The 115,343-nt window shown below is 67.8% G+C and carries 95 protein-coding genes, 1 tRNA gene and 1 rRNA gene (1 of these 97 running past the window's edge); 54 read left to right on the top strand and 43 right to left on the bottom strand.

The genetic code is table 11. The annotated features are described in order from the left end of the window. The first annotated feature begins 324 nt into the window (after nt 1–324). From rrf to C8D78_RS10285, 4 genes are all read left to right on the top strand, one after another. A 5S ribosomal RNA gene (rrf, locus tag C8D78_RS10270) occupies nt 325–441 on the top strand. A 210-nt stretch (nt 442–651) separates the two neighbouring features. Then, nucleotides 652–1,512, top strand: a complete 861-nt coding sequence (locus C8D78_RS10275; protein WP_120953343.1) for an SDR family oxidoreductase — start codon at nt 652–654, stop codon at nt 1,510–1,512. Nucleotides 1,513–1,754: 242 nt separating this feature from the next. Further along, a complete protein-coding gene (locus tag C8D78_RS10280; RefSeq protein ID WP_120953346.1) occupies nt 1,755–2,603 on the top strand; it encodes an SDR family NAD(P)-dependent oxidoreductase in 849 nt (282 codons plus the stop codon). A 94-nt stretch (nt 2,604–2,697) separates the two neighbouring features. After that, nucleotides 2,698–3,009, top strand: a complete 312-nt coding sequence (locus C8D78_RS10285) for an excalibur calcium-binding domain-containing protein (RefSeq protein ID WP_244208347.1) — start codon at nt 2,698–2,700, stop codon at nt 3,007–3,009. A 242-nt stretch (nt 3,010–3,251) separates the two neighbouring features. On the opposite strand, the gene C8D78_RS10290 is transcribed toward C8D78_RS10285, so the two are convergent. From C8D78_RS10290 to C8D78_RS10315, 6 genes are all read right to left on the bottom strand, one after another. After that, the gene (locus C8D78_RS10290; RefSeq protein WP_120953349.1) at nt 3,252–5,183 is read right to left on the bottom strand and encodes a putative bifunctional diguanylate cyclase/phosphodiesterase; all 1,932 of its coding nucleotides are present in this window, start codon (nt 5,181–5,183) and stop codon (nt 3,252–3,254) included. 148 nt (nt 5,184–5,331) lie between these two features. Next, on the bottom strand, nt 5,332–7,467 hold the full coding sequence (locus C8D78_RS10295; protein WP_244208348.1) for a putative bifunctional diguanylate cyclase/phosphodiesterase: 2,136 nt from the start codon (nt 7,465–7,467) through the stop codon (nt 5,332–5,334). A 127-nt stretch (nt 7,468–7,594) separates the two neighbouring features. After that, entirely contained in the window at nt 7,595–9,883 is a 2,289-nt protein-coding gene (locus C8D78_RS10300; protein WP_120953352.1) for a putative bifunctional diguanylate cyclase/phosphodiesterase, read from the bottom strand. Nucleotides 9,884–10,005: 122 nt separating this feature from the next. Continuing rightward, a complete protein-coding gene (locus C8D78_RS10305) occupies nt 10,006–11,187 on the bottom strand; it encodes a glycosyltransferase family 4 protein (protein WP_120953355.1) in 1,182 nt (393 codons plus the stop codon). A 441-nt stretch (nt 11,188–11,628) separates the two neighbouring features. Beyond that, on the bottom strand, nt 11,629–11,868 hold the full coding sequence (locus C8D78_RS10310; RefSeq protein ID WP_120953358.1) for a hypothetical protein: 240 nt from the start codon (nt 11,866–11,868) through the stop codon (nt 11,629–11,631). A gap of 7 nt (nt 11,869–11,875) precedes the next feature. Beyond that, a complete protein-coding gene (locus tag C8D78_RS10315) occupies nt 11,876–13,312 on the bottom strand; it encodes a flotillin family protein (protein ID WP_120953361.1) in 1,437 nt (478 codons plus the stop codon). Nucleotides 13,313–13,644: 332 nt separating this feature from the next. On the opposite strand from C8D78_RS10315, the gene C8D78_RS10320 reads away from it, so the two are divergent. After that, nucleotides 13,645–15,030, top strand: a complete 1,386-nt coding sequence (locus tag C8D78_RS10320; RefSeq protein WP_120953364.1) for a phenylacetate--CoA ligase family protein — start codon at nt 13,645–13,647, stop codon at nt 15,028–15,030. Here C8D78_RS10320 and C8D78_RS10325 read toward each other — a convergent pair. The 10 genes from C8D78_RS10325 to C8D78_RS10370 all read right to left on the bottom strand — a co-directional run bounded on the left by C8D78_RS10325 (nt 15,027) and on the right by C8D78_RS10370 (nt 25,404). Then, entirely contained in the window at nt 15,027–15,950 is a 924-nt protein-coding gene (locus C8D78_RS10325) for an HNH endonuclease (RefSeq protein WP_120953368.1), read from the bottom strand. The genes C8D78_RS10320 and C8D78_RS10325 overlap by 4 nt on opposite strands. Nucleotides 15,951–15,966: 16 nt before the next feature. Next, complete coding sequence (locus tag C8D78_RS10330) at nt 15,967–17,214, bottom strand: serine hydrolase domain-containing protein (RefSeq protein ID WP_120953371.1); 1,248 nt, start codon at nt 17,212–17,214, stop codon at nt 15,967–15,969. 124 nt (nt 17,215–17,338) lie between these two features. Then, on the bottom strand, nt 17,339–17,695 hold the full coding sequence (gene fdxA / locus C8D78_RS10335) for a ferredoxin (protein WP_120953374.1): 357 nt from the start codon (nt 17,693–17,695) through the stop codon (nt 17,339–17,341). A gap of 6 nt (nt 17,696–17,701) precedes the next feature. Beyond that, on the bottom strand, nt 17,702–19,213 hold the full coding sequence (locus C8D78_RS10340; RefSeq protein WP_120953377.1) for an aldehyde dehydrogenase family protein: 1,512 nt from the start codon (nt 19,211–19,213) through the stop codon (nt 17,702–17,704). Nucleotides 19,214–19,272: 59 nt separating this feature from the next. Continuing rightward, nucleotides 19,273–20,061 carry an SDR family oxidoreductase gene (locus C8D78_RS10345; protein WP_120953380.1) on the bottom strand — a complete coding sequence of 263 codons (789 nt, stop codon included), beginning with the start codon at nt 20,059–20,061 and terminating at the stop codon, nt 19,273–19,275. After that, on the bottom strand, nt 20,061–21,014 hold the full coding sequence (locus C8D78_RS10350; RefSeq protein ID WP_244208349.1) for a dihydrodipicolinate synthase family protein: 954 nt from the start codon (nt 21,012–21,014) through the stop codon (nt 20,061–20,063). Before C8D78_RS10350 ends, C8D78_RS10345 begins: the two co-directional genes overlap by 1 nt. 53 nt (nt 21,015–21,067) lie before the next feature. Beyond that, a complete protein-coding gene (locus C8D78_RS10355) occupies nt 21,068–21,904 on the bottom strand; it encodes an enoyl-CoA hydratase-related protein (RefSeq protein WP_120953386.1) in 837 nt (278 codons plus the stop codon). Continuing rightward, the gene (locus C8D78_RS10360) at nt 21,901–23,190 is read right to left on the bottom strand and encodes a CaiB/BaiF CoA transferase family protein (RefSeq protein ID WP_120953389.1); all 1,290 of its coding nucleotides are present in this window, start codon (nt 23,188–23,190) and stop codon (nt 21,901–21,903) included. The genes C8D78_RS10355 and C8D78_RS10360 overlap by 4 nt, the downstream gene beginning before the upstream one ends. Continuing rightward, nucleotides 23,187–24,569 carry an FAD-dependent oxidoreductase gene (locus C8D78_RS10365; protein WP_208641931.1) on the bottom strand — a complete coding sequence of 461 codons (1,383 nt, stop codon included), beginning with the start codon at nt 24,567–24,569 and terminating at the stop codon, nt 23,187–23,189. The genes C8D78_RS10360 and C8D78_RS10365 overlap by 4 nt, the downstream gene beginning before the upstream one ends. Before the next feature lie 226 nt (nt 24,570–24,795). Continuing rightward, the gene (locus tag C8D78_RS10370) at nt 24,796–25,404 is read right to left on the bottom strand and encodes a helix-turn-helix domain-containing protein (RefSeq protein WP_120953395.1); all 609 of its coding nucleotides are present in this window, start codon (nt 25,402–25,404) and stop codon (nt 24,796–24,798) included. A 696-nt stretch (nt 25,405–26,100) separates the two neighbouring features. Between C8D78_RS10370 and C8D78_RS10375 the strand changes: the two genes are divergently transcribed. Both C8D78_RS10375 and C8D78_RS10380 read left to right on the top strand, forming a co-directional pair. Then, entirely contained in the window at nt 26,101–27,405 is a 1,305-nt protein-coding gene (locus tag C8D78_RS10375) for an MFS transporter (RefSeq protein WP_120953398.1), read from the top strand. 116 nt (nt 27,406–27,521) lie between these two features. After that, nucleotides 27,522–28,019 (top strand): cytidine/deoxycytidylate deaminase family protein, encoded by a 498-nt coding sequence (locus C8D78_RS10380; RefSeq protein WP_120953401.1) that lies wholly within the window; start codon nt 27,522–27,524, stop codon nt 28,017–28,019. A gap of 215 nt (nt 28,020–28,234) precedes the next feature. On the opposite strand, the gene C8D78_RS10385 is transcribed toward C8D78_RS10380, so the two are convergent. Then, a complete protein-coding gene (locus C8D78_RS10385; RefSeq protein ID WP_244208350.1) occupies nt 28,235–28,654 on the bottom strand; it encodes a DUF4383 domain-containing protein in 420 nt (139 codons plus the stop codon). A gap of 218 nt (nt 28,655–28,872) precedes the next feature. Here C8D78_RS10385 and C8D78_RS10390 point away from each other — a divergent pair, with 218 nt between their 5' ends. Beyond that, entirely contained in the window at nt 28,873–30,192 is a 1,320-nt protein-coding gene (locus C8D78_RS10390) for a cell division protein PerM (protein ID WP_120953407.1), read from the top strand. A 25-nt stretch (nt 30,193–30,217) separates the two neighbouring features. On the opposite strand, the gene C8D78_RS10395 is transcribed toward C8D78_RS10390, so the two are convergent. Further along, the gene (locus C8D78_RS10395; protein WP_120953410.1) at nt 30,218–30,649 is read right to left on the bottom strand and encodes a hypothetical protein; all 432 of its coding nucleotides are present in this window, start codon (nt 30,647–30,649) and stop codon (nt 30,218–30,220) included. Nucleotides 30,650–30,688: 39 nt separating this feature from the next. Between C8D78_RS10395 and purN the strand changes: the two genes are divergently transcribed. Both purN and C8D78_RS20065 read left to right on the top strand, forming a co-directional pair. Further along, nucleotides 30,689–31,267 carry a phosphoribosylglycinamide formyltransferase gene (purN, locus tag C8D78_RS10400; RefSeq protein ID WP_120953412.1) on the top strand — a complete coding sequence of 193 codons (579 nt, stop codon included), beginning with the start codon at nt 30,689–30,691 and terminating at the stop codon, nt 31,265–31,267. 141 nt (nt 31,268–31,408) lie between these two features. Then, the gene (locus tag C8D78_RS20065; RefSeq protein ID WP_147429581.1) at nt 31,409–33,337 is read left to right on the top strand and encodes a collagen-like domain-containing protein; all 1,929 of its coding nucleotides are present in this window, start codon (nt 31,409–31,411) and stop codon (nt 33,335–33,337) included. Nucleotides 33,338–33,553: 216 nt separating this feature from the next. Here C8D78_RS20065 and C8D78_RS10415 read toward each other — a convergent pair whose 3' ends face one another. Continuing rightward, the gene (locus tag C8D78_RS10415; RefSeq protein WP_120953415.1) at nt 33,554–34,906 is read right to left on the bottom strand and encodes an MFS transporter; all 1,353 of its coding nucleotides are present in this window, start codon (nt 34,904–34,906) and stop codon (nt 33,554–33,556) included. 153 nt (nt 34,907–35,059) lie between these two features. Here C8D78_RS10415 and purH point away from each other — a divergent pair, with 153 nt between their 5' ends. Continuing rightward, nucleotides 35,060–36,745 carry a bifunctional phosphoribosylaminoimidazolecarboxamide formyltransferase/IMP cyclohydrolase gene (gene purH, locus C8D78_RS10420; protein ID WP_120953418.1) on the top strand — a complete coding sequence of 562 codons (1,686 nt, stop codon included), beginning with the start codon at nt 35,060–35,062 and terminating at the stop codon, nt 36,743–36,745. A 455-nt stretch (nt 36,746–37,200) separates the two neighbouring features. Here purH and C8D78_RS10425 read toward each other — a convergent pair whose 3' ends face one another. After that, nucleotides 37,201–38,214 carry a trypsin-like serine peptidase gene (locus C8D78_RS10425; protein ID WP_120953421.1) on the bottom strand — a complete coding sequence of 338 codons (1,014 nt, stop codon included), beginning with the start codon at nt 38,212–38,214 and terminating at the stop codon, nt 37,201–37,203. A 245-nt stretch (nt 38,215–38,459) separates the two neighbouring features. Here C8D78_RS10425 and C8D78_RS10430 point away from each other — a divergent pair, with 245 nt between their 5' ends. Then, nucleotides 38,460–40,682 carry an NADP-dependent isocitrate dehydrogenase gene (locus C8D78_RS10430; protein WP_120953424.1) on the top strand — a complete coding sequence of 741 codons (2,223 nt, stop codon included), beginning with the start codon at nt 38,460–38,462 and terminating at the stop codon, nt 40,680–40,682. Between the two features lie 159 nt (nt 40,683–40,841). On the opposite strand, the gene C8D78_RS10435 is transcribed toward C8D78_RS10430, so the two are convergent. The 9 genes from C8D78_RS10435 to C8D78_RS10480 all read right to left on the bottom strand — a co-directional run bounded on the left by C8D78_RS10435 (nt 40,842) and on the right by C8D78_RS10480 (nt 53,731). Beyond that, nucleotides 40,842–41,360 (bottom strand): mucin-associated surface protein, encoded by a 519-nt coding sequence (locus C8D78_RS10435; RefSeq protein ID WP_244208351.1) that lies wholly within the window; start codon nt 41,358–41,360, stop codon nt 40,842–40,844. Further along, a complete protein-coding gene (locus tag C8D78_RS10440; RefSeq protein ID WP_167467902.1) occupies nt 41,357–42,577 on the bottom strand; it encodes a serine/threonine-protein kinase in 1,221 nt (406 codons plus the stop codon). Before C8D78_RS10440 ends, C8D78_RS10435 begins: the two co-directional genes overlap by 4 nt. Nucleotides 42,578–44,622: 2,045 nt before the next feature. After that, nucleotides 44,623–45,693 carry a Gfo/Idh/MocA family protein gene (locus C8D78_RS10445; RefSeq protein ID WP_120953430.1) on the bottom strand — a complete coding sequence of 357 codons (1,071 nt, stop codon included), beginning with the start codon at nt 45,691–45,693 and terminating at the stop codon, nt 44,623–44,625. Nucleotides 45,694–45,911: 218 nt separating this feature from the next. Further along, complete coding sequence (locus C8D78_RS10455; RefSeq protein WP_244208352.1) at nt 45,912–46,706, bottom strand: ABC transporter ATP-binding protein; 795 nt, start codon at nt 46,704–46,706, stop codon at nt 45,912–45,914. 2 nt (nt 46,707–46,708) lie between these two features. Further along, on the bottom strand, nt 46,709–48,103 hold the full coding sequence (locus C8D78_RS10460) for an ABC transporter permease (RefSeq protein WP_120953433.1): 1,395 nt from the start codon (nt 48,101–48,103) through the stop codon (nt 46,709–46,711). A gap of 259 nt (nt 48,104–48,362) precedes the next feature. Beyond that, entirely contained in the window at nt 48,363–49,466 is a 1,104-nt protein-coding gene (locus C8D78_RS10465) for a substrate-binding domain-containing protein (protein ID WP_120953435.1), read from the bottom strand. A 64-nt stretch (nt 49,467–49,530) separates the two neighbouring features. Next, nucleotides 49,531–50,799 (bottom strand): multiple monosaccharide ABC transporter permease, encoded by a 1,269-nt coding sequence (gene mmsB, locus C8D78_RS10470; RefSeq protein ID WP_120953437.1) that lies wholly within the window; start codon nt 50,797–50,799, stop codon nt 49,531–49,533. Nucleotides 50,800–50,853: 54 nt separating this feature from the next. Continuing rightward, nucleotides 50,854–52,410: a multiple monosaccharide ABC transporter ATP-binding protein gene (gene mmsA / locus C8D78_RS10475; RefSeq protein WP_120953439.1), complete on the bottom strand. Its 1,557-nt coding sequence runs from the start codon at nt 52,408–52,410 to the stop codon at nt 50,854–50,856. 130 nt (nt 52,411–52,540) lie between these two features. After that, on the bottom strand, nt 52,541–53,731 hold the full coding sequence (locus C8D78_RS10480) for an ROK family transcriptional regulator (RefSeq protein WP_120953441.1): 1,191 nt from the start codon (nt 53,729–53,731) through the stop codon (nt 52,541–52,543). 243 nt (nt 53,732–53,974) lie between these two features. Between C8D78_RS10480 and C8D78_RS10485 the strand changes: the two genes are divergently transcribed. Then, nucleotides 53,975–54,799, top strand: a complete 825-nt coding sequence (locus C8D78_RS10485) for a nitrilase-related carbon-nitrogen hydrolase (RefSeq protein ID WP_120953449.1) — start codon at nt 53,975–53,977, stop codon at nt 54,797–54,799. On the opposite strand, the gene C8D78_RS10490 is transcribed toward C8D78_RS10485, so the two are convergent. Next, nucleotides 54,778–56,619 (bottom strand): PucR family transcriptional regulator, encoded by a 1,842-nt coding sequence (locus C8D78_RS10490; protein WP_120953451.1) that lies wholly within the window; start codon nt 56,617–56,619, stop codon nt 54,778–54,780. The two genes, C8D78_RS10485 and C8D78_RS10490, sit on opposite strands and share 22 nt — an antisense overlap. Nucleotides 56,620–56,731: 112 nt before the next feature. Here C8D78_RS10490 and C8D78_RS10495 point away from each other — a divergent pair, with 112 nt between their 5' ends. Next, the gene (locus tag C8D78_RS10495; protein WP_120953453.1) at nt 56,732–58,252 is read left to right on the top strand and encodes an amino acid permease; all 1,521 of its coding nucleotides are present in this window, start codon (nt 56,732–56,734) and stop codon (nt 58,250–58,252) included. Nucleotides 58,253–58,265: 13 nt separating this feature from the next. After that, nucleotides 58,266–59,987: a flavin monoamine oxidase family protein gene (locus tag C8D78_RS10500; protein WP_208641932.1), complete on the top strand. Its 1,722-nt coding sequence runs from the start codon at nt 58,266–58,268 to the stop codon at nt 59,985–59,987. Between the two features lie 149 nt (nt 59,988–60,136). Here the strand turns inward: C8D78_RS10500 and C8D78_RS10505 are convergent, their stop codons facing one another. From C8D78_RS10505 to purU, 3 genes are all read right to left on the bottom strand, one after another. Beyond that, complete coding sequence (locus C8D78_RS10505) at nt 60,137–60,658, bottom strand: gamma carbonic anhydrase family protein (RefSeq protein ID WP_120953455.1); 522 nt, start codon at nt 60,656–60,658, stop codon at nt 60,137–60,139. Between the two features lie 117 nt (nt 60,659–60,775). After that, nucleotides 60,776–61,297 carry a class I SAM-dependent methyltransferase gene (locus tag C8D78_RS10510; protein ID WP_120953457.1) on the bottom strand — a complete coding sequence of 174 codons (522 nt, stop codon included), beginning with the start codon at nt 61,295–61,297 and terminating at the stop codon, nt 60,776–60,778. 21 nt (nt 61,298–61,318) lie between these two features. Then, nucleotides 61,319–62,179: a formyltetrahydrofolate deformylase gene (purU, locus tag C8D78_RS10515; RefSeq protein ID WP_120953459.1), complete on the bottom strand. Its 861-nt coding sequence runs from the start codon at nt 62,177–62,179 to the stop codon at nt 61,319–61,321. A 325-nt stretch (nt 62,180–62,504) separates the two neighbouring features. On the opposite strand from purU, the gene glyA reads away from it, so the two are divergent. The 11 genes from glyA to C8D78_RS10570 all read left to right on the top strand — a co-directional run bounded on the left by glyA (nt 62,505) and on the right by C8D78_RS10570 (nt 72,254). Continuing rightward, a complete protein-coding gene (gene glyA, locus C8D78_RS10520; protein ID WP_120953461.1) occupies nt 62,505–63,803 on the top strand; it encodes a serine hydroxymethyltransferase in 1,299 nt (432 codons plus the stop codon). Between the two features lie 3 nt (nt 63,804–63,806). Next, nucleotides 63,807–64,730, top strand: a complete 924-nt coding sequence (locus C8D78_RS10525; RefSeq protein WP_120953463.1) for a bifunctional methylenetetrahydrofolate dehydrogenase/methenyltetrahydrofolate cyclohydrolase — start codon at nt 63,807–63,809, stop codon at nt 64,728–64,730. A gap of 221 nt (nt 64,731–64,951) precedes the next feature. Next, complete coding sequence (locus tag C8D78_RS10530; RefSeq protein WP_120954071.1) at nt 64,952–65,863, top strand: ABC transporter ATP-binding protein; 912 nt, start codon at nt 64,952–64,954, stop codon at nt 65,861–65,863. Next, the gene (locus C8D78_RS10535) at nt 65,856–66,713 is read left to right on the top strand and encodes an ABC transporter permease (RefSeq protein ID WP_120953465.1); all 858 of its coding nucleotides are present in this window, start codon (nt 65,856–65,858) and stop codon (nt 66,711–66,713) included. Before C8D78_RS10530 ends, C8D78_RS10535 begins: the two co-directional genes overlap by 8 nt. After that, nucleotides 66,710–67,558 (top strand): ABC transporter permease, encoded by an 849-nt coding sequence (locus tag C8D78_RS10540; RefSeq protein WP_120953466.1) that lies wholly within the window; start codon nt 66,710–66,712, stop codon nt 67,556–67,558. Before C8D78_RS10535 ends, C8D78_RS10540 begins: the two co-directional genes overlap by 4 nt. A 23-nt stretch (nt 67,559–67,581) precedes the next feature. After that, on the top strand, nt 67,582–67,938 hold the full coding sequence (locus C8D78_RS10545; protein WP_120953468.1) for a VOC family protein: 357 nt from the start codon (nt 67,582–67,584) through the stop codon (nt 67,936–67,938). 57 nt (nt 67,939–67,995) lie between these two features. Continuing rightward, a complete protein-coding gene (locus C8D78_RS10550) occupies nt 67,996–68,559 on the top strand; it encodes a hypothetical protein (RefSeq protein WP_120953470.1) in 564 nt (187 codons plus the stop codon). Between the two features lie 10 nt (nt 68,560–68,569). Further along, the gene (locus C8D78_RS10555; protein WP_120953472.1) at nt 68,570–69,403 is read left to right on the top strand and encodes an exodeoxyribonuclease III; all 834 of its coding nucleotides are present in this window, start codon (nt 68,570–68,572) and stop codon (nt 69,401–69,403) included. Nucleotides 69,404–69,420: 17 nt separating this feature from the next. Beyond that, nucleotides 69,421–70,527 (top strand): tryptophan--tRNA ligase, encoded by a 1,107-nt coding sequence (gene trpS, locus C8D78_RS10560; protein WP_120953474.1) that lies wholly within the window; start codon nt 69,421–69,423, stop codon nt 70,525–70,527. Between the two features lie 4 nt (nt 70,528–70,531). Beyond that, nucleotides 70,532–71,143 carry a 2'-5' RNA ligase family protein gene (locus tag C8D78_RS10565; RefSeq protein ID WP_120953476.1) on the top strand — a complete coding sequence of 204 codons (612 nt, stop codon included), beginning with the start codon at nt 70,532–70,534 and terminating at the stop codon, nt 71,141–71,143. Then, nucleotides 71,088–72,254 (top strand): YihY/virulence factor BrkB family protein, encoded by a 1,167-nt coding sequence (locus C8D78_RS10570; RefSeq protein WP_244208353.1) that lies wholly within the window; start codon nt 71,088–71,090, stop codon nt 72,252–72,254. Before C8D78_RS10565 ends, C8D78_RS10570 begins: the two co-directional genes overlap by 56 nt. Here the strand turns inward: C8D78_RS10570 and C8D78_RS10575 are convergent. The 5 genes from C8D78_RS10575 to sdhC all read right to left on the bottom strand — a co-directional run bounded on the left by C8D78_RS10575 (nt 72,217) and on the right by sdhC (nt 76,714). Continuing rightward, entirely contained in the window at nt 72,217–72,981 is a 765-nt protein-coding gene (locus tag C8D78_RS10575; protein WP_120953477.1) for an alpha/beta hydrolase family protein, read from the bottom strand. The genes C8D78_RS10570 and C8D78_RS10575 overlap by 38 nt on opposite strands. A 103-nt stretch (nt 72,982–73,084) precedes the next feature. Continuing rightward, complete coding sequence (locus C8D78_RS10580) at nt 73,085–73,867, bottom strand: succinate dehydrogenase iron-sulfur subunit (protein ID WP_120953479.1); 783 nt, start codon at nt 73,865–73,867, stop codon at nt 73,085–73,087. Nucleotide 73,868: 1 nt separating this feature from the next. Beyond that, nucleotides 73,869–75,668, bottom strand: a complete 1,800-nt coding sequence (gene sdhA, locus C8D78_RS10585) for a succinate dehydrogenase flavoprotein subunit (protein WP_120953481.1) — start codon at nt 75,666–75,668, stop codon at nt 73,869–73,871. A gap of 167 nt (nt 75,669–75,835) precedes the next feature. After that, the gene (locus tag C8D78_RS10590; protein WP_120953483.1) at nt 75,836–76,330 is read right to left on the bottom strand and encodes a succinate dehydrogenase hydrophobic membrane anchor subunit; all 495 of its coding nucleotides are present in this window, start codon (nt 76,328–76,330) and stop codon (nt 75,836–75,838) included. A gap of 3 nt (nt 76,331–76,333) precedes the next feature. Next, nucleotides 76,334–76,714: a succinate dehydrogenase, cytochrome b556 subunit gene (gene sdhC, locus C8D78_RS10595; protein WP_091250876.1), complete on the bottom strand. Its 381-nt coding sequence runs from the start codon at nt 76,712–76,714 to the stop codon at nt 76,334–76,336. Between the two features lie 267 nt (nt 76,715–76,981). Between sdhC and C8D78_RS10600 the strand changes: the two genes are divergently transcribed. The 24 genes from C8D78_RS10600 to C8D78_RS10715 all read left to right on the top strand — a co-directional run bounded on the left by C8D78_RS10600 (nt 76,982) and on the right by C8D78_RS10715 (nt 103,626). Beyond that, nucleotides 76,982–78,115, top strand: coding sequence for a mannose-1-phosphate guanylyltransferase (locus C8D78_RS10600; RefSeq protein WP_120953485.1), 1,134 nt, complete (start codon nt 76,982–76,984; stop codon nt 78,113–78,115). 97 nt (nt 78,116–78,212) lie between these two features. Beyond that, nucleotides 78,213–79,412 (top strand): amidohydrolase, encoded by a 1,200-nt coding sequence (locus tag C8D78_RS10605; RefSeq protein ID WP_120953487.1) that lies wholly within the window; start codon nt 78,213–78,215, stop codon nt 79,410–79,412. Nucleotides 79,413–80,066: 654 nt separating this feature from the next. Then, a complete protein-coding gene (locus C8D78_RS10610) occupies nt 80,067–80,531 on the top strand; it encodes a MarR family winged helix-turn-helix transcriptional regulator (protein WP_120953489.1) in 465 nt (154 codons plus the stop codon). Nucleotides 80,532–80,665: 134 nt separating this feature from the next. Further along, entirely contained in the window at nt 80,666–81,097 is a 432-nt protein-coding gene (locus C8D78_RS10615; RefSeq protein WP_120953491.1) for an organic hydroperoxide resistance protein, read from the top strand. Continuing rightward, nucleotides 81,094–82,125, top strand: a complete 1,032-nt coding sequence (locus tag C8D78_RS10620; protein ID WP_120953493.1) for an NADP-dependent oxidoreductase — start codon at nt 81,094–81,096, stop codon at nt 82,123–82,125. Before C8D78_RS10615 ends, C8D78_RS10620 begins: the two co-directional genes overlap by 4 nt. Before the next feature lie 321 nt (nt 82,126–82,446). Further along, nucleotides 82,447–83,553 (top strand): BMP family lipoprotein, encoded by a 1,107-nt coding sequence (locus C8D78_RS10625; RefSeq protein ID WP_425266686.1) that lies wholly within the window; start codon nt 82,447–82,449, stop codon nt 83,551–83,553. Nucleotides 83,554–83,716: 163 nt separating this feature from the next. Continuing rightward, a complete protein-coding gene (locus C8D78_RS10630; protein WP_120953497.1) occupies nt 83,717–85,372 on the top strand; it encodes an ABC transporter ATP-binding protein in 1,656 nt (551 codons plus the stop codon). After that, entirely contained in the window at nt 85,365–86,768 is a 1,404-nt protein-coding gene (locus tag C8D78_RS10635; RefSeq protein WP_120953499.1) for an ABC transporter permease, read from the top strand. The genes C8D78_RS10630 and C8D78_RS10635 overlap by 8 nt, the downstream gene beginning before the upstream one ends. Continuing rightward, nucleotides 86,765–88,081: an ABC transporter permease gene (locus C8D78_RS10640; protein WP_120953501.1), complete on the top strand. Its 1,317-nt coding sequence runs from the start codon at nt 86,765–86,767 to the stop codon at nt 88,079–88,081. The genes C8D78_RS10635 and C8D78_RS10640 overlap by 4 nt, the downstream gene beginning before the upstream one ends. Nucleotides 88,082–88,083: 2 nt before the next feature. Then, nucleotides 88,084–88,488, top strand: coding sequence for a cytidine deaminase (locus C8D78_RS10645; RefSeq protein ID WP_120953503.1), 405 nt, complete (start codon nt 88,084–88,086; stop codon nt 88,486–88,488). After that, nucleotides 88,485–89,816, top strand: coding sequence for a thymidine phosphorylase (locus C8D78_RS10650; protein ID WP_120953505.1), 1,332 nt, complete (start codon nt 88,485–88,487; stop codon nt 89,814–89,816). The genes C8D78_RS10645 and C8D78_RS10650 overlap by 4 nt, the downstream gene beginning before the upstream one ends. Nucleotides 89,817–90,064: 248 nt before the next feature. Continuing rightward, entirely contained in the window at nt 90,065–90,703 is a 639-nt protein-coding gene (locus C8D78_RS10655) for a DedA family protein (RefSeq protein WP_120953507.1), read from the top strand. Nucleotides 90,704–90,845: 142 nt separating this feature from the next. Further along, a complete protein-coding gene (locus C8D78_RS10660) occupies nt 90,846–91,607 on the top strand; it encodes a DedA family protein (RefSeq protein ID WP_244208354.1) in 762 nt (253 codons plus the stop codon). 32 nt (nt 91,608–91,639) lie between these two features. After that, the gene (locus tag C8D78_RS10665; RefSeq protein WP_120953509.1) at nt 91,640–92,809 is read left to right on the top strand and encodes an adenosine deaminase; all 1,170 of its coding nucleotides are present in this window, start codon (nt 91,640–91,642) and stop codon (nt 92,807–92,809) included. Nucleotides 92,810–92,933: 124 nt separating this feature from the next. Continuing rightward, nucleotides 92,934–93,533: a MazG nucleotide pyrophosphohydrolase domain-containing protein gene (locus C8D78_RS10670; RefSeq protein WP_120953511.1), complete on the top strand. Its 600-nt coding sequence runs from the start codon at nt 92,934–92,936 to the stop codon at nt 93,531–93,533. A gap of 150 nt (nt 93,534–93,683) precedes the next feature. Then, complete coding sequence (gene eno / locus C8D78_RS10675) at nt 93,684–94,964, top strand: phosphopyruvate hydratase (protein ID WP_120953514.1); 1,281 nt, start codon at nt 93,684–93,686, stop codon at nt 94,962–94,964. Nucleotides 94,965–95,050: 86 nt separating this feature from the next. Beyond that, nucleotides 95,051–95,818 carry an FtsB family cell division protein gene (locus C8D78_RS10680; protein WP_120953516.1) on the top strand — a complete coding sequence of 256 codons (768 nt, stop codon included), beginning with the start codon at nt 95,051–95,053 and terminating at the stop codon, nt 95,816–95,818. A 65-nt stretch (nt 95,819–95,883) separates the two neighbouring features. After that, nucleotides 95,884–96,687 (top strand): DUF501 domain-containing protein, encoded by an 804-nt coding sequence (locus C8D78_RS10685; protein ID WP_120953518.1) that lies wholly within the window; start codon nt 95,884–95,886, stop codon nt 96,685–96,687. Then, the gene (locus C8D78_RS10690) at nt 96,684–97,667 is read left to right on the top strand and encodes a Ppx/GppA phosphatase family protein (protein WP_120953520.1); all 984 of its coding nucleotides are present in this window, start codon (nt 96,684–96,686) and stop codon (nt 97,665–97,667) included. The genes C8D78_RS10685 and C8D78_RS10690 overlap by 4 nt, the downstream gene beginning before the upstream one ends. An 89-nt stretch (nt 97,668–97,756) precedes the next feature. Continuing rightward, a complete protein-coding gene (locus C8D78_RS10695) occupies nt 97,757–99,169 on the top strand; it encodes a S8 family serine peptidase (RefSeq protein WP_120953522.1) in 1,413 nt (470 codons plus the stop codon). 38 nt (nt 99,170–99,207) lie between these two features. Then, nucleotides 99,208–100,683: an NAD(P)/FAD-dependent oxidoreductase gene (locus C8D78_RS10700; RefSeq protein ID WP_120953524.1), complete on the top strand. Its 1,476-nt coding sequence runs from the start codon at nt 99,208–99,210 to the stop codon at nt 100,681–100,683. A 226-nt stretch (nt 100,684–100,909) separates the two neighbouring features. Next, the gene (locus C8D78_RS10705) at nt 100,910–101,869 is read left to right on the top strand and encodes an N-acetyltransferase (RefSeq protein WP_120953526.1); all 960 of its coding nucleotides are present in this window, start codon (nt 100,910–100,912) and stop codon (nt 101,867–101,869) included. 32 nt (nt 101,870–101,901) lie between these two features. Continuing rightward, nucleotides 101,902–101,975: transfer RNA gene (locus C8D78_RS10710), tRNA-Leu, on the top strand. A gap of 301 nt (nt 101,976–102,276) precedes the next feature. Next, nucleotides 102,277–103,626 carry an ABC transporter substrate-binding protein gene (locus C8D78_RS10715; protein WP_120953528.1) on the top strand — a complete coding sequence of 450 codons (1,350 nt, stop codon included), beginning with the start codon at nt 102,277–102,279 and terminating at the stop codon, nt 103,624–103,626. A 1,234-nt stretch (nt 103,627–104,860) separates the two neighbouring features. Here the strand turns inward: C8D78_RS10715 and C8D78_RS10720 are convergent. From C8D78_RS10720 to C8D78_RS10735, 4 genes are read right to left on the bottom strand one after another with little or no spacing between them, the layout of a single operon-like run. Next, a complete protein-coding gene (locus C8D78_RS10720; RefSeq protein WP_120953530.1) occupies nt 104,861–105,634 on the bottom strand; it encodes an ABC transporter ATP-binding protein in 774 nt (257 codons plus the stop codon). Then, a complete protein-coding gene (locus tag C8D78_RS10725) occupies nt 105,631–106,728 on the bottom strand; it encodes an ABC transporter ATP-binding protein (RefSeq protein WP_120953532.1) in 1,098 nt (365 codons plus the stop codon). Before C8D78_RS10725 ends, C8D78_RS10720 begins: the two co-directional genes overlap by 4 nt. Beyond that, a complete protein-coding gene (locus C8D78_RS10730) occupies nt 106,725–107,693 on the bottom strand; it encodes a branched-chain amino acid ABC transporter permease (RefSeq protein ID WP_120953534.1) in 969 nt (322 codons plus the stop codon). The genes C8D78_RS10725 and C8D78_RS10730 overlap by 4 nt, the downstream gene beginning before the upstream one ends. A gap of 9 nt (nt 107,694–107,702) precedes the next feature. Next, nucleotides 107,703–108,965 carry a branched-chain amino acid ABC transporter permease gene (locus C8D78_RS10735; RefSeq protein ID WP_208641934.1) on the bottom strand — a complete coding sequence of 421 codons (1,263 nt, stop codon included), beginning with the start codon at nt 108,963–108,965 and terminating at the stop codon, nt 107,703–107,705. A 633-nt stretch (nt 108,966–109,598) separates the two neighbouring features. On the opposite strand from C8D78_RS10735, the gene C8D78_RS10740 reads away from it, so the two are divergent. Continuing rightward, nucleotides 109,599–110,495 (top strand): hypothetical protein, encoded by an 897-nt coding sequence (locus tag C8D78_RS10740; protein WP_120953538.1) that lies wholly within the window; start codon nt 109,599–109,601, stop codon nt 110,493–110,495. Nucleotides 110,496–110,667: 172 nt separating this feature from the next. Then, entirely contained in the window at nt 110,668–111,597 is a 930-nt protein-coding gene (locus tag C8D78_RS10745; protein ID WP_120953540.1) for a Bax inhibitor-1/YccA family protein, read from the top strand. A 95-nt stretch (nt 111,598–111,692) separates the two neighbouring features. Here the strand turns inward: C8D78_RS10745 and galK are convergent, their stop codons facing one another. Next, nucleotides 111,693–112,871 (bottom strand): galactokinase, encoded by a 1,179-nt coding sequence (galK, locus tag C8D78_RS10750; protein WP_244208355.1) that lies wholly within the window; start codon nt 112,869–112,871, stop codon nt 111,693–111,695. Between the two features lie 61 nt (nt 112,872–112,932). On the opposite strand from galK, the gene C8D78_RS10755 reads away from it, so the two are divergent. Then, nucleotides 112,933–113,910, top strand: a complete 978-nt coding sequence (locus C8D78_RS10755; RefSeq protein WP_120954077.1) for an aldose 1-epimerase family protein — start codon at nt 112,933–112,935, stop codon at nt 113,908–113,910. A 171-nt stretch (nt 113,911–114,081) separates the two neighbouring features. Continuing rightward, a protein-coding gene (locus C8D78_RS10760; protein WP_120953542.1) for an AI-2E family transporter crosses the window boundary here: on the top strand, nt 114,082–115,343 show its 5' portion. Its footprint extends 52 nt past the window's final position; the window shows 1,262 of its 1,314 coding nt (coding positions 1–1,262); it begins with the start codon at nt 114,082–114,084; its stop codon lies off the right edge, out of view.

Below are 115,343 nucleotides of genomic sequence, written 5' to 3' on the forward strand. Positions count from 1 at the left end.
ACCACTGGGTTGATAGGCCGGATGTGGAAGCGAGGACTAACGACTCGTGAAGCTGACCGGTACTAATAGGCCGATAACTTACACCACACACCCTCTCCGTGAACGGATTCAAAAGACGTTCACACCCTGGAGAGGGTACAAAGAAACAAGACTGCTTGCGTCCACTATGTGGTTCCCAACCAACAAACCCGTTGCTTGAGGAACCGACAACTGAATAACAACACCACACCTGCGACCACACGTCGCAGAGCACATGTTGTAACCACACAGATTTCCCCACCCCACACCCCCACCAGGGGCGTGACAGGGTGGCGGACACAGGGTTACGGCGGTCATAGCGTGGGGGAAACGCCCGGTCCCATCCCGAACCCGGAAGCTAAGACCCACAGCGCCGATGGTACTGCACCCGGGAGGGTGTGGGAGAGTAGGTCACCGCCGGAACATCATTACACGGTCGAGGACCCCCAACCACGTTGGGGGTCCTCCCGCATTTAACCCAAAAAACACACCAGGGCCAGCAAAATCTGCCGGCTTGGTCAGGTTTAGGAGTTCCTGGGCCTAGTGTTTGACTTCGACCGCACTCGGGGATGCATCATCAATGCAGGAAGTGTCGCCAGAAAACTCACAGCATGTCAGACCGATAGGAACCTCATGACCAACCAGCGGCCCGCCACTCGCACTGTCCTGATCACCGGAACGTCGTCCGGAATCGGCCTCAGCACCGCCGTCGCTGCCGCAGGGGCCGGCTGGACCACCATCGCCACGATGCGGAATCTCACCCGGTCCGACGCGCTGAGGTCCGCCGCCGCGGAGGCGGGGGTGGAACTGGACATCCGTGAACTGGACGTCACCGACGCGTCGGCCATCGACCGCGAGATCGCCTACTGCATGGATCGTTACGGGCGTCTCGACGCCGTCGTGAACAATGCCGGCAGCGCCACTGTCGGGACGCTCGAAGTGCTGACCATGGATGACTTCCGGTCGGCGATGGAGGTCAACTATTTTGGTGTGGTCGCCCTGACGCGGGCCGCGCTGCCCCACCTGAGGGCCAGCCGCGGCAGGATCGTGACCATCAGTTCCGTGGGCGGGGCAGTAGGCCAGCCGTTCAACGAGGCATACTGCGCCGCCAAGTTCGCCGTCGAGGGTTTCCTGGAAAGCCTGCAGCCGGTGGCGGAAACCGTGGGGGTCGGCGTTTACATCATCGAGCCAGGGGCGGTCTCTAGCGAGTTTGTCGCCAACGCTGGGATTGACCCGACGGCGATGATGGACAGCGCCGGCGCCTACGGTCCGGCTCTGTCCGCTTACATTTCGCGGACCACGGCGCAGTTCTCCGGTGCCAGCGCGCAATCCCCGGACGAAGTGGCGCAGACAGTGCTCGCCAGCCTGCAGGAGAGCAATCCTGCATTCCGGATCCAGACGTCGGATGCGGCCCGTGAGTTCGTTGCTGCCAAGCTCAGCGACCTCGACGGCAGCCAGGTAACTTCAATGACAGCCGGATGGGTGGGACTGTGAGCCGCCGTTGAGTTCAACCTGGCCGAACAGCAGCAATATCTTCGCGGGATCAGCACGAAAATCGAAGGTTACCGGAAACAGAAATGCCTCTGAGGCCAGGGAATGGGGGATGGGAGAAACTCCCAGCACATTCCCTGCGAAGCGCGGGCCGCGGCGGAACGTTCTTTCTGTTGGGGTCGTTAGAATTCGACGGGGCTGGATTCCAAAAGATCAGCCCAACGTTTCGTTCTAAGGACACTTCAATGCCCGAACGCACTATCGTCATCACCGGAGCCAGTGACGGGATCGGAGCCTCCGCCGCACGGACGTTCGCCCGTCAGGGGGAGCGGGTGGTCGTCGTCGGGCGTTCCGCTCAGAAAACCGAGACGGTCGCGAAGGAGATAGGCGCCGATTTCTTCGTCAGTGACTTCGCCGATCTGGCCCAGGTGCGCACCCTGGCCGCGCAGCTGAAGGAAAAGTACCCGCGGATCGACATCCTGGCCAACAACGCCGGCGGCATCATGGGTTCCCGCGAGCTCACCGTGGACGGCCACGAGAAGACCTTCCAGGTCAACCACCTGGCCCCGTTCCTGCTGACCACCCAGCTGATCGATGTTCTCGCCGCCAGCCAGGCCACCGTCATTAATACCTCGAGCGTGGCCAACTCACTTTTCGGGAAGCTGGACATCGACGACCTCGACGCGGCCCGCAGCTACTCCACCAACCGTGCATACGGCAACGCCAAGCTCGCCAACATCCTCTTCACCGCGGAGCTCCACACCCGCTACAACGCCGAGGGGATCTCGACGGCGGCCTTCCACCCCGGAGGCGTGGCCACCAACTTCGCCGCGGACTCCACGAGCCCCATGCGCTTCGCCTACAAGTCCTTCCTCAAGCGCTTCATGCTGACCCCGGACCAGGGCGCGGACACCCTTGTGTGGCTCGCCAACGCCACCCCGGGCCACGACTGGATCTCCGGCACCTATTACGCCAAGAGGACGCTCTCCAAGGCCAACAAGCAGGCCTACGACGCCGGCCTGGCCAAGGCCCTGTGGCAGCGCAGCGAAACCATGGTGGCCCAGGACCTCGACAAGCTGGACCCCCGGCAGTAGTCACGGGGCCCGGCCTCGCAGGAATCGGCGAATTCGTGGGTTAGGATTTTCCTGCCCCTCGCCGATCCGCGGCCGAGGGCATTGACCTGGGGGAGTGCTCACAAACGTGCGCCTGAAGAAATTGATTATTGCGTCCTTGGCGGTGTCCGCCGTCGTCCTGAGCGCCACGGCCGTGCCTGCATCTGCCGCGCCCGCGCCGAAGTCTTACGCGAACTGCGCGGCGCTGAACAAGGTCTACCCGCACGGCGTCGGCCGCGCAGGCGCCCGGGACAAGACCAGCGGAAAGCGGGTCACCAACTTCCGCGTCGACAACAATGTCTACTACTACAACGACGGCGTTGGGCCTCGCCACGTGGGCGAACACGACCTCGATCGTGACAACGACGGCATCGCCTGCGAAAAGTAGGGGCGGAAGCCTGCCGGGACTCTAACTCCCGGGGCCGGCCCGGACCGGACTATCCAACGAATTGCCTCGAACGGCCGCTAAGCCATGATGCTTAGCGGCCGTTTGCGTCCAATGGCGGAGTGTTGGCGGCCTCAATGCGGCCGGAGTCGGCACGCACTCGGGCGCTCGGGCCCGATTAGGCGGTCGGGCAGGGCGACACCCGGCGACGGGGCGCAGCCCCGGCAACACGGGCGCAGGCGGGGCTACCGCGCGGCGTCGACCTTGTCCAGGGCGGTCAGGGCGCTCTCCATGGTCCCGGCGAGATCGCTGGCCGGGGCCGGCTTCGCGAACAGGTAACCCTGCAGGGAGTCGCAGCCGCGCTCCATCAGATACTTGGCCTGCTCCGGGGTCTCGATGCCTTCGGCAGTGACCTTCAGGCCCAGGGCGTGCGCGGCGTTGATCATGGTGGCGAAGAACGGGAGATGTTCCTGGCCGGTCTTGATCATGGCCACGAAGGAGCGGTCGATCTTGACCTTGTCCAGGGGCAGCTCCTGGAGCCGGCCGAGCGAGGAGTACCCGGTGCCGAAGTCGTCCATCGCGATCCGGACGCCGGCCTCGCGCAGCTGCCGCAGCTGCTGCAGCACGTCCGAGGACGCGTCGAAGAACACGCTCTCCGTCAGCTCGAGGGTCAGCTGGTGCGGGTCGACGCTGGTGGACGCGGCGATCGCGAGCACGTCGGCGGCGAAGTCGCGGTGCTGGAACTGCAGACCGGAGACATTGACGGCGACGCTGTATGAGGCGTCACCGGCCAGCCACGGCCGGATCTCGGCGCAGGCGCGGCGCAGGACCTCGTCGCCGATCTCGCGGATCAGGCCGCTCTGCTCGGCCACGGGCAAGAACTGGTTGGGCGGCACCAGGCGGCCGTGCCGTTCCCACCGGGCGAAGGCCTCGAACTGCACCACGGAGCCGATGCCCGGGGACACCACGGGCTGGTAGTGCACCGAGATCTGGCCCAGCTCCACGGCGTGCCGTAGCCCGGTTTCGCCCTCGGCCTTGTGGGCGGCCGTGTTCAGCATCTCCGGCCGGAATCGCAGCCATTGGTTCTTCCCGGCCGCCTTGGCGGCGGTCATGGCGGCGTCGGCCTGCCGCAGCAGTTCCGCCCCGTCCAGCGTCTGGGCCGACTTCGAGGCCAGGCCCATGCTCACGCTGGGGCGGACCATTGAGCCGCCGACGCGCACGGGCGCATAGAGGGCCTCGGTGATCCGTTTGGCCACCGCGTCTGCGTTGAGGCATTCAGTCAGGAGCACCGCGAATTCGTCGCCGCCCAGCCGGGCGACGGTGTCGTGCGGGCGCACGCAGTTGCGCAGCCGGCTGGCCACTTCAACCAGCAGCTCATCGGCCGCCGAGCGCCCCAGCAGGTCGTTGAGCTGCCTGAAGTCATCGAGATCGAGCATGAGGATGTCCACCGGATCCGGGCGGCGCAGGGCAGCGGCCAGCCGTTCGTTGAAGAAGGGGCCGTTGGGCAGCGCCGTCAGGGGGTCGCGGAGGGACCCGGCCTTGAGTTCGTCGTCGTGCCCGGCGAATGCCGCGGGCACGGCGGCCGAGGCTCCCGCGGCGCCCGCGGGCCCCGACGTACCGGCTGAAGACTGCGCACGACGGCGGAAGTCGCCGCTGAGGGAACGGCCGGGGCCGTCGGCACCGGGGTGGGCTCCGGCGTCGTGACCTGGGCCCATGGGCCGCACCGGCCGGTGTCCGGTCTGTTGCGTGGCTGGGTGCGTGGCCGTGTGCGTGGCCTGATGGGTGGACGCGTGACCGTTCGGGTGGGCGTTGCGGTGCCCGGCTCCGCGGACGGAGAGCGCCACGGATGTTCCGGCGTCGGCCGCTCCCGCCGGAGCGGGGACGAGCGAGCACAGGATTTCGACCGGCAGCTCGGTGCCATCGGCCCGCCGGCCGGATCCGGCGAACGGAAGGCGGGGGCCCGCGGCGGCGCCAAGCCCGGCCAGGACGCGGTGGAAATCCTCCCGCGAGGACTCAGCCAGGAGCAGGCTGTGGTCCGCCCCGAGGAGTTGCGCCCGCGTGTAGCCGAAGAGCTGTTCCGCGGCCGTGTTGAGGAAGGAGATGGATCCGTCCGGGCCGACCAGCAGCAGGGCGTCCGGGCTGTACTCCAGCAGGTGTTGTGCGAAACCAGAGTCCACGATGTTGTACAGCCCCCCAGGCGAAAAGTGCGGATTGCGGGCGCCCTGCGGAGAACAGGGCGCGCTGCGCTGACTGAATCATATGCGGTGCGGACCGCCCGGACGTGACGGGCATCATGGAAGATGCAAATGTGTCGAAAACGGCCCGCTACCCGGGAAGCGACACGCCCTCGAGCTCGGCGATCGCCGCCGCGGAATTGCGGATGGCCTGGGGCCTGCCCGCCGACGGCACCGGGCGGGAGAAGAGGAAGCCCTGCAGGGCATCGCAGCCGTGGTCCATGAGGTACCGCGCCTGGGCCGGCGTCTCGATGCCCTCGGCCGTGACCTTCAGTCCCAGGCTGCTCGCCATGTGGATCATTGAGGTGAGGATGGGCAGCTTCTCGACGCCGGTGTGCAGCATGGACACGAACGATTTGTCGATCTTCACCACGTCCACCGGCAGGTCCTGCAGGCGGCCCAGTGAGGAATAACCGGTCCCGAAGTCGTCCAGGGCCACCCGGATGCCGGCCTCGCGCAGGGTCTCGAGCTGGCCGATCACGTGGGAGTGGGCATCGAAGAACACGCTCTCGGTCACTTCCAGCACCAGCTGGCGGGGGTCCACGCCGCTCCACGCCGCAATGTCCAGGACACGTTCGGCGAAGTCCCGGTGCTGCAGCTGCACGCCGGAGACGTTGACGGCGACGCTCCGGACCGGGTCCTCGGCCAGCCACGGGGCGAGCTCGGTGCAGCTGCGCCGCAGCACCTCGGCGCCGATCTCCCGGATCAGGCCGCTGCGCTCGGCGGTCTCGATGAACTCGTCCGGCGGGACCAGTTCGCCTTCCCATTCCCAGCGCGCCAGGGCCTCGAACTGCACCACCTCGAGCCGGTCGCTGGAGATGACGGGCTGGAAGTGCACCGTGATCTGCCCCAGTTCCACCGCCCGCCGCAGCCCGGCCGTGAGCTGGGTGCGTTCCAGCAGCGCCGCCAGCATCTCGGGCCGGAAGTGCACGTAGCAGTTCTTGCCGGCTTCCTTGGCCGCGTACATGGCCAGGTCCGCCTGCCGCAGCAGCTCCGAGGACGTCTCCGTGCCGACGTCGCGGGACGCCACGCCCAGGCTCAGGCCCGGCCGCATCAGTGTCCCCTCGATGGAGACCGGGGCATTGAGCGTGCTGACCACCCGCTGCGCGACCGTGTCGGCATCCCGGCAGCCGACCAGCAGGACCACGAACTCGTCCCCGCCCAGCCGGGCGACGGTGCCGTGCGGGCCGACGCACTTCTGCAGCCGCCGGGAAATCTCGACCAGCATCTCATCGCCCGCATGGTGGCCCAGGACGTCGTTGACTTCCTTGAAGTCGTCCAGGTCCAGCAGCAACACGTGCACCGGGTCCGGGGTGAGCAGGGCCGCGGCGGCCCGTTCGTTGAAGAGCATGCGGTTGGCCAGTCCCGTGAGCGGGTCCTGGAAGGCCAGTTCCTTGAGCTTGCCCGCCTGTTCGGCCAGCTCATCCATGGCCCGGCGTGCCTGGTCCTGGGCGCGGCGGCGCGAGGTGATGTCGCGGAAGCTCCAGATCCGCCCGACGATCTGGTCAGCCACCTTTTGCGGGCGCGAGTACAGCTCCACGGTGCGGCCGTCGGTGAACTCCAGGACATCGTGGCTCTGCATGAAGGAGTCCGCGTGGAGCGCCGCGACCTTCTGCAGGAAGTACTCGGGATCGGCCAGCTGGTTCGCGATGAACCGGACCAGCGCGGTGGGGTCCTCGGCCGCGATCAGCTCCGGCGGCATGCTCCACAGCTTGAGGTACTGATCATTGATCCCCGTGATTTGGCCCTCGTTCGAGACCACGACGATTCCGTCCGACGTCGTTTCCAGCGTGGCGTCCAGCAGCGAGACTGCCAGCCGGCGGCCGGAGTCGGAGTCGTTGCGGTGCCCGGCGTCGCGGACGGCGACCGCCATGGCCGTGCCGGCGTCGACGCTCACCAGCGAGCAGGTGATCTCCAGGGCGACCTCCGCGCCGTCCCGGTGGAGTCCGACGGCGGCGAACGGCCGGCTGCCCGCCGGGCTCTTACGGCCCAGCCGGCCGAAGACCCGCAGGAAGCCGCCATGGCCTTCTTCCGAGAGCAGGATGGTGTGCTGCACGCCCAGCAGTTCTTCACGGTCATAGCCGAACAGCCGCTCCGCCGCCGAGTTCACGAAGGCGATGGTCCCGTCCGCGGTCAGCAGCAGAAAGGCGTCAGGAGCCTGCTCCAGCAGGTCTTCACCAAATCCAGTTCCCACGACGATATCTGCCCCCAGGCGATGAAAGTTCATAGAGCGATGACGGTCCCGGCCAGCGGGCCGGGATCATGCGTTTCCCTGAATCATAGGGTCCTTCAGCCCGGTGTCCAGCACATCACCCCGGGAATTTTGCGGGTCACCGGCTGGGTCACCGGTTGCGTCACCGGCTGCCGGGCACGCGGGCGCCCCGGAGCGCGGCGATGGCCCGGGCCGCCTTATCCAGTGCCGGCTGCAGCGCGGTCTCCGGCTGCGGGGCCGAAAACAGGTAGCCCTGCAGCGAATCGCAGTCCAGATTCATCAGGTAGCCGGCCTGGGCTGCCGTCTCGACGCCCTCGGCGGTGACGGTAAGCCCCAGCCCGTGGGCCATGCCGATCATGGCGTTCAGGATGGGCAGCTGTTCGGTGCCGGTGTGGATCATGGACACGAACGACTGATCGATCTTCAGCGTGTCCACGGGCAGTCCCTGGAGGCGTCCGAGGGAGGAGAATCCGGTGCCGAAGTCATCCAGCGCCACCCGGACACCGGCTGTTCGCAGGCTCATGAGCTGCTGGATCACGTGGCAGTCGTCCTCGAAGAACACGCTCTCGGTGACCTCCAGGATCAGCTGGTGCGGGTCCACGCCGCAGGACTCCGTCACGGCCAGGACCAGCTCGGCGAAGTCCCCGTGCTGGAGCTGGACACCGGAGACGTTCACGGCCAGGGAACGGGAGGAGTCCTCGTCCAGCCAGGGCTTGAGTTCGGTGCCGCCGCGCAGCAGGACCTCGGTGCCGATCTCGACGATGAGGCCGCTGCGTTCCGCGGCCGGAATGAACTGCTGGGGCGGAACGATCGCGCCCTCGCGGACCCAGCGCGCCAGCGCCTCGACCTGGGTCACCGTCCCGCGGCCGGGGGAGACGATGGGCTGGTAGTGCACGGCGATCTGCCCGTTGTCGACGGCCAACCGCAGCCCGGCCTCGAGGTCGTTGCGGTCCACCAGGGCCTTCATCATTTCCGGCCGGAAGCGCATATACCGGTTCTTGCCGGCGGTCTTGGCGGCGTACATTGCGACATCCGCGCGGCGCAGGAGCTCGGAGGCGTGCACGGAGTCGGCGTCGGTGTCAGTGGCGGCGTCGGTGCCCTCGGAGTCCCTGTCGGCTCCGCCAATCGAGGCGAGGCCCAGGCTCAGGCTGGGCCGGAGCATGGTGCCGTCGATCCACACCGGGACGCGCAGCGAGTCGACGATCCGCGCGGCAACGGCCTCGGGCTCCACGGAGTTCACCAAGAGCACCACGAATTCGTCGCCGCCCAGCCGTGCCACGACGTCGTCCGGCCGGACGCACGTGCGGAGCCGCCGGCCGACCTCAATCAGCATCTGGTCCCCGGCATGGTGGCCCAGGATGTCGTTGACTTCCTTGAAGTCGTCCAGGTCCAGGAGCAGGACGTCGACGGCGGTGCCCGCCGGGCCGGCGAGGGCGCTGCCGAGGCGGTCATTGAACAGCTGGCGGTTAGACAACCCGGTCAGGCCGTCCTGGAAGGCCAGGGCCGTGAGCTGGGCGGACTGGGCGGCGAGGTCTTCCATGGCCCGGGCAATCCGGTCCTGGGCAACCTTGGCCGCGGTCACGTCGCGGAAGCTCCACACGCGTCCGACCACCTGGTCCGCGACTTTCTGCGGGCGGGAATAGCGTTCAAAGGTCCGGCCGTTGCGGAATTCCAGGACGTCATGGCTCTCCGCCATGGGATCCGCGTAGAGGGCCTCGACCTTTTCGATGAACTGGGCCGGATCCCGCAACTGGTCCAGGACGAAGCCGATGACGGCCTCGTCGTCCCCGGTGGCCAACATTTCCCGCGGGATGCCCCACATGGTCAGGAACTGATTGTTGACGCCGGCGATCTCGCCCTCGCTGCTGACCACCAGGATGCCGTCGGCAGTGGATTCGAGCGTCGCGCTCAACAGGGACATCGCCTCGCGGAGACTGTCCTCGTTCTCCGGCCGGTGCGAGGTGTCCCGGACCGCGGCGATCATGCTGGCGGTCCCTTCACCGCTGACAAAGATGGAACCGGCCACTTCGCCCGGGAACTCCGTGCCGTCCCGGCGCAGCCCGTAGGCCTCCACGGGAGCGGTGTCAGTCTCACCGGCGTCGGTGCCGGCGTCCGCCAGGGCGTCGCGGCGGAGGTTGAAGAACAGCCGCTGGAGGCCATTCCGGTAGCCCTCGGCCAGGAGGAGGCGGTGATCCGAGCCCACGAGCTCCCCACGGGCGTACCCGAACATGCGCTCCGCGGCGGCGTTGACCGCGAGGATGGCGCCGTCCTCGGCGACCACCAGCAGGGCATCGGGGCTGGATTCCACCAGGTCCCCGTAGCCGGGGACCGCTCCGGAGGTTTCCTCCGGGGACGACGACGCCGTCACCCGGCCGCCGCCGTGTACATCTGAGACCAACCAACCATTTAGAACCCTCCCACCGGAAATCATAGGCGTCCCGGGGGCTACCCCCGGTGTCAACACGAGGGCGGGGCGGGCCGGGTGCCGCGGGGAAGGAACAAACATCCGGGTGCCGCGCCTCCGGCCCCCGGTTGCTCTATCACCTGGGGCGCTTAAACCCCCGGCTTAGCCGCCCTAGGTGATAGGGCAACCAGCGGGGAAGTGCCGGAGGGGCCAACAGCGGGCGACCCGATGACGGCCTCGTAGTGGCCGACGAGTTCGGCGCCGAGGACGGACCAGGTCCTGCCCTGGACCGAGGCGTGGGCGGCCGTTGCGAACGCGCGGCGCTTGGCGTCGTCGCCCATCAGGTCCATCACCCTGGCCCGGAACCCCGGGAGGTCGCCGGGCTCGTACAGCCAGCCGGTCCGCGAATTCTCCACGAGGTCCAGCGGCCCGCCCCGGCCGGTGGCCACCACGGGCACCCCGGACGCCATGGCTTCCTGGATGGTCTGGCAGAAGGTCTCGAACTCGCCGGGGTGGACGAACAGATCGAAGGACGCCATTGCCCTGGCCAGCTCGTCGCCGCCGAGGAACCCGGTGAAGACCGCGTCCGGCAGGGCGTTTTCCAGGGCCGCGCGCTGGGGACCGTCGCCGACGATCACGAGCCGGGTCCCGGGAACATCCGCCAGCGCCGCCAGATCCTCCACCTGCTTCTCGGCCGCCAGCCGGCCCACGTAGCCGACCAGGCGCTCGCCGCCGGGCGCCACGGAGGCCCGCCAGCCGGCGTCGCGCTTTTCCGGGCTGAAGCGCCGGGTGTCCACGCCGCGCCGCCACATGTCCACGCGCGGAATGCCGCGGCCGCGGAGCTGGTTGAGCGCAAAAGTGGACGGGACCAGGGTGCGTGAGGCCAGCAGGTGAATCCGTTCCACCCGGTTCCAGGCCCAGTTCTCCAGGAACGGGACCCCATAGCGCCCCGCGTACCCGGGAACTTCCGTCTGATAGATGGCGACGCTGGGGATTCCGAGCTGGTGCGCGGCCTGCGCGGCCCGCCAGCCGAGCACGAACGGGGACGCGAGGTGGACGACGTCGGGCGCGTAGTCGGCAAGGATTCGCTTGACCCGATACACACCGCCCAACGCCACCCGCACGTTCGCGTAGCCGGTCAGCGGGACCGAGGGAAGCCGGTGGACGCGTGCGCCGGAGACCTCGTGGGGGACGTCCGTGTCCTGCGTGGACGGCGCGATCACCAGCACCTCGTCCCCGCGCTCCTGCAGATGCTCCAGCACGCGCAGGATGGAGTGGGTAACCCCGTTCATGAGCGGCAGGAATGATTCGGCGACGATTGCGATCCTCACTCCTCCACGGTGCGGGCGTCGGCTTGCGGCGCGGGGGAGCGGGCGTGGCCGGCAGGGGAAGAGTGGGTTAACAGGCGGGCGCGGGCGGGCCGGCCGCGGCTAAAAGGGCCAGCTGAAGTGGCCGCGGGCGGGACGGGGCGCCGTTAAAAAGGTGCGGCCAAGACGGCGCGGCGCGGGCGGGACCAGGAGGAAATGGGCGTGGACTACTGAGGCCATGAGTCCCGGGCACAAGCCGCATTAGCGGCGGTGCCGGACAGCATGACGAAGGACGGGCTATAGCGGATCGGGCCAGTTGCCGACCGGGAATCGGGCCGGACTGACGGGAACCATGGGGTTCCTCACATCCGGGCCACGCTCGCGCATATTGCCTTCCATCTGAAATACCTCCAGAGGCGACGGAACTTCAGGATACGCCGGTCGCCTCCTAGCGTCCAGAGGGGGTCAAGCGCCCTTGAGGACGTCCGGCAATTCGTCGACAAACACGGTCTGCGGCGGTTCGAAATAGATGACCAGAACCTGCTCGCCGACGGCGAAGACGCTGCTCTTGTCGAAGGGGTGCGCATGGAACGCGCTGGTTCCGCCGCGGACGGGCAGCATGACCTCGCCGATGGTGCCCGGGCCGATCCGTCCGGTGACGCGCCCGATCTTTCCCGTCAGGCTCCGGTCAACATCCTTGTGCATCGCAGCCCTACGTTTCCGGAGCCTTCGGGTTCCGCTTGGCGGCGTCCCTGCCGTTCTTGAGCGCCGTGGAGAGCGCCGGGAGGTAGTTGCCCACCTGTGCCATAATCCCGCCGATCATCTGGTTGACGCCCTCGCCGCCGTTAAGCACGGTCATCTGGCCGACGTGCGCAAACGGCTCGGCAGCGGCCGCCACGATCGCCGGCATGTTCTCGGCGAGCTGCTGGGAGATGACGGCGTCCTGGTTGGTGGCGAGTGCCTCGGCCCGGGCTTTGATGCCCTCTGCCTCGGCCAGCGCCTTGGCCTTGATGGCCGAGGCGGCGGCATCGCCGCGTGCCTTGGTGGCGGCGGCCTCGGCCTCGCCGGTGAGCTTGGTGGCCCCCGCTGCCGCCGCGGCCGCGGTCGCGTTCGCCTGGGCCTGCAGCTCGGTCCGGCGCGCATTGGCCTGGGCCTCGAGCTCGGTGCGCCGGGCCAACGCCTCGGCAGCGCTGATGTCCGCGGATTTTTGGCCTTCGGCGTCGGTGCGCTTGGCGTAGGCCCTCGCATCGGCGGGCTTGCGGACGGTGGTCTGGAGCTTCTGCTCCTCCCGGTCTGCCTCGAGCTTGGCCACCTCGGTTTCCTGGACCACCACCTGCTGACGCGCCGAGGCATCGGCCAGCGGTCCGGCCTGGGCCGCGTTCGCCTTGGCACGCTCGGCGTTGGCCTGCGCCACGGACTGCCGGATCGCCGACACACTCTGGGCGTCGGCGATCATGGCCTCGGCCTCTGCTTCCTTTTCCGCCGCCTCGCGGTTCCGGGTGGCCTCGGCGATGCGGGCCTCCATCTTGACCATGGCAATGTGCGGCTTGGCGATGTTCTGGATGTAGCCGGTGGGGTCCTGAAGGTCCTTGATCTGCAGCGAGTCGACCACAAGCCCCAGCTTCTCCATTTCCACGCCGCTGGCGCTGCGGACCTGGGAGGCCAGCTTGTCGCGCTCGCGGATGATTTCCTCGACCGTCATGCTGCCGATGATCGAGCGGAGGTGGCCTTCGAAGACGTTGTAGACCTGGCTTTCCATCTTGGGCTGCTGGCCCAGGAAGCGCCGTGCGGCGTTGGCGATGAACGGCGGGGCATCCCCGATCTTGTAGATGACTACGCCGTCGACAATGACCTGGATGCCCTGGGAGGTCACACAGGAGACCTTGAGCTCGGTTTCATTCAGGGTCAGGGACAGCGGCCGCACGGTCTGGAGACCGGGGAGCACCAGGGCCCCCTTGCCGGTGACGATCTTGAAGTCCATGCCCTCCCGGGTTTCCAGCGTCCCGCGCGTCAGCCCGGAGATGATGAGGGCCTCGTTTGGCTCAGCCACCTTCCACATCAGTTTTGTTGCGACCCAGATGACGCCGATGACGACGGCAGCCCCCACGATGATCGAAATAAGCGGGTAGAAAGCTGACAAGTCCGGCATAACCAGGTCCCTTCACGGCGGTGGAAAAGGTGTAACGCAAAGCCCCAAACGATGCTGCTGGTGTTCCCCCGGCGGACCTGGCGGCAGGAAGTGCGGCGCCGCCCAGCCAGCCGTTGTACACAGTCTGTGGTGCTTTGTGCCGGGAAGTCCAGCAAATCGACAGTGTCGGGGAATCCGTCCAAGCACCCGCGGTGCCGAAAGCCCCTGTTGGGAAGGCCGCCGCCGTGCCAGCGTGGACTAGCGCACGCGCTCAGCGTGCAGGCGTGGGGGCGCGGGCGGCACGTGTGCGGGGCCGCGAAGGGGTGATGGGGTTGCGTGGCTCTCCGCTCGGGATGACACGGCTGACCGGGATCGCATGGGATATCTGGCGGGCCGAGCGGGCCAGCCAGGAAGCGATCGCCCGCCGGCAACACGAACGGCTCGCCGGGCTGGTTGAATACGCCCGGTCCGCCTCACCGTTCTATCGCCGGCTGTACCGGGACGTTCCGGAAACGCTCACGGATCTGCGCGAGCTTCCTCCGGTAGGCAAACGCGAGCTTATGGAGAACTTCGATGACTGGGTGACCGATCCCCACATCACGCTCGCCGGTCTCAAGGAAGAACTCCTCGGCGACCCCTCGCGCATCGGCGGCTTCTACCGCGGGCACTACCTGGTCATGACGACGTCGGGAACCACCGGGGAACCGGCGGTTCTGGTCCAGGACCGGAACACGTGGCTGGTGGCGAACCTCCTCGCCCGGATCCGTGAACGGCGGACCCTGGTGACGGCTAAGGAGGCCCGGGCCTTCCTGCGCCGGGGGCTGCGTGCCGCGGCGCTGATCGCGGACGGGGACCACTTTGCCGGCGTCGTACTGACCGAAAACGCGCGGCGCCGCAGCCCGCACATCGCCCGGAGGGTCCGGGTGTTCTCCGTGCTCCGGCGGCTCCCGGACCTCGTGGCGGAACTCAACGACTTCCAGCCCACCATGCTCTACGGGTATCCGAGCGCCATGCTGCAGCTGGCCGCCGAACAAAAGTCCGGCCGGCTGAGGATCCGTCCCGTCCTGGCGATCGCGTCCGGGGAGGGCCTGACGGCGAAGGGCGCGGCGGACATCGAGGCGGCCCTCGGCTGCCGTGCCACCGAGCGGTATCTTGCCTCGGAGGCCCTGGCGCTGACCAGCCGGTGCCGGGCGGGGCTGTTCCACGTCAACGCGGACTGGTACATCGTGGAGCCGGTGGACAGGAACTTCCAGCCCGTCCCGGCCGGAGAACTCTCCCACACGGTGCTGGTCACCAACCTGGCCAACCGGGTCCAGCCCCTCATCCGCTACAACCTCGGAGACCGGGTGCAGCCGGTTCCGGGGCCGTGCGCTTGCGGCAGCGTGTTTCCGGCGCTGCGTGTGGAGGGCCGCAGCGGAGACGTGTTGATGTTCGCGGGCGCCGCCGCCGCTGACCGGACGACGGTGCCGGTGACGGTGCTGCCGCTGGCGCTGGGCACGGTGATCGAGGAGACCGCCGGCGTCCGCCGGTTCCAGGCGATCCGCACCGGGCCACGGTCACTCACCGTGCGGCTCGAGTTGTGGCCGGAGGCAACGACGGCGGCCGTGCGGGCTGCGGTGGGGGAGCGGCTGGGTGCGTTTTTCGCAGCCCAGGGCGCCGACGGCGTGGACGTCCGGTTTGCCGATGAGCCGCCCCGGCCGGACCGTAGCGGCAAGTTCCGTGAGGTGTGGTCCGCCTAGGGGCGTTGCTGCTGCGGCTTCTGTGAATGCTGATTGAGGATCCGCCGGGCGTCCTGCTGGGCCTGGAGCTCGTTCTCCGTCAGCACGTGACCGGCCAGGTGCCCAGCGGCGGCCATGATCCGGCGCAGCTCCGCGACCGTGCGCGGCGTGCTCACCCCGTGGTGTGCCATGGCGTGGCAGTTGGCGCACAGCGGCACCAGGTCCGTGATGGGATCCAGCTCGTAGTGGCTCCCCAGCTGGGACACCGGGACCAGATGATGGACCGGGACGAACTCCTTGCCGATCTCCCCGTAGGCGATTTCAAACGAGAACCCGCACGCGGCGCAGCTGGTCCCGTGATGGGCGATGCATGCCCGCCGCGCGTCCGGGCTGTGCTCGTACCGGTTCACCTCGACGCGGCTGACGGCTGCGGCCGGAACAGTGCCCGGCACGGGCTGGGTGGGATCGGTCCCCGGCGGCCCGAACTCGCTCCAGAGTCCGCGGAGCAGGGGTTCGGCGGATGGGTCCAGGGCCAGCCCGGAACCGTGCAGCGCGTCCCAGTCGACGCCGGGCACGGCCTCCTTGAGGACCCCGGGCGGGATCTGGTCCCCGGCGGGCAACAGGGCGTCGAAGGCCACGCGCACGTAAAGCGGGGAACCGGCCGGCGCGGCGCTCGCGGCGCCGGGTTCGTCAAGGCGGGGTGCCGGGCGCTCCGAGACGATGACGCCGTGGCCGATCAGCCCGCGGCCGTGGCGGCCCTGGAACACGAGCCACGCCTCCGTGCCGGAGCCGGGGAACCCTGCGTGGCCGCCGTCCTCTTCCGTGCCGCCCACCTCCCAGCTGGCCAGGAAACAGCCGGTTTCGGCAACCTCGTCCAGCACTGAAGGGTATGTCCACTCGTTCCATTCGTCCGGGTTCCAGACGAGGATGATGGCTGTCATCTGCCCATTGTCGCAGTCACTCTTGCCGAACCGCCGTCGGGACCCTGGGGCCAGTCGCCGGGCTGCCCGCGGCAACCTGGGCGGGTCCTGACGGATCCGCGTCGCAGGTGGTGTTGAGCGTGTCTTCCGCGATGGCCTCCATTTCCTGGAGGATGCGGCTGGCGCCGGGCTGGAGCGGTTCCGGCGGGTATGCCACGGCCATGGCGAGCTGCCGGGTTCCGTCCGAGCTGGTCATGGCGATGGTGCCGTAGCCGGGGACGTCGCCGGGATGGCCGTAGTAGAAGTCATTTGTGCAGAGATCGTTCCAGCGGACCACCCCCAGCCCGTACCTGGCGTAGAGCGGGCTCTGCATCTGGGCGATCGTGTCCGGCCTCAGCAGCCGGTCCTGCAGCAGGGCGCGGTAGAACGTGTTCAGATCGGACATGGAGGACACCATGCCGCCGGCGGCGTTGTCGATTTGGGCCGCCGGGTAGGTGACGTCGAGCTCGTTGCGGCCCAGCAAGATGTATCCGTGGACCATGGACGACGGCGGCGGACCGGCGGCCGTCATGGAGGTTCCGGTCAACCCGAGCGGGGCAATGACGTCGGTGCGGATCACCTCGCCGATCGGCCGGTGCCGCAGGCGCTCGACCATCAGCGCCAGGGCAATGTAGTTGGAGTTGGAGTACTCAAATCCCTGGGCCAGCTTCGCCTGCCAGGAAATGCGGCCCGCCATGGCCAGCAGGTCCGCCAGGCTCACTTTGGTGGTCAGCGCCTGCCGCACCGTGTCCGGATCGTACAAGGGCCCGTCCACGGACGGCATGCCGGAGCGGTGCTGCAGCAGTTGGCGCACGGTGACGGGCTCCGGCGGGTGCATGACCCGGTTGAAGTCCGGAAGGTAGGTGCTGACCGGAGCGTCCAGCTGGATCCGGCCTTCTTCAACCAGCTTCAGCACGGACACCGCCACCATGGACATGGTGATGCCGCCGACGCTGACAGGGTCGGTTGCCTCGGCCGGATACGGGCCCTCCAGATTCCGGACACCGTACGCCGCGGACCACTCGTCCCCGCCGATGCGGACCTGAATCAGCACGGCGGGGGCGCCGGCGTCGATCATTCTCCTGCCGAATTCTTCGAGCACTGCCCGGTAGCCGGAATCACTCGGGAGCGGCTGGGCCGTCCGTGCCTGCCCGGGGCTGCACCCGCCCAGGGCCACCGTGAGCGCGAGGGCGGACACGGCGGCCGTGAGCCGGCGGGATGAGCCACGAATCCAGGCCACCGACATGACGGTCCTTCTTGCAGGTCGGGTTTGCACTAGGGGTAGGAGGATGCCTCTGGCCGGGCACCGTCCTGACCTTTGAAATGCTCCTCAGACCTCAGCCCGGCGGCTAGAGCCATAAGTCACAGGCTCAGCCGGCGGCCCCTGCCGTTGCCGGCGCAGCCCCGGCCCCGGCCGATGCCGGCGCGCCCGCCACCACGGGATGGTCGCGGTGCAGGTTCCCGAGGGCCGAGGCGCCTTGTGAGGACCCCAGTTCCTCAAAGAACTCCACGTTGGCGCGCACGTAATCGGCCCACTCGTCCGGGACGTCGTCCGAGTAATAGATCGCCTCGACCGGGCACACGGGATCGCACGCGCCGCAGTCCACACACTCGGACGGGTGGATGTAGAGCGAGCGCTCGCCCTCATAGATGCAGTCCACCGGGCATTCCTGGATGCAGGCCTTGTCCTTCACATCCACACAGGGCTGCGCGATCACGTACGTCATGGCAGGCTACACGCCCGTGTAGACGGTCTTGCCCCACGTGAAGAAGTCCAGCGCGGACTTCCCCTGTTCGCGGAACGTGTTGGTGGAGGAGTCCTTGACGCCGCCAAAGGGCACGTTCAGGTCCAGGCCGGCCGTGGGACGGTTGACCTTGATGACGCCGGCCTGGGCGCGCGCGGCGAAGTCGGTCGCGAACGCCAGGGAATCGGTGCAGATGCCGGCGGTCAGGCCGTAGCGCGAATCGTTGACCGCGGCGAGTCCGGCCTCGTAGTCCGGGACCTCCAGGACGGCGACGACGGGGCCGAAGATCTCCTCGGTCACGGCGGCGTCGTCGAACGGCAGGTCCGTGAGGACGGCGGCGGGGAAGAGGTAGCCGGCGTCCGTGCCGCCGTCGTACTCACCGCACAGCAGCGTGGCGCCGCGTTCGACGGCGCCACGCACCGCCGCCTGGTCCTGTTCGAACTGCTGGCGGCTCACGACGGCGCCCATGGCGGCCGGGGAGGAGCCGTCACGGCCGAGGCCGTCGCCGGGGGTGTACGCGGCGGCTTCCTCGACGAGGGCCGCAAGGAATTCCTCGCGGATGCCGGGGGTGACGTAGACGCGGGACGTCGCGGTGCAGGCTTGGCCGGTGAGCCCGAACGCGCCGGCCGCCACCACCTTGGCGGCCTTGCGGGCATCGGCGTCGTCCAGGACTAGCACGCCGTTCTTGCCGCCCATTTCCAGCTGGACCCGGGCGCGGCGGGCGTTGAGGATCTCCTGCAGGCCCAGGCCCACCTTGGTGGAACCCGTGAAGGACAGCCCGGCGATGCGCGGATCCCGGGCCAGGGCGTCGCCCACCACGCGGCCCTTGCCGTGGACCACGTTGAACACCCCGGCGGGCAGCCCGGCGTCCTGCAGGGCGCGGGCTAGGTGGGTGGCGGAGAGCGGGGTGAGCTCGGCGGGTTTGATGACCACGGCGTTGCCGCTGATCAGGGCCGGGGCGGACTTCCAGGCCGGGATCGCGATGGGGAAGTTCCACGGCGTGATGAGCCCGACGACGCCGAGCGGCTCGCGGCGGGTGGTGATGGTGGTGTCCGGCAGGCCGCTGGGCAGCACCTCGCCGGTGGCGGCCCAGCCCAGCGAGCCGAAGAACCGCAGCACGTCCGAGGCGCGCTTGACCTCGCCCTTGGCCTCGGCGAGGGTCTTGCCTTCCTCGCGGACCAGGTCCGCGGCGATCGCGGCCTGGCGGCTCAGCAGGAGGTCGCCGGCCGCCATGAGAATGGCGCCGCGGGCGGGGGCGGGCAGGGCGGCCCAGGCCGGCTGGGCGGCGGTGGCGGCGCTGATGGCGGCGTCGACGTCGGCCGCGGTGCCGGTGGGGGAGAGGACCGCGAGTTCACCCGGGCGGGCGGGGTTGATGCGTTCGGTGTCCGCCGCGCCGAGCCATTCGCCGTTGATGAGGTGCCGCGCGGTGATGAGGTCGCGGTCGGTCGAGGTCTCGGAATGGGTCGGGGTCTGGGAAAGGTCTGTTGCCGTGGAAGTCATGGGGTTCCTTCGGGTCAGTGGAAAGAGTGGGAAGAATCGGGAAGAAGTGGGAGGGAGGGCTAGAGGCTGCGGATCAGGCCGCCGTCGCAGCGCAGTGCCACGCCGGTGATGTAGGAGGCCGGGGCGCTGCACAGGAACGCGGCGGCGGCGCCGAATTCCTCGGGCTCGCCGTAGCGGCGGGCCGGGATGGTCTTGCGGGATTCGAGCTGGATTTCCTCGGCCGTGGTGCCGCGGCGCTTTGCCGCGGCCTGGTCGAGTTCGGCCACGCGGTCAGTGGCGATGCGTCCGGGCAGCAGCATGTTGACCGTGACGGCGTCCAGGGCCACCTCGGCGGCGAGGGTCTTGAGGTAGCCGGCCAGGGCCGCGCGGCCGGTGTTGGAGAGGGCCAGGTTGGGCAGCGGCGCCACGACGCCGCTGGAGCCGACCGCGAGGATCCGTCCCCAGCGCCGTTCCCGCATGCCGGGAAGGATGTGCGAGACCAGCGCATGGTGTGGTTTGACCAGCTGGTCGAACGCGGCGGCGATATCCTCGGCGCCGAGCGTCGCGGCCGCCCCGGGCTTCGGCCCGGGGCCGTTGAGGACCAGAATGTCGATAGGCCCGAGATCCGCCACCGTCTGTTCGACGGCGGCGGCCACGCCCTCGGCGGTGCTGAGGTCCGCCTCGACGGCGATGGAGCCCGGCCCGTAGGCCTCCGTCAGTTCGGCGACAATCTCCTTGGCGCGGACCTGGCGCCGGCCGGTGATGGCCACCCGGGCGCCTTCGGCCGCGAGGGCGCGGGCGATGGCGAGGCCTAGCCCGCCGGTCGACGCCGCCACGAAGGCGGTCTTTCCGCTGATTCCGAGGTCCATCAGTAACTCCCTGCCTTAGTGAGGGTCGGCGTTGTTGCCGCGCCAGATTCCAGGGCCAGGGCGGCCTCGGCGAGGTGGACCCGCAGGGCCGGCCGGAGGACCTCCGGGAACGGCGACGCGGGGGTCCTGACGCCGGCGTCGGCAATCAGTCCGCGCTGGTACAGGCATTCCTTGCGGATTGCCAGCGCGATTCTCGCCTGCTGCTCAAAGTTGATCAGCGGCAGGTACGGCAGCAGGGCAGCGCGGGCGGCCTCGTAGCCGTCGGCTTGCCAGGCCCGCACGCAGGCGATGAGCGCCTCCGGGTAGGAGAACCCGGTCATCGCCCCGGCGGCGCCGGCCATGAGCTCATCCAGCAGCCCCTGTCCGCCGAGCCCGCCGAACACGGAGACGTCGACGGCGGCGGCCAGCTGTCCGATGGCCACGGGGGTGGGCGGCGCCTCGGCTTTGACTGCGATGACGAAGCTGCAGGCCTGCACCACGGTGATGAGCGACTGGGCGGTGATGCTGACGCCGCTGGCCAGCGGGTAGTCCTGCAGGACCACCTTGGCGCCGGTGGCCCGGTGAATGGCATCCAAATGGTGGATCACCGTGTCCGCCCGCGGCGAGTTGGCCTGGACCATCACGGCCGCCAGGCGCTCGCCGGCGATGGCCTGCGCGGCGAGGATTTCCTCGATAGCCGGGCGCGTGGCCAGCGCCGTCACGCCCACCACGAGCGGGAGGCCCGTGCATTCGACGGCGGTTTCCAGGACCTGCGCGCGTTCCGCGGAGGTCAGCGCGGCGGCTTCGCCGAAGACGCCCAGGACCGTCAGGCCGGTGGCGCCGAGGGCCTCGTAGCGTTCCACGAGTCCGGCCAGGCTGTCCAGGTCCACGTCCAGGCTGCTGCCCTGGAATGGCGTGGCGACCACGCCCCATATGCCGGGTGTCAGTGACTCCCGCATTGGCTTCTCCTTCATTCGATGTCCTGTGAGTTGCGCATTGCTGACTGCTGCTTCGCTAACGGGCATTGCTAACGGCCGGGCCAGACCGGCGGGCGCTTTTCCTGGAAGGCGCGGACGCCCTCCGCGGAGTCCTCGCTGTCCAGCGCCGCCATGAGGGCCGGGAGCCGGAGCCCGCGGGCCTCGGTGGCGGTCAGGTGCGCGGTCTGCGTGACCATCTGCTTGACCGCCCGGACGGAGGTGGGGGCGCACGCCAGGATCGCGTCCAGCCAGCGCTGTACGGCTGCGTCGAGCTGGTCCGCGGGGACCACCTCGTTGACCAGGCCCATGGACTGCATCTCCGCGGCCCCGGCCTTCCGCCCGGTCAGGAGCATGCCCATCGCCTGGGTGTACGGGATGCGGCGCACCAGCTGGTGGATGCCGCCGTCGAGCGCCAGGCGCCCGACGCGGGGTTCCGTCAGCCCGAAGCGGGCGGTGTCCGCTGCGACCACGATGTCCGCGCCGAGCACGATCTCCATGCCGCCGCCCAGGGCGTAGCCGTTGACCTTGGCGATCACCGGCACGTCCAGCGTGGTGCGCAGGCTCAGGCCGCCGAAGCCGTTCGGGTCAAGGCCGGCCCAGTACTGCAGCCCGGTCTTGTCCACGGCCGCGGCGGACATGTCCGCCCCGACGCAGAAGGCCCGGGTTCCGGCGCCGGTGATGACCACGGCCCGGACATCCGGATCGGCCTCAAGCTGGTCCCAGATCTCGTTGAGCCGGGCCTGCGCGGAACCGTCGACGGCGTTCAGGACGTGCTGGCGGTCGATCACCACGGTGGCCACGTGGTTTTCGATGGTCAGGGTGACCTCGTCAACTGTGTTCGGAACCGCGCGGGTCCCGGCATCGGGGGATTCCGATACGGCGGTCACCGGAGCACCCCCAGCTGCTGCAGGCGCTCGATGGTCCCGGCGTCGAACCCGTTCTCCAGCAGCACCTCCACGTTGTGTTCGCCCAGCCGCGGGGCCACCCGTCGGATGGTCGGCGGAGTGGCGGAAAGCCGGATCGGGGCGTTGAGCATCTTCACGGTGCCGACGCCGGGGTGTTCGGCCTCGACGATCATGCCGTTGGCGTGGGTCTGCGCGTCGGCCAGGGTCTGCTCCAGGGTGTGCACGGGGGCGTTGAGCAGTCCCTTGTCCTCCAGCTGACCGGTCCAGTACTCGGTGGTGTTCGTGGCGATGCGCTCGCGGAAGATCGCCTGCAGCGCCGGCTTGTTCTGGAACTGCTGCTCCAGGTTGGCGAACTCCGGCCGCCGCGTGAGGTCCTCGTCCAGGCCCAGGGCCTCGGAAATGCGCAGCAGCGGGTCCGGGGTGAAGCCGCCCACCATGCAGACGGCGCCGTCGGTGGTTTCAAAGACGCCGCTCAGCGGCATGGCGCCCCAGTTGACCTCGTAGCCGCGGTTGAGCTGCATGCACGCCTCCTGCATTTGCAGGTGCAGCATGGAGTCGTACATGGTCACCTCCACCTTCTGCCCGACGCCGGCGGATTCGCGGGTGCGCAGGGCCAGCAGGATGCCCTGCATGAGGTGCATGCCGGTGATGTAGTCGCAGAGCGTGGTGGGGTAGATGGACGGCTTCACGTCGTCCGACTCGCGGCGCCACATGACGCCGGAGTAGGCCTGCGCGATCGCGTCCTGGCCGCCCTTGTGCGAGTAGGGGCCCTCGGGGCCGAATCCCGTGCCGGAAGCCCAGATGATGCCCGGGTTCTGCTCCTTCAGCTCCTCATAGCCGAAGCCCATCCGCTCCATCACGCCGGAGCGGAAGTTGCTGACCACCACGTCCGCGTCGGAGAGCAGCCGGCGGAGCACGTCCTTGCCCTCGTCGGTGCGGGTGTCCACGGAGATGCTGCGCTTGTTCCGGTTGATGGACAGGAAGATCGGGTTGTCCTGGCCGTCCTTGTCCGGGAACGAGTTGCGGGAGATGTCCCCGGCGCCCGGGCGTTCCACCTTGATGATGTCCGCGCCGTAGTCGCCCAGCAGCTGCGTGCAGGACGGCCCCATGAACACCTGGGTGAAGTCCACGATCTTGATTCCGTCAAGGGGCAGCGGGGTGCCGGCCCGCTGTGCGGATGCGGAGTCGGCGGGGGCCGGCGTCGTGCCTTCCGCCGGGTTCGCTGCTGCTGTGCCTGCGGCGAGGAGTTCGTCGATGACGGTGCTCATGCTCCCACCACCGCGTCCGCGTCGAGCGTGGCGTTCGACGACGGGACGTCGCCCGGGTCCGCGCCGTGCCGGCGCATGCCCTGCTGGATGTCCAGCGCGGAGACGTCGCGGACCAGGGTGCCGGTCTGGACCGCCAGTGCGGCGGCGACGCCGACGGCCTGGCCCATGGCCATGCAGGGCGGGATCTCGCGGGACATTTTCTGCGCCTCGGGGGTGGCGGAGTAGTGGCGGCCTGCCACGAGCAGCTGGTCCACTTCCTTGGGCAGCAGCGAGCGGTAGGGGTAGTAGTAGTCGCGGCCGCGGGCCACGGCGTCGGCGAAGTGCCGGCGGGAGGTGACGTCGTCCTTGGTCATAACGTATTCGCCCTCGAGCAGGCGGGTCTGCCGGACGCCCATCTGGGAGGCGACGTCGAGCATGTAGCAGTTCTCGAAGCCGGGCAGGTTGGCGCGGACGTAGTCCACGGCCTCGGTGATGCGGTCCCGCGCGGCGAACTCGGCGGCGGTCATGTCCGCGGGGTCGACGCCGTCGAAGCCGGTCATGTGCGGCGCGTTGCACCAGACGACGCCGTCGATGGGGGTCTTGAGCCACCACAGTTCCCAGGCCCCGCCGAGGAGGCGCTTGATGGTGCGGTTGATGGCGCGGGCTTCCTTCGGGTTGGCCTGCTCGAAGGCCTCCGCGGCGTTGGTGTCCACGTTGCCGAGGCGGAAGACGAGCGTGGTGAGGTAGCTGTCCTTGACGTGGCTGGCGCCGGCCCGGGAGGCGACGTCGATGTCGCCGGTGGTGTCGATCACGACGTCGGCCATGAAGGCCTGTGGGCCGGACTTGGTCTCGCAGATGACGCCCTTCATGACTCCGTTGTCCACGATCGGGCGGGAGAACCAGGAATGCAGGCGCAGGTTGACGCCGGCCTCGCGGACGAGGTCGTTGGAGACCCGCTTCCAGCCGTCGGGGTCGAAGGCGGCGGCGTAGCAGATGGGCTTGGGATTGACATGCGTGTGGAAGTCAAAGGTGCCGAAGCGGCCCCACTTGTTCCACAGCTCCTCGGAGGCCTTGCGGTCGTCCGCCGGCGGGACGATCGCCAGGCCCAGCTTCTGGAGCCGTTCGACGTACTCGGAAACAATGCCCGTGACGGTGATTTCCTGGCCGTTGATCATGTCATCGAGCACCAGGACCATGCCGCCGGAGGCGAGGCCGCCCAGCGACGAGTAGCGCTCCAGCAGGGTGACGGAGGCGCCGGAACGGGCGGCAGTGACGGCGGCGGCCACACCGGCGGGGCCGCCGCCCACCACGAGGACATCGGAGCGGGAGATGACGGGAGCGGTGAGGTCCGCGGTGGTGGTGCTCAGTTCCAGGGACGACATGGCTGTAGACGGGTTCATGGGGGATCCTTACTTTTCCGGCAGGAGTGCCGTTGGAAGGGCGGCCGGTGACGTAGAAGACGGTGCTCAGGAGGGGCGCGCGGCGACGCTGACCGCGAATTCCACCCGGCAGAGGGTATGCCGCAGCGCGGCCCCTGACGGGCCTTGATGCGGAGTGCAGATAAGGTTCCGGCGGACACTGACGTGTCCGGACCGGATAACGGCGACGGCGGCTAGAGCCGGCTGATCACCACGCGTGAGGTGCGTTGACCCAGATCGCTACGCAGACCTCTTCGTAGCTGTTTTTGTACCAGTGGGGCGTATCCGAAGAGAAGGTGATCGAATCGCCTTCCTCCAAGGTGTAGCACTCGCCGTCCAGGAAGATGTCTTTCCGGCCGGAGAGAATGATGCCGAATTCCTCGCCGCTGTGCCGGAAAGGAGTGGCGCTGGTGTCGTGGCCTGGCGGACTCACGATCCATTGGGCCTCCAGCGCACCGTTGAGGTCGGGGGTGAGCAGCTCATAGACGGCCTCACCCACGGATTTCTTGGTGACGCCTTTGAGGTTTCGCCGCTCGGCCTTGCGGACCACGGGGGAACGGGTTTCTTCCTGTCCGAGGAAGAACTTTCCCACCGGGATGTCCAGGCCGTGCGCCAGCTGCGCCAAGGTGGTGAAGGACGGATTGGCCAGGCCGCGTTCGATCTGGCTTACGATCGCCGGGCTGAGGCCGGTGACTTCCGAGAGCTTGGCAAGGGTCATCCCTTTGTCCTTGCGCATGTTGCGGACCTTATTGCCTACGGTGGCAAGAAGGACGCTCGTGCCGGCGGGGGAAGATCCCGTGACGCTCTCGTTGGCCATGGTCAGACTTTCTCTCGGTGAGCTAACACACATAACTATAGTGAAAACTTTTAGCGAATCAATGGTTTTGGGAAAATTCTTGCAGCTTCGGCCCCTACTGCAGGCGTCGAGGGTGCGGGACCTGCGCGGGGCCCATGCGGGTTCGGGGCGGGGATCCGCGCCGGGTTTCCGCCGGGTTTCCGCGGGTTTTCCGCGCCTTTCGCGCGCTGTCTTCGCGGGTCCCGGCGGCATCGTCCGAGGTGGGGGCGCATTTTCCCCAAAACCATTGACTCCGTGAAGATCTTCAATATAGTTGTGTGAGCCGCAACACTAAGGGTTCGACGCTAGGCGAACACGGACGGGGCGCAACGGCCTTCTGGCGGAAGGTGCGCCCGGTCCGGGTTCGTGTTCGCTCCCTTTTACTGATGCAGTGGCATCTGCCAAGCCATCCGCAAGCCTGATGTTGGCCGGCCAACTATTGACACGTTCCCCAGGGATACGTTCCTTATTGCCGAGCTGGATGGCCCGTTTGCATTCAATCGCTACGAAGAGGCATGCGTAGCTATCTGGGCTAACTCACCTCCCATGGGGTGAACCGGTCCCGCCCCCGCGGACCAAGCCAAACGATAGTTTCGATTACCGGCGACCCCCACCAGGGTGTCGGCCGGTGATCCGTACCCTCCCGCGCCCCGAAGGCGCGGGGGAAGGAAAAGTATCATGACTGACACTGTCGTCAAGATTGACCTGGAGAGCGGCCGGAAGTCCCGGCTCTCTCCGGAAATCCGCCGCGGGCTGCTGGGCCTCGGGCTGGGGAACACTCTGGAATGGTACGACTGGATGGTCTTTGGCCTCCTGTCGGCGTTCATCGGCCCAAAGTTCTTCCCCTCGCAGGACCCGGTTGCCGCCACGCTGAGCGCCCTGGCAGTCTTCGCCGTCGGCTTCGCCTTCCGTCCGCTGGGCGGAATCCTGCTCGGTACCCTGGCCGACAGGATCGGACGACGGCGGGTGATGCTCTGGTCCATCATGATGATGGCCGGCACCACCCTGATCATTGCCCTGTGCCCCACCTACGAGCAGATCGGCGGCGCCGCCGGCGTCATCCTGCTGGTCTGCCGCATCATTCAGGGCATCTCCACGGGTGTTGAGGCTCCGCTGTCCACCGCTCACGCCGTCGAGCTCCTCCCCGAAGGCCGCGAGGGGTTCGTGGCGGGCATCATCTCCTTCTACGTCAACGCCGGCATCCTGCTCGCCTCGCTGGTCAGCTACCTCTCGAGCCTGCTGCTCGGCGGCGCGGTCATGGCCGACTGGGGGTGGCGTGTGCCCTTCGTGGTCGGCGCGGCCTTCGGCTTCGTCGTGGTCTACCTGCGCCGGACCCTTCCCGAGACCATGAAGCCCGAGGAACTGGCGGACAACTCCGCGAAGGTGGTCTGGGGCGGGGTGCGCAAGCACTGGCTGAGCGTGCTGGCCATCACCTTCGTCGTGGGCGCGGCCCAGGCCTACAACTACGCCTGGAACACCGGCCTCCCGACGGCGGCCCGCACCGGCTTCAAAGAGGACGCGACCGCCGTCTTCGCCCTCACCACCGTCCTCGGCGTCGTGTTGGTGGTCGGAAGCCTCATCATCAGCAGAGTGGCCGACGGCAAGTCGATGTCCAAGTGGTTCCTGATCACCCGTGCTCTGTCCATCCCGTCCGTCTTCCTGATGCTGATGTACGTCCGGCCGGGCATCGCCGGCTTCGCGGCCGTGCTCCTCGGCGGCTCCGTGGTGCTGGTCCTGAACATGACCCTGTACAACGTGGTCACCAGTTCCCTCATGCCGAAGAACTGCCGCGGCGCCGGGACGGCCCTCGGCTACGGCCTGGGCGTCGCGCTCTTCGGCGGCACGGCCTCCTACCTCCTGGTCTGGCTCCAGTCCCTGAACGCGTCCTGGATCTTCCCCGTCTACGTGGCTGTCCTGTCCGCGCTCAGCATCGTCTTCTACCTGCTGGCACGGCAGAAAAACGGCATCTTCGTCGGCAGGTAGGACCGGCAAGCAGCACCGGCAAGCAGGACCGGTAGGCAGGTCCGGTAGGGGACCGGCAAAAAGGGGACCGGCCCAAAGCGACCGGCAAAAAGGAACACAGGAAAGTAGGGACTCTCATGGACGCCAGTAGCCCGGACCGAAGCGGATCGGAGGCAAACACCATCTCCTTTGAACTCAGCGGGTCAGACGTGGAGCTTTACGAGGCCGCGCGTCGGTTGTTGCTGACCGCCCATCACAGCGAGAATCACCGGGTGGCTGCCGCCATGCGCGGTGCGTCCGGGGCCATCTACCTCGGACTGCACATTGGCTCGAAGCGAATCAATGTGTGCGCCGAGTCCAGCGCCCTCGCCAATGCGCGCATGGCGCAGGAGGCGGCCATCCACTCCGTGGTGGCTGTCAGCATGGACGGTCAGGGACAGCCCCAGGTCACGAACCCCTGTGGCCTCTGCCGGGAACTGCTGCGTTCCTACGGGACCGAGACGTCTGTGTTGGTCGATGCCGAGGGCGAGGTGGGAAAGATCCGGATCAAGGATCTGCTGCCCTTCCCCTGGATGCGGGCCGCGGAAACCGAATGGGACACCCTTCCGCCCCGCGTGGCGGAAAGCCCGAACTAGCACCAGCTGGACCGCCGGCCCCATCGCCAGCGCCCGCGGCCGGTCAAGCGCCCGCGGCTGTTCAGGAGTCATCACGAAGGCCGGGACCCACAGGTCCCGGCCTTCCGTGCGGCATAAGGAAAGCTGGTGCAGCCGCCGCGTTTCCGCTAAGCCACTGCACCAGCAGGTAGTACGAATTTTTTCGAATCTATGAAACGTTACTCATTCGCGGCTCCCTAGGTCCCGGGGGTTGATGACCGGGTTTGTACGTCTTCGGAAAGGTGCCTCGTCATCAGCCAGCCTGCGCCGGCCATCACGATGCCCATCACCATAAAGGCCCAATTGTCCATGGTGTTCAGCGACAGGAAGTTGGCCGCCGAATCAATGCCGACGATGAACCCGTAAATGCCCAGGACGATGTACAGCAGGCCGGAGCCCATGAGGAAATTCCGGGCGCCCATGGCGGTCCGGGACATGGTCAAGCCGGTGGCGCCGATCGCGAGCTGAACGATGTTCAGCAACATCGACACCTGGAACAGGTTCAGGAACAAGGCCTTGGAATCAGGCCCGAAGAACCTTAGCTCGCTGTAGTGCGTCGTGATGCCCGGGATGAACCCCAAGATGCCCACGACGATAAGGACGATACCTACACCCATGCCAACGTTCTGTACATCTGTCCGACCAAAATGAACGCCATGGGCATGAGGAGATGCGGTAGTCATTTCTGCCTCCAACCACTGATTGCGGACATAACAATTTTACGACCCGGGTATGGAAAAAGCTCCGGCGGCCGGGGCAGGCGAATTCCGCCGATCCGGGCATTGTGCCTGTCGATAACGGGCCGGATGCCGGGCACGTGGCACCATGGATCTCGATGAAACTGCGCGCTGATCAGACCGGACAACGTGGCCTGCCCATGCCTTTGTGGCTGCAGGGCGCCCTTGAATCCGCCCAGGCCGCGGTCATCTCCGCGCTCGTGGTGGTGGCGCCGATCGTGACGGTCTGGGCCACCGCCGGGTTCCAGCACAGCGGCTTCGACGTCCTGGCGAGCCTGGCGGGCCAGGCCTGGCTGCTGATCCACGGTGTGCCGCTGCTGCTGGATACCCCCGGGGTCGGCGCGGCCGCGCGCCCGGAATCCGGCACACTCTCACTCATTCCGCTGGGGCTGACCCTCATCCCGTTCCTGCTGGCCTGGCGCGCCGGGCGGCGGCTCGCCCGCGCCTCCTACACGGACCAGCTCTGGCAGGCACTGCTCGGCTCCTGGCTGGTGTATGCCGCTTTCGGGATCGCCACGGGCTTCGTCTGCCGCACGGCCGAGGTCGGCATCAGCCTCTGGGCCGCCGCGTTAATTCCGCTCATCCCGTTCGGGCTGGGCATGGTGGTGGGCGCCCGCCGCGAGGCCGGCTCGTGGAGCCGGCTGATCGGCGTCGACGCCGTGGCCTGGCTTGCCCGGACCAGCCAGCACTCCCGCTGGGCCGGCTCCTATCTGGGGTCGGCCATCAAGGCCGGCTGGGTGGCGCTAATGGCGAGCCTGGCGATGTCGGCGGGGCTGCTCGCCGTCGACCTCTTTATTCACTGGAACCTCGTGGTGGCCGTCTATGAAGGGCTCGACGCCGGTGCCCCCGGCGGCGCCGTCCTCACGATTGTGCAGCTGGGCTTCCTGCCCAACCTCGTGGTGTTTGGCCTGGCCTGGATCTCTGGTGCCGGGTTCGCCCTGGGAACCGGCTCGGCGGCCGGGGCCCTCGGGACCGCCGTGGGGCCGCTGCCGTCAGTTCCCGTGTTCGCCGCACTGCCGTCCGGGGCGCTTGAATTTGGCTTCGCGGCCCTCGTGGTGCCGGTGCTCGCCGGTCTGCTGGCCGGCTGGTGGTTCCTGCGCGAAGGCGAAAACCACTTCGACGAATGGCTGTCCATCAAGATCCGGGCCCGCTGGTTTACGGCCACGGCCTCCACCCTGGTGCTGGGCGCGGTGATCGGCTCCGTCTCCGGACTGCTCGCCGCCGGGCTTGCCTGGCTTGCCCGCGGATCCGCCGGCATCGGACGGCTGACGGACATCGGCCCCGACCCGCTCAGCACAGCCCTGTTTGTGGCCGCGGAGGTGGGGATCGGCGTCGTGATCGGCTATGCGGCCGGTCCCTGGCTGGAACGCCAGCAGCGCTTGCATGAGGCGGACCTGGAGACGGTCAGCAACCGCTAACCCGGCCGGCCTATCGCTACCGCGTCTAGCGAAACTGGGTGGGCATGGCGTTCTGCAGTTGGGTCCTGCACGCTGAGGTTGACTGCTCCGTCAGGGCCTGCCGAACGCAGTGCTGGTAGTCGCGGATCTGGGTGAAGAACAGGGTCGAGGCCAGAATTACCAGCAGCATGACCGCCGAGACCACCAGCCCGGAAATCGTGCCGAACAGCACCAGCCGCGACTCCTTGTACTTCACCGCCCGGACCAGCAGGACGATGCCCAGCGCAAATGCGGCCGCCGTCAGCAGAGCGGTCAGCCACAGGTAGTTGACGTCGAGCTGGAAGACGAAGAACGAGCCCAGGACCGCCACCACGAACAGCCGGAAGAGGGTGTGGGTCAGCTGCGGGGACTTCTTGGACGCCGGGGCGCCCGGCTGCCGGCCCGGCTGGCCGGAGCCGGGGTCCGTGGGGGAATTCATGTTTTCCAGCCTACGCGAGCAGCCCCATAAGCTAGGACCATGCGCATAGTTGTCCTCGTCTCCGGCACCGGCTCCAACCTCCAGGCAGTGATTGATGCCGTGAAGTCCGGCGATCTCGACGTCGAGATCGCCGCCGTGGGCGCCGACCGGCCGGGGACCTTCGGGGTGGAGCGCTCCGCCGCCGCCGGGATTCCCACGTTCGTGGTGGACTTCAAGGCCTACCCGGACCGGGCGGCCTGGGATGCCGCACTGACCGAGGCGGTGGCAGCCTATGCCCCGGATGTGGTGGTGTCCTCAGGCTTCATGCGCATTGTCAGCGCAGGCTTCATCGACGCGTTCGGCGGCAAGTACCTCAACACTCACCCGGCGCTCCTGCCGTCCTTCCCGGGAGCCCACGGGGTCCGCGATGCCCTCGCCTACGGCGTGAAAGTCACCGGCTGCACGGTGCACTGGGCCGACGCCGGAGTGGACACGGGCCCCATCATCGCGCAGGAGGCCGTGGCGGTCAGGGAGGGCGAGACCGAGGAATCCCTGCACGAGCGCATCAAGGTGGTGGAGCGCCGGCTACTGGTTTCCACGCTGGCCTCTCTCGCCGCCGAATCTGCGCTAGGGGCATAAGACCCAAGTAGGGGCATTTGAAAGACAAGTACTCCTGACAAAAGACGGGTAGCGGCAAGGCGCAGGATCGCTGGTTGTGGTGTGAATTAGGTCATAGTCTGGCGCCGTCTAAACCACTCGCGTTCTAATCAGGGGGCCTTCATGTCGTCATTTAGCATGGTCAAGAACAGTCCGAAAGTTATTTGCCTCACAGCGGCGCTCGTCCTCGGGACGGGCGCCGTCGTTTATGCCGCAGGGTCAACGGCGACCGCCACCGGCGAGATCAAGGGCTGTTACAACAAGAACAACGGCGACCTCCGTGTGCTCTCCGCTGGCATGAGCTGCGACAGGCGCGAGACCGCGATTTCCTGGAACCGTCAGGGGATTCAGGGGCTGCAAGGTCCGGCCGGTGCCAAGGGCGCCACCGGCGCCACGGGCGCTGTTGGTCCGGCTGGGGCCACGGGCCCAGCCGGTGCCAAGGGCGTTGCCGGGGCCACCGGTGCCGTGGGGCCGACCGGAGCGCAGGGAATCCAGGGGCTTATGGGCCTCACCGGTCTGACCGGTCCTCCCGGTGCGATGGGTGCCATCGGGCTGACCGGACCTGTCGGTGCGATGGGTCCCGCCGGCGCGACGGGAGCGACGGGTGCGATGGGTCCGGCCGGCGCTCAGGGTGACGCCGGAGCCAAGGGCGATACGGGTGCTGCCGGTGCAGCTGGTGCTCAGGGTGACGCCGGGGCCAAGGGCGACACGGGTGCGGCTGGCGCGGCTGGCTCTCAGGGTGACACCGGGGCCAAGGGCGACAAGGGCGATACGGGCGCAGCCGGAGCGGCCGGTGCTCAGGGTGACACCGGGGCCAAGGGTGACAAGGGCGATACGGGCGCAGCCGGAGCGGCTGGCGCTCAGGGTGACGCCGGGGCCAAGGGCGATACGGGTGCTGCCGGTGCGGCTGGCGCTCAGGGCGAGAAGGGTGACACGGGCGCCACCGGAGCGACGGGCACTGCCGGCGCCAAGGGTGACAAGGGCGATGTCGGCGAAACCGGCGCAGTGGGTGCAACCGGCGCCCAGGGTGCGACGGGCGCTACGGGTGCTCAGGGCGAGAAGGGTGACACGGGCGCGACAGGCGCTCAGGGCACTGCCGGTGCCAAGGGTGACAAGGGCGACGTCGGCGAAACCGGCGCAGTTGGTGCAACCGGCGCCCAGGGTGCGACGGGTGACACCGGGGCCACCGGCGCCCAGGGCACTGCCGGCGCCAAGGGTGACAAGGGTGATGTTGGCGAAACCGGGGCAGTCGGTGCAACGGGCGCCCGGGGTGAGCAGGGATTGATGGGTCTCCTTGGCCTCACAGGAGCGACCGGTGAAACCGGCGCAATGGGACCGATGGGCCCCGAAGGCGTCCAGGGCCTCAAAGGCGATAAGGGCGACGTCGGCGAAACCGGAGCCGTGGGGCCGGCGGGACCGCAGGGATTGATGGGGCTCATCGGCCTCACGGGTGCTCCGGGTACTCCCGGTGAAACCGGCGCACCGGGTGCTCCGGGTGAAGCCGGCGCCCCTGGTGCCCAGGGCTTGATGGGGATGCTCGGCCTCACGGGTGCTCCCGGTGCAGTGGGCCCCGCGGGTGCAATAGGCCCGGCGGGTGTGATGGGACCGGAAGGCCCGGCAGGCATCAAGGGCGACAAGGGCGACAAGGGCGACACCGGTGCCACGGGCCCTGTCGGCGCGGCCGGAGCAGTTGGTCCTGCCGGCGCGAAGGGCGCTGACGGCACGCCAGGTGCGATTGGTGCAACAGGCGCTGTCGGCGCGGCCGGAGCCGTTGGTCCTGCCGGCGCGGCGGGTGCTCCGGGGGCGGCAGCGTCCACGAGCGTGACGGTTGTCACCGCCGCTGGCACCGGAACGAACAAGTCGGCCACGGCGAGTTGCGCGCCCGGCCGGGTCGCGGTGGGCGGAGGCTTCACCATCAACGAAAGTAGCTCAAACTCGGTGGCCTCAAGCGTCCCGTTCCCAGCCACCGGGACGCCCACCGGCTGGACAGTAACCCAGAGCAAGACGGCGAGCTCGTCGGCTTTCTCGGTTTACGCGATCTGCATCCAGTAGTTCCCAACGCAGCACAAACGCGACGGCGCCCCCCGGCAACAAAGCTGAGGGGCGCCGTCGTACGTTCAGGAGCAGCGGGGAGCCTGTGAACCCTAGGCCGGGGCGCAGCCGCGGAGCCCCACCCCGGCTGATTTCCCCGTTGCCCTATCACCTAACGTGGTTCTCAGCGCCCAGAACCGCTTTAAGTGATAGCGCAACACGGGGTGGCGGGCAGGCCTACTCGAGGCGGCGCTGCTTGGTTTCGGGGGCGAAGAACGCCATCCACAGCACGGACAGCAGCACCAGTCCGCCGGCCAGCGCGAACGACGTCGCCAGCCCCAGTTCCGGCCAGAGGAACGCCGCGAAGATCAGCGGACCGAATCCGGCCCCGAGCCGGGAGAACGTCGAGGCCCAGCCGAAGCCGGAACTGCGGAGCTCCGTGGGGTACAGCTCGGAGACGTAGGCATACAGCACGGGGATGGCCACCTGCACCACGAAGCCGAACACCAGCAGCCAGAACACGGCCGCCGTCGGGATGTCCACCACGATCGCGACGATCACCAGGGTCAGGGCGGACAGCGGGCCGGTGATGGCCAGGATCCACTTGCGGCCCACCCGTTCCACCAGCACGGCGGCCACAACGACGCCGAGGAGCCCGACGGCAGCCATCGAGGCGGTGGTGAGGAAGGCCTTGTATTCCTCGAACCCGGCGCCGATCAGGATCCGGGGCATCCACGTCAGCGACAGGTAGTAGACCAGCAGGATGCTGAAGAACAGGGCCCACGCCGCCGTCGTGATCTTCCAGCTGAACTGCCAGAGCGCACGCAGCTGTGTCCACGCGCTGCCGGCGGACAGGCGCGGCGCATCCTGCGGCGCGGGCAGGCTGTAGACCCGGGCCTCGGCGCCGGTGGCCTCGACCAGGCTGTCGATCACCCTGGCGGCCTCGTCGCGGCGGCCCTTGCGGATCAGGAACAGCGGGGACTCCGGGACGCTGCGCCGGATCCAGAACACGAGCAGCGCCGGGATCACCATCACCAGCATGGTCAGGCGCCAGTCCGCGAACGCCGCGATCAGGCCGGCGGAGACGAAGCCGCAGAGGGCGGCGCCGATCGGCCACCAGCCGTCCATCGCCGTGAGCACCCGGCCGCGCTGTTTGCGGGGCGTGAACTCGCCCACCAGCGCATAGTCCACCGGGATGCAGCCGCCCAGGCCGAACCCGGCCAGGAAGCGGAAGCCAACGAACCACAGAAAATCGGGGGACACCGCGCCGAGCACGGTAAAGATGGAGAAGATCAGCAGGGTCGCGGTGAAGGCCTTCTTGCGCCCGATCGTGTCGGCGACGGTGCCCCAGACGAAGGCGCCCAGGGCCATGCCGATCAGGTTCGCGGTGCCGATCCAGGCGGCGTCGCCCGGGCTCAGCGACCAGTGCTTGGACAGCAGCGGAATGAGGATGCCGTTGAGGGTGACGTCCCAGGCGTCGAACATGAAGCCCAGGCCGCCGATCAGGAAAATCCGGCCCTGGACCTTCCACCGCCACGGCAGCTCCTGGACCACCTGTTCGCCGGTGGGCACAGTAGTGTACGTGTTCATCATCGCCTCCTGTGGGAAAACTCTACGTGGCCCGGGCGGCACCGGTGCGTGCTTCACACTCCGGCGCGCGGGGAGGCGGAGGGCCCGGACGCGATAAACTTGCCGCATCCCCACCACCCGCGGCCCCCGCCGCGATATAAGACGGAGACTTTTGTGAGCTTCACGCAGCTTGACCGTGTATCCATCGACCGAGTGCCCATCCGCCGGGCGCTGATCTCGGTCTACGACAAGACGGGTCTGGAGGAGCTCGCCCGGGGTCTGCACGACGCCGGCGTCAAGATCGTCTCCACCGGCTCCACGGCCAAGAAGATCGCCGCCGCGGGGATCCCCGTGCAGGAAGTCGAGGAAGTCACCGGCTCCCCGGAAATGCTGGACGGCCGCGTCAAGACCCTGCACCCGCGCGTGCACGGCGGCATCCTCGCCGACCGCCGCGTCCCGGCCCACATGCAGACCCTGGCGGACATGGACATCGAGCCGTTCGACCTGGTGGTCGTCAACCTGTACCCGTTCGTGGAGACCGTGAAGTCCGGCGCGGCGCCGGATGACGTCGTCGAGCAGATCGACATCGGCGGCCCCGCCATGGTGCGCTCCGCCGCGAAGAACCACGCCGCCGTCGCGATCGTGGTGGACCCGGCGTCGTACGATTCCGTGGTGGCGGCGGCCGCCTCGGGCGGCTTTGACCTGAAGACCCGGCGCCGGCTCGCCGCCAAGGCGTTCGCGCACACCGCGTCCTACGACACCGCCGTGGCCACCTGGACCGCCAGCCAGTTCCTCGACGAGGACGGCGACGGCGTGATCGACTGGCCCGCCTACGCCGGCCTGGCCCTGGAACGCTCCGAGGTCCTCCGCTACGGCGAAAACCCGCACCAGCAGGCCGCCCTGTACGTGGACCGTGCCGCCCCGGCCGGCATCGCCCAAGCCGACCAGATCCATGGCAAGGCCATGAGCTACAACAACTTCGTCGACGCCGACGCCGCCCTGCGCGCCGCGTTTGACTTCGCGGAGCCCGCAGTCGCCATCATCAAGCACGCCAACCCCTGCGGCGTGGCCGTGGGGTCCGCCGCCGCGGCGGACCCGATCGCCGACGCCCACGCCAAAGCCCACGCCTGCGATCCGGTGTCCGCGTTCGGCGGCGTCATCGCGGCGAACCGCACGGTCACCGCCGGCATGGCGCGCACCGTCGCCGGCATCTTCACCGAGGTGGTCATCGCGCCGGGCTTCGAGGACGAGGCCGTGGAAATCCTGTCCAAGAAGAAGAACATCCGCCTCCTGGCCCTGCCCGACGGCTACGGGCGCTACCCGACCGAATTCCGTCAGGTCTCCGGCGGCATGCTGGTGCAGGCCACGGACAAGGTGGACGCCGACGGCGACAACCCCGCCAACTGGACCCTCGCCGCCGGCGACGCCGCCGACGCCGCCACGCTGGCCGACCTCGCCTTCGCCTGGACCGCGTGCCGCGCGGCCAAGTCCAACGCCATCCTGCTCGCCGACAACGGCGCCGCCGTGGGCATCGGCATGGGCCAGGTCAACCGGCTCGACTCCTGCAAGCTCGCCGTCGAGCGTGCCAACTCGCTCGGTGTCACTGTGGAGTCCGAGGTCGAGGGCGCCGGCGGCGCATCGAACGCGGACGCGTCCGGAGCCCCCGAGCGGGCCCGCGGCGCCGTAGCGGCATCGGATGCCTTCTTCCCGTTCGCCGACGGCCTGCAGATCCTGATCGACGCCGGCGTCCGGGCCGTGGTCCAGCCCGGCGGCTCCGTCCGGGACGAGGAAGTCATCGCCGCAGCCAACGCCGCGGGCATCACCATGTACTTCACGGGAGCCCGGCACTTCTTCCACTAGGAATTCGCGGTTTCAGCTCCACAGGAGGAGCCGCGCGAAAAGTTGCCGCACAAAGAATGGACATGCCCTCCCTAATCCGGGGACATGTCCATTTTTTGTGCCACGGGGCCGCTCAATGAGCCGCCCCGTGGGACATGCTCATTCTTCGCGGCGAGGAGTGGGCTGGTGGGAGGCCTCCGTGGGACATGCTCATTCTTCAGACCAAGGCCTGGGCATATAGGGGATATGTCCAGGGCTTGGCCCGGGAAGAGGGCATGTCCCGGGGTGGTCCCGCCGTCGTCCATTAACACCAACGCGGGGCCACCCGGACCCTCCCCTCTGCTGGAGACAGGCCGTGAGTGACCCCGCGTTGGGGTAGTTGAAACTGCGGTGGTTGAAGCTGGAGCAGTTGAAGCTGGGTAGCCGAAGCCGGGGCGGCTAAACCCGGGGGTGGGGGAGCCGGAACGGGGGAGCGGCTAGGACGCGGCCGCGCTGGTGTAGGTCTGCTGGATGACGCTGCCCCAGTACGGACCGTACATCGTGGTGGAGTTGCTGCCGTACCCGTAGCTGTTGATGGAGTTCTGGTAGCCCGAGGCGCTGGTGCCGATGAACCACGGACCGCCCGAGGAGCCGCCGGTCATGTTGCACGGAATTCCCTGGGTGTTGAACTGCGGGTTGTAGGGATCATTGGCGGCGGTGCCGGAGCAGCTCTTGAGGGACTCGCCGTTGAAGGGGGCGGCCGCGGGGTAGCCGAAGGACTTGTAGCTCAGGCCGCGGGCGGCGTTGAACTGCAGACCGGAACCGCCCACGACGTCGCTGAGGTACTGGCCGTTGAGTGTGGACATCACGGCGAAGCCGGTGTCGTAGGTCATGTCGCCGGAGGAGCTCCACTGCGTGGGCGCGTAGAGGGCCCTGGCCGTCCACTTGCCGTAAGGGGCGGAGCCGTTCAGGTACGCAGGGACGAACGTGAACTTGGTGGCGAAGGCGCCCGGACCCTCATTGACGCAATGGCCGGCGGTGGTGACGGTGCTCTTGTTGCCGGCGGCAACCGAGTTGCCGGAGCACACGTAGTTGGTTCCGCCGAGGGTGAAGAAGACCTTGCCGATGTGCGGGACCGGCGACTCGCTCGCATTGGCCTTGGTCTGCAGCGTCTGCGACGTCCGGGACGGGGATTGAAGCGCCGGGGCCGCAGCCTCGACGGTGCTCGGTGCGGCACCCTCCAGCGGTGCCGCCGCGGGCTTCGAGGACTTGCCGCGCTTCATGGCCTTCCCGGCGAGGACGTCACCGGGGACGGCGTTGCGCATCCGGTCCGCGGTCCAGTATTCCGCGACGCCCGTTTCGGTGACGGTGTGGCTAGTGACATCGGACGCGGAGGCCAGTGCCTTGGCCGGCGCGGGGGTGGCCGTGGCCGTCCCCGCGGCGCTGAGGGCCAGCAGGGCGGCGGCCGAAAGAGTCAGCAGGCTGGTGGCCAGAGTCTTGGGTGTTCTCATGGTGTCCTAACCGGTGGAAAGCGAGCCGACCGCCGGGGGCGGCCGCTGGATGGGTACGAAACTACGGCAACTTGACTAATCTGTAAAGTCATCTGTCAATTCTTGTTAATCGGTGTTGGGGATGTCACGCACCCGTCCGCGCACGACGCCGGTAGGCGCCAACCGGGGCACCTCGGGTAAGTTAGGGGTGTTGAGATAACACAAGATTCCGGAAATACCCAGACCTTCAGGGAGACGCCCGCGCAATGGCAAAGATTATCTATACCCACACCGACGAAGCGCCGATGCTGGCTACCTATTCGTTCTTGCCGATCATTGAGGCGTTCGCCTCGACGGCCGGTGTGGAAGTGGAGACCCGCGACATCTCGCTGGCCGGCCGCATCATCGCCGCCTTCGGCGACTACCTCACCGAAGAGCAGCGCGTCAGCGACGCCCTGGCCGAGCTCGGCGCCCTCGCCAAGACGCCGGAAGCGAACATCATCAAGCTGCCCAACATCAGCGCCTCGGTGCCCCAGCTGAAGGCCGCGATCGCGGAGCTCCAGGCCCAGGGCTACGACCTGCCGGATTACCCGGACAACCCGTCCTCGGATGAGGAAACGGACATCCGGTCCCGCTTCGACAAGATCAAGGGCTCTGCCGTAAACCCGGTCCTGCGCGAGGGCAACTCCGACCGCCGCGCCCCGCTCTCGGTCAAGAACTACGCGCGCCAGAACCCGCACAGCATGGGCGCATGGTCTCCCGAGTCGAAGACCAACGTCGCCCACATGGATTCTGACGACTTCCGCGCAAACGAGAAGTCCGTGGTCATCGACGCGGACACCAACATCAAGATCCAGCTCGTCAAGGCCGACGGCACCGTCAAGGTCCTCAAGCGGGCCTTCCCGGTGTTGGCCGGCGAGGTCATCGACGGCACCGTGATGCGCGCCGCCGCCCTGGATGCGTTCCTGGCCGCCCAGGTTGCCCGGGCCAAGGAGGAGGGCGTCCTGTTCTCCGCCCACCTGAAGGCCACCATGATGAAGGTCTCGGACCCCATCATCTTCGGCCACGTCGTCAAGGCCTACTTCGCTGATCTCTTCGCCACGTACGGCGAGCAGCTCGCCGCAGCCGGCTTGAGCCCGAATAACGGCCTGGCCTCCATCCTGAACGGCCTCGAGGACCTCCCGGAGGAGATCCGCGGCGACGTCCAGGCAGCCATCGAGAAGGGCCTCAACGACGGTCCGGAACTGGCCATGGTCGATTCCGACAAGGGCATCACCAACCTGCACGTGCCCTCCGACGTGATTGTCGATGCCTCGATGCCGGCCATGATCCGCAGCTCCGGCCACATGTGGGGCCGCGACGGCCAGGAAGCCGACACGCTCGCCGTCCTCCCGGACAGCAGCTACGCCGGCATCTACCAGGTTGTCATCGACGACTGCCGCGCCCACGGCGCCTTCGACCCCACCACCATGGGCACCGTCCCGAACGTCGGCCTCATGGCCCAGGCCGCCGAGGAATACGGCAGCCACGACAAGACCTTCGAGATCCAGTCCGCCGGCACCGTCCAGATCGTCGACGACGCCGGCACCGTGCTGGTCGAGCACCAGGTCGCCCCGGGCGATATCTGGCGTGCCTGCCAGACCAAGGACGTGCCGATCCGCGACTGGGTCAAGCTGGCCGTCACCCGTGCCCGCGCCTCCGCCACGCCCGCGGTTTTCTGGCTGGACAAGGGCCGCTCGCACGACGCCCGGATGATCGCCAAGGTGGAGGAATACCTCAAGGACCACGACACCGAGGGCCTGGAGATCGCCATCATGTCCCCCGAGGAGGCCACCGCCTTCACGGTCGAACGCCTCCGCAAGGGCGAGGACACCATCTCGGTGACCGGCAACGTCCTCCGCGACTACCTCACGGACCTGTTCCCCATCCTGGAACTGGGCACCAGCGCCAAGATGCTCTCGGTGGTCCCGCTGATCAACGGCGGCGGCCTGTTCGAGACCGGCGCCGGCGGATCCGCCCCGAAGCACGTCCAGCAGCTGCTCAAGGAAAACCACCTGCGCTGGGACAGCCTGGGTGAATTCCTGGCCCTGGCCGTGAGCTTCGAGCACCTCGCCACCAGCACCGGCAACGCCCGCGCCAAGGTCCTGGCCGACACCCTGGACCGCGCCACCGGCACGTTCCTGCTGGAGGACAAGTCCCCGAAGCGCAAGGCCGGCGAGCTGGACAACCGTGGCAGCCACTTCTACCTGGCCAAGTTCTGGGCCCAGGAACTGGCCCGCCAGAACGACGACGCCGAGCTGGCCGCCGCTTTCGCCGCCGTTTCCGGGGCGCTGGACTCCAACGAGGAGACCATCACCGGCGAGCTTCTGGCAGTGCAGGGGTCCCCGGTCGACATCGGCGGCTACTACCGCCCCGACGAGGACAAGGTCACCGCCGTCATGCGCCCCTCGGCGACGTTCAGCGAAGTCCTCGGGATGCTCACCAAGTAGGATCGCACCGGCGGACAGGCAGCGCCCGCGCAGCCCGGTCCGGTCATGCAGAACGCCCCGCCTCCCGAAAGGGACGCGGGGCGTTCTGCTGCCCGAGGAATGATCGGCCTAAGAAAGGATCGGCCTGAGAAAGGATCGACCGGGACGGACGGCGCGGGGTCAGCCCCTGTGCTTGCCCTTCGCCTTCGGGCCGCCGTTCCCGGCCGGTGCCGGTGCCGGGGCGATCGCCGCGGCCGCTGCGGCCTGTTCAGCCGCAGCCTTTTCCGCAGCCGCCTGGGCCGCGGCCGCTTTTGCGGCGGCCGCCTTGGCTGCCGCCGCTTTTTCAGCCGCCGCGCGTGCCGCCTGCTGGGCGGTCAGGTCCGCCCGGACGGCGTCGATCGCTGACTTGATGCTCTGGTGGCGCTTGAAGGACACCTCGCCGTTGCTGGCGGCAGCATCCAGGCGTGTGAGCAGCCCGTCAAGGAGCTTCAGGGTAGCCGCAGGATTATTGGCGGCCGCCGCCTGGCTGACGGACAGGACCTGGGACTGCAGCTGTGTGGCGGTGTTGCGGTCCAGCTCCGGTGCGGGGGAGCCGCAGGCCGCCAGCATCCCGGCCAGTAGGACGGTCGCGAGGAGTCCTACGGGCTTCCGGTGGCGGCCGCCGTCGGGGTCCCGCCGGATGGTTCGCGGCCGGCTCATGGTTCCACGCTCTTCTCTAGATCGTGCAGGTGGTCGCCGAGCTGGCCGGAGACCGCGGGGTAGGGGATAACGGTGGGAGGCTCCGGCGCGGAGAGAGTGGCCGCGATCGCAGCCCCCGCGGCGAGGACGGCAGCCAGGGCAAGTATCAGGGCCAGGCGTGTGCGGAGCCGGGTTCTGGAGAACCATGCGGTTCCGCGGGAGAGGGCGGGGCGGCGGGTGGGCTGCGCCGGTAGGGTTTCCGTGGCGGGCAGATTCAGGTGCCGGGTTTCTGCCGCCCCGGCGCGGGTCTGCGGCGGCCGTGGTGGCCTCGATGGCGGGGCCGGCAGGACCCGCGTGGATTCTTCCTTGAGCGGCCCCGGCAACGACCCGGGGGAGACCAGGGCTAGGCGCAGGGCTGTCTCGAGTTCGGCAGCGGAAGGGCGGTCCAGCGGGTCGAGGGCTGTCATGGCCCGGATCAGCCGGGCCCACTCGGCGGGAACCGCATCCGGAATGGCGGGGGCGCGGTGCAGGCGGGCGACGGCGGATTCGACGGCGCTCCCCGGGTATTCGACGTCGCCTTTGAGGCATTCGAGCAGGACGAGGCCCAGGGAGTAGATGTCGCTCGCGGGGCCGAGGTCAGCGCCGCGGGCCTGTTCGGGGCTGAGATAGGCGGCGGTTCCCACCATGGTTCCCGTGGCCGTAAGCCGGGTGCCGTTGATGATGCGGGCGATGCCGAAGTCTGTGAGCTTGGGCCGAAGCGGCTCTCCGGGCCGGACCGGCACCAGCAGGATGTTGGCGGGTTTGATGTCCCGGTGGACGATGCCGAGGCCGTGGACGTAGGCGAGAGCGTCCGCGATCCCGGCGCCCACCACGGCCAGCTCGTCCAGCGGGAGCGGACTGTGGCGGATCCTGGTGCGCAGGTCCTGGCCGTCCACGAGCTCCATGGTCAGGAAGGGCCGGGGCTCGTTCGGAATGCGGGTGTCCGTCCCGGCGTCGAACAGTGTCACCAGGCTTGGATGGTTCAACGTGGCCAGGAGCTCGATCTCGGCTTCCTGGCGGCGAAGCTCATCAGGATCGGCCGATTGCGGCGCGAAGAGCTTCAGCGCCACGTTGCGGCCCAGGTTCAGGTCCTTGGCAGTGTAGACCGAGGCCATGCCGCCCCGGCCGATCACCTCGCCCAGCTGGTAGCGGCCGCCCAAGGGCTCCGCCGTGACGCTGACGGGCGAACTGTCCACAATGTCCCTGTACCTTCCATGCGCGCCCCGGTGGCGCTCCTAAAGAATAATACGGGGCCGGGTATCGGCCCCGTGCCGTGCAGCGTTCGTCGGGGCGCGCCGCAGCCCGGAACGGCCGCGTTGTTCTTGGCCGGCCGCTCATCCGCAGGGGCCTTACCGCCGGAGCAAGTGGTTGCCGTTCGGTCCCCCAGCGGACCCAACGACCTCGCTCCGGCGGTGACAGGACCTCGACGGGAGCGGTGACCGGCGTTACGGCGGGCGTGGCCTGCACCCGGGGCGCGGCTGCGGCCCCGAGCGTTCCGGGCGGGCCGGGGCGCGTCGCACTTTTGGCGCGGGCCTGGCGGCGGAAATCGGCGCGGCAGGGCGTGTGGGCGCGGGCCGTACGGGCGCAGCTAAGCGCGCGGCGGGGTCTGATGCCGCGGAGAGCGTAGCGGCGGGCAGTGCCGGCGCTAGGGGAATTAGCCCGGTTGGATCTGGGGTACCGGAAATCCGGCGGTGGACGGTCGAGTCCATGGGGAGTTCTCCTGGGTGACTGTGAGCGGGCGGCGAAGGCAGCCCGACGGACCGTGCTCTGTGGAGGCAGAGACGGCCCGACTAGTCAGGAGAAGAACCGGGATCAGCGCAGACGGCGGCGTACCCGTGCTGGAGCGGACCGCCGATGGGGTCGGCCCCTGCCGCAGGCAGGCAGAAGTAGTTGCCGGGTAGCCAGGCAGCCGTCCCGGCGGGTCCATTGGCGGAGTGCCCGTTGCCGGATCCCGAGCCCGGGCCGGCGGGAAGTGCGTCAGGGGCTGGCAGGCCCGTGCCGCCATGCCAGGGACTCGGCCCCGGTTCCCCCGGGGGAGACGGCGTTCCGCCCGTCCCTGCCGGGGGCACCGCCGTAGGGACAACGCCGGCCTGCACCGGAACCGACGCCGCCGGTGAAGCGGGCACCAGCCATGGCGCATCGGGAAGCGGAGCACCCACGGACGGGTAAGCCTGCACCGGGACGGCCATCGCGGGGCCAACGGGAGCAGCGTCGGGCAATGCCGGGCTAGACGCCCTGGCGGGGCTCGGTTTGGCGGGGCTCGGTTTGGCGGTGCCGGGTTTTGTGGTGCCGGCTTTCATTGCGCCGGTCCTTGCGGTGCCCGTCGCGGGTGCGCCTGCCAACGGGGCAGCGGTGTTGGCGGCAACCGGAGTGGTGGCCGGGGGCTGCCCTGGGGCGCCCGGAAGTGGCGCGCCGTGAAGTGGACCGCCCGGCAGTTGGCCGACAGGAACCGGGGCCGAGGGGCCGCCGGGAACCGGGGCCGCCGGATTGGGAGCCGGAACCACCGGTGCTACAACCGGGGGGACAACCCCGGGGCCCGGAACTGTGGGGTGACCTCCCGGTGCAGCGGGGCCGGGCACGACGTCGTCCAGGTCAGCGTTCGCCGGGACGGGCAAGTGAGCGGCAGGCTCCTGCGCGGGATCCGTTGCCGGCGGGGTGGCCGCGGGCGCGGGTGCGCCCGACGCTGGCGGCGCAGTGGCCGGCGGCGCAGTGGCCGGGGCCGGCGCCACGCCAGCAGTCGCGGGGTCCGGGGCGCCCGACCCGTGGGCAGTAACTTGCCCGGCATCCGGCGCAGCGCCCGGCACAGCTTCCAGAGTGGATGCTTTCGGTGCCGGCACGGCGGCGGCCGCCCAAGTGGCCGCCTGGCCGGGACCGGCATCGATGGACACCTGGGCGGGGACGGGAACGGCGGGGCTGTCGGCGTCGGGGCCAACGGCGGAAACCACGCGCACACCCGAGTGGCCGGCCGGGCCGGCGTACGTGCATGCATCATCCGCCTGCGCGGCAGTCGCGGAGAGCGTCAGCCACGCAGCGCCGGCGACGGCGGCCAGGAGAAAACGGCGGCAGGTGCGGGCCGTGCGGGAGGTCGCTGCTGCTGGAGCCACGCGCACACCCCCCGCTTATGTTCGACCGGACGAATGTCTACAGGGTAAGGCGGCCCGAGTAGGGGAGTCCAGAGCGCCACCGAAACTGTACGCATACCGAGACCATCCCTACCTGCCGGTTCGTGTCCCGCGGGGCGTGGTCAGTGGGCGTCGTTCGGGTAGCTCACGCCGAGTTGCGCGCGTACACCGTCGAAGAGCCGCATGGTGTTCAGCGAGTCCTCCAGCGGCATGACCGGGCTCTCCGTGAGCCCCTGCTGGATGCACCGCGTGACCTCGCGGAGCTCATAGGTGTAGCCGCGCCCCACCACAGTGAACTGTTCGGTACGGGGATCATCGAAGCCGACCCGGATCATCAGCTCCTTCGGGTTGTTGATGGAACCCGAGGTCTGGAGATAGCCCTCGGTGCCGGCGACGGTGGCCGTTCGCGGGCCGTGTGCCAGCAAGGAGGAGGTCAACTGGGCCTGCGCGCCGTGGTGGTAGCCGAGGGTCAGGGCGTTCTGGGCATCGACGCCGTCGTCATTGAGCCAGCCGGTGGCGCTGACCGTCTGCGGAAACCCCAGGGTGCCGAGGGCCCAGAGCAGCGGGTAGACGGTCAGGTCCAGCAGGGCCCCGCCTCCGTCCTTGGGTGCCCAGAGCCGGGACCCGGGCGAATACGGCGCCGGGAAGCCGAGGTCCGCGCCCACCCACTTGACGTCCCCGATCTCGCCCGAAACGGCGATTTCGAACGCCCGCTGCATGCTGGGCAGAAACCGGCTCCACACTGCCTCCATGAGGAACAACCCGCTGTCCCGGGCCACCGTGATCAGCTCGGCCGCCTCCCGGGCATTGACGGTGAGGGCCTTCTCACACAGCACATGTTTGCCCGCCTTGAGGGCGGCGAGGGCGATTTCGTGATGGTGGGCATGCGGGGTGGCGACGTAGACGACGTCGACGGCGGCATCCGCGAGCAAGCGGTCATAACCGCTCACGTCGGCCTGATCGCCGTAGGCGCGGACGAAGCCGTAGTCGGCCGCGAACGCCTCGGCCGCCGCCTGGGTGCGGGAACTGACGGCGTACAGCTCCGCGTCCGCCAGCAGTTCGAGGTCCCGGGTGACGGCGGCTGCGATCCCCCCGGTGGCGACGATGCCCCAGCGCAGCCTGGCGCCGGTGGCTGTGCGGGGATCCTGGTCCGGCTGGGAGAACAGCCATGGCTTCGCGATGAGGGCAGACATGCAGCCATCTTCTCACCCTGCCCTCCTCATCCTAAGGAAGGAAGGAAGGAAGGAAGGAAGGAAGGAAGGAAGGAAGGAAGGAAGGAAGGAAGGAAGGAAGGAAGGAAGGAAGGAAGGAAGGAAGGAAGGAAGGCAGGAAGCGGGGGCGGGCAAGAGCCCGCCCCCGCCGCCAACACATGTGCCCGGACTTGCGCCGGAACATGTGCCGGACTTGTGCCCTACGCCGTCCGCACGGCCGGACTCGTCAGGTCCGGCCCGCTCAGGTCCGGGCCGGTGAGGCCGGAACCGTCCGGACTGGCCGGGGCTGAGCCGGTGACGGCCGCCGTCGCACCGGGCCTGACCGTTTCTTCCGTGAGCCGGCCCTGCTGGAGCCGGAACCGCCGGTCCGTCTTGTTGGCCAGGGCACGGTCGTGGGTGACCACGAGGATGGTGGTGTTGTGGTCCCGGCTGAGCGTGCTGAGCAGGTCAATGATGTGCTCGCCGGTCTGTTCGTCCAGGTTGCCGGTGGGTTCGTCGGCCAGGATCAGCTTGGGTTCGTTCGCCAGGGCCCGGGCGATCGCGACCCGCTGCTGCTCGCCGCCGGAGAGCCGGTTGATGCGCCGCACGTGCTTGTCCGGGTCGAGCTGGACCTGCGCGAGCAGCTGCCGGGCACGCTCAGCCCGGGCGGCCTTGCGTACCCCGGCAAACTCCATCGGCAGCATCACGTTGTCCAGGGCGGAGAGGTTAGGGATCAGGTTGAACTGCTGGAACACGAAGCCGATGTCACGGCGCCGGTAATTGGTCAGTTTTCCGTCCGGCATGCCGGCCAGACTCACGCCGTTGACCACCACGTCGCCGCTGGTGGGCTTGTCGAGTGCGCCAAGCAAGGACAACAGGGTGCTCTTGCCGCTGCCGCTCTTGCCCACGATCGAGGCCAGCGTGCCCCGCTCGAGCTCGAAGCTGACGTCGTTGACCGGCTTGATGGTGCGGTCGCCGGACTTGAACGTGCGGACCAGGTTCTTGACTTCGATCATGGCTATTCTCCTCGGAGGACTTCGATGGGACGGATGCGCGCCGTGAGCAGCGCCGGAACGAGGGCGCCGATGATGGCGACGCCGAATACCGCGGCGATGCCCGTGGCGATGACGCCGGGAGAGGCGCTCGCCGTCACGGAAGTCAGCAGCTGGCTGGCCCCGCCGAAGGCTCCGCCAGGGCCGCCCGGGAATCCGCGCCGGCCAGTGGCCGCGCCCGTGCTGCCGCTTGAGCTGATGAGGGCACTGGCGATGCTGCCGCTGGCCAAGGAGGCGACGGCGGCACCCACCACGCTGCCGAGGGCCACCAGCACGAGCGCCTCCAGCACGAACTGCAGGCCGATGGTGCGGTTGGGGGCGCCGATGGCCTTCAAAACGCCGATCTCGCGGCGGCGTTCACGGACCAGCATGACCATGATCAGGAGGATGATCAGTCCGGCGGTGCCAAGGGCCGCGACGAAGGCGATGAAGGAAATATTCTTGACGCTGTCCAGTGAGCTGACGGCGGTCTGGAGGTTCCGCTGGCCCTGGGTGACGTCGGCCTTGCTGGAGCCCAGCGCCGCCTGCAGGGCGGTCTTGGCCGCGTCAACGTTTTCCATGCTGTTGACCGTGACGATCATGGTGGACAGCTCGCCCGGCAGCGCGGCGAGGGTCTGGGCGGTCGGCAGCGTCACGTAGAGGGCGTTGTTGCCGAAGGCGGTCCCGGCGTCGAACAGTCCCTTTACGGTAAAAGTCTTGTCCTGGATCGTGAAGGTCGAGCCCACGCTCAGGCCGTTCTTCTCGGCCAGTGTGGTGCCCAGCAAGGCGCCGGTGGACGCCCCGGTGTAGTTGCCCAGGCCGGTGCCCTTTGTCAGCTGCAGCGCCTTGCCGTCAGCATCGATCTCGGCGCCGATGCCGGTCGCGGTGACGGGCAGGGAGAACGCCGGCGCGGCCTGCGCGGTGCTGCCCGACGTGCCGGTAGTGCCCTGGTTGCGGTTGCCGAGCGTGCCGGCGTCGATGGCGGCCCTGAGGCTCGTGGTGACGGAGGTGGCTGACTGCCCGCCGGGGCCGCCCTGGCCGGTCCGGCCGGACGCGGCCTGGGCCGCAATTTCAGCGGCGTTGCGCAGGCGCAGCGCCTTGGTGCCGACCACGCTGCTGACGTTGGGGACGGCCGCGGCGGTGACCGCCTGGGCCGAGGTCAGCGGCTCGCCTCCGCCTTCGAAACCCTGGCCGCCGGCCGGGTTCACGGTCAGGACGGTGCCAACCGAGGCGTTCAGCTCGGCGACCTTGCCGGTGACGGCCTGGTTGGCCACGAGCATGGCCAGGGCAAGCCCGATTGCTACGGCCAGCACGGCCACCACGGCGGCAGTCCTGACCTTGTTTCGAAAGGCGTTGCCTACACTCCGGGCAAGAACGCTCACGGTACTCCTAATTTTCATTTTGCCGGGCGGAATGCCAGGCGACTGGTCCCACAGTGGTACGGGCTGCTGTGCGAACCTCCCAGAGAACCTATGCGTTCCCTGTGAAGCGTTGCCCGAGGCAACGGACCCCGGCAAAAACGGAGCGAAAAGGCTGCAGGCAACGCAAGAGCCCCGGCCCTCCCTTGCGGGGGAGCCGGGGCTCTTGTCTGGCGTGTTGCCGAGCTGGCTTACGCCTGTTCAGCTGGTGCCTGAAAAGGAACTACTGCTTGGTGATCGGTCCGAGTACCGGATCGTTGACGTAGGCAGTGTGGACGTTGTCCTTGGTCACGATGACCGGCTTCAACAGGTACGCGGGAACAACCTTGACCTTGTTGTTGTAGGACTTGTCGTCGTTGACCTCAGGCTTCTTGCCGGCCTGGATGTCGTTGACCATGGTGATCGCGTGCTCAACGAGTGCATTGGTGTCCTTGTTGATGGTGGAGTACTGCTCGCCCGCCATGATGGACTTGACCGACTCAACCTCGGAGTCCTGGCCCGTGACAACCGGGATCGGCTTGCCGGCGGACTTGACGGACGTGATGATGGCGCGGGCCAGGGTGTCGTTCGGGGACAGCACGCCGTCAAGCGTGGCGCTGCCGTAGGTGCCGGCGAGCAGGGTGTCCATGCGCTTCTGGGCGTTCTCCGGCTTCCAACCCTGGGTAACGACCGCATCGAAGGTCTTCTGGCCCGAGAGGACCTTCAGGGTGCCATCGTCGATCTTCGGCTGCAGTACGCTCATGGCGCCGTCGAAGAAGACCTTCGCATTGGCGTCATCGGGGGAACCGGCGAAGAGCTCGATGTTGTACGGGCCCGAGGCCTTCTTGCCCTTCATGCCGTCCAGCAGCGCCTGGCCCTGGAGTTCACCGACCTTGAAGTTGTCGTAGGCCACGTAGTAGTCCACGTCCGGGGTGTTCAGGAGCAGACGGTCGTAGGCGATGACGGTGGCGCCGGCATCCTTGGCCTGCTTGAGCTGGGTGCCCAGCTGCGCACCGTCAATGGCGCCGACGATGATGACCTTGTCGCCCTTGGTGATCATGGCGCTGATCTGGTTCTGCTGATCCGAAACGCCGCCGTTGGCGAACTGCACATCCGGCTTGTAGCCGGCCTTGGTGAGGCCGTCGTTGAACAGCTGCTCCGCCAGAACCCAGTTTTCCGAGGTCTTCTGGGGCAGTGCCACGCCGATCGAGGAGCCCTTCGGGAACGCTTCGCCCCCGGAGGAAGAACCGCCGGTAGTTCCGGTGTCGGAACGGCCGCAGGCTGTCAGCGCCAGTGCCGCAATAGCAGCGATCGCTGCTGCCTTTCCTGCTGTACGAATCATTCGCATTGCTTAGTTCACTTTCTTTTGGTGGTGTGGGAGAAATCGGGGAATCGTGGACCAGGGGAGCCGTTCAGGCTCCCTTGGAGATGACCTCTTTGGTGGACGTGGTCTCGTCGGCCTTGATCTCGTTGCTGCGGCTGAAGTTCTTCATCAGCATGCCGACAACCGACCTCTTGCCCTGGGACTTGTTGTAGACGTCGAACGCCACGGCGATCAGCAGGACCAGGCCCTTGATGATCTGGGTGAGGTCGGCGCCGACGCCGAGCAGCTGCAGGCCGTTGTTCAGCACGGCCATGACCAGGCCGCCGATGATCGAGCCGATCACCGTGCCCACGCCGCCGGTGACCGCGGCGCCGCCGATGAAGACGGCTGCGATCGCGTCCAGTTCCCAGCCGACGCCGTCGAACGGGCCTGAGGCGGTGGAGCGCCCGACAAAGATCATGCCGGCGAGGCCGGCCAGCAGGGACATGTTCATCATGACCAGGAAGTTGACCTTCTTGGACTGGACGCCGGAGAGCTCAGCGGCGTGCCGGTTGCCGCCGACTGCGTAGATGTGGCGGCCGATGACGGTCTTGGAGGAGATGAAGCCATAGATGAGGATCAGCACGGCGAGGATCAGGCCCGGAATCGGGAAGGAGGTGCCCGGCCGGCCGGTGGCGAAGAGGTACGTGGCGTAGAGGATGGCGCCGCAGACCAGGACGAGCTTGAGGATGCTGATCCAGGCTTCAGGGACCTCGGCACCGAGCTCCTTGGCGTTGCGGCGGGAACGGACCTCGCTGTAGATCACATAGGCCACGGCGAGCAGGCCGAGGACCAGGGTGAGGTTGTTGTAACCGGTTTTCGGGCCGACCTCGGGCAGGTAGCCGGAGCCAATAAACTGGAAGTCTCCGGGGACAGGGATGGTGTTGGACTTGCCGACGAACTGGTTGGCACCGCGGAAGATCAGCATGCCGGAGAGCGTGACGATGAACGCGGGGATGCCGACGTAGGCCACCCAGAAACCCTGCCAGGCCCCGATCGCGACGCCCAGCAGCAGCCCCAGCAGGACACCGAGGTACCAGGGGATGCCCCAGTCTCGGATGAAGATGGCCACGCAGACGCCCACGAAGGCCGCGACAGAGCCGACGGAGAGGTCGATGTGGCCGGCGATGATCACCAGCACCATGCCGATGGCGAGGATCAGGATGTAGGAGTTGCCGTTGAAGAGGTTGATGACGTTGCCCGGCGTGAGCGTGCGGCCCTCCGTGAAAATCTCGAAGAACACGATCAGCGCAACCAGGGCGAAGATCATGCCGAATTGGCGGGTGTTGCCGCCAAAGAGCTTCTTGAGCGCGTTCATTGTTTCAGTCCTTGTGTCCGGGGTGTTCGGATTATTCTGGTTGGTCCCAAAGGATCAGGCGGTTTTGCGGGCGGACGTCATGAGTTTCATGAGGCTTTCCTGGCTGGCTTGGTCTTTGTCCAGCACGCCGGTGATGGCGCCCTCGAAGATCGTGTAGATCCGGTCAGAGAGGCCCAGCAGCTCGGGCAGTTCCGAGGAGATGACGATTACTGCCTTGCCCTGGTTGGCCAGTCTCTGGATGATGCCGTAGATCTCGTACTTGGCACCGACGTCGATCCCGCGGGTGGGTTCGTCCAGGATCAGCACGTCCGGGTCGGTGAACATCCACTTTGCCAACACGACCTTTTGCTGGTTGCCGCCGGAGAGCTTCGCGACGCCTTCCTCCACGGAGGGCGTCTTGGTCCGCAGCGACTTCCGGTATTCCTCCGCGACGGCGTATTCCTTGTTCGCGTCCACCACGAAGTGCTTGCTGATCTTGCGCAGGTTGGCGGAGACCGTGGTGGCCTTGATGTCATCGAGGAGGTTCAGGCCGAGGGACTTGCGGTCCTCCGTGACGTAGCCCAGCCCGGCGTCGATCGCCTGCTTGACGGAGCGGAGCTGCAGTTCCTTGCCCTCTTTGTAGACATGGCCCGAGATGAATCGGCCGTACGAGCGGCCGAACACGGACCGTGCCAGCTCGGTGCGTCCGGCGCCCATTAGCCCGGCGAAACCGACGATCTCGCCCCGGCGGACGAAGAAGCTGGAGTTCTTGCACACCAGCCGGTCCTGGATCTGCGGGTGCCCGACGTTCCAGTTCTTGACCTCGAACAGGACCTCGCCGATCTTGGGCTCGTGGTCCGGGAACCGGGATTCCAGGGTCCGGCCCACCATGCCCTTGATGATGCGGTCCTCGTCGACGCCGTCGGCCTTGACGTTGAGGGTCTCGATCGACTTGCCGTCGCGGATGATCGTGATTTCGTCCGCGATCTGTTCGATCTCGTTGAGCTTGTGCGAAATGATGATCGAGGTGATGCCGCGGCCCTTCAGGCCCAGCATGAGGTCCAGCAGGTGCTGGGAATCGGACTCGTTAAGCGCTGCCGTGGGCTCGTCCAGGATCAGGAGCTTCACCGACTTGTTCAGCGCCTTGGCGATTTCGACCAGCTGCTGCTTGCCGACGCCGATCTCCTTGACAGGGGTGTCCGGGTCCTCTCGGAGCCCCACCCGGGCCAGCAGTTCGGTGGACCGGAGCCTGGCCTCGTTCCAGTCGATCACACCGCGTTTGGTGGGCTCGTTGCCGAGGAAGATGTTCTCCATGATCGACAGTTCCGGGATGAGCGCGAGTTCCTGGTGGATGATCACGATGCCGGCGTGTTCGCTGGCGCGGATGTCCTTGAATTCCTGGACTTCGTTCTGGTAGACGATGTCGCCGGTGTAGGTGCCGTAGGGATAAACCCCCGAGAGTACCTTCATCAGGGTCGATTTTCCGGCGCCGTTCTCGCCGCAGATGGCGTGGATCTCGCCGGCCTTCACCCGCAGGCTCACATCGGCCAAAGCTTTAACGCCGGGGAACTCCTTGGTGATGGAGCGCATCTCAAGGATTAGCGGCTCACTGTGCGTGTTGAGGGACGTCATCTGCCCTTACGCCTCCAATGCATGACTTCGTTGTCCGCCCCCGCAAACCGCAGGGCCGTCTGATGGAAAAGTAAACTGGATCACGCCGTTGTCGTCAAGTCTTTAACGCAACAGGCGGATAACGAATTGGTTAGTTACGCCGGATTCCGGCGTGTTGGAAGACCAAAGCTGTGGCCCCGAGGGCCTCCGCCCGGTCGCCCAGGGACGACATTGTGAGCGTGGTTGTCTCTCCAATGACCGGCACCGCGTGGCGGATCAGGCCGCGCCGGATCGGGTCCAGGACGAGTTCGCCGAGTCCCGCCAGCGGGCCGCCCACCACAATGACTTCCGGGTTGATCAGGTTCGCCACGTTGCCCAGGGCGCGTCCGACGGCGAGGCCGGCGTCGTCCACCACGCGCAGTGTCGCGGAGTCCCGTTCCAGGGCCTTCCGGACGATGTCCCCCGGCGTCAGCGGCCTGTCCTCGCCGCGGCTCAAGAGCTCGATCATGGTGGTGGTGGAGGCGATGGTTTCCAGGCAACCGCGATTTCCGCAACGGCAGATCAGCCCGTGCTCGTGGATCGTGGCGTGGCCGATTTCCCCGGTGATGCCGACGTTGCCGTAGTACGGGACGCCGTTGAGGATCAGGCCCGCTCCGATGCCGGAGCCGATCTTGAGGAACATCAAGTTGCTGATGCCGCTGTGCGGACCCCAGGTGACCTCCGAGAGGGCGCCGAGGTTGGCGTCGTTGTCAACGAATACGGGCAGATCAAGCGCCTCTTCCAGGCGCCGGAGGATGTTGATGCCCACCCACTCGGGCAGGATGGCGCCCTGCGCCACCGTGCCGGTGCGGCGGTCGATGGGGCCGGGAATGCCGACGCCGGCACCTACGAGGGCGCTGCGCTCCACGCCGCTGTCCGCGAGCAGGCGGTCCAGCACGCCGACCGCGGCGGCGATGCCTTCCTCGGCGTGGTGGCCCAGCGGGAGCAGGACCGACTCCTCCGCGATCACGTGGTAGCTCAGTGAGGCCAGCACCACGCGCAGGTGCCTGCGGCCGAAGTCGATCCCGACGGCGACGGCTCCGTTGCTGTTGAGCCGGACGTTCAGGGCCCGCCGGCCGGAGCTGGTGATCGGCTCGGTGGACGCCAGCCCGGCGTCCTGCATGATCTTGACGATGTTGGAAACCGTCGCCGTGGAGAGCCCGGTCTGGCGGGCCAGCTCGGCCTGCGTGGAGGGGCCCGCGAGGAGGCATTCGATGATCCGCTGCTGGTTCAAATGCCGGAGGGCGGACTGCGACCCGGGGTTCTTGGTTCGGCTCCTCGTTGAGCGCGTTGGTGAGGGCATGCTATGTAGCGTGACGCATAGGACGCTTGTAGTCAAGAAGTTAACGCATTGATAACGGGCGCGCGGGTTTCCGCGGACGCGACGGCCCGGCCGCCTTCCGGCACTCCCTGGGCGGGACGTTCCGCACTGCCCGGCCGCCTACCGGGCGGATATGCACCAACGCGGGCATCCCGGGCCGTGGCTACTCTGGAACGAGAGAGTCCGCAGTGCCCCTGCGGATACCGGGAGAGTCGTGAGGTGGTAATGGTGCTGCTGGCCCTGATGCAGGCGAAGGCCGCCGTGCTGGACGTGAAGGCGAACTGCGCCGCGGTGGAAGAGGCGGCGCGCGAGGCCTCCGCCGCGGGCGCGCAGCTGCTTCTGACCCCGGAGCTGTTCCCGGTCGGCTACGCGCCGCTCCGGCTGCGGTCGAGCTTTGATCCCGGCACGCTGCCGGCGCTGCGGGAGGCCCTGGCCGGCATCGCCCGGCGCCACCACATCGGACTGGTCTACAGTCTCCCGGCCGTCACACCGGCGGGGGAGTGGCATATCTCGGCCACCCTCGTTGACGCGTCCGGCCGCGAGCTGCTCGGCTACGACAAGGTGCACCTGTTCGGCCCCGAGGAACGCGCAGCCTTCGCGCCGGCCGCCGCGGCACCCGGCGTCGTGGAGTTCCACGGGCTCAAGACGGCGCTGGTCATTTGCTACGACATCGAGTTCCCGGAGTCCGCAAGGGCCGCGGCGGTAGCCGGCGCCGAGCTGCTGCTGGTGCCGACGGCCCTCGCCGGCGGCTTCGAGGCCGTCCCCCAGGTGCTAGTCCGCGCCAGGGCGCTCGAGAACCAGCTGAACGTGGCGTACGCCAATCACACCGGCGGCGAGGAAGGCTACGACTTCCGCGGCGGCAGCATCGTTGCCGGCGCGGACGGCACGGTCCTGGCCGCGGCCGGCACCGGGACGGAGCTGCTCTTTGCCCAGGTGGGCCCGGCTGAGGATGCCGGCGCGCACGGGGCTGACGGGACGGACGCTGCCGGGGACGCCGTGGCCTACCTGCGCGACCGGCGCCCGGACATCTACCGCTCCTGGGGCATCTGACCGGCGGGAGCTGCGGGCCCGGGTGCAGCTGCGGGCACGGGCGAAGCGGCGGACGCCACGGCGCCGGCCGGCGGGGCCGGGCGGATTCCCGTGCCGGGCACGTCCGGGCTGTCCTGATGGTGGGGATCGATGTACTGGAGCGCGATCCACAGCTCCGCGCGGGCCTGTGCCTGATTGAGGTCAAGGCCCAGCAATTCAGCGATCACGCCGATCTGCCGGCGGACGCTGTTGCGATGCAGGCCCGTGGCCTTCGCCGTGGCGTCCCAGCTGCCGTTCTCGCCAAGCCACGCCCGCAGGATACCGAGCAAGGCATCGCGGCGCTCCGGCTCGAGCGCCAGCACGGGAGCCAGCAGGCGGTCGGCCAGCATGGTGCCGGCCTCGGAGCCCAGCAGGCCCGCCACGGACCAGGTGACATCCTCCGCCCGGACGCTCCGGCGGCTGGTCTGCACACGGTTTCGCAGCGAGGTGGCGAGCTGGTAGGCCTCCGCCAGGTTGGCGAATTCGGTGCCGGCTCCGATCACCAGGCGCCAGCCGAGGCGCTCCACCTCGGCGAGCAGGGCGTCGTCGACCTTGAGCCGGGTGATGGCGGCAAAACCGTAGTCGGTGTGCTCCACGAGCTTGGTGTCGAACAGCCGGCGCCACTCAAGGAGCTCCCGCACCGGCCCCTCACCGGTGTGGCGCTGCCCGGTCGCGGCCCGGTCGCCGCCCGCGCCGGCGTCCGCCCGGATTCCCTGGATGACACGCAATTGGCCGGACCGGGTGGAGGAAATGCTTTGGGCCAGCAGGTCTTTCAGCCCGTTGACCTGCCGCGCGGTTCCCGTCGCCACGCTTTCCGGGTGCAGCAGCAGCGCGGTGGCAAGCTGGCTGGGCGCCAGGGAACCGCTGGTCCGCTGGCGGACCAGCAGCTCCAGCAGCCCGACGGCGGTGAAGACCACGCTGTTCTGGGCCGGGGTCAGCGGGGCGTCCGTGCCAAGGACGAGGGCGCCGAGGTTGGCGTCCCGGGTGCTGCGCAGCGGATACCCGAAGACCAGCGATGAGCCCGCGGCGTCGAACGAGTCCATCTCCACCCGCGGGCCGCTGCCGGCGAGCAGCCGGGCCAGCAGCGGCTGCAACACGGCGGGATCGACCCCCGGCACGGTGCCGGCGGCGGCGCCTGCGGCGTGCGGGCCGCGGGGATTGCCCGAACCGCGGGCCCGCACCCGCCCGTCGGCCCCGACCAGCACGGCCCAGACCGGCACACGCTGCACCAGGGCCGCGAGGAGCTCGTGCTCGGGGCGCGCGGAGAGGACCGCCCGCATGAGCTGGCGGTTGGTGTCAGCCAGTTGGCGGAAGGTCTTGGCGTTGTCGGATTCAAGCAGCCGGGAGAACTCGAGTCCCAGCGCGGCGAACGGGATGTTCCCCGGGATGGCCACCAGGGTCAGGTTGTGCTGGCGGCAGGCCCGGACCACGGCGTCCGGCACGGCCTCGAAGTAGGGTTCCAGGCCGAAGCCGAGGGCGCCGACGCGGGCCTCGACCAGGCGCCGGACGTAGGCGTCCACCGGTCCCTGCCCGCCGCCGTCGCCGACGAACGGCAGACCGGCCGTGAGCAGGAACTCGCCGTCGAGCAGGTAGGGGGTCGGATCGTCCAGCTCGCTCGGCTCCACCCAGCGCAACCGCTCGTCCCCGTTGCCGCCGTCGTGCAGGACGCCGAGCGCCGGCAGCTGGCGCAGGAACTGTGACAGGGTGACGAAACCGAGCCGCTCCGGGTCCTCACCAGTCACGGCAGCAGCCCCGTTCCGGGCCTTCCGGCCGCCGGGCCCACGCTCGAATAGACGGTGCATTAAGTCTCATATTGGAAGACTACAGGTCTTTTTGCACAACCGTGAGAGGTGGCTCACACGCCTAGGGTGGACGAGGGGAAACCGACCACTACTGAAGAAAAGGACGTCAACGATGACTGTGCCAACTCTGATCGGGGAACGCCCGCCGGCCACCGCCGGCCGTCCCGGGCTCGCCGCCCAGCTCCTGCGCCGCAAGCCGATCGGCCAACTGGTCAGCGAGGCCGAAACCGGGCACGGCGGCACGCGGTTGGTCCGCAGCTTCGGCGTACTGCAGCTGACCATGATCAGCGTCGGCGCCACGCTGGGCACCGGCATCCTGGTCATCCTGGGTGAATCGGTGCCGCTCGCCGGTCCGGCCATCTGGATCTCCTTCGCCATCGCCGGACTGGCCGCCCTGCTCTCCGCCGTGTCCTACGCCGAGATGGCCGGCCTGGTGCCCGCCGCGGGGTCGAGCTATTCCTACACCTACGCCACCATGGGCGAGGGCATGGCCTGGATCTGCGGCTGGTGCCTCGTGCTCGAATACGCCGTGTCCGTGGCCGCCGTCGCGGTCGGCGCGGGCCAATACGTCAATGAGGCCCTGGCGGTGTTCGGCCTGGCGCTCCCGGACGCCATGTCGCAGCCGCCGGGCGCCGGCGGGGTGCTGAACGTGCCCGCAATCGTCATTGTGGTCCTGGCCATGGTGCTGTTGGTCCGCGGTGCCAAGGAGAGCGCGTGGATCAACACCGCGATCGTCCTGGTCAAGGTCGGCATCCTGCTCTTCTTCTGCGCTGTGGCCTTCACCGCCTTCAACGGCAGCCACTTCGAGCCGCTCATGCCGATGGGCGCCGCCGGCGTCTCGGCCGCGGCCTCCCGGGTGTTCTTCTCCTACATCGGTTTCGATGCCGCCTCCACGGCTGGGGAGGAAGCGCGCAACCCCAAGCGCGACCTCCCGCGGGCCATCCTGCTTTCAATGCTGATCGTCACGAGCATCTACGTGCTCGTGGCCGTCGCCGCCATCGGCGCCCGCCCCTGGGGCTGGTTCGACGGCACCGAAGCGGCCCTCGTGAAGATCCTCGAGGAAATCACCGGCCAGCCGTGGGTCGGCGTGGTGTTCGCCGTCGGCGCCGTCCTCGCCATCGCCAGCATCGTGCTGACCGTCCTCTACGGGCAGACCCGGATCCTGCTCTCGATGTCGCGCGACGGACTCGTTCCCAAGGTCTTCGGCCGCGTTTCGGCCCGGACCGGCACGCCGGTGGCCGGAACCCTGATCGTGGGCACCGTCGTCGCGCTGACTGCCGGCCTCGTGCCGCTCGGCGCCCTCGCGGACGCCACCAGCATCGGCACCCTGTTCGCCTTCGCGCTGGTCAACGTGGCCGTCATCTACCTGCGCCGGACCCGGCCGGAGCTCACGCGCAGCTTCCGCGTCCCGCTCTTTCCGCTGACCCCGGTGCTCGGCGCGCTCATGTGCGCCTACCTCATGGCCAACCTCGGCGCCGAGACCTGGGTGGTCTTCGGTGCCTGGATGCTGGTGGGCATTGCCGCCTACTTCGGCTACGGCCGCAAAAACTCCAGGGTGGCCGCCTTAGGCCACGAGGAATACCGTGAACTATCAAGCCGCCAACCGGCCACCGCCACCGCAACCCAGAACTGAAGGCTGAGATCTCATGACCACCGCCACTGAACTGCCGGCCCCCGAACCGGAGTCCACCCCGGCCGACTCCCGCGGCGCCGGCATGGACCGGCAGCCCATCACCATGCTGAATCCGGACTTCCCGTTCAGCTACGACCACTTCCTGGCCCACCCCGACGGCCTGGGCTCGGTGCCTCCCGAACTGTACGGGACCGAGGTCGCCGTCGTCGGGGCCGGCCTGTCCGGGCTGGTGACCGCCTACGAACTGATGAAGCTGGGCCTGCGGCCGGTGGTCTATGAGGCCGATCAGATCGGCGGCCGGCTGCGGACGGCCAGCTTCCCGTCCGCGCCGGGCATCGTGGCGGACCTTGGCGGCATGCGCTTCCCGGTCTCCGGCAAGGCTTTCTACCACTATGTGGACCTGCTCGGACTCGAGACCGCTGAATTCCCGAACCCGCTGGCCCCGGCCACCTCCAGCACTGTGATCGAACTCGCGGGCCAGAAGTACTACGCCGAGACGGCGGCGGACCTGCCGCCGTTCTTCCTCGAGGTCGCGGACGCCTGGAAGGCGGCGGTCAACGACGGCGCCGGGTTCGCCGAGATGCAGTCGGCCATCCGGGACCGGGACACCGCCCGGATCAAGGAACTGTGGAACGCGCTGCTCCCGGAGCTGGACGAGCAGACCTTCTACGGCTTCATCGCCGGCAGCGACTCCTTCAAGAAAGCCGGCTTCGCACACCGCGAGGCGTTCGGGCAGGTGGGGTTCGGCACCGGCGGCTGGGACACCGACTTCCCCAACTCCATCCTCGAAATCCTCCGGGTGGTCTACACCGACGCCGATGACCAGCACCGGCTGATCGCGGGCGGCGCGCAGCGGCTCCCCGAGGCGCTGTGGGAGCACGCGCCGTCGGGCATGGCCCACTGGCCGGACGGCACCTCCCTGGCATCGCTGCACTCGGGCGCCCCGCGGGGCGCGGTGGAGCGCATCGGGCGCGAGGGCAGCGGCGACTTCCGGATCCGCGAACGCTGGGGACGCGAATCCGCCTACCCGGCGGTGGTGACAACCTGCCAGTCGTGGCTGCTGTCCACGCGGATCCACACCGAGGAAACCCTGTTTCCCGCCGAGCTGTGGACGGCGATCGAACGCTCGCACTACATGCAGTCCTCCAAAACCTTTGTCATGGTGGACCGGCCCTTCTGGAAGGACATCGACCCGGCAACGGGCCGCGAGGTCCTGTCCATGACGCTGACCGACCGGCTGAACCGGGCCACCTACCTGCTGGACAACGGCCCGGACCAGCCTGCCGTGATCCTGCTGTCCTATACCTGGAACGACGACGCGCTGAAGTGGCTGTCGCTCGATGCGGATGCGCGGGCCGAACTCATGCTGCACTCGCTGGAGCAGATCTACCCCGGGGTCGACATCGCCAGCCACATCGTGGGCCAGCCGATCACCGTCTCCTGGGAGGCAGACCCCAACTTCATGGGCGCCTTCAAGGCCAACCTGCCCGGGCACTACCGCTACCAGCAGCGGCTCTTCACCCACTTCAAGCAGGACGCGCTCCCGGCGGAACAGCGCGGGATCTTCCTCGCCGGCGACGACGTCTCCTTCACCGCCGGCTGGGCCGAAGGCGCCGTCACCACCGGCCTGAACGCCGTCTGGGGCGTGGTCAACCACCTCGGCGGCCGGACCCCGGACACCAACCCGGGCCCGGGCGAGCTGTTGGACGAGCTGGGCCCGATCGCGCTGGACTAGGACTAGCCGGCCGGGGCGGCGGCCAGGACAATCAGCGGCGGCGGCCTAGTCAACTGGAACGGCGGCCGCCGTAGTCAACCGGAACGGCGCTCCCCCCGGCAGCGGGGGGGCGGACTGCCGGGGGCGGCCGCCGTCGGGCCGGCGAGCGGTCAGGCGCCGTGCAGTTCCCGGTGCGCCCGTGCGAGCTCCTGGTAGTGCTCGGCGTTGTGCCGGACGCCGGCGAACTCTTCGTCGCTGAGCTCGCGCCGGACTTTGGCGGGTACGCCGGCGACGAGCGAGCGGGGCGGGATGACGGTGCCTTCGAGCACCACGGCGCCGGCGGCAATGAGCGACCCGGCGCCGATCACGGCCCCGTTGAGGATGGTGGCGCTCATGCCGATCAGGCAATCGTCCTCGACGGTGCAGCCGTGCACCACGGCGCTGTGGCCGACGCTGACCCGCGCCCCGACGGTGCAGGGGAAGCCGGGGTCGGCGTGCAGCACCACGTTGTCCTGCAGATTGCTGCCGGCGCCCACGCTGATGGCGGCGGTGTCGGCGCGGACGGAAACGCCGTAGAAGGCGCTCGAGTTTTCGGCCAGGGTGGCGTTGCCGATCACCGAGGCCGTGGGCGCGACGAAGACGGAGTCATGGACGGCCGGCGTCGTGCCGGCGAACGCGTAAAGGGGAGCCATGCCTCCAGCCTAGGACACAGGCTTCCAATGCCGTTGCTCTATCATTTGTGGCTGCTCTGAGGCGCTTGAGACAGCCACAAGTGATAGAGCAACGGAATGAAGGGTCTGGGGAGTGGGTCAGGCGGGGGAGCGTAGGACCGTGAACTCGCCGCCGCTTCCCTCGCCGCCAGCCTGACCGCCGCCGCTCTGACCCCCGCTGCCCGCGCCGCCCTGACCGCCGCCGTCCTGACCGCCGCCGCCCTGACCACCGCTCGCGCTGCCCGCGCCGTGATGGCCGGGGGCCGGGATCACGACGGCGATCGGCGCGCCCGGTTCCGCTACCCGGCCCAGCTCGCGCACGACGTCGTCCCACTGATCGGGTGGGAGGCCCGAGAGGGCGTCCACCGCCCATACGGAGGAGAACGCGGCGTCGGCGAACGGCAGCGGTGCCGGGCCCGCCACGGAGGCCTCCAGCCCGTGCCCCCGGGCGATGTGGATGTTTTCCTCGGACGGGTCCACGCCGGTGAAATGGATGCCGGACTGCACAAAGTGCAGCCCGTCGGTGCCCGGGCCGCAGTCCAGCCCGAGCACGGCGTGCCGGCCCTCGGACTTCAGCAGCGCCACGAATGACTCGAGCAGGTCCCTGCGGGTGGATTCCATAGCTCTAGTCAAGGACTGGTTTCAGTTAAAGACAACCGTCCGGTTGCCGTCGAGCAGGACGCGGTGCTCGGCGTGCCACTGCACGGCCTGGGCGAGGGTGCGGCCCTCCACGTCCCGGCCCATCTGGACGAACTGCTCGGCAGTGCGCCGGTGGTCCACCCGGATGACTTCCTGTTCGATGATGGGCCCCTCGTCCAGGGCGGCCGTGACGTAGTGCGCCGTGGCGCCAATGAGCTTCACACCGCGGGCATGCGCCTGGTGGTAGGGCTTGGCGCCCTTGAATGAGGGCAGGAACGAGTGGTGGATGTTGATGGCCTTGCCCGTGAGCTCGGTGCAAAGCTCGTCGGAGATGATCTGCATGTACCGCGCCAGGACGGTGAGCTCGATGTCATGTTCTTTCATCAGGACACGGAGGGCGTCTTCGGCCTGGACCTTGGTGCCCGGGGTGACCGGGATGTGGTGGAACGGGATGCCGTAGAACTCGGCCAGGCCCTCAAGGTCACGGTGGTTGGACACGATGGCCGGAATCTCGATCGGCAGGGTGCCGGAGCGCTGCAGGAACAGTAGGTCGTTCAGGCAGTGGGCCGAGGTGCTGGCCATCAGCAGGGTGCGGACCTTGCGTCCGGCCGGGTTCAGGCTCCATTGCATTCCGAAGGCCTGCGCCACGGGCTCCAGCGCCGCCTGCAGTTCCGTCTGGGGCGCCGGGGTCGTCGCCTCCACCCGCATGAAGAAGGTGCCCGTGCCCTGGCTGCCGTACTGCTGGGAGTCCGTAATATTGCAGCCCGCCACGAGCAGGGCGCCGGCGACGGCGTGCACGATGCCGGGCCGGTCGGGACAGGACAGGGTCAGGATGTAAGAAGCAGTCAGGTTCGCGTCATTCACGATGAACAGCCTACCTGCGCTTCAACGGCGGTTTTGAAAGCGTTTTGGTAGTGTTAACCCGTCGCAACTGGCGTTGGATGGCTAACCATCAGGGAGCGGCACTCACGAAGACCACGGATCGTACGCCTGGGCCGAGGGTCATGTCTTACCGGTTGGCAGCACCGCCGCTGCCACGCCGTCGTCGGCGCCCGTCCAGGGCGCCAGCCGCCGCTGTCGCGGCCCGCTGTCAGTTCTGCTGGCAAGAGGCCCGTAATCAAGGGGCGATGCGACGGGCCAGCCGGTAGCCTGACCAATAGCCGTACCCGTTGCCTAACAGGAGTTCCTCGTGACTACTACTACCGCCACCTCAGCCGCCGTGAGCAACCAGCCGCTGGCCGAACTCGACCCGGAAATCGCCGCCGTACTGGCCCAGGAGCTCGGCCGCCAGCGCGGCACCCTGGAAATGATCGCCTCCGAAAACTTCGCCCCGCGCGCCGTGATGGAAGCCCAAGGTTCCGTCCTGACCAACAAGTACGCCGAGGGCTACCCCGGACGCCGCTACTACGGCGGGTGTGAGTACGTCGACGTCGCGGAACAGCTCGCGATCGACCGCGTCAAGGAACTCTTCGGGGCCGAATACGCCAACGTGCAGCCGCACTCCGGCGCGCAGGCCAACGCCGCCGCGCTCGCCGCCATGATCACCCCCGGTGACAAGATCCTGGGCCTGTCCCTGGCCCACGGCGGACACCTCACCCACGGCATGAAGCTGAACTTCTCCGGCAAGCTCTACAACGTGGCTGCCTACCAGGTGGAGCAGGACGACTTCCGGATCGACATGGACAAGCTGCGCGAGCAAGCCATCGCCGAAAAGCCCCAGGTGATCATCGCCGGCTGGTCCGCCTACCCGCGGCACCTCGACTTCGCGGCGTTCCGCTCAATCGCCGACGAGGTCGGCGCCCTGCTCTGGACCGACATGGCGCACTTCGCCGGCCTTGTCGCCGCGGGTCTGCACCCGAGCCCGGTCCCGTACTCCGACGTCGTCACCTCCACCGTGCACAAGACGCTCTCCGGCCCGCGTTCCGGGGTGATCCTGGCCAAGCAGGAATGGGCCAAGAAGCTCAACTCGGCCGTGTTCCCGGGCCAGCAGGGCGGCCCGCTCATGCACGTGATCGCCGCGAAGGCTGTGGCCTTCAAGATCGCCGGGACCGAGGAATTCAAGGAACGCCAGGAACGCGTGCTTGAGGGCGCCAAGATCATCGCCGAACGCCTCGGCCAGGCCGACGTCGCCGACGCCGGCGTCTCCGTCCTGACCGGCGGCACCGACGTGCACCTGGTCCTGGTGGACCTGCGCAACTCCCAGCTGGACGGCCAGCAGGCCGAGGACCTCCTGCACTCCGTAGGCATCACCGTCAACCGCAATGCCGTACCGTTCGATCCCCGCCCGCCGATGGTCACCTCCGGCCTGCGCATCGGCACACCGGCCCTGGCCACCCGCGGGTTCGGCGCCGAGGAATTCACCGAGGTTGCGGACATCATCGCCACGGCGCTGAAGTCCGGCGCTGCCACGGATATCGAAGCTCTGCAGGCCCGCGTGGACAAGCTCGCCGCCGACTTCCCGCTGTACCCGCAGCACGAGCAGTGGTAGTCCATGACTTCTGCTAACACTGCAAAAACAGCGCAGATCCTTGATGGCAAGGCTACCGCCGCTGCCATCAAGGCCGAGCTGAAGGAACGCGTGGCCGCACTCAAGGCCAACGGCGTCATCCCCGGACTGGGCACCATCCTGGTCGGCTCCGATCCCGGCAGCACCTGGTATGTCGGCGGCAAGCACAAGGACTGCGCCGAGGTGGGAATCACCTCCATCCGCCGCGACCTGCCGGAAGAGACCACGCAGGAAGAACTGCTGGCCGTGGTCCGGGAACTCAACGAGAACCCGGAGTGCACGGGCTACATCGTGCAGCTGCCGCTGCCCAAGCACATCGACCAGGACGTCATCCTGGAGGCCATGGATCCCGAGAAGGACGCCGACGGCCTGCACCCGATGAACCTGGGCCGGCTCGTGGCCAACGTCAGCGGGCCCATGAAGTCCCCGCTGCCCTGCACGCCCAAGGGCTGCGTGGAGCTCCTGACCCGGCACGGTATCAGCCTGAAGGGCAAGCGCGTCCTGGTGGTGGGCCGCGGCGTCACCATCGGCCGGCCGGTGGGGCTCCTGCTGACCCGCAAGGACGTCAACGCCACGGTCATCCTGGCCCACACCGGAACGGTAGACCTGCCGGCGGAGCTCCGGCAGGCCGACGTCGTGATCGCCGCCGCCGGCCAGCCGCACATGATCAAGGCCGGGAACCTCAAGCCCGGCGCGATCGTGCTCGACGTCGGCGTCAGCCGGGTGGACGATGGTAACGGCAAGGCCGTGGTCACGGGAGACGTTGACCCAGCCGCGGCCGACGTCGCGTCCTGGATCTCGCCGAACCCCGGGGGAGTGGGCCCGATGACCCGCGCCATGCTCCTCGCCAACGTGGTGGAAACCGCGGAACGCCACTTGGCCGCGGCAAGCCCCGCCGGACTCGCCTGAGGCTCTCCCGCGGTGGTTGCGCCTAGCCCCGGCCGGCGCAACCACCGCGGGAATCGGCGTCCCTCCCGGCCGGCGGGCATAACGAAACGAATACGTCAGGAGTTTTTACGAAAAGACTCTTTCATAGTTTGTGGGGATCCACTACCGTAGTGCGGGTGTCCGAACTTGCCTCGAAAGAATCACGCGTAAACCGCCCCTCCGACGACGCTCCGCAGTACGTCATCACCGCCGAGAACCTCACCAAACGCTACGGCGACGTCACCGCCGTCGACGGCATTTCCTTCCGTGTGCCCGCCGGCGAAGCCTTCGGCCTGCTCGGCCCCAACGGCGCCGGCAAGTCCACCACCATGAAGATGATCGGCGGAGTCTCGCAGCGCACGTCCGGCAGCCTGAGCATCATGGGCCTGGACCCCGAACAGCACGGGCCGGAAGTCCGCGCCCACCTGGGCGTGGTGCCGCAGCAGGACAACCTGGACGAGGAACTGAAAGTCCGGGACAACCTGCTGGTCTACGGCCGCTACTTCGGCCTGCCCATGAGCTACCTCAAACCCAAAGCCGACGAGCTGTTGGAATTCGCCCAGCTCACGGACAAGGCCAGGTCCAAGGTGGACGCCCTCTCCGGCGGCATGAAGCGGCGCCTGACGATCGCCCGCTCCCTCATCAACGAGCCCCGGATCCTGCTGCTGGACGAGCCCACCACGGGACTTGACCCGCAGGCCCGGCACATCCTCTGGGACCGGCTGTTCCGGCTCAAGGAACAGGGCGTCACCCTGATCCTCACCACCCACTACATGGACGAAGCCGAGCAGCTCTGCGACCGCCTAATCGTGGTGGACAAGGGCAAGATCATGGCCGAGGGGTCCCCGGCCAGCCTGATTCGCGACTACTCCACCCGGGAGGTCCTCGAACTGCGCTTCGGTTCGGAGCGCAATGCGAGCGTCGGTGCGGAACTCGAAGGCATCGGCGAACGCCTGGAGACCCTGCCGGACCGCGTGCTCATCTACGCGCACGACGGCGAGGCAGCCCTGGAACAGGTCACCGCCCGTGGCCTGCGGCCGGTCACGTCGCTGGTCCGCCGCTCGTCGCTGGAGGATGTCTTCCTGCGCCTGACCGGAAGGAGCCTCGTTGACTAGGGCAACGACGACGACGGTGACGGCGCCGGTCCTGCGGGCGCACTCGCCGGAAGTCTCGGCTGCCCGCGCCCGCCGCTGGGGCGCCTTCTACTACGCCGAACAGGTCCTGCGCGTCATGAAGGGCTACGGCTGGACCATCGTCATGTACGGCGTGGGACAGCCGGTGGCCTACCTGTTCGCGATGGGCGTCGGTTTGGCCACCCTGGTTCAGGCCAACGGCGCCGGCGCCTTCGGCGGGGTTAGCTACCTGACCTTCATCGCGCCCGCCCTGCTGATCTCCTCGGCCGTCATGACGGCCGCCAACGAGTTCACGTTCCCTGTGCTGGACGGCTTCAAATGGCGGCGCGTCTACTACGGTCCGCACGCCTCCCCGCTGACCCCGGAACAGATCGCCGGCGGCCACATCATCGCCGTGACCCTGCGCTTCCTGCTGCAGTCCGCCATCTACTTCGGCGTCGTCGCGCTGTTCGGGGCCGCACCCGGCGCCTGGGGCTGGGTATCGATCTTCATCGCCACCCTCGCCGGGCTGTCCTTCGGCCTGCCGCTGATGGCCTACGCCGCCACCATCAAGGAGGACCGCGGCCAGTTCGCCATGGTCATGCGGTTCATCGTCATGCCGCTGTTCCTGTTCTCCGGCACGTTCTTCCCGCTGGACACGCTGCCGCTTGGGGTCCGGTGGATCGGCTGGATCTCCCCGATCTGGCACGGAACGGAACTTGGCCGCGTGGTCAGCTACGGGTACGAGGAAGAGCCGTGGCTCACCATCGTGCACGTTCTCTTCCTGCTGGCCTTGGCAGTGGCCGGCTGGGTACTGTCCAAACGCCAGTTCGCCAAAAGGATGGCCTCATGAGCGTACTCACCGGAAATCTCAGCCCCGGTGACCACAGCGTCACCGAAGCCGCACGCAACCGGCGCTTCGGGCCCATCTACTCCCGCAACGTCCGCGCCGTCGTCGCCCGGGGACTCATGGCCACCAAGAGCAGCAACTGGATGGTCATGGTCTCCGGATTCTTCGAACCCGTGCTGTACCTGATCTCCATGGGCGTGGGCCTGGGCGCAATCGTCGGTTCCGTCCAGGGGCCGGGCGGGCAGGAGATCAGCTACGCCGCCTACATCGCGCCGGCATTGCTGGCCGTGTCCGCCATGAACGGCGCCGTCTATGACTCCACCTGGAATGTCTTCTTCAAGATGAACTTCGCCAAGCTCTACCAGGGCATGCTGTACACCTCGCTGGGGCCGATGGACGTCGCCATGGGCGAAATCTTCCTGGCCCTGCTGCGCGGGGCCATGTACGCCACCGGCTTCACGGCCGTCATGGGCGTGATGGGCCTCATCACCACACCCTGGGCCATCCTGATGATCCCGGCAGCGGTGCTCATCGCTTTCGGCTTCGCGAGCTTCGGCATGGGGATCACGAGCTTCATGAAGACGTTCCAGCAAATGGACTGGATCAACTTCGTGATGCTGCCGATGTTCCTCTTCAGCGCAACGTTCTACCCGCTCAGCGTCTACCCGCAGCCCATCCAGTGGTTCATCCAGGCCATGCCGCTGTGGCACGGCGTGGAGCTGCTGCGCCAGATCAGCGTGGGCGTGTTCACCCCGGCCACCGCCGTGCACGTCGGCTACTACCTGGTCATGATTGCCCTCGGCGTCCTGCTCACCACCGGCCGCCTGCGCCGGCTCTTCCTCAAATAGTCATCCAAGGAAACGGAGATCCCATGATCGGCACCTGGCACGCACTCGTGATCGACTGCGAGGATCCAGACACCGTGGCCGCCTTCTACCAGCACCTGCTGGGCATGATCCGGGTGCAGGAAGACGAGGACTGGATTTCGATCGGCGACGCCGCCGACCGTCCCGCCGTCGCCTTCCAGCGCGTGGACCGGCTGGTGCGGCCGCAGTGGCCGGACGCGGACCATCCTCAGCAGATGCACGTGGATGTGAAAGTCGGCGACCTCGACGCCGGTGAGGCGGAAGTCCTGAAGCTTGGCGCCGCACGACAGCCCGGAGGCGGAAAATCGTACCGGGTTTTCACGGACCCCAGCGGCCACCCGTTCTGCCTGGTCCTGTCCTGACGTTCGCCCCGGGTGGAAGCGCCGCGGACAGCCGGCCCCGTTTGCGATAATGGGCTCATGCAATCTCTGGGTAGCTCCTCATCCACGTCCACCGCGGCCAAAGGCCGGTTCTCCATGTTCCGCATCAGCGGGCCGGGGATGCTGATCTTCATCTTCGCGTTCACCGTCGCCGTGATCTTCGCGGCCAACCAGAACGACGTCGTGGGCTGGATCGTGGCGATCGTCGCCGGCGCCTGGCTGGCACTGGCCGCGTTTGTGGTGTTCAGCATCCAGCGGGCCGCCAAGAAGGCCGGGGCAAGGCTCGACGAGGCCCAGAACGCCTTCAACGCAGCGACCGGCCGGGCCCCGACGCCCGGCAGCGTGGACCACGGCGGCACCCGCGTGGTCAGTGAGGGCCGCGGATCCGAGAGCGTTCGCGACATGAAGCTGGACCACTCGTTCAAGATCGTCCAGGTCCAGGTCCGCGTGGTCGAGGAGGAGCGCGCCAAGGGCGACGCCGCGGACCAGGACACGATCCGCCGGGCGCTGGAAACCATGGAGATCACCGCGACCAACGCGCGCGACATGATCAAATCCTCCGGCGGCGGCGACGAACCCGTCAGCGGAACCATCATCGACTAGAGTGGATCGGGTGAGCTCGGCATTGGAGAAGGACCACCTTCGCATCGCATCAGTCAACGTCAACGGCCTTCGTGCCGCCTATAAGAAGGGCATGGCGGAGTGGCTTGAGCCGCGCGAGGTGGACATCCTCTGCCTTCAGGAGGTCCGCGCACCCGACGCGATCGTCCAGGAGCTCCTCGGCGAGGGCTGGTACATCCTGCACGCCGAAGCCGAGGCGAAGGGCCGGGCCGGCGTCGCCATCGCCTCGCGCGAGGAGCCGCTGGCCACCCGCGTGGGCATTGGGGAAGACTATTTCGCCACAACCGGGCGTTGGGTCGAGGCGGACTACATCGTGCGGGATGCGGCAGGGCAGGCATCGCAGCTGACCGTCGTGAGCGCCTATGTGCACTCGGGCGAGGCCGGCACGCCCAAACAGGAGGACAAGTTCCGTTTCCTGGACGTCATGCTCCAGCGGCTCCCCGAACTCGCCAAGCACAGCGATCACGCGCTGGTGGTGGGCGACCTCAATGTCGGCCACACCGAGCTGGACATCAGGAATTGGAAGGGCAACGTCAAACGTGCCGGTTTCCTGCCGGAGGAGAGGGCCTATTTTGACCGCTTCTTCGGCGACGAAATCGGCTGGAAGGATGTTCACAGGGGCCTGGCGGGTAACGTCGACGGCCCCTACACTTGGTGGTCGCAACGGGGCCAGGCCTTCGACAACGACACCGGCTGGCGCATCGATTACCACATGGCCACGCCCGCCCTCGCTGCTGCCGCAGTGTCGGCCGTTGTTGACCGGGCGCCATCCTGGGACACACGCTTCTCCGACCACGCCCCGCTGGTAGTGGACTACCGGCTCTAGTCTTAAGGCTTCCACGAATGACCTCCACTTCCACTGTGACCGACGCCGGCGTCGCCCCTGAACCTGAGGCAGCCGCCGGCAAAACCGCCCCGGCAACCACCGGGGCCCGGCACCGGATCCTCTCCGGCATGCAGCCCTCGGCCGACTCCCTGCACCTGGGCAACTACATCGGCGCCCTCGTGAACTGGGTCCGGATGCAGGACGAGTATGACGCCGTCTTCTTCATCCCGGACCTGCACGCGATCACCGTCCCGCAGGATCCCGCCGAGCTGGCACACCGCACCCGGGTCACGGCAGCGCAGTACATTGCCGGCGGCGTGGACGTCGAGAAGTGCACTCTGTTCGTCCAGTCCCAGGTGCCCGAGCACGCCCAGCTGGCCTGGGTCCTGAACTGCATCACCGGATTCGGTGAGGCGTCCCGGATGACCCAGTTCAAGGACAAGGCGCTCAAACAGGGTTCGGACCAGGCGAGCGTCGGTCTCTTCACCTACCCCATCCTGCAGGCCGCGGACATCCTGCTGTACCAGCCGCACGGCGTTCCCGTGGGCGAGGACCAGCGCCAGCACGTGGAACTGAGCCGGGACCTGGCGCAGCGGTTCAATACACGCTTCGGCCAGACGTTCACGGTGCCGCAGCCCTTCATCCAGAAGGAATCCGCGAAGATCTACGACCTGCAGCACCCCACCGCGAAGATGTCGAAATCCGCGGAGTCGCCGGCCGGCCTGATCAACCTGCTCGATGATCCCAAGGTCACCGCCAAACGGATCAAGTCGGCCGTCACGGATACGGAGACGGAGATCCGGTTCGACCGCGAGGCGAAGCCGGGCGTTTCGAACCTGCTGACCATCTACTCGGCCATCACCGGGCAGAGCGTTGACGCCCTCGTGGCCGCGTACGAGGGCAAGATGTACGGCCACCTCAAGGTGGACCTCGCCGAAGTGGTCACGGAGCACCTGACGCCGATCCGGAACCGCGCCAATGAGCTGCTGGACGATCCTGCGGAACTGGACCGGCTGCTTGGCCTCGGCGCCGACAAGGCCCGGGAGATCGCCTCGGTCACCCTGCGCGACGTCTACTCCAAGGTGGGGTTCCTGCCCTACGCCGGCTCCCACGGAGCCCGCTAGGTCAATGTCCGCCGTCAGCAAAGTCACCGCGAAAGCCGCCGCGTCGAACGGGCAGCGCAGCGAAGGCATCAGCATCGGTGTGATCCTGAGCTTCCCGGCGGACATCGCTGAGGAGCTCCAGCGCTGGCGTGCGTCGTTCGGAGACCCGATGGCCGCCGTCGTCCCGGCCCACATCACCCTGGTTACCACCACCATGACGCAGGACTGGGAAGCGACCTGCCTCCATGTGCGGGACGTGGCACGCCGGCAGGAGCCCTTCACGGTGACCATCGCCGGGACGGGGTCCTTCCGGCCGGTGTCCCCGGTGGTCTTCCTGAACGTGGAGGACGGCTTCGGGACCTGCGTGAACCTGCACCGCCAACTGCAGTCCGGCCCGCTGGAACGCGAGCTCCCCTTCGACTACCACCCGCACGTGACAGTTGCCCACGACGTCGCCCCGGAAAGCCTCGACGAGGCCGAAACGGTCCTCAAGGATTACAGGGCCACCTTTCCGGTGGCTAGCATGGGACTTTACGAGCACGATGACAATGGCATCTGGCAGCTACGGGAAGAACTTGATTTTGGGACCAAACCTGACAACGACAGAGGCCAGGACGGCACCGCAGGCGCCCGCTGAGCCGCCGCTTCCCACCGACCTGGCCGGGCTGAAACTGGAAGTCATCCGCAAGAGGGTCGAGTGGGGCAGGGTGCGGCGCTCCGGCGGCGGGGGACTGGCATCACTGATGGCCATGATGATGTGGCTGCTGGCCCGGGTCAACATGCTGTTACCCGTGCGTGCCTACGCGCACTATCTCCGCCAGCGCGGTGCGCTGCTCAGCGCCGGCATCGGGTTCAGGATGTTCTTCTCCATCACCGGCCTGTTGGCCACCGGATTCGCCATCGCCGGCATCTTCCTGAGCGGAAACCCGGCACTGCTGGATCAGATTATCAAGAGCGTAGCCACCGCCGCGCCGGGCCTCCTGAAGGTCGACGGCAGCGAGGGGCTCGTTGATCCCTATCAGCTGCTGAACCCGGCCAGCCTAGGCTGGGCCGCCGGGATCGCTGCCGTGGTAACGGTGTTCACGTCCCTGGGCTGGATCAGCGGCATCCGCGACGGTGTGCGCAGCATGATGCAGCTCGGCCCGCTGCTGATGAACCCTGTCCTGCAGATCCTCAAGGACATTGGCACGCTCCTCCTGATGGGGGTGGCGCTCGTGGTCAGCTCCGCCGTCTCTCTCGTCTTCGGCACCGCAGCGGGGTGGGTGACACAGCAGCTGCACCTCGATCCGCTGCTGGCGGGGCCCCTGACCACCTCCATCACGATTGTTGTGCCCCTGCTCCTCGGCTGGGGCACCGCCGTGATCATGTACCGGGTGGCCGCGGGGCTGAAACCGGCCCGGCGCTCCCTGCTGGAAGGCACAATCCTCGCCGCGGTAGGCACCACCGTGCTGCAGATCTTCAGCACCCAGCTGCTGGCCAGCGCGGGCAAGAACCCGATTCTGGCACCCTTCGCCATCATCATCGGCCTGCTGATCTGGTTCAACCTGGTCAGCCAGGTCTACGTGGTCTGCGCCGCTTGGGTGGCCATCCGGGAGGAGGACCTCAAGACCGCGCCCGCCGCCGCGACCATCGGCTGGGGCGCCCGGCGCGTCCAGCCGGGCAAAACGCCGGTCGAGCCCGGACCCCGCCGGCGGCCGCTGTCCGCCGCGTTCAGGCGTCGAGGTACTGGTCGGCCCACGCCGAAATAATCTTCGCGGCACGCGCCGCCTGGCCCTTGCCCGTCAGGAGGTGGTCGCTGCCCTCCAGCGAGACGAAGCTGCGCGGGTGGCGTGCCGTCTGGAAGATCGTGCTCGCGTTTTCGATCCCCACCGTGTTGTCGGTGGGGGAGTGCAGCACCATGAGCGGCTTGTGCAGCTGCCGGATGCAGTCGGTCAGGTCCGCGTTTTCCAGGTCTTCGACGAAGTGCCGGCGGATCTCCACCCGCTTGCCGCCGAGGTCCACCTCCGCGCTGCCCTCGTTCAGGATCCGGTCCAGCGCCGCGTCAAAGACATGGGCCACATGCTTGGGCGAAAAGGGGGCACCCACCGTGGCGACGGCCTTGAGCTCCGGGATCTGCCGGGCGGCGGACAGGACGGCCGCGCCGCCGAAGGAGTGGCCCACCAGCAAAGACACCCGCCGGTCCGAGTCCCGCATGAATTCGGCGGCCTTGACGGTGTCGGCCACCTTGTGGCTGAAGGACCCCTCCGACCACATCCCCGCGGACTCGCCGAGCCCCAGGTTGTCGAAGCGGAGCATGCCCACCCCGTTGTCTGCCAGGGCCTTGCACATCCGCGACGCCGAGGGACTGTCCTTGCCCAGGGTGAAGCCGTGCGAGAACACGCCCCAGCCCTTCAGGGGGCCGTCGGGCAGGTCCACAACGCCGGAGAGGAGCTCACCGGTGGATCCCTCGAAGGAGATTTTTTCTGAGCGGGACACGGTGTCCCCTTTCGTGTGAGCGGGAAGACGACGACGGCGCCCCCACCCAAAGGTGAGAGGCGCCGTCGTCGTGTTTCTTGTGGTGCTTGCGGAGCAGTGGTCGCTAGATCTTGCGGGCCAAAATGGCCTGCTTGACCTCGGCGATGGCCTGCGTGACCTGGATGCCGCGCGGGCAGGCCTCGGTGCAGTTGAAGGTGGTGCGGCAGCGCCACACGCCTTCCTTGTCGTTGAGGATCTCCAGGCGCATGTCGCCTGCATCATCGCGGGAATCGAAGATGAAGCGGTGCGCGTTGACGATTGCCGCCGGCCCGAAGTACTGGCCGTCGGTCCAGAACACCGGGCAGGACGACGTGCACGCGGCGCACAGGATGCACTTGGTGGTGTCGTCGAACCGCTCGCGGTCCTCGGCGGACTGCAGGCGTTCCTTGGTGGGCTCGTGGCCGCGGTTGATCAGGAAGGGCATGACTTCGCGGAAGGACTGGAAGAACGGCTCCATGTCCACGATCAGGTCCTTCTCCACCGGCAGGCCCTTGATCGGCTCGACCGTGATGGGCTTGGTGGTGTCCAGGTCCTTCAGCAGGGTCTTGCAGGCCAGGCGGTTGCGGCCGTTGATGCGCATGGCATCGGAGCCACAGACGCCGTGGGCACAGGAACGGCGGAAGGAGACGCTGCCGTCGATTTCCCACTTGATCTTGTGCAGGGCGTCCAGGACGCGGTCGGTGCCGTACATGGTCACGTGGAAGTCGTCCCACGTGGACTCCTCGGAGACCTCAGGGTTGTAGCGGCGCACACGCAGGTGGACGTCGAAGGACGGGATGTCCCCGCCGCCTCCGATGTGGGCGGGCAGTTCGATCTTGGATGCTGGCTCAGCGAGTTCAGCGCTCATCTTAGTACTTCCTCACCATCGGCTCGTAGCGCGTAAAGACCACCGGTTTGGTGGAAAGCCGGATGCCGGCAATTGCCTCTGCGGAACCATCCGCCGGAGCATGCTCATCCTTGTACGCCATGGAGTGCTTCATGAATTTTTCGTCGTCGCGCTCGGGGAAGTCCTCGCGGAAGTGGCCGCCGCGGGACTCTTCGCGGTGCAGCGCTGCCACGGTCATGACCTTGGCGAGCTCTAGCAGGAAGCCCAGCTCCACGGCCTCGAGCAGGTCCAGGTTGAAGCGCTTGCCCTTGTCCTGGACGCTGATGCGCTGGTACCGCTCCTCGAAGGACGCAATGTCCGTCAGGACCTGGTTCAGCGTCTCGGCGGTGCGGAACACCTGCATGTTGGCATCCATGGTGTCCTGCAGTTCCTTACGGATCGCAGCGACCTTTTCCGTGCCGTCGGAGGTCCGGACATGGTCCAGCAGGTTCAGGGTGTAGGCCTCCGGGTCTGCCGGGAGTTCCACGAAATCGGCGGTCTTGGCGTACTCCGCGGCGGCGATGCCGGCGCGCTTGCCGAACACGTTGATGTCCAGCAGCGAGTTGGTACCCAGGCGGTTGGAGCCGTGAACCGAGACGCAGGCGACCTCGCCGGCCGCGTACAGGCCCGGGACCACCGTGTCATTGTCCTGCAGGACCTCGGCGCTGATGTTCGTCGGGATGCCGCCCATGGCGTAGTGCGCCGTCGGGAACACCGGAACCGGCTCCGTGTACGGCTCCACACCCAGGTAGGTGCGGGCGAACTCGGTGATGTCCGGCAGTTTGGCGTCGATGTGCGCGGGCTCAAGGTGCGTCAGGTCCAACAGGACGTAGTCCTTGTTCGGGCCGCAGCCGCGACCCTCGCGGACCTCGTTGGCCATGGAGCGGGCCACGATGTCGCGCGGAGCGAGGTCCTTGATGGTGGGCGCGTAGCGCTCCATGAAGCGCTCACCCTCGGAGTTGCGCAGGATCGCGCCTTCGCCGCGGGCGGCCTCCGAAAGCAGGATGCCCAGGCCGGCCAGGCCTGTCGGGTGGAACTGGAAGAACTCCATGTCCTCCAGCGGGATGCCGCGGCGGAACGCGATGCCCATGCCGTCACCGGTGAGGGTGTGGGCGTTGGAGGTGGTCTTGAAGACCTTGCCGGCGCCGCCGGAGGCGAACACCACGGACTTGGCCTGGAAGACGTGCAGTTCGCCCGAGGCGAGGTCGTAGGACACGACGCCGGCAACGCGCTTCTGCTTGTACGGGGTGCCGTCCTCGCGGACCGCGTCTTCCTCGACCGTGAGCAGGTCCAGAACGTAATACTCGTTGTAGAACTCAACGTTGTGCTTGACGCAGTTTTGGTACAGGGTCTGCAGGATCATGTGGCCGGTGCGGTCGGCGGCATAGCAGGCGCGGCGGACCGGTGCCTTGCCGTGGTCGCGGGTGTGGCCACCGAACCGGCGCTGGTCAATGCGGCCCTCGGGCGTGCGGTTGAACGGCAGGCCCATCTTTTCCAGGTCCAGGACGGCGTCGATTGCTTCCTTCGCCATGACCTCGGCTGCGTCCTGGTCCACCAGGTAGTCGCCGCCCTTGATGGTGTCGAAGGTGTGCCACTCCCAGTTGTCCTCTTCGACGTTGGCCAGGGCCGCACACATGCCGCCCTGCGCCGCGCCGGTGTGGGACCGCGTGGGGTAGAGCTTCGTCAGTACTGCTGTTCGGGCGCGCTGACCTGATTCGATCGCCGCGCGCATCCCGGCGCCACCGGCACCGACGATCACGACGTCGTACTTATGGACCTGCATACCAGATGCTCTTTCTCTCAAAATTCGCTGTAACCCCACCGGCAGGTACGTGCCTGCGCGGTGAAGTCTCGTGCAATCTGCACCTGCGCTCGGCAGGGAAGATCAGGTGCCGGGGCGGACCGTCAGTGCCTGACCCGTTGGGGCGGCGGTCCGCGGCGGCTGCGCCCCTAAGGCGCGGGGCAGAAGCCGCCCGGGAGCTGGACGCCGTTGGCCACGGGGCACGGATCGAACGTGAAGATGACCAGGGTGCCCAGGATGATGATGACGGTGGTGGCCGCGTAGAGGACCACCTTCAGCCACAGCCGCGTCGCGTCCCTCTCGGCATAGTCATTGATGATCGTGCGGACACCGTTGGTGCCGTGCAGCATGGCCAGCCACAGCATGGCCAAGTCCCAGACCTGCCAGAACGGGTCGGCCCACTTGCCGGCCACGAAGCCGAAGTCGATCGCGTGGATGCCCTCGCCGACCAGCAGGTTGACGGCCAGGTGGCCGAAGATCAGCACTACCAGTACGACGCCGGAGAGCCGCATGAAGAGCCAGGCGAACATCTCGAAGTTGCCCTTGGAAGAACCGTTGCGGCGGTACTTCGGCTGGATCCTTCCGCTGCCGGGCTGTCCACTGCTGGGTCGTCCACTGCGTGGGGGTTGAATAGTTGCAGTCATGGCTTAGTGACCTCCAAGGGCGAGGGACAAGTGGCGGATGGCGAAGCCGGCCATGACGACCACCCAGAGGCCCAGGACCGTCCAGAGCATCTGACGCTGGTACTTGGCACCCTTCTTCCAGAAGTCGACGGCGATGATTCGCAGGCCGTTAAAGGCGTGGAACACGATCGCCGCGACGAGGCCCGTTTCACCCAGGGCCATGAGGGGGTTCTTGTAGGCGCCGATCACGGCGGTGTAGGCCTCGGGGGACACACGCACCAATGAGGTGTCCAGCACGTGGACCAACAAGAAGAAGAAAATCACTACACCGGTAATGCGGTGTCCAACCCAGGACCACATGCCTTCACGGCCGCGGTACAAGGTGCCAGCTGGTTTTGTCGGCACTGAATAAACCTCCCTGCAACACAGCGGCGCTGGCATGGGATCCACGCGGGGGGAACGCCTGCTGCGAGAGCACTCGTAAGCTCAAGCCTAAATCTAGGCTTCGCTCACAGCTTATTCAATTTGGGAACTCCTTGTTGACCAGCGGCGGCGCGGTTTTGCGTCTCTTTTGAGACGAACGCCACATTCGGCCCCGGCTGCGGGGGCCGGAAGGGCGTGATTCGGGCACAATCTGGGGCGATTCGGCCGCCGTCGGCTAAAGTAGCCGTGATGACTACAGACAAAGTGACAAGCCAAGATTCACCGCTGGACCGTTTTATTGCGGTTATTCCGGCGGGCGGGGTGGGGACCCGCCTTTGGCCCCTGTCACGGGCAGCGGCCCCGAAATTCCTTCACGACCTGACCGGCTCGGGCAGTACTTTGCTGCGCGCGACCTATGACCGCCTCCAGCCCGTCGCCGGCAAGCACGTGCTCGTGGTGACCGGTTCCGCCCACCGGGACGCCGTCTGCCGGCAGCTGCCGGAGGTCCTGGAAGCCGACCTCGTCCTGGAAAGCGAACCCAAGGACTCCGGCGCGGCGATCGGCCTCGCGGCAGCCATCCTCCATGAGCGGGACCCGGACATCATCATGGGCTCGTTTGCCGCGGACCAGGTCATCAGCCCGGACGACCTCTTTCAGGCCGCTGTCCGTGAGGCCGTCTACACCGCGGCCGCGGGGAAGATCGTCACCATCGGCATCAAGCCGACCCATCCCTCCACCGGATTCGGCTACATCCGCTCTGGCGCGAACCTGCACATCCCCGAAGCTCCCAGCGCGCAGTCCGTGGTGGAGTTCGTGGAGAAGCCCAGCGAGGACGTGGCCCAGCAGTACGTCGACAGCGGGGAATATGTCTGGAACGCGGGGATGTTTGTGGCCCCGGTCTCGCTGATGCTCAAGCACCTCGAGGCCAACCAGCCCGAGCTCTTCGCCGGACTGCAGGAAATCGCCAAGGCCTGGGACACCCCGGAGCGCGACGCCGTTACGGCCCGCGTCTGGCCCACGCTGCCCAAGATCGCCATTGACTACGCCGTCGCCGAGCCGGCTGCGGCCGCCGGCGACGTCGCCGTGGTGCCCGGAACATTCCTCTGGGACGACGTCGGAGACTTTGCCTCCGTGGGCCGGCTCAACAGCGCCAAGGAAGTCGACGAGGTCACGGTCCTGGGCGAGGGCGCGCGCGTCTTCACCGAGAACGCCAGTGGCGTGGTGGTCTCCGATACCAAGCGGGTCATCGCCCTGATCGGCATCAAGGACGTCGTGATCGTCGACACCCCGGACGCACTCCTGGTCACCACCAAGGAACACTCCCAGCGGGTCAAGCAAGCCGTGGATGCCATCAAGGCCAAGGGCGACACGGACGTCCTGTAGGGCGGATTGGAGCGGATCAGGGTTGTGCAATGTTCAGCAATCCGTAACGCGCCGTACGCGATGCCGCTATTCTTTGTGCGCTCGCTAGAGTTGACCCGTGCGCAACTACTCGACTGAAGCTGAGCCCACGACTCTCGTGGGGCCATGGCTGGTGCCCCTCCTGCCGGAGCTGATCGCTTTCCGCCGCGACCTCCATGCGCACCCGGAACTGTCGTTCAAGGAGTTCCGCACCACCGACAAGCTGGCAAAGCGGCTCGAGGAAGCCGGGCTGAAGCCCCGGCGCCTTGAAGGCACCGGCCTGACCGTCGACGTCGGGCAGGGCCCCATCGCCACCGCACTGCGCGGCGATATCGATGCTCTGCCGATCATCGAGGAAACGGGCCTGGAGTTCGCCTCGAAGAACCACGGGGTGACCCACGCCTGCGGCCACGACGTCCACACCACCACGATGCTCGGCATCGCCCTGGTCCTGCAGCGCATGCACGAACAGTCCCCGCTGCGGGGCACGGTCCGGATCATCTTCCAGCCGGCCGAGGAAACCATGCCCGGCGGTGCCACCTCTTGCATCGAGCAGGGCGTCCTGGAAGGGGTGCCGCGCATCCTGGCGCTGCACTGCGACCCCCGGATCGAGGTCGGCAAGATCGGCACCCGGATCGGGGCCATCACCTCCGCCTCGGACACCATCAAGATTGAACTCTCCGGCCGCGGCGGCCACACCTCGCGCCCCCATCTGACCGAGGAACTGGTCTTCGCCCTGGCGCAGATCGCGGTCAACGTTCCCGCCGTGCTGTCCCGCCGCGTCGATGTCCGCAGCGGCGTATCCGTGGTCTGGGGCCAGATCTCCGCCGGCTCGGCGCCAAACGCCATCCCCGGCAGCGGCTACATGGCCGGCACCATGCGGTGCCTGGACCGCGATGCCTGGCACGACGCCGGCGAGCTGCTCGATGACATCATCCGCCAGGTCGCCGAGCCCTACGGCGTCGACGTCCACCTGGAACACACCCGCGGCGTCCCGCCGGTGGTCAACTCCGAACACGAGACGGCGCTGATCGAGGCCGCCGCCCGAGCCGAAATCGGTGAGGGCGCCGTGGTCCTGACCCCGCAGTCCATGGGCGGCGAAGACTTCGCGTGGTTCCTGGCCGACACCCCCGGCGCCATGATGCGGCTGGGTACCAAGACCCCCGGCGGGGAAGAATACGATCTCCACCGCGGCGACTACATTGTCGATGAGCGGGCCCTCGGCCTCGGCATCCAGGTGCTCACGGCGGCGGCCCTGCGCACCCTCCGCGACCTCTAAACTCCGGCAGCTACCGGCTTCAACGGGCCGCCGCTGCGTCTGCCCGGCGGACCCCGGGAATTCTAGGCTCAGTCTCCGGCGCCGCGACTCCGGCCTCCTGGCCACCGGCATCGGGAGGGCCGTCGCCTATTCGTGGGGTCCGCTGTGCTGAGTTTCCCCACCTTTGCCAGTACGACGCCGGGACGCGCCGGCGATATGGGGAACTCGCCGTCGGACGCCGGCAAAGGTGGGGAATATCAGCGGCGATGCCGGCCCGACGCACACTGCACGACTTGGCGCAGCCACTCTGGCGTCCGCAGGCCACCGCTGCGTCTCCCGGCGTACTCCTTGGACCCCTAGACCCCGTCGCCGGCGCCGACGCAGTTCTAGGCCCAGTCTCCGGCGCCGCGGCTCCGGCCTCCTAGCCACCGGCATCGGGAGGGTCGTCGCCTAATCGCTGGGTCTGCCGCGCTGAGTTTCCCCACCTTTGCCAGTACGACGCCGGGACGCGCGGGCGGTGCGGGGGACACGCCGTCGGAAGCGGGCAAAGGTGGGGAATATCAGCAGCGGCGCCAACAGAAGCGGCGGCGGTTCCAACGCACGGAACTCACGAACTGCCTATAGGTTGTGCGCAATGGAATTGTGCACAATCGAATTGGGGAGTAGGGTGGAGTCATGACCACGCCGGAAGAGACCCGCACCGCAGGTTCGGACGCGCTCCGCCTGAACCGGCAGGTGTGCTTCGCCATGTACTCGGCCTCGCGCGCCGCCACGGCCGTCTACCGGCCCATGCTGGAGGAGCTCGGCCTGACGTACCCGCAGTACCTCGCAATGCTGGTGCTTTGGGAGGCGGACCCGCGGAGCGTCCGTGACCTGGGGGAGGAGCTCGGACTCGACTCTGGAACGCTTTCGCCGCTGCTCAAGCGGCTTGAGGCGCTGGGCTTCGTCGAGCGCCGCCGGTCGGCCGAGGACGAGCGGCGTGTGGAGATCTACCTGACCGACGCCGGGGCCGCGCTGAGGGCCAAGGCCGGCGGCATCCCGCAGCGCCTGGCCGACGCCGCAGGCCTCACGGCCGCGGAGCTCGACCAGCTCCGCGAAACCCTGGGCCGGCTGTCCGAGGCGCTGCACGCCGCCCGTTGAGCCCCCCGCAGATGTGGCCGACGTCGAAATCGCGGGAGGCGTGCCAACTCGCCGGAAGTTCACGGCGACTCCGCAGGCTTCCGGCGAGTTCAACGCCGCCGACCCCCTTTGTCCCACCGACAGAACGGAAACCCATGAAGACCCTCTACACAGCCGAGGCCCTTGCCTCCGGCGAAGGCCGCGACGGCACCGCCGTCAGCAAGGACGGCAAGCTCAGCGTCACCCTCGCCAGCCCGGTGGAACTCGGCGGCGACGGGGCGGGAACCAATCCCGAGCAGCTCTTTGCCGCCGGCTACGCGGCCTGCTTCCACTCGGCCCTCCGCCTGGTCGGCCGCCAGCAGAAAGCCGACCTGACCGATTCCGCCGTCGCCGCCAGGATCCACCTCGGCGCCCTCGACGGCGGCGCCGGTTACGGCATCGCGGCCGAACTCGAAATTGCCCTTCCCGCCGTGGACCGCGAAACCGCCGAGGCCCTCGTGGCCAAGGCCCACGAGGTCTGCCCCTATTCCAACGCCACCCGAGGCAACATCACTGTCGACATCACGATCCTGGAGGTCGCCGCATGAGCACCCACAACGAAACTTCCACCCTCCCCGCCACCAGCCGCGAGATCCAGCTGGCGTCCCGCCCGCACGGCCGCCCCGTGCCGGAGAACTTCCGCCTCGCCGAGTCGCCGCTGCCCGAGCTGCAGGAGGGCCAGGTCCTGGTCCGCAACCTCTACATCTCGGTCGATCCGTACATGCGCGGCCGCATGAATGACGTGAAATCCTATTCCGCGCCGTTTGCGCTGGACGCCGCACTGGACGGCGGCGCCGTCGGCGAGATCATCGCGTCCCGGGCCGACGGCCGCGCCGTGGGCGATACGGTCGTGCACAGCCTCGGCTGGCGCGAGTACGCCGTCGTTGATGCGGCGGCCACCACCCCGGCGCGCACTGACCTGGCCCCCGCCTCCGCATTCCTCGGCGCGCTCGGCATGACGGGCCTGACCGCCTACGCCGGCCTCCTGAAGGTCGCCGAATTCAAGCCCGGCGACGTCGTATTCGTCTCGGGTGCCGCCGGCGCCGTCGGCTCGCTCGTGGGCCAGATCGCCAAGGCCATGGGCGCGTCCCGGGTGATCGGCAGCGCGGGTTCGCCGGAGAAGGTGGCACGGCTCCTGGAACTCGGCTTCGACGCCGCGTTCAACTACCACGACGCCCCTGTGGCCGAGCAGCTTGCCGCGGCCGCGGGTGAGCGCGGTATTGACGTCTACTTCGACAACGTCGGCGGCGAGCACCTGGAGGCGGCGTTGTCCGCGCTCACGGTCGGCGGCCGCGTGGCCATGTGCGGCGCCATCTCGCAGTACAACTCCACCGAGCCCACCCCGGCGCCGCGGAACCTCATGCTGGTGATCGGCAAGCAGCTGACGCTCAAGGGCTTCCTGGTGAGCGGCTACTGGCAGCACATGGCCGAGTTCGTCGAGGCCATGTCCGGCTGGCTGGCCGACGGCACTGTCCGCTATGACGAGACCGTGGTGGACGGCCTGGAGAACGCCCCGCAGGCGTTCATGGACCTGCTCGACGGCGCCAACACCGGCAAAATGCTCGTCCGGCTGTAGTCCGACGCCAGAGCGGCACCGCCGCTGAACGCAGACGCCTCCGGCGCCGACTCCCCGCAGGGAATCGGCGCCGGAGGCGTCTGCGTTCCCGCGCCAGCGGGGGCGGTGCCGGCTACCTCTAGGTAACAAGTTCTCAACAATCTGGGTAAATGCTGTGAAGTCTGCTACGTGCACGTGGCGCAGGACACTAAAGTGGCTTCATCAGTGCGCCTAGGCGCAGTGCTGCGAAACCATCAGTGAAAACAGAATTCAGCGGATTACCGCAGACAGTCACTCATTGAGCTCCCGTCGTAGCGCCTACTCTTTCTTCCTGGAGGAAAATTGAAGAACTCTCTGCGTGCCACCCTCAAGCGCGGATCAATGGCCGGGGTCGCCACCGCGGGCGCGGCTGCACTCCTGCTGACCGGCTGCGGGGCTGCCCCCTCGGCCAGCACCGCCACGAACACCGCCAGCGACTACAAGGGCTGCATCGTCTCCGACTCCGGTGGATTCGACGACCAGTCGTTCAACCAGTCCTCCTACGAGGGCCTGAAGAAGGTCACGTCGGAGCTGGGCCTCAAGATGAACCAGGCCGAGTCCAAGACCAACAACGACTTCGAGCCGAACCTGCGCGCCATGGTCTCCGCCGGCTGCAACCTGACCATCACGGTCGGCTTCCTGCTCGGCGACGCCACCAAGTCCCAGGCCACCGCGAACCCGGACAAGCACTTCGCCATCATCGACTTCGGCTATGACACCCCGATCGCCAACGTCAAGCCGATCATCTACGACACGGCCCAGGCCGCGTTCCTGGCCGGCTACCTCGCAGCAGGCACCACCAAGACCGGAACGGTCGCCACCTTCGGCGGCATCAAGATCCCCACGGTCACCATCTTCATGGACGGCTACGCCGACGGCGTGAAGTACTACAACGAGAAGAAGGGCAAGAACGTCAAGGTCCTTGGCTGGGACAAGGCCAAGCAGGACGGCTCCTTCACCGGTGACTTCGAAAAGCAGGACAAGGGCAAGCAGTTCACCCAGAACTTCCTGGACCAGGGCGCGGACATCGTGATGCCCGTCGCCGGTCCGGTCGGCAAGGGTGCGGCCGCGGCCCTGAAGGAAGCCAAGGCAGCAGGCAAGGACGTCAAGCTCATCTGGGTTGACTCCGACGGCTTCCTCACGGCTCCGGATTACAAGGACATCATGCTCTCCTCCGTCATGAAGCAGATGGGCCAGGCCGTCGAGACGGTCGTCAAGCAGGACAAGGACGGCCAGTTCACCAACAAGCCGTACGTCGGCACCCTCGCGAACGAAGGCGTCCAGCTGGCTCCGTTCCACGACATGGAGTCCCAGGTTCCGGCCGAGCTCAAGACCGAGCTGGACCAGATCAAGCAGGACATCGCCAGCGGCAAGCTGAAGGTTGAATCCGCAGCCAGCCCGAAGGCCTAACCTCCTCCACTAAGCGCCACGGCCCGTCCGGTCACCACCGCACGGGCTGTGGCGCTTTTCGTTGCGGCCTCTGGGCCTCGGACCGCAGGCACTAAGCTGGTGCTGCAGCCCCCACTACACGTCCGGACCAAGCCTTCCGGACACCTCGAGATTGGTCAGAGTTTTGAAACTTGAACTCAAGGGCATTACTAAACGCTTCGGCTCCCTGGTAGCCAACGATCACATCGATGTGGTTGTTGAGCCCGGGCAGATTCACTGTCTGCTCGGTGAGAACGGCGCTGGCAAGTCCACGCTGATGAACGTCCTCTACGGACTGTACGAGCCCACTGAAGGCGAAATCCTGGTCGATGACAAACCGGTCACCTTCCGCGGCCCCGGCGATGCCATGGCCGCCGGAATCGGCATGGTGCACCAGCACTTCATGCTGGTCCCCGTCTTCACGGTCGCGGAGAACGTCGCGCTGGGCGCCGAGACCACCAAGACCGGCGGATTCCTGGACCTGGATGACACCCGCCGGAAGATCCGGGAGATCTCGGACCGGTACGGCTTCGACGTCGACCCCGATGCGCTGATCGAAGACCTCCCCGTGGGCGTGCAGCAGCGGGTGGAGATCATCAAGGCACTGGTCCGCGACGCCAAGGTTCTCATCCTGGATGAGCCCACGGCCGTGCTGACCCCGCAGGACACTGATGAACTGCTGGATATCATGCGCCAGCTCAAGAGCCACGGCACCTCCATCGTGTTCATTTCCCATAAGCTCCGCGAGGTCAAGGCAGTTTCGGACACCATCACCGTCATCCGGCGCGGCAAAGTGGTGGGCTCGGCCGACCCCGGCGCCTCGACCACCGAGCTCGCGTCCATGATGGTCGGCCGTGCCGTGAGCCTGACCCTGGACAAGGCTCCGGCCGTGCCGCAGGAGACCACCTTCGAGGTCAAGGACCTCACGGTCATCGCGCCCACCGGCCAGCACGTCGTGGACGGCCTCAGCTTCGGGATCGCCCGCGGCGAGATCCTCGCCATCGCGGGCGTCCAGGGCAACGGCCAGACGGAACTCACCGAGGCGATCCTCGGCCTGCACGAGCGGGCCCACGGCTCGATCCTCCTCGACGGCGAAGAACTCCTGGGCCGCAGCGTCAAGGACATCCTCAACGCCGGCGTCGGATTCGTCCCGGAAGACCGCTCCCTCGACGGTCTGATCGGCACGTTCTCCATCGCCGAGAACCTGATCCTGGACCGTTACGACCAGGCGCCGTTCGCCAAGGGCATCAGCATGAGCCCGGCCAAGGTCCTGGAAAACGCCAAGACCAGGATCGAAGAGTTCGACGTCCGCACCCCGTCCGGCTCGCTTGCCGCCGGCACCCTGTCCGGCGGCAACCAGCAAAAGGTCGTCATGGCGCGGGAACTCTCCCGGCCCTTGCGCCTCTTCATCGCCTCCCAGCCCACCCGCGGCGTGGACGTGGGCTCGATCGAATTCCTGCACAAGCGCATCGTCGCGGAGCGGGACCACGGCACGCCCGTCATGATCGTCTCCACCGAACTGGACGAGGTCATTGAACTCGCCGACCGGATCGCCGTGCTCTACAAGGGCAGACTCGTCGGGATCGTGCCGGCCGGCACCGGGCGCGACGTCCTGGGCCTGATGATGGCCGGGGTTTCCCCGGACGACGCCCAGGCCGACGCCGCAGGCAAGTCCCCGGCCGGACTTCCCGCCGGACTTCCCGTCGAACACCCGGCCGACACCCCAGCAACGAACCCGGCGCCCGCCGCCCCGTCCGTGCAGGAGCCCAGCTCCGGCGCCGTAGGAGACCACCATGAGTGAGAACACCGAGCCGCGGCCCGCGGCCGTACCGGACCCGGACCGGATTCCGGCAGCAGCGCAGGCCACCGAGGTGGAGCCCGAGCCGCTCGAGGACGATGCCGACTTCGTCGTGGCACTGGACACGGCGGGAGGCGCCCACCAGCCATCGGCCGTACCGGTCACGGCCCAGAGCGGATCCCTTCCCGGCGCCCCCGAGGAAGAGTCGCTGATGCGCAAGATCTTCACCGGCAACGGCATCGTGACCATCCTGGCGGTGCTCCTGGCCCTGGTCCTCGGCGGCCTGCTCATCGCCGCAACAGACAAGGTGGTCGGCACCACGGCCGGGTATCTCTTTGCCCGGCCCAGCGACTTCCTCGCCGCCGTCTGGTCCGCCGCCACCAGCTCCTATGTCGCCCTCTTCCAGGGCGCGGTCTTCAACCCCCACGGCACCGGCGTGGCCGGGCAGTTCGCGCCCCTCATGGAGACGCTGACCATCGCCACACCGCTGATCACCGCGGGCCTCGGCGTCGCGCTGGCCTTCCGCGCAGGCCTGTTCAACATCGGTGCGCAGGGCCAGATCATCATGGCCGGCATCCTCGCCTCCTGGGTCGGCTTCGCGCTGCACCTGCCGCTCGGGCTGCACCTGCTGCTTGTCCTGGTGGCGGGCGTCGTCGGCGGTGCCGTCTGGGGCGGAATCGTCGGCGTGCTCAAAGCCCGGACGGGCGCCCACGAGGTCATCGTGACCATCATGTTCAACTACATCGCGCTGTATTTCCTGCGCTACCTGCTGGACACGCCGGCGTTCCAGCGTCCGGGGGAGACCACCCCGATTTCCCCCATCCTGGACCCGAACGCCGTGTACCCTCTGCTCTTCGGCAGCCAGTACCGGCTGCATGTGGGCTTCCTGCTGGCGATCGCGGCCACGGTGTTCGTCTCGTGGCTGCTGAACCGCTCCACGATCGGATTCGAGTTCCGTGCCGTCGGGGCAAACCCGAAGGCGGCCCTGACCGCCGGCATCAACGTTTCCCGTGCCACGATCCTGGTCATGACCATCGCCGGCGGCCTTGCCGGCCTGGCCGGTGTCGCCCAGGTGGCAGGCACCGAAAAGGTCCTCACCGACGGCGTCGCTGCAACCTACGGCTTTGACGCCATTACCGTGGCCCTGCTGGGGCGGTCCTCGCCGTGGGGCACCTTTGCCGCCGGCCTGCTGTTCGGAGCCTTCCGCGCAGGCGCCGTCCAGATGCAGATCCAGACCGGAACCCCGATCGACATCGTGCTCGTGGTCCAGTCGCTCATTGTGCTGTTCATCGCGGCGCCGCCCCTGGTCCGGGCGATCTTCGGACTTAACCCGCGCAAGAAGAAGGCCGCAACCGCCGGCAAAACCAAACAGGCAGTAACCACCGGAGGTGCCGCATGAGCACAACAGCAACCTCATCCGTCGAGGGAAAACCCCAGCCGGACAAAAACCGCCGGCCGGCGGCGTCGGCCAAGCCCGTGACCTGGAAGCTGCCGGTCACGCTGGCCGTGCTGGCCGTCATCGCCTTCATCTTCTTCGGCCTGCTGGGCCCGCAGGGAACCGCTAAGTTCGGGGTTTCCTCGGGCGGAGACTTCTTCCAGCTGCCGGCGATCGAAGTCCCCGCGTTCCTGTCCGGGATGGTGCTCTCCTTGATCCTGCTCGGCCTCGCGGGCTACGCCCTGGTCCTGAAGGCGAAGCAGAACGCCCGGCCCCCGCGCTGGCTCCCGGCCGTGTTCACGGTCGTCTTCGTGGTCGCCTTCCTGATCTGGGTGGTCGGCGGCGCCCGGACCCCCAGCATCTCGCTGGCCGGCCTCATCGCCGGATCCGTCACCCTCGCCGTGCCGATCGTCTTCGGTTCCCTGTCAGGGGTGCTGTGCGAACGCGCCGGCGTCGTGAACATCGCCATCGAAGGCCAGCTCCTGGGCGGTGCCTTCACGGCCGCGCTCGTCGCCAGCGTGACCCACAATCCCTACGCGGGCCTGCTCGCCGCGGCCGTGGCCGGTGCCCTGGTCTCGATGGTGCTGGCACTGTTCGCCATCAAGTACGTGGTCAACCAGATCATCGTCGGCGTCGTGCTCAACGTCCTGGTCTCCGGCCTCACCGGCTTCCTGTTCACCACCGTGATGCAGGCGGACGCGGACAAGTACAACTCGCCCGGCCGGCTGCCCATCATCGATATCCCGGTCCTGTCCGGCATCCCCGTGATCGGTCCCATCCTGTTCAAGCAGTCCGTCGTGGGCTACCTGATGTATGTCGCCGTCATCGTGATCTGGATCGGACTGTTCAAGACGAAGTGGGGCCTGCGCGTCCGGGCCGTGGGCGAGCACCCGCAGGCGGCCGACACCCTGGGCATCAAGGTCAACGCGACCCGCTTCTGGAACGTCACGCTGGGCGGCGCCGTGGCCGGAATCGGCGGATCGTTCTTCACCCTTGTGGCGATCGACAGCTTCACCAAGGAAATCTCGGGCGGCCGCGGCTTCATCGCCCTCGCCGCCATGATCCTGGGCCGCTGGAACCCGATCGGGGCGTTCTTCGCAGCGCTCCTGTTCGGCTTCGCCGACAACCTGCAGAGCATCGTGACAATCATCGGCACCCCGGTGCCGAGCCAGTTCATGGCCATGCTCCCGTACGTCGTGACCGTCTTTGCCGTTGCCGGCCTTGTCGGCCGCTCGCGGCCGCCGGCCGCCGACGGCATACCGTACATCAAGGGCTGAGCATGGACACCATCGTCGTCGACTGGGCAGCACTCGAAGCCGCCGCAGTGTCTGCCATGAAGAACGCCTATGCGCCGTATTCGAAGTTTCCGGTGGGGGCCGCGGCCCTCACCGGGGACGGGCGGATCGTCAGCGGCTGCAATGTCGAAAACGCCAGTTACGGGCTGACCTTGTGCGCAGAGTGCACCCTGGTGGGCAACCTGCAGATGACCGGCGGGGGACTGCTCCGTGCCTTCTACTGCGTCGACGCCGGCGGCAACGTCCTCATGCCGTGCGGGCGCTGCCGCCAGCTGCTCTACGAATTCAGGGCTCCCGACATGGAGCTCATGACCACCCAGGGAATCAGGACCATGGACCAGGTCCTTCCCGATGCCTTTGGGCCCCAACATTTGGAGGAATCCCGGTGACACTTCCGGCACAGAGCACGTCCAATACTGAAGCGTTCGACGCCGTCGACATCATCCGCATCAAACGGGACAAGGGCATTCTCAGCCCGGCCCAGATTGACTGGACGATCGATGCGTACACCCGCGGCGCCATCGCCGACGAGCAGATGGCCGCCTTGAACATGGCCATCCTGCTCAACGGCATGGACCGGGCCGAGATCTCCCGCTGGACGGCGGCCATGATCGCCTCCGGCGAGCGGATGGACTTCTCCAGCCTCCGGCGGCCCGACGGCGGCGTCAAGGCGACGTCCGACAAGCACTCCACGGGCGGCGTGGGGGACAAGATCACCCTGCCGCTGGCACCCCTCGTGGCTGTCTTCGGGGTGGCCGTGCCGCAGCTTTCGGGCCGCGGCCTGGGCCACACCGGCGGCACGCTGGACAAGCTCGAATCGATCCCGGGCTGGCGGGCAGCGCTGAGCAACGAGGAAATGCTTGCCCAGCTCCAGGACGTCGGTGCGGTCATTTGCGCCGCCGGCGCGGGGCTGGCCCCGGCGGACAAGAAGCTTTACGCTCTGCGCGACGTCACCGGCACCGTGGAGGCCATCCCGCTGATCGCGTCATCGATCATGAGCAAGAAGATCGCCGAGGGCACCGGCTCGCTGGTGCTCGACGTCAAGGTGGGCAGCGGCGCCTTCATGAAGGACGAGGCCCGCGCCCGCGAACTGGCCGAGACGATGGTGGCCCTGGGCAAGGACGCAGGGGTCAACACCGTTGCCCTGCTGACGAACATGAACACCCCGCTGGGCCTCACCGCGGGCAACGCGATCGAGGTGGAGGAATCTGTTGAGGTCCTCGCCGGCGGCGGCCCGGAAGACGTCGTCGAACTCACTGTTCGGCTTGCGGAGGAAATGCTGGCGTGCGCCGGCGTCCACGACGCCGATCCCCGCGCCGCGCTGCGGGACGGCCGTGCCATGGACGTCTGGAACCGGATGATCGAGGCCCAGGGCGGCGACCCGCGCGCCAAGCTCCCGGTCGCCAAGGAATCCGAGGTCATCTATGCCCCCGCCGACGGCGTCCTGGTGGAGCTCGACGCGATGGCGGTAGGGGTCGCGGCCTGGCGGCTCGGCGCCGGGCGCGCCCGCAAGGAGGACCAGGTCCAGGCCGGGGCCGGGGTGCGGATGCACGCCAAACCGGGCGCCACGGTCAGGGCGGGCGAGCCGCTCATGACCCTCCTGACGGACACCCCGGAGAAGTTCGAGCGTGCCAAAGAGGCGCTCGAACACGCCGCCGTGATCGCTCCCGAGGGCTCCCGACCCGCCCAGAAGCTCATCATCGACCGCATCGCCTAGGCCCGTCCCCCCGCCGCACCCGCGCAACCCCGTTGCCCTCTCACTTCTGGTCCCCAAACCCGGGGTTTAGCCGCCACAAGTGATAGGGCAACGGGCGTCTCCGCCAGGCAACGGGCGTGTCCGCCAGGCAGGGGTGGCTGCGACCGGCGGTACACTGGCTCCACAGCAGTACCCCTCAAGCGCGGGCGAGACTCCGGCCCCGCCCGCGCTTGAAGGAGCTTTCAGGTCCCGCCGCGCGTTAGGAAGCTGTGCAGGCAATCAACGACTTCATCCTCGCCGCCGCAGGGCAACCCTGGGTGCTGGTCCTCGTTTTTGCCTGCTGCGTCATCGACGGGTTCTTCCCGCCGATCCCCAGCGAATCGGTGGTGGTGGGCCTGGCCGCCGTCGCCGCGACCGCGGACGTGCCGAACCCGGTCCTCCTGATCGCCACCGCCGCAGCCGGCGCGTTCCTGGGCGACAACCTCGCCTACCTGTTTGGCCGCGGCACCGGAACGCAGCGCTGGGCATGGATGCGCGGCCCCCGGATGCAGGGGGCGTTTTTGTGGGCCGGCCGGGAACTGCGGAAACGCCCGGCGTCGCTGATCCTCGTGGCGCGCTTCGTCCCGATCGGGCGGGTCGCCGTCAATCTGACCGCCGGTGCCACGCGATACCCGCGGTCCAGGTTCATGAGCCTGACGGTGCTCTCGGCCCTGCTGTGGGCCGGCTACTCCGTGGGAATCGGCCTGTTCGTCGGTCCGTGGTTCGAGGAAAACCACGTTCTGGGCGCGGCCATCGCGATCATCTGCGCAGTGGTCCTGGGCCTCGCCGTGGACTATGTCATCAGCAGGCTGCGCGGCCGGGCCCCGGAGGAACCGATTCCGGCCGAACGTCCGCCGGCCGGAACGTAGCGGACCGTACCCCGCCCGTGGGAGACTTAGGAGCGATTTGCGTCACGCTGCTGTCCGCAGTCCGCCCGGTCCCGCCCGTTTGTCCCCGCAGGTTCGTTACGGCTTAGTTGTCCGTTCCTAGTCACCAAGGAGCACCGCCCGCATGGAGTTCATTAACGAGGCTGTGCTCCACGCCGCCGGCCAGTGGTGGATCTACCCCCTGCTGCTGGTGTTCTTCTTCGTGGACGGCTTCGCGATGGTGGTCCCCAGCGAGACCCTCATCGTTGCCCTTGCGGCGTATTCGCTCCATAGCGGCCAGCCCAACCTCTGGATCCTCGGCCTCACGGCGCTCGTCGGAGCCATGGCCGGGGACAACGTGGCCTACATGCTCGGCCGGAAGATCGGCCTTGAGCGGTTCCGCTGGATGCGTAAGCCGAAGGTCCAGAAGGTCTTCGCTTGGGCGCACTATGAACTCGAGAAGCGCGGGGCCGTGCTGATCTTCACGGCCCGGTATATTCCGTGGGGCCGTGTTGCCGTCAACTACGTGTCGGGCACGACGGCGTTTCCGCACCGGAGGTTCTTCTTCCTGGACGCCTTCGCGTGCTTCACGTGGGTCATCTATTCCCTTGGGATCGGCCTGCTGGCCAGTTCCTTCCCGTGGCTGCACCACAACCCGCTACTCAGCGCGGGGATCGCGGTGGTGTTCGCGATCGTGCTCGGCATCCTGATCGACCACCTCCTGCGCTGGTGGCACAAGCGCCTCGGACGCAACGACTCCGGGGCCACCCGGGCCGGCGGCGCGCCGGATGAGGAGCACGTATCGGAGGCCGGCACCTCACGGGAGCACGCTCCCGACGGGCACCGCCCCGGGGGACACGGCGTCCTGGCCGGCCCGCCCACCGAAGCCGGAGTGCCCGGAAAGTAGCATCCGACGGCCCGCGACCCTATGGTTGGAACGTGACTGAGACTATTCCTGACGCTGCCCCTGACCTCGACTTCGACCTGAAGGTCCTCCCCAAGGTTTCCCTTCACGACCACCTGGACGGCGGGCTCCGCCCGGCGACCATCATTGAACTTGCCGAGGCCGCCGGCCACACGCTCCCGTCCACCGACCCCGTCGCCCTGGGGGAGTGGTTCCGCGAGTCCGCCGATTCCGGCTCCCTGGTCCGGTACCTCGAAACGTTCGACCACACCATCGCCGTGATGCAGACCAAGGAAGGCCTGTTCCGCGTCGCCAAGGAATTCGTCGAAGACCTCGCCGACGACGGCGTCGTGTACGGCGAAGTACGCTGGGCCCCCGAGCAGCACCTCCAGCAGGGCCTGAGCCTGGACGACGTCGTGGAGGCCGTGCAGGCCGGACTGGAAGCAGGCGTGGACGCCGTCGCCGAAACCGGCCGCGATATCCAGGTCGGCCAGCTCATCACAGCCATGCGGCACGCCGACCGCGGCCAGGAGATCGCCGAGCTGGCCGTCCGCCACCGGTACAAGGGCGCCGTGGGCTTTGACATCGCCGGTGCGGAGGACGGCTTCCTGCCCTCACGCTTCCGGGACGCCTTCACCTACCTCGCCCAGCACAACTTCCCGGCCACCGTCCACGCCGGCGAAGCCGCCGGCCTGGACAGCATCCAGTCGGCCCTCGTGGACGGCCGGGCCCTGCGCCTGGGCCACGGGGTGCGGATCGCCGAGGACATCACCATCGAGTTCGAAGACGCCGACGAGGCCGGGGCCGACGCCGACATCTTCGACGACGAAGTCAGCGACACCATCGGAATGGTGACCCTGGGCGAACTTGCCAGCTGGGTCCGCGACCGCGGCATCGCACTGGAGATCTGCCCGTCGTCGAACCTGCAGACCGGTGCGATTTCCGGCTTCGGCGAGGGCATCGAAAGCCACCCGCTGGACATGCTCTACCAGCTGGGCTTCAACGTCACCATCAACACCGACAACCGCCTCATGAGCGGCGTGACTCTCACCGACGAGTTCGAGCTGCTGGTCGAGACGTTCGACTACGATCTGGACGACCTGCTGGAGCTGACGCTGAACGCGGCCGAGGCCGCCTTCCTCCCGCTGGAAGAGAAGGAAGCCCTGGTGGAATACATCAACGAGGCCTACGCGGACCTTGGCTAAAGAGGACACTCCCCCCGTCCAGGGGCTTGCTTGTGGTTCCGCACCAGCGGAGGCTCCCACACGAGCTGGCGAGTTTGGGGAGCTGGTGGGGACGATTGCGTCCCTGCGCGAGCACTGCCCCTGGATGGGAGCCCTCACCCACGAATCCCTCGTGGAATACCTCCTCGAAGAGGCCTACGAGGTCGCGGAAACCATCGAGGCGGCCGGCGGCGACGCCGAGCTGCAGTCCGAGCTGGGGGACGTGCTGCTCCAAGTGGTCCTCCATGCCCGGCTCGCCGAGGAACGCGGCGCGTTTGACCTCGACGACGTCGCCCGCGGACTCACCGCCAAAATGATCCGCCGGAACCCGCACGTGTTCCGGAGCGACGGCTCACTGCAGGACACTTTCCCGGCAACGGTGGAGGAGATCGTCCTGACGTGGGACGCCGTCAAGAAGGCCGAGAACCCGGACCGCAGCCACGTCTTCGACGGCGTTCCCGCCGCGCTGCCGGCCCTCGCCCGGGCCCAAAAGATCCTGGACCGGGCCGAGCGGGCCTCCCTGGCAACCGACGTCGGAGCCGCCGCCGTCAACGTCCCGGCCACCGAGGAAGAACTCGGAGACATGCTGTTCGGGATCGTAGCCGGTGCCCGGGCGGCCGGGCTCGACGCCGAGCGCGCCCTCCGCGGAGCCCTGCGCCGGTTCCAGGAGGGCCAGGATGGTCAGGCTCCCGGGCCTCCGGCGTAGAGGCGTCCGGGTACTGGATAGGTTTCCGTAACTTATCCCGCTCTCGACTACGCTAATAGCGACGACGACGTCGGCTTTCGTACTTGATGTACAGCAAGATTCCAAGCAGTCAGATTCCCTGCAGATCGCTTCACCCAAAGGAGCATATCCATGGCGCTTATCGATGCCATTCACGCCCGCGAGATCCTCGATTCCCGCGGCAACCCGACCGTAGAAGTTGAAGTCCTGCTCTCCGACGGCCAGATCGGCCGCGCAGCAGTTCCCTCCGGCGCGTCCACCGGCGAGCACGAGGCCGTTGAACTCCGCGACGGGGACAAGGGCCGCTACCTCGGCAAGGGCGTCCAGAAGGCCGTCGACGCCGTAATCGACCAGATCGCCCCGGCCCTGATCGGATTCGACGCGACGGACCAGCGCAGCATCGACCAGGCCATGATCGACCTCGACGGCACTGCCAACAAGTCCAAGCTCGGCGCTAACGCCATCCTCGGCGTGTCCCTCGCGGTCGCCAACGCTGCCGCCGCGTCCGCCGACCTGCCGCTGTACAAGTACCTGGGCGGCCCCAACGCGCACGTCCTGCCGGTGCCCCTGATGAACATCCTCAACGGTGGATCGCACGCCGATTCCGACGTCGACATCCAGGAATTCATGATCGTGCCGATCGGCGCCGAGACCTTCTCCGAAGGCCTGCGCTGGGGCGTCGAGGTCTACCACAACCTCAAGTCCGTCCTGCAGGCCAAGGGCCTCTCCACCGGCCTGGGCGACGAGGGCGGCTTCGCGCCGAACCTGCCCTCCAACCGTGCGGCCCTGGACCTCATCCAGGAAGCCATCAAGAACGCCGGCTACACCCCGGGCAAGGACATCGCCTTGGCGCTGGACGTGGCGTCCTCGGAGTTCTTCAAGGACGGCACCTACCAGTTCGAAGGCAAGTCGCTCAGCTCCGCCGACATGAGCGCCTACTACGCCGAGCTCGTTGCCGACTACCCGCTGGTCTCCATCGAGGACCCGCTGGACGAAAACGACTGGGACGGCTGGAAGATCCTCACCGACGCCATCGGCGACAAGGTCCAGATCGTCGGCGACGACCTCTTCGTCACCAACCCGGTCCGCCTGCAGCAGGGCATCGACTCCGCCACGGCGAATTCGCTGCTCGTGAAGGTCAACCAGATCGGTTCCCTGACGGAAACGCTCGACGCCGTCTCCCTCGCCCAGCGTGCCGGTTACACGACCATCACCTCGCACCGCTCCGGCGAGACGGAAGACACCACCATCGCCGACATCGCCGTTGCCACAAACGCCGGCCAGATCAAGACCGGTGCCCCGGCACGCTCCGAGCGCGTCGCCAAGTACAACCAGCTGCTGCGCATCGAAGAGGAACTCGACGACGCCGCACGCTACGCCGGCCGCAGCGCCTTCCCGCGTTTCAAGGGCTAGTTAGCCGCGAAAACCGCTGACCGGTGGCTATGGTTGAAAGACCATGGCCACCGGTTCTGTTTTTGGTCCGCTTTTGAAGGAGTGACATGGCTACCCGACGCCCCAATGTTCCCCGGGCTACGCCTGCAACCCCGAAGACTGAAGCCGCCAGGCCTGCGGCCGGAGGCTTGGGCGGAGCAGCCGACGGCGGCGACGTCATCCAGGCGGACTTCGGCGGGGCCCGCGCCGGTGCGGCCGCGCCCACGCCCGCCGACACTTTACGCGGAACGTCAGGCAGCGCTTCCGGAGGGGCACCCGCCGCGCACAACGCAGCCCCGAATTCTGCGGCATCCGGAACGGTGCCCGCTGCAGGGAAGCCCACAGAAAAGCCCGCAGGGAACAACACAGGGAAGCCCGCAGCGAAGCCCGGCGGCAATGCCCGACGGGCTGCGGCCCCGGGGGATTCGGACGAATCACTTGACCCCGTTCCGGCCAAGGCGTTCTCGGGCCGGCTCCTTGCACTCGGCGTCGTCATGATTGCCATCACCATCCTGCTCGCGCCGACGGTGAAGATCTTCCTCGACAAGCGCGCCGAAATTGCGGCGCTGCAGGCCGATCTCACGGCCAAGCAGGCCAAGCAGGAAGACCTCAAACGCCAGGTTTCGCGGTGGCAGGATCCCAACTACGTCAAACAGCAGGCCCGGGACCGCATTAACATGGTTATGCCCGGAGAAACGGGCTACTGGGTATTCGGCGGCGATCTTCCTGCCGCGCAGTCCGGTGGCGCGGCGGGTGCAGCATCAGCACAAAACCCGGCCAACCTGCCTTGGGTGGACTCCCTCTGGGAATCCATCAGGCGATCGGCAACAGACTAGACGCGGCGCCCGCCGCCGGTTGTCCCACGGACAACCTCAGAACAGGGCAGGAAGGTGCCACCCCCGTGGACGAGAACCGAGCCGACGAGACCCCCCGCGCGCAAACGGCGCAGGCCCCGGCGCCCCGTCACAGGGCAGGCGCTCCGGAAGCCTCCCGCCAGCCGTCGCCACAGGACCTTGAGGTCCTCAGCCGCCAGCTGGGCCGGCCGGTGCGGGACGTCGTCGAAATCCCGGCCCGCTGCGTCTGCGGAAACCCCCTTGTGGCCGCCACCTCGCCGCGGCTGAGCAACGGCACGCCGTTCCCCACCACGTTCTATCTCACCCACCCGGTGATCACGTCCGCGGTGTCGCGGCTGGAGGCTGCCGGGCTGATGAACGAGATGAACGACCGGCTGGAGGCAGACACGCTCCTGGCGGGCCGTTACCGCGCCGCCCACGAGGCGTACCTGGCCTCCCGCGCTGCCATCGGCGCACGGTCCGGCATCGGTGCCGTGCCGGAAATCGACGGTATTTCGGCCGGCGGAATGCCGACCCGCGTCAAGTGCCTGCACGTCCTCGTGGGCCACTCGCTGGCCGCCGGGCCGGGCGTCAACCCGCTCGGCGACGAGGCAATCGCCGCAATCGCTGAGTGGTGGACGGCGGACCGCTGCTACTGCGACGGCGCCTGGGACACCGGAGGCGAAGTCCCCTCCCGCGACCTTAGCCGCCACGGACCGCAGGGCCTGCCGGAGATCGTGGGCCGGCCCGCCCCCGTCCGCAAGTCCCGCAGCGCCGCCAGCACTGAAGGCACCGCCGCCGCCGGCGCAGACGGCAACCCCGCCGTCGGCGCGGAAGGTACCGCCGCCAACGGCGCGGGGGAGTCCAAGTGACCCGGGTTGCCGCCGTGGACTGCGGCACCAACTCGATCCGCCTGCTGATCGCAGACGTGAGTGCAGAGGTGAACCGAACACCGGGTGACAGCGGCGCAGCCGCGCAGCCCACGCCGCGGCTGACCGACGTCGTCCGGGAAATGCGCGTGGTACGGCTGGGCCAGGGCGTGGACTCCACCGGCAAACTCGCCCAGGAAGCGCTCGAGCGCACCTTCGCGGCCACCAGGGACTACGCAGACCTCATCCGCGAGCACGGCGCCGAAAGGGTGCGCTTCGTGGCCACCTCCGCCACCCGTGATGCCAGCAACCGGCAGGTCTTCGTCGACGGCATCCGCGACATCCTCGGCGTCGAGCCCGAGGTGATCAGCGGGGACGAGGAGGCCGCACTGTCCTTCGCCGGTGCCAGCAGCGTCCTGCCCTCCCGCGGGGACCACCCCGTCCTGGTGGTGGACCTCGGCGGCGGCAGCACGGAGTTCGTGCTCGGCAATGCCGACGGCGTCATCGCCGCCCGTTCGGTCGACGTCGGCTGCGTCCGGATGACCGAACGGCACCTGCGCAGCGATCCGCCCACCCCGGAACAGATCGCGGCGGCGGAGGCCGACGTCGACGCCGCCATCGACGAAGCGGCGCAGACCGTTCCGCTGGAACGCGCCACCGTTGTGGTTGGCGTGGCCGGATCCGTCACCACCATCACGGCACATGCACTGCGCCTGCCCGAGTACTCCCCGGCCGCGATCCACGGCACCGAACTGGACCTGGACGAGATCCGGAAAGCGGGCACCGAGCTGCTCGAAATGACCAGGGAGGATCGGGCCGCGCTGCCGTACATGCACCCCGGGCGGGTGGACGTGATCGGCGCCGGCGGCCTCGTGTGGCGGCGTGTTCTGCAGCGCCTGGCCGACGTCACTGCCGGCCGCATCGCCACGGCGGTAACCAGCGAACACGATATTCTTGACGGAATTGCCCTCAGCATCAGCTGAAGTGCACCAGCACGAGCACCAACTCCAGCACTCGCTTCAAGCACCAGCACCGTGCCTGGGCCGCTGCCGCATCCGCCGATAGGACCTGCATGACCAGAGCAACAGCCCGGCGCCGCCGGATGGCCTCGGCGTTGATGGCCTTGGCCCTTGCCGGCGGCATGTCCGCTGCCGCCCTCACGGCTGCGCCAGCCGCCCATGCCGACTCCTGGCGGGACAAGGAGTACTGGCTTGCCGAGTCCGGCATCACCAAGGCCTGGGAAGTATCCAAGGGCGCCGGGGTCAAAGTCGCCGTCATCGATAGCGGCGTGGACGGCCAGCACCCTGACCTTGCCGGCGTGCTCACCGGGGGCGCCGACATCTCCGGCGCCGGCAGTGCCAACGGCCAGGAGAGCATCGGCGCCAAACCCGAGCACGGAACCCTTGTCGCCACCATGCTCGCCGGGCGCGGGCATCAGCCGCCCGCCAAGGCGGGCGCCAAGCCCAGTGCCAGCGCCAGCCACGCTTCCGGGCCCGCCGCGCATGCAGTTGGCCCTGACGGGATCGTGGGCGTCGCGCCGGAGGCAGAGCTTTTGTCCGTCTCCACCTGGCTCGGCTCAGCCAACCCGGGCGGCAAAACCGACCAGGACCAGATTCCCGAGGCTGTGCGCTGGGCTGTCGACAACGGCGCCCGGGTCATCAACGTCTCACTGGGCAGCACGTCGCCGGAGTGGCCCCAGAGCTGGGACGCGGCATTCCTCTACGCGGAACAGAAGGACGTCGTGATCGTCGCCGCCGCGGGCAACCGCGTGGGCGGAAACATCCAGGTGGGAGCTCCGGCCACGATTCCCGGCGTACTGACGGTCGCGGGCCTGGACCGCAAAGGCACGGCAAGCGTTGATTCGTCGTCCCAAGGCATCAGCATCGGCGTTGCCGCTCCCGCCGAGGCCCTCGTGGGCGGCATGCCCGCCGGTGGCTACGCGGAGTGGGCAGGCACGTCCGGCGCTACCCCGATCGTGGCCGGCGTCGCCGCACTGATCCGGTCCAAATGGCCCGAGATGTCCGCAAGCCAGGTCATCAACAGGATTGTCAGCACGGCCAAGGACGCCGGGGTGCCGGGGAAGGACCCGCTCTACGGGTTCGGCGTGCTCAACGCCGAGGCGGCCCTGAAGGCCGACGTTCCGGAAACAAAGGTCAACCCGCTGGGCTCGATTTCGGAGTGGATCCGGGTGCACCGCCGCGGCAACCCGCCCGCCACCGCACAGGCCGCGGCGCCCACGCCCTCCAGCGCGGCGCCCACGCTGCCCGAGGCGACCGTGCCGGTCGCGGAAAAGCCCTCGCAGCTGGACAGCGCCGTGCCGGCAGCGGTTGTCCTGGGCTTCGGCTGCCTGTTCGTTGGCATCCTGGTTGCCGCGGCCCTCCAGCTGAGGGCGGCCATGCGGAAGGCGCCCAAAGAAGGGCCGGACGGGGCAGGCGTGGCCGGTGCCGAGGCCGAGGATCCGGCGGACCCGGTCAGCCCGTCATAGTTAGTGAAGGTTTTCACAAACTACGGTATTCTTGACGCATGGCATCCTCCCTTCAGCTCCAGGACCGTCCCCGGGTACTCGTCGTCGGCGGCGGGTACGTCGGCCTGTATGTAGCCCTCAAACTGCAGAAAAAGATCGCGAATGCAGGTGGCATCGTCACCCTCGTCGATCCGCTGCCCTACATGACCTACCAGCCCTTCCTGCCGGAAGTTGCCGGCGGCAACATCGAGGCGCGCCACGCGGTCGTCTCGCACCGTCAGCACCTGAAGCAGACCGAACTCATCCAGGGCCGCGTCACGTCGATCGACCACGCCAACCGCACTGCCGTGGTGGCCCCGTCCGACGGCGGCGACACCTTCGAGGTTCCCTACTTCGACGTCGTCCTGGCCGCAGGCGCCATCACCCGCACGTTCCCGATCAAGGGCCTCGCGGAAAAGGGCATCGGCCTGAAGACCATCGAGGAGGCCGTCGCCCTGCGCAACGGTGTCCTTGAGCGCATCGAGACCGGCTCCCTCATGACCGACCCCGCCGAGCGCGCCCGCGCACTGACGTTCGTCGTCGTCGGCGGCGGCTTCGCCGGCATTGAGTGCATCACCGAGATGGAAGACCTCGCCCGCGCCGCGGTCAAGAACAACCCGCGCGTCAAGCAGGAGGAAGTCCGCTTCGTCCTGGTTGAGGCGATGGGACGCATCATGCCCGAGGTCACGGCGAAGCAGGCCGAATGGGTCGTCGAGCACCTCCGCAGCCGCGGTATCGAGGTCCTGCTCAACACCTCCCTCGACAACGCCGAGGGCTCCCTGAAGCTCATCAACCTGCCTGACAAGTCCCTGGCCCAGGAATTCGAGTCCGACACCCTGGTCTGGACTGCCGGCGTGCAGGCCAACCCGATGGTCCGTTCCACCGACTTCCCGCTGGAGCCGCGCGGACGCGTCCGCGTCCTGGCCGACCTGCGGATCGCTGGCGACGAGGGCATCATCGAGAACGCCTGGGCTGCCGGTGACATCGCAGCCGTTCCCGACCTCACGGGCAGCGGCCTGCCGGACGGCACCTGCGTGCCGAACGCCCAGCACGCTCTCCGCCAGTCCAAGCGCCTCGCCAAGAACCTGTGGGCTTCCCGCTGGAACAAGCCGCTCAAGGACTACAAGCACAAGAACCTCGGCGCCGTCGCCGGCTTCGGCCAGTGGAAGGGCGTCGCAAACATCAACCTGATCGGGCGCATCGGCCTCAAGGGCCCGCTCGCCTGGCTGGCGCACCGCGGCTACCACGGCCTGGCCATGCCCACCGTGGAGCGCAAGCTCCGCGTGATCTCCGGTTGGCTGTGGTCCTTCTTCCTGGGCCGCGACACCACACAGCTGATGGACCTGGACAACCCGCGCGGCGCCTTCGTGTCCGCGGCGACTCCGGCCCCGAAGCCGGCCACTGCTCCTGCCCCGGCGCCGGAAGCCGCCAAGCCTGAGGTCAAGGCAGATCCCGATCTGGCTTCCAAGGATTCGGTTCCGGCTGACGCCAAATAAGGAAGACGCCAAATAACTCCGGTCATGTAGCCGGCGGTTGCCCGACGACGGCGGCTGTTCCCCTCCCGGGGAGCAGCCGCCGTCGTTTTTGGTCAGCGCCCTCGGTCTCCGCTGTCCTGGAGGGCCCCGGCGCTTCGTGAGGGCATTCGCCGCTGCTCCCGCACGCAGGGCGCGCTGCCGCGTCGCCTCCGGACCGCGGGCCGCCGCCCGCGCCTAGACTGGCTGGATGACCGCTGAAAAGGACCTTCATACGCTGCTCGCAACCATGCATCCTGTCCGCCGCGACGGCGAGTTCGTCTACGTTCTGTGGCCGCACGGCAAACCGCTGGGCGGCGGAATCATGGCTGCCGTCCGCGAAGCCGAGGGGCTGACTGTGGTGATGCCCCGGGCCGACGCGGACAGCGCCGGACTGCCGTACGACTTTGTCGGGGCCTGGATAACCCTCGAAGTGCATTCCTCGCTCGAAGCCGTGGGCCTGACGGCCGCCGTCGGCGCCGCCCTGACCGAGGCGAAGATCAGCTGCAACGTCCTGGCGGGCTTCCACCATGACCACCTGCTGGTGCCGGTGGCCGACGCCGACCGGGCGCTGGAAGTCCTGCATGAGCTGGCGCTGCACGAACTGGAACAGGACAGCGGCCTGGAGCACCCAGCCCCGGTGCTCCGGCTGCGCACCGAACAGCCGGAGGACCGCGCCGCCGTCGTGGCCCTTACCGCCGCGGCCTTCGCCGTTTCCCCGGTGACCGGACTGCCCGTCGAGGGCGAACCGGAGGAAGTCGAACTGCTCCGGCGGCTTTTCGACAGCGCGGAATACCTGCCGGAGTTCAGCATTGTGGCGGAGCTCGACGGCGAGATCGTGGGGCATGTGATCAGCTCCCGCGGATGGGTGGGGGAGCTGGCGCTGCTGGGGCTCGGGCCGATCTCGGTGGTGCCTAGGCTGCAGCGCCACGGAATCGGCACCGCGCTCATGAACGAGACCGTGGCCCGGGCCAACGCCGCGGGGGAGCGGGGGATCGCCCTGCTCGGGAGCCCCGAATACTATTCCCGCTTCGGCTTCGTGCCGTCCACCTCCCTTGGCGTGGCACCGCCGGAGGCGGGCTGGGGCGCGCACTTCCAGCTGCTTCCGCTGGCTGTCTGGCCCGGGGGAGTCAGCGGCACCTTCCGGTACGCGGGCGCCTTTTCGGACTGATCCGGCCCGCGACGGGATACCATTGACCGGGCGCCCCAGTAGCCCAATTGGCAGAGGCAGCGGACTTAAAATCCGCGTGTTGTGGGTTCGAGTCCCACCTGGGGCACTTTTGTTACGCGACGCCCTGCGGTTCCCGTTCCAGAGGCGTCCCGGCGCCGCCAGCCCGTGCAGGGGCATCCGTCCCCAGGCCCCTCACAAGCCCGCCCCGTCCGGCCCGTTCCGAGGCTCCGGCAGGCGCGGAAGGGCTGGCGGGCCCATCCAGATTTCCTCTATGCAACGAGTGTTATAAGGATGTGACCGTAGTCACTTATTTTCCGGTCAAATTTGCACTAGCTTGAAGTGGAATCAGGAACACCTGATCTTTCGCGTCAAAGGCCGTTCGCACCTTTAGATCGAGGAGCTTGTACATGACTTCACTCCCCCAGGTTGCGCCCCGCATAGCTAAGCTGACAGCGCTTAGCATCGGTGTCGCCCTTCTGGCTACGGCTTGTGGCGGTTCGTCCACCCCGAGCTCGACGGGCTCCAGCTCAGCCGCGGCCGCCGGCATTGCGTGCCCGGCACCGAGCGCCACGAGCGCCGCTACTTCCGCCGCCACTCAGAGCGGTCCCGTGCCGCCCTCCACCACCACCACCGCAACGCCCCTGAAGATCGGCTCGCTCCTGCCGACGACGGGTTCCCTTGCCTTCCTCGGCCCGCCCGAAATTGCCGGTGTGAACCTCGGCATCAAGGAAGTCAATGACGCAGGCGGTGTCCTCGGCAAGCCCGTCCAGGTCATCCACCGTGACTCCGGCGACACCAAGACCGATATCGCCACCCAGTCCACCACGGCACTGCTCGGACAGGGTGTCAGCGCGATCATCGGTGCGGCATCCTCGGGTGTCTCCAAGACCGTGATCAACCAGATCACCGGCGCCGGCGTCATCCAGTTCTCCCCGGCCAATACGTCCCCGGACTTCACCACCTGGGATGACAAGGGCCTCTACTGGCGCACCGCCCCCTCGGACGTGCTCCAGGGCAAGGTCCTCGGCAACTACATGGCCACCTGCGGTGCGCAGACCCTGGGCATGATCGTCCTCAACGACGCCTACGGAACCGGCCTTGCCAAGAACGTCCAGTCGGCATTTGAAGCAGCCGGCGGCAAGGTTGTTGCCCAGGAGCTCTTCAACGAAGGTGATTCCCAGTTCAGCAGCCAGGTGGACAAGGTCCTCGCCGCCAAGCCGGACGCCATCGCCCTGATCAGCTTTGACCAGGCCAAGAGCATCGTCCCGCTGATGACGGGCAAGGGCGTCAAGCCGACCCAGATCTTCATGGTGGACGGCAACATGTCCGACTACAGCAAGGACTTCCAGGCGGGAACCCTGAAGGGCGCCCAGGGCACCATCCCGGGTACCTTCGCCAACGATGCCTTCAAGAAGAAGCTGCTGGCCATTGATCCGGCGCTGAAGGATTTCAGCTACGCGGGCGAGTCCTACGATGCCGTGAACCTGATCGCGCTGGCGGCTGAGGAAGCCAAGAGCACCAAGGGCACGGACATTGCGGCACACCTGAAGGACGTCTCTCAAGGCGGGCAGAAGTGCTTCAGCTTCCCGGAGTGCGTCACACTCCTGCGGCAGGGCAAGGACATCGACTACGACGGCCAGTCCGGTCCGGTGACGTTCTCCGACGCCGGCGACCCCACGGAAGCCTACATCGGCATCTACGAGTACCAGGATGACAACACCTACAAGCCCGTCAAGGCAGAATTCGGCAAGCTGTAAGCCGCTTCCCTCGACAGACTGAAGACCCCCGTCCTCACGGACGGGGGTCTTTTGTGTCTGCGACACCGGCTCTGCATGCGCCGGCCGAGTGCAGGCTGCAGATCCTGATAAGGGCTGCGCTTTCGGACAGGCGCTGCGGAATCGGACAAGGGCTACGCGGATCCGAGGGGCGTTGGTCCGGAACCGGCGCGGAAACGTGCCCACGGGCCGTCCGGACGGGCGCCGAGGAATCGGACGGCGGCTAGGGAACGTGCTGGGCGCAGCGGGTTCGGGCGGGCGCTAGGGAACGTGCTGGGCGCTGCGGAATCGGACACGGGCTACGCGGATCCGAGGGGCGTTGGCCCGGAACCGGCGCGGAAACGTGCCCGCGGGGCGGTCCGGACAGGTGCTGCGGGTTCGGGCGGGTGCTAGGGAACGTGCTGGGCGCTGCGGGTTCGGACGGGTGCTAGGGAACGTGCTGGGCGCTGCGGATTCGGACAGGCGCTAGGGAGCGTGCTGGGCGCTGCGGATTCGGACAGGGGATACGCGGATGCGAGGGGCGTTGGTCCGGAACCGGCGCGGAAACGTGCCTGCGGGCCGTCCGGACAGGCGCTGCGGGTTCCGACAGGCGCTAGGGAGTGTGCTGGGCGCTGCGGATTCGGACAGGGGATACGCGGATGCGAGGGGCGTTGGTCCGGAACCGGCGCGGAAACGTGTCCGCGGGCCGTCCAGACAGGGGCTACGGGTTGGGACAGGCGCTAGGGAGTGTGCTGGGCGCTGCGGGTTCGGACAGGGGATACGCGGATCCGAGGGGCGTTGGTCCGGAACCGGCGCGGAAACGTGCCCGCGGGCCGTCTGGACGGGCGCTACGGGTTCGGACGGGCGCTAGGCAACGTGCTGGGCGCTGCGGGTTCGGACAGGGGATACGCGGATCCGAGGGGCGTGGGTCCGGAACCGGCGCGGAAACGTGCCTGGGGGCCGTCCGGACGGGCGCTACGGGTTCGGACGGGTGCTAGGGAACGTGCTGGGCGCTGCGGAATCGGACAGGGGATACGCGGATCCGAGGGGCGTTGGTCCGGAACCGGCGCAGAAACGTGCCCGCGGGCCGCCGGGGAGGAACGAGCGCAGGCGCCGAGCAAGTGGCGGAGGAGGCGACCGGACGGTACAGCTCGGGAGAACGTACCGGGCACGCAAAAGGGCCGCCACCGGCTGGTGACGGCCCCTCTGAGCGCCTGGCGGGTTTGCCCCGGCAGAGTCAGTCGACGGTGTCTGCGAGCGTCCCGAGGTAGAGCTGGATGACCTTGGGATCCTTCATGAGCTCCCGGCCCGTGCCCGTGTACGCATCCTTGCCCTGGTCCAGCACGTAGCCGCGGTCGCAGATCTGCAGGCAGCGGCGCGCGTTCTGCTCGACCATGATCACGGAGACGCCGGCCCGGTTGATCTCGTGGACCCGCAGGAATGTCTCATCCTGCTTGACGGGGGAGAGGCCGGCCGACGGCTCGTCGAGCAGCAGCACGGCGGGGTCCATCATGAGGGCCCGGCCCATGGCCACCATCTGGCGTTCGCCGCCGGAGAGCGAGCCCGCCCGCTGGGCGCGCCGCTTGCCGAGCTCCGGGAACAGCTCGGTGACGAAATCGAACCGCTGGGCGAAGTCCTTGGGCCGCTGGAACATGCCCATCTGCAGGTTCTCCTCGATGGTCAAGGCTGCAAACACGTTGTTGTTCTGCGGCACGAAGCCGACGCCCCGGCTGACCAGCTTGTTGGCCTTGAGCCCGGTGATGTCCTGCCCGCGGACCACCACTGAGCCGGAATGGACCTTGACCAGGCCGAACATGGCCTTCAGCAGCGTGGACTTACCGGCGCCGTTGGGCCCGATGATGCCGATCAGCTCACCCTTGCGGGCCTCGATGCTGCAGCCGTTGAGGATATTGACGCCGGGGATGTAGCCGGCAACCAGGTCAGTGACCTTGACGACCGAATCGCCGTCGAAGGCGGGCTGGGCGGCAGGAGCCGCGCTCGTGGCGCTCATTCTGTGTCCTTCTCTGTGAGGTTGGGCTCTTCGCCGAGGCTCGGCTCCTCGGCGCTGCGGCGGCCGCGCCCCGTGCCCTTCGCCTCCGCCTCGGCCGCCTCGGCGGCGAGCACGTCGGCGGAGATGATGCCGGCGTTCTCCGTGCCGACGATGGATTCCTCGTCGGCGACCAGCTCGGCGGCTAGTTCCTTGATGCCCTCGGCGGCGCCGAGATCGACGTCGTGGTGGGCGCCGAGGTAGGCGTCGATCACGGCGGGGTTCTTCATGACCTCGGAGGGAGGGCCTTCGGCGACGATCTTGCCCTCGGCCATCACCACCACCCAGTCGGCGATGTGCCGGACCATGTGCATGTCGTGCTCGACGAACAAGACGGTCATGCCCTCGGCTTTGAGGTTCTTGATGTGATCCAGCAGCGACTGCGTCAGAGCCGGGTTCACGCCGGCCATGGGCTCATCGAGCATCACGAGTTTGGGCCGGACCATGAGGGAGCGCGCCATTTCAAGCAGCTTGCGCTGGCCGCCGGACAGCGAGGCCGCGTAATCGTCCTTCTTGGCATCCAGCTTGAACTTCTCCAGCAGCACGTTCGCTTCCTGGGTGATCTTCTTTTCCTGGCCGCCCCAGATTCCCTTGAACAAGGCCTTGGACAGCCGCTCGCCGGACTGGTTGGAGGCACCCAGGCGCATGTTCTCCATGACGGTGAGCTTGCCCATGACCTTGGTGAGCTGGAAGGTGCGCACCATGCCCATCCGGGCGACCTTGTACGAGGAGACACCCGCCAGGCTCTGGCCTTCAAACTGCCAGCTGCCTGAATTGGGTGTGTCGAATCCCGTGAGCAGGTTGAACAAGGTGGTCTTGCCGGCGCCGTTGGGGCCGATCAGGGCAGTGATCTTGTGTCGCGGGATCTCAAGGTACTGGACGTCGACGGCGTTGATGCCGCCGAAGCTGCGGGTGACGTTTTCCGCCACGACGATCGGATCCCGCTTCTTGCAGCCCGGCGCGATCTCGCCGGCGGCGATCGGACGGGTGTCCGTCATGTAGTCGATTTCCTCCGACGTGCGGGGTTCGCCGCGCGACTCTTCGCTTGGAATGCTCATGCGAATGCCAGCTCCTTCTTGTTACCGAGGACGCCCTGGGGCCTGAAGATCATCAGCAGCATGAGCGCCACGCCGACCAGGATGTAGCGCAGCTGCCCGGCCTGGACCGTGTTCAGCCACGTGATGGTGCCGGACTCGATCAGGCCGTAGAGGATGCCCTGGGTGAGGGAGAGCACCACCCAGAAGATCATGGCGCCGACCACCGGGCCGAGCACGGTGCCAAGACCGCCCAGCAGCAGGCAGGTGTAGAGGAAGAAGGTCAGTTCCGTGCCGTAGTTGGCAGGCTGGACCGCGCCGCGGGGGATCGTGAAGATCATGCCCGCCAGAGCACCGAGCGCGCCGCCGATGATGAGGGCCTGCATCTTGTAGGCGTACACGTTCTTGCCGAGCGAACGGACGGCGTTCTCGTCCTCGCGGATGCCCTTGAGCACCCGGCCCCAGGGGCTGCGCATCAGCAGCCAGACCAGGGTGCAGAACACGGCCACGACTGCCCAGGCGACCACCCGGATGAAGAAGTCGCGGTTGTTCATGCCGATGTAGGTCCCCGGCGGGAAGGGGTTCATGGCGTAGAAATCGCCCTCGAAGGCGGCCAGGCCGTTGGCTGAACCGGTGACCGCGGTCAGCTGGTTCGTTGTGACGATGTAGCGCACGATTTCAGCCGCCGCGATGGTCACGATGGCCAGGTAGTCCGCCCGTAGCCGCAGCGTCGGGATACCCAGCAGCAGGGCGAAGATGCTCGAACAGACGACGGCGATCAGCAGTCCGACGAAGAACGGCACGTGGAACGTCAGCGTCGAGATGGCGAAGCCGTAGGCTCCCACGGCCATGAAGCCGGCCTGACCGAAGTTGAGGAGGCCGGCGTAGCCGAAGTGAACCGCGAGGCCGAGAGTGGCGAGGGCGTAAGCGGCCGTCGTCGGGCTGAAGAGTTCGCCCGCGGCACTGGAAAAAATGAATCCGAAGTCCATGGCTGTCTCCTAACCCACGCGCTCGCGGCGGCCCAGAATGCCCTGAGGCCGGAACAAAAGGACAACAATCATGATGAACAACGCTCCCACGTATTTGAGGTCGGCTGCGAGGCCGAACACGGTGGTCAGCTCAACGAAGATGCCGACGATGATGGAACCGACCAGGGCGCCCCAGACTGTGCCGAGGCCGCCCAGGGTGACACTGGCGAAGATGAGCAGCAGGATCTGCGAGCCCATGTCGAAAGTGACGCCGGGCCGGTAGTAGGCCCAGAGAATGCCGCCGAGGGAGGCGAGCATGCCGCCGACCACCCATACGATCCGGATGACGGAGTCGACATCGATGCCGGAAGCCGCGGCCAGGGCAGGGTTGTCGGCCACCGCGCGGGTGGCCTTACCGAGCCGGGTCTTGAGCAGAACGACGCCGAGGGCGGCGATCACGATGGCGCTGATGAGGAGGGACCAGAGGTTGTTCGGGGAGATGGAGACCGGGCCGATTAGGATCTCCGCGCTCTGGGCAAAGGGCAGCTGCTGGGTGGCGCCGCCGAAGTAGAACTGGATCACGTAGCGGACGGCAAGTGCGAGGCCGATGCTGACGATCATCATCGGAACAAGGCCGGTTCCGCGGCGCCGCAGCGGCTTCCACAGTCCCGCATCCTGGACGTAGCCGAACACTCCGCCACCGATGATGGCCAAAATGATCGCCAGCCAGAACGGCAGATGCATGGCGTTGAAAGCGAACACCAGCACCGCACCCAGGGTCACCATTTCACCGTGCGCGAAGTTCGTCAGGCCCGTGGTGCCGAAAATCAGGGACAGGCCCACGGCCGCGAGGGCGAGCAGCAGGCCGAAGCTCAGGCCGGCCACCAGCCGGTTGAGCAGGTCCTGGCCGAAGTTCCCCTCCTGCACGACGATGCCCTTGCCAAAGGCAAAGATCACCGAGAGGTTGGAGGTTTGGCTGAAAGTTACCTTCCGGGGGTTTTCCTGGCCCTCAGCGAGCTTGATGCCCTTCGGAAGCGTGGACTCATCGAGTTTGACCTCGTAGGTCCCCTGGGTGGGGACGCCAATGGTCCAGGAGCCGTTGGCTTCCGACTTCGCGGTTCCGGTGAAGGTACCGTTCGTGGCCGTGATGGTTACCCCGGGGATCGGTGCGCGATCGTCGCCGCGCAAGAAGCCGCTGATGCTGTTCGTGAACTGGGTGGCCGACGGGGATGGTGTCGGCGGCGGGGTTGCGGCGCTGGATGCCGGGGCAACGATGAGCAATAGTGCAGCCATGGTGGCAGCTACAGCCCCGACAGCCCTCAATAGTCTGCCGCGCCGTCTCTGCGACAGGCCGCTCGTTGTGCTTCTCAAATTGAAAACCTCCACATGGGGGTGCTGTGGGTTGCGCCTTTGCAACCGTTGCGAACGGTCAGGAGACTAACGCCGTGCGATGCGGCGAACTGCTGAATTGCTGCACTGCGCTGCTTGTGACGTTGGTCACCCTGTGTGGCCTATGCTACAGCCCGCACGGCCCAATGAATGCCGCTCCGAGCAGGCAGAACGTCGCGATCGGGTAACGACCGTGTAGTCGCGCCCACACCTCGCTTTAGCGCGGCTTAAGAAAACTTTTGTTGATTCCGAGTATGCCTAAACAGTGGCCGGTCCGGGTCCCGGTCAGGCCTCGCCCACACGGGGCGGGGCCGTCCGCCCTCGTCGTGGCGTCCGCCGGCCAGGCAGGCGCGCCGCGGGTCCCCAAGCTTTTTCCAAGTACGCCGGCGCTAAGGTGCGAGGACTGACGCGACGATGCCCCCGAGCGCAAATCCGGAACAGCAGTCCGGACTTCCGCCCAGGAATCTTCCGTCCCGGACTCTCAGTCCGGATACAGTGCTCCGCTTAGAGTAAGGGCCGATCTTGGAGGGCCGACCAATGAACCGGGTGGTCAAGCTGTGTTTCGCTGGCTCGCTGGTGCTGGCGATCCTGGCGGTTCCGGCGCTCAGCCTGGGTCCCGAGACTGCCGGGGCACAGGCCTGCGTGCCCTCTGCGGGTCCACCTGCTGACCCGTATCCCGGAACCACCGCGGCAGCCTCGAGCTTTGAATCGGGCACCCTGGACGGGTTCGGTGTTTCCACATCCGGGACCGGGAAGGCCTCGGTGTCCACGGCGCAATCGCACTCCGGAAACTGCGCCGCCGTCCTGCACGCCACGGCAACGCCAGGGTCCATTGCCAGGATGACCGCGGCTCTGACCCCGGGGGCCACGGAAGCGTACGCGGACGGCTGGTTCAACATTGCCGGAGAAGGCAAAGTAGGGAACAACGTCCCTTACTTCCGGTTCTTCGCAGACGGCATCCGCGTCATGGACGTGTTCCGGCAGAACATCACCCATGAGCTGGTGCTTCGGACCTCGACGCCGGCAGGATTCACGTACACCACCCTGCGGCAGGAGGTCCCCACCGGCACCTGGCACCGGCTGGTCCTGCACGTGGTCCCCAACGGTCCCGGGACCAACGTCCAAATCTGGTGGGACGGGCGCTCCGTGTTCGCGGGCCCGGTCAGTACCGCCGCAACCACCCTGGATACGGTGCAGCTCGGTTCCGAGCACGATCAGCAAATGGCCGACATCTACATCGATGACGTCATCGTCAACAGCGGGACGGGACAGCCGGCGCCGGTTCCCGGTTCGCTCCCGGCGCCGAGGGGTAATCCGTCCCAGCCACTTAACGACTTTCGGGGTGACAGGCAGCCGGCCGTGCTGGCCGTGGGCGGGCGCGACAGCCGCGCGGGCCTCGGGCGTCGCCCCGTGCGAACTCCACGGATCCGGTAAGTCCGCTGCAGGTCACGGTTCGGTTGCGGCGCCCCGGGCGGGGAACTATCCCTCCCTGCCGGCCGTGGGACTTGGTAGCGTGACTATGTGGGGTCCGCATTAAGTTGCCGGCTACACATAGTCCGTTTCGCACCGGATCATCACTCACCCCCTATCTTGGAGGACACCCGCAATGGCACCTGGCGGAAACCCGATCTTCAGCGGAAAGAATTTCCGCGAAGCCACCCAGGCACCGCCTGCCCCGCAGGCTCGCTACGGCCAGAACCCCTACGGCCAGAACCCGTATGGCCAGAGCGCCTACGGCCAGACCCTGCCGGTCACGGATGCCCAGGGCGCATGGAGTCCAGCGCAGCAGGGCATGACCCAGGAACAGCTCCAGGACCTGTACAACCGGCCGGCGGCCGGGCCTGCGGACATCGGCCGGATGACCTACGACGACGTCATCGTCAAGACTGCCGGGTGCCTCGGCGTCCTGGTTGTCGGCGCCGCCGTGGCGCTCGCCGTCCCGCAGGGCACCGGTTCCCTGTTGATGATCCTCGGTGCGCTGGGCGGCTTCGCCCTCGCGATGGTCAACACGTTCAAGAAGCAGCCGTCCCCGGCGCTGATCCTGGCCTACGCGCTGCTCGAAGGATTCTTCCTCGGCGGCCTGACGCGTATCCTCGACAACCTGTTCCCCGGGGTTGGCATCCAGGCCGTCGTCGGGACGCTTTCCGTCTTCGCCGTCACCCTGGTGCTGTTCAAGAGCGGCAAGGTCCGCGCGACGCCCAAGCTCATGCGGTTCTTCATGATCGCCCTGATCGGCTATGCGGTCTTCGCGCTCGTCAACCTCGTCATGATGATGACCGGGGCCGTGACCACGCCGTTCGGCCTGAGCACCGGCGTGGAGATCTTCGGGATCCCGCTCGGCGTCTTCATCGGCATCCTGGCGATCGGCCTGGCCGCGTTCTCGCTCATCATGGACTTCACGTCCATCGAGGCGGCCATTAGCGCCGGTGCACCGCAGCGGTTCTCCTGGACCGCAGCGTTCGGCCTCACGGTCACGCTTGTGTGGCTCTACGTCGAGATCATCCGCCTGTTGGCCATTCTCCGCGGCGAGGACTGACCGCGGTCGCTGCCGAACGCCTGACTTAGAGGAGCCCCGCCCACCGGCGGGGCTCCTGGCGTTTGGGCTGCGGATCAGTAGGGCCTGCGCCCCGCCTACGCCAGCCGAGCGGCCCCTGCGGCCGGGCGGACACTGAAGATTTCCGGCGCTGCGTAGCCGGCCCGGGCGAAGGCCTGTTCGACGGCGTGCCGCACCTGCTGCGCCGACCCCGCCGGGGTCAGGGCGATTGCTGAGCCGCCGAAGCCGCCTCCTGTCATCCGCGCGCCGATCGCGCCGGCGGACCGTGCCGTGTCCACGGCGAGGTCCAGTTCGGCGCAGGAGATCTCAAAGTCGTCGCGCATCGAGGCGTGGGACGCATCCAGCAGGGGACCGATGGCGGCCGGGCCCAGGGTGTCCAACAGCTCCACCGTCTGCAGCACGCGGTCGTTTTCGGTCACCACGTGGCGGACGCGCCGGAACGTCTCCGCGTCCAGGAGCCCGCTCGCCTCCTCGAGGTCCTCGAGCCCGAGGTCGCGCAAGGCCGGCACGCCGAGGACCTCGGCAGCAAGCTCGCACGATTCCCGCCGCGCCGCATATTCCCCGTCGGCGTGGGAATGGGAAACCCGGGTATCGATCACCAGGAGCACCAGGCCGGCTGCGTCGGCGTCGAACGGGACCAGTCGCATGCTCTGGTCCCGGCAGTCCAGGAACACCGCGTGGCCGGCCGTGGCCCGCAGCGAGGCGGACTGGTCCATGATGCCGGTGGGCGCACCGACGAAGTCGTTTTCCGCCCGCTGGGTGGCCAGCACCATGTCCTGGGCCGACAGGCCGGCGGACGTGAGCTCGTTCAGGGCGGACACGACGGCGCATTCGATGGCGTGTGAGGAGGACAGCCCCGCGCCGCGGGGGACATCGGAATCCAGGAGCAGGTCCACGCCGGGAACCGGGATGTCCAGTTGCTGCAGGGCCCAGATGACGCCGAGCGGGTACTTCGTCCAGCCTCGGGCGCTGGCACGGGCCAGCGTGCCGGTGTCCGCCGTCGTCAGCCCCTGGTTCCCAAACGTGGAAAGCATCCGCACGGCGGAGTCGGGGCGGACCCTGACGGCCACCCGGGCGGCCCGGTCAATGGCGAACGGCAGGACGAAGCCCTCGTTGTAATCGGTGTGCTCGCCAATGAGGTTGACCCGCCCCGGCGCCCGCCACACGCCGTCGGGCCGGGCTAGGAAGGCCGCCTCAAACCGGGCCGCGAGCCGGCTGCCGTCCAGGGAAGGGTTCATGGCGCTGCTGGAAGTCATGGGTCCAAGGTATACGGCCTCGCGGGGTTGCTTGCGTGGTGAGGGCTGTACGGTGGTCTCCATGGATCCCACAATCACACCCGCTTCGGCCGGTCCTGTATCCGCCGCCACCGGCGCCGTGCGGCGCTACGCCTCCGGGCGGCAGTACGAGCTCCGGCGCGGCGACGCCCTGGCCGTCGTGACCGAACTCGCCGCCGGCCTGCGGCTCTACAGCCGTGGCGGCACTGCCCTGACGGAGAGCTATGGCGATGCGGACATCCCGCCCGGCGCCACCGGGATCACCTTGGCGCCGTGGGCTAACAGGGTGGAGGACGGGGTCTGGTATCTCAATGGTAAAAAGATGCAGCTCGACATCACCGAAGTTTCCCGCAACAACGCCAGCCACGGGCTGCTGCGGAACTCGTCCTACGAACTCGTGGAGGAGGACGAATTCTCCGTCACCCTGGAAGCGGCCGTGTTCCCGCAACACGGCTACCCGTTCCTGCTGCGGCACCGGGTCCGCTACGAACTCGCGGAGGACCTGGGGCTGGTGGTGCGCCAGAGCCTGCTCAATGACTCCCAGGCTCCCGCGCCGTTCGTGCTCGGCGCGCACCCGTACCTGCGCCTGGGGGAGGTGCCCAGCGAGGAGCTCACGGTGAAGGTGGACGCAAGGACCCGGCTCGTGACCGACAGCCGCCTCATTCCGCGCAGCAGCGAACCGGTCAGCGGGGAATTCGATCTGCGCGGGGGCCGGCCGGTGGGAACCCTGGACCTTGATTCGGCCTATACGGACCTGGCGTTCGACGCCGGCGTGGCCCGGCACACGCTGAGCTCACCCGACGGGCGGACGGTGAGCCTCTGGCAGGACGAGAGCTGCCCCTACGTGCACGTCTTTGTGACCACGCAGTTTCCGGGCCGGGCGAAGGCGGCCGCGATCGAGCCGATGACCGGGCCCGCCAACGCGTTCAACAGCGGCGAGGGACTGCGCTGGCTCGCGCCGGGGGAACAGTTTTCCATGACCTGGGGAATCACGTCCTCGCTCACCGTCACGGCCGGCTGACGGGGGACGGGCTGACCGGGCGCTGGGTGCCGGGGCCGGTAGACCGGGGCCGGTAGACCCGCGAGTTGACCGCAGGCCGGCTGGCCCGGGCCAGTTGAACAGGCCCGGCATCTGGTACCTGTTGCCTGCGGCTGGTTTCCTATTACTCCGCCGCTGGGGAATTATGGGGCTATGACGCCAGCTGAGGACGCCGTACCCGCCACAAACCCCGCCCTTTCCGTGGCCGGGACCGGATCCCGGCCCGGGGCCCGGGTTTCGGCCGCCCGCGACATTGACCAGGACATTCCCTATGGCGTGCGGATCGCCGCCGCCTGGGCGTGGCGCACGGGACTCATCCTCCTCGTGATCGGGGGCCTGGTCTGGCTGCTGAGCCATGTCAGCTTCCTCATCATCCCGGTGATGGTTGCTGCACTCCTGTCCGGGCTCCTGAGTCCGGTAGCGCACTGGATGGCCAGGCGCGGCGTGCCCAAGGGGCTCGCCGTCGCCATCACGGTCCTGGGCTTTATCGGCGTCATCGTCGGTGCACTGACCCTGGTGGGCCGCCAGCTCACGCAGGGCTTGGGCGAGCTGTGGCAGCAGGCGCTCACGGGCGTGCAGCAGGTCCAGACCTGGCTGTCGGAGGGCCCGCTGCACTTGACGGCCGACCAGATCGACAAATATATCCAGGACGGTACCGCCGCGCTGCAGAACAACAGCAGCAGCATCCTCAGCGGCGCCCTGACGTTCGGGAGCACGGCCGGGCACTTCGCCGCCGGGTTGGTGCTGGCGCTGTTCGTGCTGATCTTCTTCCTGCTGGAGGGCGACAGGATCTGGGCCTTCCTGGTCGGTCTCATGCCCCGCAAGGCGCGCCGTGCCACGGACGGCGCCGGCCGCCGCGGCTGGGCCTCCATGGTCAGCTACGTGCGCATCCAAATGTTCGTCGCCTTCGTGGACGCCGTGGGAATCGGCGTCGGCGCCGCCATCCTTGGCGTGCCGCTCGCGCTGCCGCTGGGCGTCCTCGTCTTCCTCGGCTCCTTCATCCCGGTGGTCGGCGCCCTGGTCACCGGCGCCATCGCGGTGCTGCTGGCACTCGTCGCCAACGGGCCCGTCAACGCACTGATCATGCTGGCGATCGTGCTCGCCGTCCAGCAGCTTGAAAGCCACATCCTGCAGCCGCTGGTCATGGGCAAGGCTGTGTCCCTGCACCCCGTTGCCGTGATCCTGTCCGTCGCGGCCGGCTCCTACCTGGCAGGGATCCCCGGCGCACTGTTCTCCGTTCCGATCCTGGCCGTAGCAAACTCGTCGATTCGCTACATTGCGGGCAGAACGTGGGAACATGATGAAGTGCTGGCATCCGCCGGACCGGAGGGCAGCCCTGCCCCCGACTCCGGCGCAGACACCACCTTCACAGACGTCCACCTGCCGGGACGAACCCCCGGCCGCGAGGGCGCCGC

It is taken from the genome of Arthrobacter oryzae, from assembly GCF_003634095.1.
In the GTDB taxonomy this organism is placed as follows: Bacteria; Actinomycetota; Actinomycetes; order Actinomycetales; family Micrococcaceae; genus Arthrobacter; species Arthrobacter oryzae.

Coding starts and splice junctions, on each gene's coding strand:
- C8D78_RS10740 (WP_120953538.1), top strand. CDS start 109,599: ATGAACCGGGTGGTCAAGCTGTGTTTCGCTGGCTCGCTGGTGCTGGCG.
- C8D78_RS10445 (WP_120953430.1), bottom strand. CDS start 45,693: ATGTCTGCCCTCATCGCGAAGCCATGGCTGTTCTCCCAGCCGGACCAG.
- C8D78_RS10620 (WP_120953493.1), top strand. CDS start 81,094: ATGAGCACCCACAACGAAACTTCCACCCTCCCCGCCACCAGCCGCGAG.
- C8D78_RS10345 (WP_120953380.1), bottom strand. CDS start 20,061: ATGGACCTCGGAATCAGCGGAAAGACCGCCTTCGTGGCGGCGTCGACC.
- C8D78_RS10565 (WP_120953476.1), top strand. CDS start 70,532: ATGTCCGCCGTCAGCAAAGTCACCGCGAAAGCCGCCGCGTCGAACGGG.
- C8D78_RS10540 (WP_120953466.1), top strand. CDS start 66,710: ATGAGCGTACTCACCGGAAATCTCAGCCCCGGTGACCACAGCGTCACC.
- C8D78_RS10275 (WP_120953343.1), top strand. CDS start 652: ATGACCAACCAGCGGCCCGCCACTCGCACTGTCCTGATCACCGGAACG.
- C8D78_RS10510 (WP_120953457.1), bottom strand. CDS start 61,297: ATGGAATCCACCCGCAGGGACCTGCTCGAGTCATTCGTGGCGCTGCTG.
- C8D78_RS10430 (WP_120953424.1), top strand. CDS start 38,460: ATGGCAAAGATTATCTATACCCACACCGACGAAGCGCCGATGCTGGCT.
- C8D78_RS10640 (WP_120953501.1), top strand. CDS start 86,765: ATGAGCACAACAGCAACCTCATCCGTCGAGGGAAAACCCCAGCCGGAC.
- C8D78_RS10340 (WP_120953377.1), bottom strand. CDS start 19,213: ATGACTTCCACGGCAACAGACCTTTCCCAGACCCCGACCCATTCCGAG.
- C8D78_RS10295 (WP_244208348.1), bottom strand. CDS start 7,467: ATGAACTTTCATCGCCTGGGGGCAGATATCGTCGTGGGAACTGGATTT.
- C8D78_RS10415 (WP_120953415.1), bottom strand. CDS start 34,906: ATGAACACGTACACTACTGTGCCCACCGGCGAACAGGTGGTCCAGGAG.
- C8D78_RS10465 (WP_120953435.1), bottom strand. CDS start 49,466: ATGCGAATGATTCGTACAGCAGGAAAGGCAGCAGCGATCGCTGCTATT.
- C8D78_RS10455 (WP_244208352.1), bottom strand. CDS start 46,706: ATGATCGAAGTCAAGAACCTGGTCCGCACGTTCAAGTCCGGCGACCGC.
- C8D78_RS10350 (WP_244208349.1), bottom strand. CDS start 21,014: ATGAAGGAGAAGCCAATGCGGGAGTCACTGACACCCGGCATATGGGGC.
- C8D78_RS10490 (WP_120953451.1), bottom strand. CDS start 56,619: ATGCACCGTCTATTCGAGCGTGGGCCCGGCGGCCGGAAGGCCCGGAAC.
- purN (WP_120953412.1), top strand. CDS start 30,689: ATGCGCATAGTTGTCCTCGTCTCCGGCACCGGCTCCAACCTCCAGGCA.
- C8D78_RS10300 (WP_120953352.1), bottom strand. CDS start 9,883: ATGATTTCCGGTGGGAGGGTTCTAAATGGTTGGTTGGTCTCAGATGTA.
- C8D78_RS10435 (WP_244208351.1), bottom strand. CDS start 41,360: ATGAGCCGGCCGCGAACCATCCGGCGGGACCCCGACGGCGGCCGCCAC.
- C8D78_RS10505 (WP_120953455.1), bottom strand. CDS start 60,658: ATGGCTCCCCTTTACGCGTTCGCCGGCACGACGCCGGCCGTCCATGAC.
- C8D78_RS10590 (WP_120953483.1), bottom strand. CDS start 76,330: ATGACTGCAACTATTCAACCCCCACGCAGTGGACGACCCAGCAGTGGA.
- galK (WP_244208355.1), bottom strand. CDS start 112,871: ATGACTTCCAGCAGCGCCATGAACCCTTCCCTGGACGGCAGCCGGCTC.
- C8D78_RS10360 (WP_120953389.1), bottom strand. CDS start 23,190: ATGAGCACCGTCATCGACGAACTCCTCGCCGCAGGCACAGCAGCAGCG.
- C8D78_RS10670 (WP_120953511.1), top strand. CDS start 92,934: ATGGGAGCCCTCACCCACGAATCCCTCGTGGAATACCTCCTCGAAGAG.
- mmsB (WP_120953437.1), bottom strand. CDS start 50,799: ATGAACGCGCTCAAGAAGCTCTTTGGCGGCAACACCCGCCAATTCGGC.
- C8D78_RS10660 (WP_244208354.1), top strand. CDS start 90,846: ATGGAGTTCATTAACGAGGCTGTGCTCCACGCCGCCGGCCAGTGGTGG.
- C8D78_RS10715 (WP_120953528.1), top strand. CDS start 102,277: ATGACTTCACTCCCCCAGGTTGCGCCCCGCATAGCTAAGCTGACAGCG.
- C8D78_RS10755 (WP_120954077.1), top strand. CDS start 112,933: ATGGATCCCACAATCACACCCGCTTCGGCCGGTCCTGTATCCGCCGCC.
- C8D78_RS10705 (WP_120953526.1), top strand. CDS start 100,910: ATGACCGCTGAAAAGGACCTTCATACGCTGCTCGCAACCATGCATCCT.
- C8D78_RS10695 (WP_120953522.1), top strand. CDS start 97,757: ATGACCAGAGCAACAGCCCGGCGCCGCCGGATGGCCTCGGCGTTGATG.
- C8D78_RS10550 (WP_120953470.1), top strand. CDS start 67,996: ATGCAATCTCTGGGTAGCTCCTCATCCACGTCCACCGCGGCCAAAGGC.
- C8D78_RS10375 (WP_120953398.1), top strand. CDS start 26,101: ATGACTGACACTGTCGTCAAGATTGACCTGGAGAGCGGCCGGAAGTCC.
- C8D78_RS10610 (WP_120953489.1), top strand. CDS start 80,067: ATGACCACGCCGGAAGAGACCCGCACCGCAGGTTCGGACGCGCTCCGC.
- fdxA (WP_120953374.1), bottom strand. CDS start 17,695: ATGACGTACGTGATCGCGCAGCCCTGTGTGGATGTGAAGGACAAGGCC.
- C8D78_RS10365 (WP_208641931.1), bottom strand. CDS start 24,569: ATGAACCCGTCTACAGCCATGTCGTCCCTGGAACTGAGCACCACCACC.
- C8D78_RS10315 (WP_120953361.1), bottom strand. CDS start 13,312: ATGCCGGACTTGTCAGCTTTCTACCCGCTTATTTCGATCATCGTGGGG.
- C8D78_RS10615 (WP_120953491.1), top strand. CDS start 80,666: ATGAAGACCCTCTACACAGCCGAGGCCCTTGCCTCCGGCGAAGGCCGC.
- C8D78_RS10580 (WP_120953479.1), bottom strand. CDS start 73,867: ATGAGCGCTGAACTCGCTGAGCCAGCATCCAAGATCGAACTGCCCGCC.
- C8D78_RS10635 (WP_120953499.1), top strand. CDS start 85,365: ATGAGTGAGAACACCGAGCCGCGGCCCGCGGCCGTACCGGACCCGGAC.
- mmsA (WP_120953439.1), bottom strand. CDS start 52,410: ATGACGTCCCTCAACACGCACAGTGAGCCGCTAATCCTTGAGATGCGC.
- C8D78_RS10700 (WP_120953524.1), top strand. CDS start 99,208: ATGGCATCCTCCCTTCAGCTCCAGGACCGTCCCCGGGTACTCGTCGTC.
- trpS (WP_120953474.1), top strand. CDS start 69,421: ATGACCTCCACTTCCACTGTGACCGACGCCGGCGTCGCCCCTGAACCT.
- C8D78_RS10380 (WP_120953401.1), top strand. CDS start 27,522: ATGGACGCCAGTAGCCCGGACCGAAGCGGATCGGAGGCAAACACCATC.
- C8D78_RS10500 (WP_208641932.1), top strand. CDS start 58,266: ATGACCACCGCCACTGAACTGCCGGCCCCCGAACCGGAGTCCACCCCG.
- C8D78_RS10385 (WP_244208350.1), bottom strand. CDS start 28,654: ATGGGTGTAGGTATCGTCCTTATCGTCGTGGGCATCTTGGGGTTCATC.
- eno (WP_120953514.1), top strand. CDS start 93,684: ATGGCGCTTATCGATGCCATTCACGCCCGCGAGATCCTCGATTCCCGC.
- C8D78_RS10545 (WP_120953468.1), top strand. CDS start 67,582: ATGATCGGCACCTGGCACGCACTCGTGATCGACTGCGAGGATCCAGAC.
- C8D78_RS20065 (WP_147429581.1), top strand. CDS start 31,409: ATGTCGTCATTTAGCATGGTCAAGAACAGTCCGAAAGTTATTTGCCTC.
- C8D78_RS10310 (WP_120953358.1), bottom strand. CDS start 11,868: ATGCACAAGGATGTTGACCGGAGCCTGACGGGAAAGATCGGGCGCGTC.
- C8D78_RS10645 (WP_120953503.1), top strand. CDS start 88,084: ATGGACACCATCGTCGTCGACTGGGCAGCACTCGAAGCCGCCGCAGTG.
- C8D78_RS10330 (WP_120953371.1), bottom strand. CDS start 17,214: ATGTCGGTGGCCTGGATTCGTGGCTCATCCCGCCGGCTCACGGCCGCC.
- C8D78_RS10325 (WP_120953368.1), bottom strand. CDS start 15,950: ATGACAGCCATCATCCTCGTCTGGAACCCGGACGAATGGAACGAGTGG.
- C8D78_RS10725 (WP_120953532.1), bottom strand. CDS start 106,728: ATGAGCATTCCAAGCGAAGAGTCGCGCGGCGAACCCCGCACGTCGGAG.
- C8D78_RS10425 (WP_120953421.1), bottom strand. CDS start 38,214: ATGAGAACACCCAAGACTCTGGCCACCAGCCTGCTGACTCTTTCGGCC.
- C8D78_RS10525 (WP_120953463.1), top strand. CDS start 63,807: ATGACTTCTGCTAACACTGCAAAAACAGCGCAGATCCTTGATGGCAAG.
- C8D78_RS10600 (WP_120953485.1), top strand. CDS start 76,982: ATGACTACAGACAAAGTGACAAGCCAAGATTCACCGCTGGACCGTTTT.
- C8D78_RS10480 (WP_120953441.1), bottom strand. CDS start 53,731: ATGCCCTCACCAACGCGCTCAACGAGGAGCCGAACCAAGAACCCCGGG.
- C8D78_RS10390 (WP_120953407.1), top strand. CDS start 28,873: ATGAAACTGCGCGCTGATCAGACCGGACAACGTGGCCTGCCCATGCCT.
- C8D78_RS10485 (WP_120953449.1), top strand. CDS start 53,975: ATGGTGCTGCTGGCCCTGATGCAGGCGAAGGCCGCCGTGCTGGACGTG.
- C8D78_RS10730 (WP_120953534.1), bottom strand. CDS start 107,693: ATGGACTTCGGATTCATTTTTTCCAGTGCCGCGGGCGAACTCTTCAGC.
- C8D78_RS10280 (WP_120953346.1), top strand. CDS start 1,755: ATGCCCGAACGCACTATCGTCATCACCGGAGCCAGTGACGGGATCGGA.
- C8D78_RS10370 (WP_120953395.1), bottom strand. CDS start 25,404: ATGGCCAACGAGAGCGTCACGGGATCTTCCCCCGCCGGCACGAGCGTC.
- C8D78_RS10735 (WP_208641934.1), bottom strand. CDS start 108,965: ATGGCTGCACTATTGCTCATCGTTGCCCCGGCATCCAGCGCCGCAACC.
- C8D78_RS10680 (WP_120953516.1), top strand. CDS start 95,051: ATGGCTACCCGACGCCCCAATGTTCCCCGGGCTACGCCTGCAACCCCG.
- C8D78_RS10495 (WP_120953453.1), top strand. CDS start 56,732: ATGACTGTGCCAACTCTGATCGGGGAACGCCCGCCGGCCACCGCCGGC.
- C8D78_RS10320 (WP_120953364.1), top strand. CDS start 13,645: ATGACACGGCTGACCGGGATCGCATGGGATATCTGGCGGGCCGAGCGG.
- sdhA (WP_120953481.1), bottom strand. CDS start 75,668: ATGCAGGTCCATAAGTACGACGTCGTGATCGTCGGTGCCGGTGGCGCC.
- C8D78_RS10720 (WP_120953530.1), bottom strand. CDS start 105,634: ATGAGCGCCACGAGCGCGGCTCCTGCCGCCCAGCCCGCCTTCGACGGC.
- C8D78_RS10745 (WP_120953540.1), top strand. CDS start 110,668: ATGGCACCTGGCGGAAACCCGATCTTCAGCGGAAAGAATTTCCGCGAA.
- C8D78_RS10395 (WP_120953410.1), bottom strand. CDS start 30,649: ATGAATTCCCCCACGGACCCCGGCTCCGGCCAGCCGGGCCGGCAGCCG.